Origin of the sequence: Melissococcus plutonius ATCC 35311, assembly GCF_000270185.1 — a bacterium.
In the GTDB taxonomy this organism is placed as follows: Bacteria; Bacillota; Bacilli; order Lactobacillales; family Enterococcaceae; genus Melissococcus; species Melissococcus plutonius.
On sequence record NC_015516.1, the window covers coordinates 1 to 115,343 of the forward strand.

At 29.9% G+C, this 115,343-nt stretch carries 100 protein-coding genes, 2 pseudogenes and 1 riboswitch (1 of these 103 running past the window's edge); of the genes and pseudogenes, 80 read left to right on the forward strand and 22 right to left on the reverse strand.

Translation table 11 applies throughout. The features are described 5' to 3' along the window. The first annotated feature begins 61 nt into the window (after positions 1-61). From dnaA to MPTP_RS00065, 13 genes are all read left to right on the forward strand, one after another. Complete coding sequence (gene dnaA, locus MPTP_RS00005; protein ID WP_013772938.1) at positions 62-1,405, forward strand: chromosomal replication initiator protein DnaA; 1,344 nt, start codon at positions 62-64, stop codon at positions 1,403-1,405. Between the two features lie 179 nt (positions 1,406-1,584). Beyond that, positions 1,585-2,715 (forward strand): DNA polymerase III subunit beta, encoded by a 1,131-nt coding sequence (gene dnaN, locus MPTP_RS00010; protein WP_013772939.1) that lies wholly within the window; start codon positions 1,585-1,587, stop codon positions 2,713-2,715. 354 nt (positions 2,716-3,069) lie between these two features. Beyond that, on the forward strand, positions 3,070-3,336 hold the full coding sequence (yaaA, locus tag MPTP_RS00015) for a S4 domain-containing protein YaaA (RefSeq protein ID WP_013772940.1): 267 nt from the start codon (positions 3,070-3,072) through the stop codon (positions 3,334-3,336). Further along, the gene (gene recF / locus MPTP_RS00020) at positions 3,323-4,438 is read left to right on the forward strand and encodes a DNA replication/repair protein RecF (protein WP_041363178.1); all 1,116 of its coding nucleotides are present in this window, start codon (positions 3,323-3,325) and stop codon (positions 4,436-4,438) included. The genes yaaA and recF overlap by 14 nt, the downstream gene beginning before the upstream one ends. A gap of 5 nt (positions 4,439-4,443) precedes the next feature. Next, positions 4,444-6,396 carry a DNA topoisomerase (ATP-hydrolyzing) subunit B gene (gene gyrB, locus MPTP_RS00025; protein ID WP_013772942.1) on the forward strand — a complete coding sequence of 651 codons (1,953 nt, stop codon included), beginning with the start codon at positions 4,444-4,446 and terminating at the stop codon, positions 6,394-6,396. Positions 6,397-6,414: 18 nt separating this feature from the next. After that, entirely contained in the window at positions 6,415-8,862 is a 2,448-nt protein-coding gene (gyrA, locus tag MPTP_RS00030; RefSeq protein WP_013772944.1) for a DNA gyrase subunit A, read from the forward strand. A gap of 773 nt (positions 8,863-9,635) precedes the next feature. Next, positions 9,636-9,938 (forward strand): 30S ribosomal protein S6, encoded by a 303-nt coding sequence (gene rpsF / locus MPTP_RS00035; RefSeq protein ID WP_014372804.1) that lies wholly within the window; start codon positions 9,636-9,638, stop codon positions 9,936-9,938. Between the two features lie 45 nt (positions 9,939-9,983). Further along, positions 9,984-10,532 (forward strand): single-stranded DNA-binding protein, encoded by a 549-nt coding sequence (gene ssb / locus MPTP_RS00040; RefSeq protein WP_013772946.1) that lies wholly within the window; start codon positions 9,984-9,986, stop codon positions 10,530-10,532. A gap of 25 nt (positions 10,533-10,557) precedes the next feature. Next, positions 10,558-10,797 (forward strand): 30S ribosomal protein S18, encoded by a 240-nt coding sequence (gene rpsR / locus MPTP_RS00045; protein ID WP_013772947.1) that lies wholly within the window; start codon positions 10,558-10,560, stop codon positions 10,795-10,797. Between the two features lie 266 nt (positions 10,798-11,063). Next, complete coding sequence (locus MPTP_RS00050) at positions 11,064-13,046, forward strand: DHH family phosphoesterase (RefSeq protein WP_013772948.1); 1,983 nt, start codon at positions 11,064-11,066, stop codon at positions 13,044-13,046. A gap of 18 nt (positions 13,047-13,064) precedes the next feature. Further along, positions 13,065-13,514, forward strand: a complete 450-nt coding sequence (gene rplI, locus MPTP_RS00055; protein WP_013772949.1) for a 50S ribosomal protein L9 — start codon at positions 13,065-13,067, stop codon at positions 13,512-13,514. A 648-nt stretch (positions 13,515-14,162) separates the two neighbouring features. Further along, complete coding sequence (dnaB, locus tag MPTP_RS00060; protein ID WP_013772950.1) at positions 14,163-15,530, forward strand: replicative DNA helicase; 1,368 nt, start codon at positions 14,163-14,165, stop codon at positions 15,528-15,530. Between the two features lie 444 nt (positions 15,531-15,974). Continuing rightward, entirely contained in the window at positions 15,975-17,267 is a 1,293-nt protein-coding gene (locus MPTP_RS00065; RefSeq protein WP_013772951.1) for an adenylosuccinate synthase, read from the forward strand. 145 nt (positions 17,268-17,412) lie between these two features. On the opposite strand, the gene MPTP_RS00070 is transcribed toward MPTP_RS00065, so the two are convergent. Then, positions 17,413-19,044 (reverse strand): ABC-F family ATP-binding cassette domain-containing protein, encoded by a 1,632-nt coding sequence (locus tag MPTP_RS00070; protein WP_013772952.1) that lies wholly within the window; start codon positions 19,042-19,044, stop codon positions 17,413-17,415. 666 nt (positions 19,045-19,710) lie between these two features. Here MPTP_RS00070 and MPTP_RS00080 point away from each other — a divergent pair. The 13 genes and pseudogenes from MPTP_RS00080 (at position 19,711) to MPTP_RS09785 (ending at position 33,011) form a co-directional block, all read left to right on the forward strand. Continuing rightward, positions 19,711-22,608: pseudogene (locus MPTP_RS00080) on the forward strand (sigma 54-interacting transcriptional regulator). Between the two features lie 269 nt (positions 22,609-22,877). Continuing rightward, positions 22,878-23,393, forward strand: a complete 516-nt coding sequence (locus MPTP_RS00085; RefSeq protein WP_013772955.1) for a PTS sugar transporter subunit IIB — start codon at positions 22,878-22,880, stop codon at positions 23,391-23,393. A gap of 145 nt (positions 23,394-23,538) precedes the next feature. After that, positions 23,539-24,534: a mannose/fructose/sorbose PTS transporter subunit IIA gene (locus tag MPTP_RS00090; protein ID WP_013772956.1), complete on the forward strand. Its 996-nt coding sequence runs from the start codon at positions 23,539-23,541 to the stop codon at positions 24,532-24,534. A 37-nt stretch (positions 24,535-24,571) separates the two neighbouring features. Then, entirely contained in the window at positions 24,572-25,372 is an 801-nt protein-coding gene (locus MPTP_RS00095) for a PTS mannose/fructose/sorbose transporter subunit IIC (RefSeq protein WP_013772957.1), read from the forward strand. A gap of 13 nt (positions 25,373-25,385) precedes the next feature. Continuing rightward, complete coding sequence (locus MPTP_RS00100; protein WP_013772958.1) at positions 25,386-26,300, forward strand: PTS system mannose/fructose/sorbose family transporter subunit IID; 915 nt, start codon at positions 25,386-25,388, stop codon at positions 26,298-26,300. A gap of 243 nt (positions 26,301-26,543) precedes the next feature. After that, positions 26,544-26,924: a DUF956 family protein gene (locus MPTP_RS00105; protein WP_013772959.1), complete on the forward strand. Its 381-nt coding sequence runs from the start codon at positions 26,544-26,546 to the stop codon at positions 26,922-26,924. Positions 26,925-27,166: 242 nt separating this feature from the next. Then, on the forward strand, positions 27,167-27,691 hold the full coding sequence (locus MPTP_RS00110) for an HdeD family acid-resistance protein (protein WP_013772960.1): 525 nt from the start codon (positions 27,167-27,169) through the stop codon (positions 27,689-27,691). Between the two features lie 442 nt (positions 27,692-28,133). Next, positions 28,134-28,259 (forward strand): hypothetical protein, encoded by a 126-nt coding sequence (locus MPTP_RS10145; RefSeq protein WP_013772961.1) that lies wholly within the window; start codon positions 28,134-28,136, stop codon positions 28,257-28,259. An 18-nt stretch (positions 28,260-28,277) separates the two neighbouring features. Beyond that, on the forward strand, positions 28,278-29,009 hold the full coding sequence (locus MPTP_RS09770) for a glycoside hydrolase (RefSeq protein ID WP_013772962.1): 732 nt from the start codon (positions 28,278-28,280) through the stop codon (positions 29,007-29,009). Positions 29,010-29,111: 102 nt separating this feature from the next. After that, complete coding sequence (locus MPTP_RS09775) at positions 29,112-29,609, forward strand: glycoside hydrolase (RefSeq protein ID WP_013772963.1); 498 nt, start codon at positions 29,112-29,114, stop codon at positions 29,607-29,609. A gap of 55 nt (positions 29,610-29,664) precedes the next feature. Continuing rightward, on the forward strand, positions 29,665-32,061 hold the full coding sequence (locus tag MPTP_RS00120) for a glycoside hydrolase family 2 TIM barrel-domain containing protein (RefSeq protein WP_013772964.1): 2,397 nt from the start codon (positions 29,665-29,667) through the stop codon (positions 32,059-32,061). A gap of 67 nt (positions 32,062-32,128) precedes the next feature. Then, the gene (locus MPTP_RS09780; RefSeq protein WP_013772965.1) at positions 32,129-32,581 is read left to right on the forward strand and encodes a glycoside hydrolase family protein; all 453 of its coding nucleotides are present in this window, start codon (positions 32,129-32,131) and stop codon (positions 32,579-32,581) included. Continuing rightward, complete coding sequence (locus MPTP_RS09785; RefSeq protein WP_231849640.1) at positions 32,520-33,011, forward strand: glycoside hydrolase family protein; 492 nt, start codon at positions 32,520-32,522, stop codon at positions 33,009-33,011. Before MPTP_RS09780 ends, MPTP_RS09785 begins: the two co-directional genes overlap by 62 nt. A 561-nt stretch (positions 33,012-33,572) precedes the next feature. Here MPTP_RS09785 and MPTP_RS00130 read toward each other — a convergent pair. Then, entirely contained in the window at positions 33,573-35,570 is a 1,998-nt protein-coding gene (locus MPTP_RS00130) for a beta-galactosidase (protein ID WP_013772967.1), read from the reverse strand. Between the two features lie 121 nt (positions 35,571-35,691). Between MPTP_RS00130 and MPTP_RS00135 the strand changes: the two genes are divergently transcribed. Next, on the forward strand, positions 35,692-36,384 hold the full coding sequence (locus MPTP_RS00135; RefSeq protein ID WP_013772968.1) for an AraC family ligand binding domain-containing protein: 693 nt from the start codon (positions 35,692-35,694) through the stop codon (positions 36,382-36,384). Positions 36,385-36,616: 232 nt separating this feature from the next. Here MPTP_RS00135 and MPTP_RS00140 read toward each other — a convergent pair whose 3' ends face one another. Continuing rightward, positions 36,617-39,262 carry a YfhO family protein gene (locus MPTP_RS00140; protein WP_013772969.1) on the reverse strand — a complete coding sequence of 882 codons (2,646 nt, stop codon included), beginning with the start codon at positions 39,260-39,262 and terminating at the stop codon, positions 36,617-36,619. Positions 39,263-40,303: 1,041 nt separating this feature from the next. On the opposite strand from MPTP_RS00140, the gene MPTP_RS00145 reads away from it, so the two are divergent. From MPTP_RS00145 to thiT, 15 genes are all read left to right on the forward strand, one after another. Further along, positions 40,304-40,783 carry a dCTP deaminase/dUTPase family protein gene (locus MPTP_RS00145; protein ID WP_013772970.1) on the forward strand — a complete coding sequence of 160 codons (480 nt, stop codon included), beginning with the start codon at positions 40,304-40,306 and terminating at the stop codon, positions 40,781-40,783. A 100-nt stretch (positions 40,784-40,883) separates the two neighbouring features. Then, the gene (radA, locus tag MPTP_RS00150) at positions 40,884-42,254 is read left to right on the forward strand and encodes a DNA repair protein RadA (RefSeq protein ID WP_013772971.1); all 1,371 of its coding nucleotides are present in this window, start codon (positions 40,884-40,886) and stop codon (positions 42,252-42,254) included. 300 nt (positions 42,255-42,554) lie between these two features. Continuing rightward, a complete protein-coding gene (locus MPTP_RS00155; RefSeq protein WP_013772972.1) occupies positions 42,555-43,694 on the forward strand; it encodes a PIN/TRAM domain-containing protein in 1,140 nt (379 codons plus the stop codon). 522 nt (positions 43,695-44,216) lie between these two features. Continuing rightward, positions 44,217-45,677: a glutamate--tRNA ligase gene (gene gltX, locus MPTP_RS00160; RefSeq protein ID WP_013772973.1), complete on the forward strand. Its 1,461-nt coding sequence runs from the start codon at positions 44,217-44,219 to the stop codon at positions 45,675-45,677. A 490-nt stretch (positions 45,678-46,167) separates the two neighbouring features. Then, positions 46,168-47,577 (forward strand): cysteine--tRNA ligase, encoded by a 1,410-nt coding sequence (gene cysS, locus MPTP_RS00165; RefSeq protein ID WP_013772974.1) that lies wholly within the window; start codon positions 46,168-46,170, stop codon positions 47,575-47,577. Further along, the gene (locus tag MPTP_RS00170; RefSeq protein ID WP_013772975.1) at positions 47,574-47,972 is read left to right on the forward strand and encodes a Mini-ribonuclease 3; all 399 of its coding nucleotides are present in this window, start codon (positions 47,574-47,576) and stop codon (positions 47,970-47,972) included. Before cysS ends, MPTP_RS00170 begins: the two co-directional genes overlap by 4 nt. Before the next feature lie 70 nt (positions 47,973-48,042). After that, positions 48,043-48,801: a 23S rRNA (guanosine(2251)-2'-O)-methyltransferase RlmB gene (rlmB, locus tag MPTP_RS00175; RefSeq protein ID WP_127468744.1), complete on the forward strand. Its 759-nt coding sequence runs from the start codon at positions 48,043-48,045 to the stop codon at positions 48,799-48,801. 13 nt (positions 48,802-48,814) lie between these two features. Next, on the forward strand, positions 48,815-49,345 hold the full coding sequence (locus tag MPTP_RS00180) for an NYN domain-containing protein (RefSeq protein ID WP_013772977.1): 531 nt from the start codon (positions 48,815-48,817) through the stop codon (positions 49,343-49,345). 93 nt (positions 49,346-49,438) lie between these two features. Beyond that, a complete protein-coding gene (locus MPTP_RS00185; protein WP_013772978.1) occupies positions 49,439-49,996 on the forward strand; it encodes a sigma factor in 558 nt (185 codons plus the stop codon). A 66-nt stretch (positions 49,997-50,062) separates the two neighbouring features. Next, positions 50,063-50,365: a Veg family protein gene (locus tag MPTP_RS00190; protein WP_231849641.1), complete on the forward strand. Its 303-nt coding sequence runs from the start codon at positions 50,063-50,065 to the stop codon at positions 50,363-50,365. 308 nt (positions 50,366-50,673) lie between these two features. After that, entirely contained in the window at positions 50,674-51,639 is a 966-nt protein-coding gene (locus MPTP_RS00195; RefSeq protein WP_041363445.1) for a metal ABC transporter substrate-binding protein, read from the forward strand. A 76-nt stretch (positions 51,640-51,715) separates the two neighbouring features. Next, entirely contained in the window at positions 51,716-52,396 is a 681-nt protein-coding gene (locus MPTP_RS00200) for a metal ABC transporter ATP-binding protein (RefSeq protein WP_013772981.1), read from the forward strand. Continuing rightward, complete coding sequence (locus tag MPTP_RS00205; RefSeq protein ID WP_013772982.1) at positions 52,369-53,199, forward strand: metal ABC transporter permease; 831 nt, start codon at positions 52,369-52,371, stop codon at positions 53,197-53,199. The genes MPTP_RS00200 and MPTP_RS00205 overlap by 28 nt, the downstream gene beginning before the upstream one ends. A gap of 155 nt (positions 53,200-53,354) precedes the next feature. Beyond that, on the forward strand, positions 53,355-54,176 hold the full coding sequence (gene purR, locus MPTP_RS00210) for a pur operon repressor (protein ID WP_013772983.1): 822 nt from the start codon (positions 53,355-53,357) through the stop codon (positions 54,174-54,176). Positions 54,177-54,305: 129 nt separating this feature from the next. Then, a riboswitch (TPP riboswitch) is annotated at positions 54,306-54,406 on the forward strand. Positions 54,407-54,459: 53 nt separating this feature from the next. Beyond that, the gene (gene thiT / locus MPTP_RS00215; RefSeq protein ID WP_013772984.1) at positions 54,460-55,062 is read left to right on the forward strand and encodes an energy-coupled thiamine transporter ThiT; all 603 of its coding nucleotides are present in this window, start codon (positions 54,460-54,462) and stop codon (positions 55,060-55,062) included. A gap of 302 nt (positions 55,063-55,364) precedes the next feature. Here the strand turns inward: thiT and MPTP_RS00220 are convergent, their stop codons facing one another. Further along, positions 55,365-55,730 (reverse strand): hypothetical protein, encoded by a 366-nt coding sequence (locus MPTP_RS00220; RefSeq protein WP_013772985.1) that lies wholly within the window; start codon positions 55,728-55,730, stop codon positions 55,365-55,367. Positions 55,731-56,104: 374 nt separating this feature from the next. On the opposite strand from MPTP_RS00220, the gene MPTP_RS00225 reads away from it, so the two are divergent. The 4 genes from MPTP_RS00225 to MPTP_RS00240 all read left to right on the forward strand — a co-directional run bounded on the left by MPTP_RS00225 (position 56,105) and on the right by MPTP_RS00240 (position 60,652). Then, on the forward strand, positions 56,105-56,776 hold the full coding sequence (locus MPTP_RS00225) for a C39 family peptidase (protein WP_231849642.1): 672 nt from the start codon (positions 56,105-56,107) through the stop codon (positions 56,774-56,776). Between the two features lie 260 nt (positions 56,777-57,036). Next, a complete protein-coding gene (locus MPTP_RS00230) occupies positions 57,037-59,265 on the forward strand; it encodes a glycoside hydrolase family 65 protein (protein ID WP_013772987.1) in 2,229 nt (742 codons plus the stop codon). A gap of 131 nt (positions 59,266-59,396) precedes the next feature. Next, entirely contained in the window at positions 59,397-59,960 is a 564-nt protein-coding gene (gene efp / locus MPTP_RS00235; protein ID WP_013772988.1) for an elongation factor P, read from the forward strand. 218 nt (positions 59,961-60,178) lie between these two features. Further along, positions 60,179-60,652, forward strand: coding sequence for a low molecular weight protein-tyrosine-phosphatase (locus MPTP_RS00240; protein ID WP_013772989.1), 474 nt, complete (start codon positions 60,179-60,181; stop codon positions 60,650-60,652). A 405-nt stretch (positions 60,653-61,057) separates the two neighbouring features. On the opposite strand, the gene MPTP_RS00245 is transcribed toward MPTP_RS00240, so the two are convergent. Beyond that, the gene (locus MPTP_RS00245; protein WP_375782331.1) at positions 61,058-61,792 is read right to left on the reverse strand and encodes a class A sortase; all 735 of its coding nucleotides are present in this window, start codon (positions 61,790-61,792) and stop codon (positions 61,058-61,060) included. 193 nt (positions 61,793-61,985) lie between these two features. Between MPTP_RS00245 and MPTP_RS00250 the strand changes: the two genes are divergently transcribed. The 3 genes from MPTP_RS00250 (at position 61,986) to rpsI (ending at position 63,971) form a co-directional block, all read left to right on the forward strand. Beyond that, complete coding sequence (locus MPTP_RS00250; protein ID WP_172956373.1) at positions 61,986-62,747, forward strand: hypothetical protein; 762 nt, start codon at positions 61,986-61,988, stop codon at positions 62,745-62,747. A 389-nt stretch (positions 62,748-63,136) separates the two neighbouring features. Beyond that, positions 63,137-63,565, forward strand: coding sequence for a 50S ribosomal protein L13 (gene rplM, locus MPTP_RS00255; RefSeq protein WP_260325800.1), 429 nt, complete (start codon positions 63,137-63,139; stop codon positions 63,563-63,565). Between the two features lie 13 nt (positions 63,566-63,578). Then, positions 63,579-63,971 (forward strand): 30S ribosomal protein S9, encoded by a 393-nt coding sequence (gene rpsI, locus MPTP_RS00260; protein WP_013772993.1) that lies wholly within the window; start codon positions 63,579-63,581, stop codon positions 63,969-63,971. 264 nt (positions 63,972-64,235) lie between these two features. On the opposite strand, the gene MPTP_RS10325 is transcribed toward rpsI, so the two are convergent. Then, positions 64,236-64,412, reverse strand: a complete 177-nt coding sequence (locus MPTP_RS10325; RefSeq protein WP_080580438.1) for a tyrosine-type recombinase/integrase — start codon at positions 64,410-64,412, stop codon at positions 64,236-64,238. 150 nt (positions 64,413-64,562) lie between these two features. On the opposite strand from MPTP_RS10325, the gene MPTP_RS00265 reads away from it, so the two are divergent. The 6 genes from MPTP_RS00265 to MPTP_RS00290 all read left to right on the forward strand — a co-directional run bounded on the left by MPTP_RS00265 (position 64,563) and on the right by MPTP_RS00290 (position 69,700). Further along, entirely contained in the window at positions 64,563-65,291 is a 729-nt protein-coding gene (locus MPTP_RS00265; RefSeq protein ID WP_013772994.1) for a LytR/AlgR family response regulator transcription factor, read from the forward strand. A gap of 345 nt (positions 65,292-65,636) precedes the next feature. After that, the gene (locus MPTP_RS00270; RefSeq protein WP_158309115.1) at positions 65,637-66,545 is read left to right on the forward strand and encodes a GHKL domain-containing protein; all 909 of its coding nucleotides are present in this window, start codon (positions 65,637-65,639) and stop codon (positions 66,543-66,545) included. 387 nt (positions 66,546-66,932) lie between these two features. Next, the gene (locus MPTP_RS00275) at positions 66,933-67,163 is read left to right on the forward strand and encodes a hypothetical protein (RefSeq protein WP_041363447.1); all 231 of its coding nucleotides are present in this window, start codon (positions 66,933-66,935) and stop codon (positions 67,161-67,163) included. Positions 67,164-67,216: 53 nt separating this feature from the next. Continuing rightward, on the forward strand, positions 67,217-68,089 hold the full coding sequence (locus tag MPTP_RS00280; RefSeq protein WP_013772996.1) for an ABC transporter ATP-binding protein: 873 nt from the start codon (positions 67,217-67,219) through the stop codon (positions 68,087-68,089). 4 nt (positions 68,090-68,093) lie between these two features. Continuing rightward, positions 68,094-68,846, forward strand: a complete 753-nt coding sequence (locus MPTP_RS00285; RefSeq protein ID WP_013772997.1) for an ABC transporter permease subunit — start codon at positions 68,094-68,096, stop codon at positions 68,844-68,846. Between the two features lie 317 nt (positions 68,847-69,163). Continuing rightward, a complete protein-coding gene (locus tag MPTP_RS00290) occupies positions 69,164-69,700 on the forward strand; it encodes a P-loop NTPase family protein (protein WP_013772998.1) in 537 nt (178 codons plus the stop codon). Between the two features lie 368 nt (positions 69,701-70,068). Here the strand turns inward: MPTP_RS00290 and MPTP_RS00295 are convergent, their stop codons facing one another. After that, entirely contained in the window at positions 70,069-70,416 is a 348-nt protein-coding gene (locus MPTP_RS00295) for a hypothetical protein (RefSeq protein WP_013772999.1), read from the reverse strand. 532 nt (positions 70,417-70,948) lie between these two features. Between MPTP_RS00295 and MPTP_RS00300 the strand changes: the two genes are divergently transcribed. Next, positions 70,949-71,281 (forward strand): DUF1648 domain-containing protein, encoded by a 333-nt coding sequence (locus MPTP_RS00300; RefSeq protein WP_013773000.1) that lies wholly within the window; start codon positions 70,949-70,951, stop codon positions 71,279-71,281. Between the two features lie 648 nt (positions 71,282-71,929). Here MPTP_RS00300 and MPTP_RS00305 read toward each other — a convergent pair. After that, positions 71,930-72,511, reverse strand: coding sequence for a helix-turn-helix domain-containing protein (locus tag MPTP_RS00305; RefSeq protein ID WP_013773001.1), 582 nt, complete (start codon positions 72,509-72,511; stop codon positions 71,930-71,932). 773 nt (positions 72,512-73,284) lie between these two features. Here MPTP_RS00305 and MPTP_RS00310 point away from each other — a divergent pair. The 5 genes from MPTP_RS00310 to MPTP_RS00325 all read left to right on the forward strand — a co-directional run bounded on the left by MPTP_RS00310 (position 73,285) and on the right by MPTP_RS00325 (position 78,854). After that, positions 73,285-73,944 carry a CatB-related O-acetyltransferase gene (locus tag MPTP_RS00310; RefSeq protein WP_013773002.1) on the forward strand — a complete coding sequence of 220 codons (660 nt, stop codon included), beginning with the start codon at positions 73,285-73,287 and terminating at the stop codon, positions 73,942-73,944. A 1,230-nt stretch (positions 73,945-75,174) separates the two neighbouring features. Next, positions 75,175-75,696 (forward strand): hypothetical protein, encoded by a 522-nt coding sequence (locus tag MPTP_RS00315; protein WP_145986040.1) that lies wholly within the window; start codon positions 75,175-75,177, stop codon positions 75,694-75,696. A gap of 162 nt (positions 75,697-75,858) precedes the next feature. After that, a complete protein-coding gene (locus tag MPTP_RS00320; RefSeq protein ID WP_013773004.1) occupies positions 75,859-77,334 on the forward strand; it encodes a DUF4874 domain-containing protein in 1,476 nt (491 codons plus the stop codon). Between the two features lie 10 nt (positions 77,335-77,344). Next, a complete protein-coding gene (locus MPTP_RS10150) occupies positions 77,345-77,473 on the forward strand; it encodes a hypothetical protein (protein ID WP_013773005.1) in 129 nt (42 codons plus the stop codon). Next, on the forward strand, positions 77,421-78,854 hold the full coding sequence (locus MPTP_RS00325) for a hypothetical protein (RefSeq protein ID WP_152666555.1): 1,434 nt from the start codon (positions 77,421-77,423) through the stop codon (positions 78,852-78,854). Before MPTP_RS10150 ends, MPTP_RS00325 begins: the two co-directional genes overlap by 53 nt. 446 nt (positions 78,855-79,300) lie before the next feature. Here the strand turns inward: MPTP_RS00325 and MPTP_RS00330 are convergent, their stop codons facing one another. The 4 genes from MPTP_RS00330 to MPTP_RS00345 form a co-directional block, all read right to left on the reverse strand. After that, positions 79,301-79,906: a response regulator transcription factor gene (locus MPTP_RS00330; RefSeq protein WP_013773007.1), complete on the reverse strand. Its 606-nt coding sequence runs from the start codon at positions 79,904-79,906 to the stop codon at positions 79,301-79,303. Positions 79,907-79,912: 6 nt separating this feature from the next. Next, positions 79,913-80,551 carry a sensor histidine kinase gene (locus tag MPTP_RS09790; protein WP_231849643.1) on the reverse strand — a complete coding sequence of 213 codons (639 nt, stop codon included), beginning with the start codon at positions 80,549-80,551 and terminating at the stop codon, positions 79,913-79,915. Positions 80,552-81,021: 470 nt separating this feature from the next. After that, positions 81,022-81,774: an ABC transporter permease gene (locus MPTP_RS00340; RefSeq protein WP_013773009.1), complete on the reverse strand. Its 753-nt coding sequence runs from the start codon at positions 81,772-81,774 to the stop codon at positions 81,022-81,024. Continuing rightward, on the reverse strand, positions 81,771-82,658 hold the full coding sequence (locus tag MPTP_RS00345) for an ABC transporter ATP-binding protein (protein WP_013773010.1): 888 nt from the start codon (positions 82,656-82,658) through the stop codon (positions 81,771-81,773). Before MPTP_RS00345 ends, MPTP_RS00340 begins: the two co-directional genes overlap by 4 nt. A 1,416-nt stretch (positions 82,659-84,074) precedes the next feature. On the opposite strand from MPTP_RS00345, the gene MPTP_RS00350 reads away from it, so the two are divergent. The 12 genes and pseudogenes from MPTP_RS00350 (at position 84,075) to MPTP_RS00410 (ending at position 98,303) form a co-directional block, all read left to right on the forward strand. Beyond that, on the forward strand, positions 84,075-84,305 hold the full coding sequence (locus MPTP_RS00350; RefSeq protein WP_013773011.1) for a hypothetical protein: 231 nt from the start codon (positions 84,075-84,077) through the stop codon (positions 84,303-84,305). A 174-nt stretch (positions 84,306-84,479) separates the two neighbouring features. After that, positions 84,480-85,796, forward strand: coding sequence for a mucin-binding protein (locus MPTP_RS00355; protein WP_080580418.1), 1,317 nt, complete (start codon positions 84,480-84,482; stop codon positions 85,794-85,796). Between the two features lie 498 nt (positions 85,797-86,294). After that, entirely contained in the window at positions 86,295-86,777 is a 483-nt protein-coding gene (locus tag MPTP_RS00360; protein ID WP_231849644.1) for a hypothetical protein, read from the forward strand. Between the two features lie 27 nt (positions 86,778-86,804). Continuing rightward, positions 86,805-87,635, forward strand: a complete 831-nt coding sequence (locus tag MPTP_RS00370; protein WP_231849645.1) for a DUF6681 family protein — start codon at positions 86,805-86,807, stop codon at positions 87,633-87,635. Between the two features lie 1,424 nt (positions 87,636-89,059). Then, a pseudogene (locus MPTP_RS00375) lies at positions 89,060-90,217 on the forward strand (glycerate kinase). 1,286 nt (positions 90,218-91,503) lie between these two features. Beyond that, positions 91,504-92,526, forward strand: a complete 1,023-nt coding sequence (locus MPTP_RS00380; RefSeq protein WP_013773018.1) for a DUF916 and DUF3324 domain-containing protein — start codon at positions 91,504-91,506, stop codon at positions 92,524-92,526. A 72-nt stretch (positions 92,527-92,598) separates the two neighbouring features. Beyond that, positions 92,599-92,934 (forward strand): hypothetical protein, encoded by a 336-nt coding sequence (locus MPTP_RS00385; RefSeq protein ID WP_231849646.1) that lies wholly within the window; start codon positions 92,599-92,601, stop codon positions 92,932-92,934. Beyond that, the gene (locus MPTP_RS00390) at positions 92,931-93,647 is read left to right on the forward strand and encodes a WxL domain-containing protein (RefSeq protein ID WP_013773020.1); all 717 of its coding nucleotides are present in this window, start codon (positions 92,931-92,933) and stop codon (positions 93,645-93,647) included. Before MPTP_RS00385 ends, MPTP_RS00390 begins: the two co-directional genes overlap by 4 nt. 21 nt (positions 93,648-93,668) lie before the next feature. Next, the gene (locus MPTP_RS00395; RefSeq protein ID WP_013773021.1) at positions 93,669-94,349 is read left to right on the forward strand and encodes a WxL domain-containing protein; all 681 of its coding nucleotides are present in this window, start codon (positions 93,669-93,671) and stop codon (positions 94,347-94,349) included. Positions 94,350-94,693: 344 nt separating this feature from the next. Beyond that, positions 94,694-95,239 carry a lectin-like domain-containing protein gene (locus MPTP_RS09795; RefSeq protein ID WP_013773023.1) on the forward strand — a complete coding sequence of 182 codons (546 nt, stop codon included), beginning with the start codon at positions 94,694-94,696 and terminating at the stop codon, positions 95,237-95,239. Continuing rightward, the gene (locus MPTP_RS10155; RefSeq protein WP_013773024.1) at positions 95,194-96,066 is read left to right on the forward strand and encodes a bacterial Ig-like domain-containing protein; all 873 of its coding nucleotides are present in this window, start codon (positions 95,194-95,196) and stop codon (positions 96,064-96,066) included. The genes MPTP_RS09795 and MPTP_RS10155 overlap by 46 nt, the downstream gene beginning before the upstream one ends. Positions 96,067-97,163: 1,097 nt before the next feature. Then, entirely contained in the window at positions 97,164-98,303 is a 1,140-nt protein-coding gene (locus MPTP_RS00410) for a hypothetical protein (protein ID WP_013773025.1), read from the forward strand. Between the two features lie 518 nt (positions 98,304-98,821). Here the strand turns inward: MPTP_RS00410 and MPTP_RS00415 are convergent. Genes MPTP_RS00415 through MPTP_RS09305 form a run of 5 tightly spaced genes read right to left on the reverse strand, consistent with a single transcriptional unit; the run spans position 98,822 to position 101,619 of the window. Beyond that, positions 98,822-99,013: a hypothetical protein gene (locus tag MPTP_RS00415; protein WP_041363451.1), complete on the reverse strand. Its 192-nt coding sequence runs from the start codon at positions 99,011-99,013 to the stop codon at positions 98,822-98,824. A gap of 1 nt (position 99,014) precedes the next feature. Then, entirely contained in the window at positions 99,015-99,653 is a 639-nt protein-coding gene (locus MPTP_RS00420; RefSeq protein ID WP_013773026.1) for an ATP-binding cassette domain-containing protein, read from the reverse strand. 1 nt (position 99,654) lies between these two features. Then, a complete protein-coding gene (locus MPTP_RS09300) occupies positions 99,655-100,554 on the reverse strand; it encodes a DUF1430 domain-containing protein (RefSeq protein ID WP_013773027.1) in 900 nt (299 codons plus the stop codon). Between the two features lie 22 nt (positions 100,555-100,576). Further along, entirely contained in the window at positions 100,577-100,705 is a 129-nt protein-coding gene (locus tag MPTP_RS10160) for a hypothetical protein (protein WP_013773028.1), read from the reverse strand. Continuing rightward, entirely contained in the window at positions 100,702-101,619 is a 918-nt protein-coding gene (locus MPTP_RS09305) for a hypothetical protein (RefSeq protein ID WP_013773029.1), read from the reverse strand. The genes MPTP_RS10160 and MPTP_RS09305 overlap by 4 nt, the downstream gene beginning before the upstream one ends. A gap of 1,130 nt (positions 101,620-102,749) precedes the next feature. Here MPTP_RS09305 and MPTP_RS00430 point away from each other — a divergent pair. Further along, complete coding sequence (locus tag MPTP_RS00430) at positions 102,750-103,559, forward strand: hypothetical protein (RefSeq protein ID WP_013773030.1); 810 nt, start codon at positions 102,750-102,752, stop codon at positions 103,557-103,559. A gap of 303 nt (positions 103,560-103,862) precedes the next feature. Here MPTP_RS00430 and MPTP_RS00435 read toward each other — a convergent pair whose 3' ends face one another. Both MPTP_RS00435 and MPTP_RS00440 read right to left on the reverse strand, forming a co-directional pair. Beyond that, positions 103,863-105,677 carry an FtsX-like permease family protein gene (locus MPTP_RS00435; RefSeq protein WP_013773031.1) on the reverse strand — a complete coding sequence of 605 codons (1,815 nt, stop codon included), beginning with the start codon at positions 105,675-105,677 and terminating at the stop codon, positions 103,863-103,865. Continuing rightward, positions 105,674-106,444 carry an ABC transporter ATP-binding protein gene (locus MPTP_RS00440; protein WP_013773032.1) on the reverse strand — a complete coding sequence of 257 codons (771 nt, stop codon included), beginning with the start codon at positions 106,442-106,444 and terminating at the stop codon, positions 105,674-105,676. The genes MPTP_RS00435 and MPTP_RS00440 overlap by 4 nt, the downstream gene beginning before the upstream one ends. 684 nt (positions 106,445-107,128) lie before the next feature. Between MPTP_RS00440 and adhP the strand changes: the two genes are divergently transcribed. Then, positions 107,129-108,145: an alcohol dehydrogenase AdhP gene (gene adhP, locus MPTP_RS00445; protein ID WP_013773033.1), complete on the forward strand. Its 1,017-nt coding sequence runs from the start codon at positions 107,129-107,131 to the stop codon at positions 108,143-108,145. Positions 108,146-108,767: 622 nt separating this feature from the next. On the opposite strand, the gene MPTP_RS00450 is transcribed toward adhP, so the two are convergent. Both MPTP_RS00450 and MPTP_RS09310 read right to left on the reverse strand, forming a co-directional pair. Beyond that, on the reverse strand, positions 108,768-110,126 hold the full coding sequence (locus tag MPTP_RS00450; protein WP_231849647.1) for a sensor histidine kinase: 1,359 nt from the start codon (positions 110,124-110,126) through the stop codon (positions 108,768-108,770). Next, positions 110,117-110,407: a winged helix-turn-helix domain-containing protein gene (locus MPTP_RS09310; protein WP_311736269.1), complete on the reverse strand. Its 291-nt coding sequence runs from the start codon at positions 110,405-110,407 to the stop codon at positions 110,117-110,119. The genes MPTP_RS00450 and MPTP_RS09310 overlap by 10 nt, the downstream gene beginning before the upstream one ends. 27 nt (positions 110,408-110,434) lie before the next feature. Between MPTP_RS09310 and MPTP_RS00455 the strand changes: the two genes are divergently transcribed. Continuing rightward, positions 110,435-111,289, forward strand: coding sequence for a DUF1002 domain-containing protein (locus MPTP_RS00455; protein WP_013773035.1), 855 nt, complete (start codon positions 110,435-110,437; stop codon positions 111,287-111,289). An 87-nt stretch (positions 111,290-111,376) separates the two neighbouring features. On the opposite strand, the gene MPTP_RS00460 is transcribed toward MPTP_RS00455, so the two are convergent. Beyond that, complete coding sequence (locus MPTP_RS00460; protein ID WP_013773036.1) at positions 111,377-111,622, reverse strand: hypothetical protein; 246 nt, start codon at positions 111,620-111,622, stop codon at positions 111,377-111,379. A 1,077-nt stretch (positions 111,623-112,699) separates the two neighbouring features. On the opposite strand from MPTP_RS00460, the gene MPTP_RS09805 reads away from it, so the two are divergent. The 4 genes in view from MPTP_RS09805 to MPTP_RS00480 are tightly spaced (at most 31 nt apart) and all read left to right on the forward strand, a layout consistent with a single transcriptional unit that may run on beyond the window. Continuing rightward, a complete protein-coding gene (locus MPTP_RS09805; protein ID WP_013773037.1) occupies positions 112,700-113,374 on the forward strand; it encodes an ABC transporter substrate-binding protein in 675 nt (224 codons plus the stop codon). 31 nt (positions 113,375-113,405) lie between these two features. Continuing rightward, on the forward strand, positions 113,406-113,930 hold the full coding sequence (locus MPTP_RS09810; protein WP_013773038.1) for a type 2 periplasmic-binding domain-containing protein: 525 nt from the start codon (positions 113,406-113,408) through the stop codon (positions 113,928-113,930). A 19-nt stretch (positions 113,931-113,949) separates the two neighbouring features. Continuing rightward, positions 113,950-114,828, forward strand: coding sequence for a carbohydrate ABC transporter permease (locus MPTP_RS00475; protein ID WP_013773039.1), 879 nt, complete (start codon positions 113,950-113,952; stop codon positions 114,826-114,828). A gap of 12 nt (positions 114,829-114,840) precedes the next feature. Continuing rightward, positions 114,841-115,343, forward strand: partial view of a carbohydrate ABC transporter permease gene (locus tag MPTP_RS00480; protein ID WP_013773040.1) — the 5' portion only. Its footprint extends 343 nt past the window's final position; 503 of the gene's 846 nt are visible here — the first part of the coding sequence; it begins with the start codon at positions 114,841-114,843; its stop codon lies off the right edge, out of view.

Sequence of the window (115,343 nt, forward strand, 5' to 3'; positions counted from 1 at the left end):
TTTTATGTGTTTGTCCTTTTTAGTTATCCACAATTTATCCTAATATGAAGGAGGTTCTGCTATGCCTGATGTGGAAACTTTTTGGAAAAATCTTGAAGTTGCCTATCAATCTATTCTTTCTGTTCCAAGTTTTGATGCTTGGATCAAAACAACACACCCACTAAAACTTGAAAATAATCAATTATGGTTAGAAGTTCCTTCTGCCGTTCATAAAAATTATTGGGAAAAAAACCTAGCGGCAAAAATTGTTGAAATGGGGTTTAAATTAACAGGTACAGAAGTTATTCCTTTTTTTGTAGTTGCTGGTGAAATGCAAGAAAACTTAGTAGAAGAGAAAAAAGGAAAAAAATCTTTAGAAGAACCATTTGATACTCAGACTAAAAAAGCAATGTTAAATCCAAAATACTCATTTGATACATTTGTTATTGGAAAAGGGAATCAGATGGCTCATGCAGCTGCTTTAGTTGTAGCAGAAGATCCTGGTTCTATTTATAATCCTCTGTTTTTTTATGGAGGTGTTGGTCTTGGAAAAACACATTTAATGCATGCCATTGGCCACCAAATGTGTTTAAACCAACCGGATGCAAAAGTAAAATATGTTAGTAGTGAAACATTTACAAATGAATTTATTAATTCCATTCAAACAAAAAATTCTGAGGAATTTAGAAAAGAATACCGAAATGTTGATCTTTTATTGGTAGATGATATTCAGTTTTTAGCTGAGAAAGAAGCAACGTTAGAAGAATTTTTTCATACATTTAATGATTTATATAATGATAATAAACAAATTGTTTTAACCAGTGATCGTCCACCCAATGATATACAAAAATTACCAGAACGGCTTGTTTCACGTTTTGCGTGGGGGCTCTCTGTTGATATAACGCCACCAGATTTAGAAACACGAATTGCGATTTTAAGAAAAAAAGCTGATGCAGAACGTTTAGAGATTCCCGATGACACGTTAAGTTATATTGCCGGACAGATTGATTCAAACATTCGTGAATTAGAAGGAGCTCTTGTTCGTGTGCAAGCCTATGGAACAATTAATGGCGAAGATATTACAACAAGTTTAGCTGCTGATGCACTGAAATCTTTGAAATCCGCTGGCAATAAAAAACAGTTATCTATTTTACAAATTCAAGAAGAAGTTGCTAAATACTATCATATTCCTTTAAAGGATTTAAAAGGAAAAAAACGAATAAAATCTATCGTTGTACCAAGACAAATTTCTATGTATCTCTCTCGAGAAATGACTGAAAACTCACTACCAAAGATTGGGGCGGAATTTGGTGGTAAAGATCATACAACCGTTATCCATGCTCATGAAAAAATTCAACAGCTAATGAAAAAAGATCCCGCTATTCAAAAAGAAGTCAATGAACTTAAAAACATACTTAATTCTTAGCTTGTGGAAAACAAAAGGAAAAAGAATAAAGTTATGCACAAGTTATACACAAGTAGAAAACTTTTATTTATACTGTTCTTTTAACTTTTCCACAGAATTAACATAGCCTACTACTTTTATTATTTATATATATATAATTATTATTCATTCTATTAACAATTAAAGAAAGGTGTTCCTTTATGAAACTGACGATAAAAAGAACTAGTTTGCTTCAAGAGCTACAAACCGTTCAACGTGCGATTTCTTCCAAAACAACAATTCCAATATTAACAGGAGTAAAAATAGTATTAGCAGATGAAGGTCTTTATTTAACGGGTAGCAATGCAGATATTTCCATTGAGAGCTTTTTAACCAAAGAAGATGAAAAAGCAAAAATGACTATCTTTAAAACGGGAAGTATTGTTTTACAAGCTCGCTTTTTAGGAGAAATTCTTCGAAAATTACCTGAAGATATTGTCACTATGGAAGTATTAGAAAATAATCAGATTTCTATTGTTTCAGGAAAAGCAGATTTTATTGTCAATGGTCAAGATGCAGAAAATTATCCACACTTACCTGTTATTGATACAAAAAATCAAATGGAAATACCTGTCCACTTATTAACAAAAATCATCAATGAAACAGGTTTTGCTGTTTCTATGCATGAAAGCCGACCAATTTTAACAGGTGTTCATTTTATATTATCAGAACAAAAACTTTTAGCTGTAGCGACTGATTCTCATCGTCTAAGTCAAAGAATTATTCCTATTGAGCAAATGGTAGAAAATTTTGATATTGTTATTCCTGGTAAAAGTTTACAAGAACTGTCTCGTTCTTTTGTTAATGAAGAAGAGCAGGTTGAAATTAGTATTATGGAAAATCAAGTATTGTTTAAAACTAAAAATATGTATTTTTATTCTCGATTACTAGAAGGCAATTATCCGGATACCAATCGTTTAATACCAGCCACTTTTAATACAGAAGTGGAATTTTATGGTCCTAAATTATTATCTGCTATTGAACGTGCTTCGCTATTATCACATGAAGGAAGAAATAATATTGTTCGTTTGTCCATTTCGCCTGATTCTGTTATCTTATATGGCAATTCACCAGAAATTGGTAAGGTTGAAGAAAGTCTAAATTATGAACATATTACTGGGGATACTTTAGATATTTCTTTTAACCCAGACTACATGAAAGATGCTTTAAGGGCTTTTGGTGAAATGAACATTACGATAAAATTTATCTCACCTATTCGACCATTTACTTTAGAACCTACTGAAGCAGATGTTAATTTTGTTCAACTTATTACACCTGTTCGAACCAACTAAAATTAATTATAAAGTTTACTTAATAAAGAGAGAAATGAAGTTTGAATTCTTCATTTCTCTCTTTATTGTTCTGATGAAAATTAGCTAAATTCTCATGTTAGAAATATTTTTCTACATAGTTTATTGAAAAATTAATTTCCTTAAATTAAGAAAGTACTTTAATAAATAATAGTTCGTTTCGATTCATATTATTGAACAAAAAAATAATAAATAATCTTTAAATTCATTTCTAAGCGTTTTTTTGTTCATTGAATATTTTTTATCGATTTAATAAAAAATTGCTTAAAATGAAATTTAGATGGATAAATTTGTATTTTTACCTAAAAAAGAGTATAATATAAACAAGGATGTCAAATGAAAAAAGAGGGATACAAATTGAAGAGAAACATTACTTTGAATAATGATTATATGACACTCGGACAGCTCTTAAAAGAAATCACTATTATTAATAGCGGAGGTCAAGCCAAATGGTATTTAGCTGAAAATAGCGTTTTTGTTAATGGGGAATTAGAAAATCGCCGTGGACGAAAATTATATGTTGGCACAATGATTGAGATACCTGAAGAAGGTACTTTTTTTATGGTAAAAAAAGGAACTGAGACAGCGGATGAAGCTGAATGAAATTGCTTTACATAATTACAGAAACTACAAAGAAACAACTTTGAATTTTTCCAAAAATCTAAATATTTTTTTAGGTGAAAATGCTCAAGGAAAAACAAACTTGTTAGAAAGTATTTATGTTTTAGCAATGACACGTAGTCATCGAACGAATAATGAGAAGGAACTTATTCAATGGCAGGAACTACAAGCCAAAATTAACGGTTCTATTGATAAATATTCAGGCACAATTCCATTAGAAATTCAGCTATCAAATAAGGGAAGAAAAACTAAAATCAATTATATTGAACAAAAACGATTAAGTGCTTATATAGGACAACTGAATGTGATTTTGTTTGCACCTGAAGACTTATCATTAGTCAAAGGACCACCTCAAATTCGCAGAAAATTCATTAATATGGAACTTGGGCAGGTTGATTTAGTTTATTTGCATAATTTAGTTCAATATCAGGGTGTTTTAAAACACCGTAACCAATATTTAAAACAATTGGCAGAGAAAAAGGAAAAAGATTTTCTTTATTTAGATATTTTGTCTGAACAATTGGCAGAATTTGGCAGCAAGGTACTATTGGCTCGTTTATCTCTTATTAAAAAGTTAGAATACTGGGCAAATCAATTGCATAAAAAAATTAGTCATGACAAAGAACAACTAACCATTACCTACTCTTCAAGTATTACCTTACCAACTATACTTACCCAAGAGACACTTCAGCAAGAATTTCTTAGACAATTAAAGGAAAACAGAAAACGAGAACTCTTTAAGATGACCACTTTTATTGGACCACATCGAGATGATTTAATTTTCAATATAAATGATCAAAATGTGCAGATATATGGTTCACAAGGACAACAAAGAACAACAGCATTAAGTATTAAATTAGCAGAAATCGATTGGATGCACGAAGAACTTGGTGAGTATCCTATTTTACTTTTGGATGATGTGATGAGTGAGCTGGATAATGAACGACAGCTACATTTATTAGAAACAATTGAAGGAAAAGTTCAAACTTTTTTAACCACAACTAATTTAGAACATTTAACTGATAAATTAACGGTTGAACCAGATATATTTACTGTTCATAAAGGAATAATAGAAAGGAACTAAATGACATGACAGAAGAAGAAAAAAACATGCAACAGCAACGTGCTGAAGAATATAATGCCAGTCAGATACAAGTTTTAGAGGGACTAGAAGCCGTCCGCAAACGTCCAGGTATGTATATAGGCTCAACAAGTTCAGAAGGATTACATCACTTAGTTTGGGAAATTGTAGATAATTCTATTGATGAAGCATTAGCTGGATTTGCAACAGAGATTCGTGTAACCATTGAGAAAGATAACAGTATTACAGTTGTTGACGATGGAAGAGGTATACCAGTAGATATACAAGAAAAAACAGGTAGACCAGCTGTTGAAACTGTTTTTACTATTTTACATGCCGGTGGTAAATTTGGTGGCGGTGGCTATAAAGTATCTGGTGGTCTTCATGGTGTGGGTTCATCTGTTGTTAATGCATTATCAACCAAATTAGAAGCGAGAGTATATAGAAACGGAAAAATTTATTATCAAGAATATCATAGAGGAAATGTAGTTGCTGATTTAAAGGTTATTGGTGATACAGATCGTCATGGAACAGCTATTCATTTTATTCCAGATCCAGAAATATTTAAAGAGACAATAGAATTTAATTTTGAAAAATTGGCGACTCGTGTCAGAGAATTGGCATTTTTAAATCGTGGTTTAAAAATTTCGATAGAAGATCTGAGAGGACCAGAAACAGTCTTACGTGATTATTATTACGAAGGTGGCATTAAAAGTTATGTTGGGCATTTAAATGCGAATAAAGATGTATTATTTGATGAACCTATTTATGTAGAAGGTGAACAACAAGAGATTACAGTTGAGGTGTCTATGCAGTATACAGATGGATACCATTCAAATCTATTAAGTTTTGCAAATAATATTCATACCTACGAAGGTGGAACGCATGAAGCGGGATTCAAAACAGCATTAACCCGAGTAATTAATGATTATGCAAAAAAACAAAAGTTAATGAAAGAAAATGATGAGAATTTAACAGGTGAAGATGTCCGAGAAGGATTAACATGTGTGATATCTATTAAGCATCCTGAACCACAATTTGAAGGACAAACTAAAACAAAGCTGGGAAATTCAGAAGTACGCACGGTAACTGATCGACTATTTTCTGAGCATTTTGGTAAGTTTTTAATGGAAAATCCAACTATTGGTAAAAAAATTGTTGATAAAGGTTTACTGGCTTCAAAGGCACGTTTAGCTGCTAAACGTGCACGAGAAGTAACAAGAAGAAAAGGAAATTTAGAAATCAGTAATCTTCCTGGTAAACTGGCAGATTGTTCAAGTAGAGAAGCAGAAAAATGTGAATTATTTATTGTTGAAGGGGACTCTGCGGGAGGTTCTGCTAAACAAGGTAGAGATAGAATGTTTCAAGCTATTTTGCCAATAAGAGGAAAAATTTTAAATGTAGAAAAAGCTAGTATGGATAAAATTTTAGCGAATGAAGAAATTCGTTCATTATTTACAGCTATGGGAACCGGTTTTGGAGAGGATTTTGATGTATCCAAAGCACGATATCATAAATTGATTATCATGACAGATGCCGATGTCGATGGTGCCCATATTCGCACATTACTATTAACGTTGTTTTATCGATTCATGCGCCCAATTGTTGAAGCTGGGTATGTTTATATTGCCCAACCACCATTATATGGTGTAAAACAAGGCAAAAATATTACTTATGTTCAGCCGGGGAAACAAGCTGAAGAAGAATTATCTCATTTGATGGAAACTTTGCCAAAATCACCAAAAGCATCGGTTCAACGATACAAGGGATTAGGAGAAATGGATGATCATCAATTGTGGGAGACGACCATGGATCCTGAACGTCGATTAATGTCACGTGTCAGTGTTGACGATGCTGTAGCAGCAGATCAAATTTTTGAAATGCTAATGGGTGATAAAGTTGAACCACGTCGAGCATTTATTGAAGAAAATGCTCATTATGTAAAAAATCTAGATATTTAAAATAAAAGGAGAAAATTCATGGATGAAGAAATGAGAGAAAACATTCAAGATGTTAATCTAACTGGTGAAATGAAAGAATCCTTTATTGATTATGCAATGAGCGTAATTGTTTCACGAGCTCTTCCAGATGTTCGTGATGGATTAAAACCTGTTCATCGACGTATTTTATATGGAATGAATGAATTAGGTGTAACGCCTGATAAACCACATAAAAAATCTGCTCGTATTGTTGGAGATGTTATGGGTAAATATCACCCTCATGGAGATAGTGCCATTTATGAATCTATGGTACGTATGGCTCAACCATTTAGCTATCGATATATGCTAATTGACGGTCATGGAAATTTTGGTTCTGTCGATGGTGATGGTGCTGCTGCTATGCGGTATACTGAAGCTCGCATGAGTAAGATTGCACTTGAAATGTTGCGAGATATTAATAAAGACACAGTAGATTATCATGGAAACTATGATGATACAGAACGAGAACCAGATGTTCTACCTGCGCGCTTTCCTAATCTATTGGTTAATGGAACAACAGGAATTGCTGTTGGAATGGCAACAAATATTCCGCCCCATAATCTAGCAGAAGTGGTTGAAGCGATTGATTTACTAATGGATAAGCCAGAGGTAACGACAAATGAATTGATGGAAGTACTCCCTGGACCAGATTTTCCAACAGGTGGTTTAGTCATGGGAAAATCAGGCATTCGTCGTGCCTATGAAACGGGAAAGGGTTCTATTACTGTTAGAGCAAAAGTTGAATTGACTGAGTTACCAAATGGAAAAGAGAGAATCTTGGTCACTGAACTGCCCTATATGGTGAACAAAGCAAGATTGATTGAACGTATTTCAGAATTGCATCGAGATAAACGAATTGAGGGAATTACCGATTTACGTGATGAATCTTCACGTGAAGGAATGCGAATCATTATAGATGTACGTCGAGATGTTAGTGCATCTGTTGTTTTAAATAATCTATATAAATTAACAGCTCTTCAAACCTCATTTGGCTTTAATATGTTAGCCATTGAAAAAGGTGTCCCAAAGATTCTAAGTTTAAAACAAATTCTTGAAAATTATGTTGAACATCAGAAAGTAGTCATTAAACGTCGAACTATTTTTGATAAGAAAAAAGCCCAATCACGTGCTCATATTTTAGAAGGTTTAAGAATTGCATTGGATCATATTGATGAGATAATTGCCACTATTCGACAATCTCAATCAGATGATGAAGCAAAGTCCGCTTTAATAGGACGATTTGAGCTTTCTGATAGACAAGCACAAGCAATTCTAGATATGCGTTTACGTCGTTTAACTGGATTAGAACGTGACAAAATTGAACAAGAATACCAAGAACTTTTAAAATTGATTTCTGATTTAGAAGATATCTTGGCAAGTCCTGAACGAATCGTGGAAATCATTAAAAAAGAATTAGCTGATATACGTGATCGGTTTAGTGACAAACGTCGAACAGAACTACTCATTGGCGAAGTATTAAGTCTTGAAGATGAAGATTTGATTGAAGAAGAAAAAATGGTTGTTACATTAACAAATAATGGCTATATTAAACGCATGGCAAATAGTGAATTCAGAGCCCAACGCCGAGGTGGAAGAGGTGTTCAGGGAATGGGAGTTCATGCAGATGACTTTGTTAAAAATCTCGTCTCCTGCTCAACCCATGATACCTTATTATTCTTTACAAATAATGGAAAAGTTTATCGTGCAAAAGGATATGAGGTTCCAGAATATGGAAGAACAGCAAAGGGTATTCCAATTATTAATTTATTGGGAATTGATTCAAATGAAACTGTTCAAACTATTATTTCTGTAACCGGTCAGGCTGAGGAAGGCCATTATCTATTCTTTACCACAAAAAATGGTACGGTTAAACGTACAGCTGTAACAGCTTTCTCAAATATTCGTAGCAATGGATTAATTGCAATTGGCTTAAAAGAAGATGACGAATTAGTTAATGTTATCTTGACAAGTGGTGAGCAAAATATAATTATAGGAACACATACAGGCTATTCTACGACCTTCAAAGAGACAGCTGTTCGTGATATGGGTCGTACTGCCTCTGGTGTTCGGGGAATACGTTTAAGAGAAAATGATTATGTTGTTGGTGCTTCTTTATTAGATGAAAATACAGAAGTGTTAGTTATTACAGAAAATGGTTATGGTAAACGAACTAAAGCAATAGAATATCCAGTTAAGGGTCGTGGTGGTAAAGGAATTAAAACAGCAAATATTACTGAAAAAAATGGACCATTAGCTGGTTTGGCAACTGTTCGTGGAGATGAAGATATCTTATTGATTACAAATAAGGGAATTATCATTCGATTTAATGCTGGGTCTGTCTCACAGACGGGTCGGTCAACTTTAGGTGTACGCCTAATACGTATGGAAGAAACAGCTAAAGTAGTAACCATGGCTGTTATTGATCCAGAAGAAATTATTGAAGAATAAAATGAATAGAAAGTTACATCAATTTAATTAAAAATTTCAGTAGATGCTATAAAAAGAAAGAGGGGTATAAATCTCATATCTTTTTTATAGCATCTACTAATTTTTTAAGCTAGTTTAGTTATTTAAATGAAAATAAAAATAATAGATATTAAAATAAAATAATATAAAAATTTTACGTACTTTAATATTAAGAGAAACATCAAAGTAATTTCAGCGAAAAATGAATAAAGCAGTCAATTTATAAAAATGAATAACATATTATCTGACCCTTGTTTTATTGATTAGATTAAGGGATAAAATTAATGATTGCCTGGTGGTCTGCATTTAGAATTATTAATTGTTAAATGGCTAGAAAATAAAAGTTAATTTTTCATATAACATTAAATACTATCTTGATAAAAAATTAATATGTTAACTATGTAGTAGCATTGCTCAAATCCATAGACATAGTTATTAAAGAAATTTTAATAACTAGGATAATTTCTTGATGTATGGACTTATTATAAAAAATAATGAATGTGGGTATCTAACTAATAGTTATTTTTATTATATATAATAAATATTAAACCTAATTAAAATATATTATTTAGTTTAAAAATTTTTGTTATGTTTCAGTTTGAATAAAATAATAAATTCAATTAATAATGCTTTGGAATAGACTTGATAACAATATACTTTTAATGTATAATAATAATTTGTGAGTAGTCAGTTAGACAACTCTCCTTACTCTTAAAAGATAAGAGCCTGAAGTCCATAGGGAGGTGAAAGTGTCAATGAATAAAGATACGAATTATGAAGTTATGTATATTATTCGTCCAAACATTGATGAAGAAGCAAAAGCAGCTTTAATTGAACGTTTCGATTCAATCTTAAAAGATAATGGAGCAACAATTAGTGAATCTAAAGATTGGGAAAAACGCCGCTTAGCGTATGAAATGAAAGGTTACCATGAAGGTATCTATCATATTGTTAATGTAGCTTCTCCATCATCAGCAAATGCTATCAATGAATTTGATCGTCTTGCTAAAATCAATGATGATATTATTCGTCATATGATTATTAAATTAGAAGCATAAATTGTTTCACGTGAAACAATTTATTGACGAAAGGAGATACTTGGATTGATCAATAATGTTGTATTAGTCGGTAGGTTAACAAAAGATCCTGATTTACGATATACCTCTAATGGTTCAGCAGTAGCCACATTTACTTTAGCAATCAATCGGAATTTTACAAATCAAAATGGCGATCGAGAAGCTGATTTTATTAATTGTGTTATTTGGCGTAAGCCAGCTGAAACATTAGCTAATTATGCTCGTAAGGGAACTTTGTTGGGTGTTGTAGGCAGAATTCAATCACGTTCATATGAAAATCAACAAGGACAACGTGTTTATGTAACTGAAGTTATTTGCGATAATTTTCAATTGTTAGAGTCACGTTCTGTTTCAGAACAAAGGCAACAGCAAGATAACAATGGATTTAACAATGGCAATAATCAGTCTTCATCAAACAACGGTTTTGGTAACAATCCCGGTGGTTACAATAGTAGTTTTAATCCATCTTCTCAGTCTCAAAATAACAGTATGCCTGATTTTGATAATAAAGATACCAATCCTTTTGGGAATGCTGGTTCTACTATCGACATTTCAGACGATGATTTACCATTCTAAATGAATTTAAATAGGAGGTATAAGAATGGCACAACAAAGAAGAGGCGGACGTAAACGTCGTAAAGTTGACTATATTGCAGCTAATCATATCGAATATATTGATTATAAAGATATTGAATTATTAAAAAGATTTATTTCTGAACGTGGAAAAATTTTGCCACGTCGTGTAACTGGTACAAGTGCAAAAAATCAACGTAAATTAACTATTGCTATCAAACGGGCTCGTATTATGGGGCTATTACCATTTGTTAGTGAAGAACAATAAAATATATATTAAAGGATATGATAAATTTTATTCATATCCTTTTTATTTATTGTTATTTCATTTAGTTATTCATAGATAGTTAGATTATTTATATAAGAAATAAAAAAATAGTTAATATTCGTCATTGAATAATTATTCTAATTCTCTTTGTTTCTCTAAATTGTTTCACGTGAAACAATTGCTGATTCGCAGAATTTATTTTTTTATGCTAAAATAAATTAATATCTTCATTTTTACTTCGTCAATTGAAGGAGTGCATGCATTATATGGAAAAAAATAAAATTTTTAAAATGAATCTGTTTATTCTTTTTCTTTTTTTATTAGAATTTATGCTTAATATATTGATATCCAATAAATTAATTATTTTTTTAGGATTATTAGGAATTAACTTATTTCTAGTAAGTTATTTTGTTTTACTTTTAAAAAAAAGAGAGCAAAAAAATATTGATCTAATCAAGCAAACCAATGAGATTGCTAAGCAAACAATGGAATTTGCTATAAATAAAATTCCTATAGGACTAGTCAAATTTGACCCTCTAAATAAAAGTGTGCAATGGCTAAATACCTATGCAGAATCTATTTTTGAAAAAGATAGTCAATTATCTATACAATCTAAGCAAATAATTGAATATTTGGAACTTGCTAAAAAAAATAAAAATACGATTAAAATAGATAATAATATCTATCATTTTATCATCGATCAGGCAAAACATATAATTATTTTTATTGATATTACAAGAGAGCAAAAGCTTGAAAAAGAGTTAATTGATAAGCAGTCTGCTTTAGGTATTGTTTCTGTTGATAATTATGATGAGATTACTGATAATATGGATGAAAAAGAAAGATCCTATTTGAATAGCTATATTACTATACTGATATCTGATTGGTTGGAAGAATATCAGATTTTTTATAAAAGACTTACTTCAGAACGTTATTTGTTTATGGGTCAATTTCAAGACATAAAAAAAATGATGGATAATAAATTTCAAATTTTAGATAAGGTACGAAAAGAATTAAATGAAAAAAATATATTTTTAACTTTAAGCATAGGAATAGCATATGGCGATGGTACTCTGAATCAAATTGGAGAAACTGCACAAACCAATTTAGATACAGCACTTGTAAGAGGCGGTGATCAGGTAGTTATAAAGGAAGCAAAAGATAATGATAAACCGTTATTTTTTGGTGGGAAATCAACCTCAGTAACAAAAAGAACTCGCGTTCGATCTCGAGCAATGAGTACAGCAATAAGTGGTATTTTTTCTGAGTCTACAGAAATTTATGTCATGGGTCATTATTTTCCTGATATGGATGCCATTGGGGCAGCATTTGGTGTAGCTCGTTTGGCTGAATTCAATCATAAAACAGCTTGGATTATTTTAAACAAAGCAGAAATCAATTCTGATGTTGAACGTACACTTGAAGAACTAAAAAAATATCCAGATTTAGAAAAACGACTAATTACACCTAGAGAAGCGATGAGACGCAAAACGGATAGTAGTTTATTAGTGAGTTTATTAGTGATGGTTGATTACCATAAACCATCTCTATCAATTTCTCATGAGCTTTATGAGCAATTTAATAAGGTAGTTATTATTGATCATCATCGTAGAGGTAGTGAATTTCCAGACAAACCTTTGTTAAGCTATATTGAATCATCAGCCTCGTCAGCTTCAGAACTTGTTGCAGAATTAATTGAATATCAAAGTAGTAAAGATAATATGCTGCATAAATTTGAAGCAACTCTATTATTGGCTGGTATCACAGTGGATACAAGGAACTTTAGCGCTCGAACTTCAGCACGAACATTTGATGTTGCAAGTTATCTAAAAACACGGGGTGCTGATGCTTCATTAATTCAGTATCTACTAAGCTCTGATTTGAATAGTTATTTAGAAATTAGCAACCTTATTTCTAAAAATGAATACATTACAAAGGATATTGTGCTGGCTATAGGAAATGAAGATCAACAATATGATAGCATACTAGCTGCTCAAACAGCGGATACGCTTCTTACCATGGCAGGTATTAATGCTTCTTTTGTTATTACAAAACGGACAGATAAACAAATTGGAATTAGTGCTAGAAGTAGAGGATCAATTAATGTACAATTAATAATGGAAAACTTGGGAGGTGGCGGTCATTTTACAAATGCAGCGGCACAATTCAAAAATAAGACGATTGAAGAAGTTAAGAAACAACTAATAGAAAGCATACACCAAAATATTAAAGATATCTATGATGATTAAAGAAAGAAGTGTATAAAGATGAAAGTAATTTTTCTACAAGATGTAAAAGGAAAAGGAAAAAAGGGAGATATTAAAGAAGTTCCAACGGGCTACGCACAAAACTATTTAATTAAAAATAATTTAGCTCAGGAAGCAAACAAAAAAAATATGAGTATGCTACAAGGACAAAAAAAGGCGGAAGAAAAACACAATGCTGAAATTTTAGAAGAAGCAACAAAATTACAGCAATTTTTTGAAAATGAAGACACAGTGATTGAAATAAAAGCTAAAGCTGGTGAAGATGGTCGATTATTTGGTTCTATTGCTTCCAAACAAATTGCTGATGCTTTAAATAAGCAATATAAGATAAAGCTAGACAAGCGGAAAATTGAATTAGAACATCCAATTCGTTCTCTAGGTTATACAAATGTACCAGTTAAGATTCATCCAACTATTACTTCAAAATTAAAAGTACATGTTAGTGAATAATAAATTTTTATATCGATCATTAAAATTTAGTTATAACAGCATTGATTATTTTTATACTTATTAAAAATAATCAATGCTGTTATTTTTAAAGCTTTAATTTAAAATTATTATTTTTTATTAATTATATAAAAAATATTAAATACTGCTTATTAAATAATAAATTGCTAATTTAGTTAATTATTGCTTGATGGTATAAATAAAATATTTCTTTAAAAATTATTATATCAAATTCTAATGGTGGAACGAAATATAATCAAATCAATACATAAAAAAATCTAAGAAGACAATAAATATTGATAAATCATTTATTTTTATAATCATTGTTACTTAAAACTGACAAATAAAATCTTATAAAAATAAGTTAAAAATTAATGTTCGAATTATTATTTAAATATTTATCTATTTAAAATTTTAGTCAAAAATAATATTTTTAACTTTAAATGATAGGTATGTTAGTATTTAAATATAATTACTAATTATTTATTTGATAATCATTTTGTTTATTAATTATTATTTAATAGCTTATTTCATAAAGGTTTTTCTTTAAAGAAGTAATTCTTTAGTTAAATAGATAGAAGTATACATTTTTATTTTTTCTTGTTAAAATGGAAAGACGAATAAGATTCATAGTTGTAGGAGAGAAAACAAATGAATGAATTACTGCAGGATAGAATTCCTCCTCAGAATATTGAAGCAGAACAAGCGGTTATCGGCTCTATTTTTTTAGATGCAGATGCTATTGTTGAAGCTATGGAATATGTAGATGCAAAAGATTTTTATCGTCGGAATCATCAGATTATTTTTCAAGCAATGCTGACTTTAAATAATAAAAATGAAGCTATCGATGTTGTTACAATTAAAGATTGTTTAGAAAAAGAGAATCTCTTAGAAGATTCGGGTGGACTTAGTTATTTATCAGATCTCGCTTTAGCAGTTCCAACTGCTGCGAATGTTGCTTACTATGCAAAAATTGTTGAACAAAAATCATTGTTAAGAAAATTAATTCAATCTGCTACCACAATAGTTACCAATTCTTATGATCAAAGCCAAGATGTAGAAACTATTTTAGCTGATGCTGAAAAAAATATTTTGGAAGTTTCTGAAAAACGTAATCATAGTGGTTTTTTGCCAATTTCTGACGTGTTAAATACAGCAATTGCAACTATTGATCAATTGTATCAAAATAATGAAGAAATAACTGGATTACCAACTGGATATCAGGCATTAGATAAAATGACTGCTGGATTACAACCAGAAGAGTTAATTATTTTGGCCGCTCGTCCTTCGGTTGGTAAAACAGCCTTTGCTTTGAATATTGCACAAAATGTAGGAACTAAAACGGATTGTTCGGTAGCAATATTTAGTTTGGAAATGAGTGCTGAATCATTGGTTAATCGTATGCTTTGTTCTGAAGGATCAATTGAAGCGAATCATCTACGTACAGGACAGCTTTCAGAAGAAGAATGGCAAAATTTAATTATTGCAATGGGCAGTCTCTCACGAGCAAATATTTATATTGATGATACGCCAGGAATTAAAATAACTGAAATTCGTGCAAAATGTCGTAAATTGGCACAAGAAAAAGGCAATCTTGGGCTTATTTTAATCGATTATTTACAATTAATTGAGGGAACTGGTAGGGAAAATAGGCAACAAGAAGTTTCAGAAATTTCGCGTCAATTAAAAAAATTAGCTAAAGAGCTAAAGGTGCCAGTCTTAGCTCTTTCTCAGCTCTCACGTGGCGTAGAGCAGAGACAAGATAAGCGACCAGTATTAAGTGATATTAGAGAATCAGGATCCATTGAACAAGATGCTGATATTGTAGCTTTTCTTTATCGAGAAGACTATTATGATCGAAATGACGAGGAAGAAAACGAAAATGATTCACCAAAGGCAGATAATATTGTTGAAGTAATTATTGAAAAAAACAGAAGCGGTGCTAGAGGTACAGTAGAGTTATTATTCATTAAAGAATATAATAAGTTTTCTTCTTTATCACTAAGAACGGGATTTTAATTGCCGTTTAATTATTTACTGTAAAAAAATGTATCTTTACTAGGTGCATTTTTTTTATGTCTTTATATGTCAAGATAATAGTAATTTGGTGCTAAGATTAAATTAATTCAAATTCTAATGGCATTTTTTATACATGAAAAATATCTCTAAATGATTTCATTTATAAAATTATTGAAACAAGATAACCATCTTTTTATAGTAAAATTGTTGATTAAAGAAAAAAATTAAAAATTAAGTAATTTTATTTTTAAATTTCTAATTAATTTTTGTAGTATTCTTTATTAAAATTCGTATTTATATATTTTTTTGTTTTTATTTTAAATAATCATTCGTATTTAAAGCTATTTTTATTTTTATTTTTATTTAATGTTCGAATTTTTATTGAAAATTTTTACGATTATTGTTAGAATGATTAAGAAAAATAATTTAAAATGAGGTGCTCGAATGTCATCAGTAGTCGTAGTTGGAACACAATGGGGCGACGAAGGAAAGGGAAAAATTACAGATTTCCTAAGTGAAAATGCAGAAGTTATTGCCAGATATCAAGGTGGTGATAATGCAGGACATACAATTAAATTTGATGGAACAACTTACAAATTACATTTAATTCCTTCAGGTATATTTTATAAAGATAAAACTAGTGTGATTGGTAATGGTGTTGTAATCAATCCAAAATCTTTAGTAAAAGAACTCGCTTATCTGCATGAAAATGGTGTTGCTACAGACAATTTAAAAATCTCAGATCGGGCACACGTTATTTTGCCTTACCATATTGAATTGGATCAATTACAAGAAGATATAAAAGGTGATAATAAGATTGGAACGACAATTAAAGGAATAGGACCTGCTTATATGGATAAGGCAGCTCGTATAGGAATTAGAATTGCTGATTTACTAGATAAAGAAATTTTTGAAGAACGACTAAGAATAAACTTAGAAGAAAAGAATCGTCAATTTGTTAAAATGTATGATGATACCCCAATGAACTTTGATGAAATTTTTGAAGAATATTATCAATATGGTCAACAAATAAAGCAGTATGTTACAGACACTTCGGTTATTTTAAATGATGCCTTAGATAAAAGTAAACGGGTTCTTTTTGAAGGAGCACAAGGTGTTATGCTAGATATCGATCAGGGAACCTATCCTTTTGTTACTTCTTCTAATCCAGTTGCAGGTGGCGTAACTATTGGTAGTGGTGTAGGACCCTCTAAAATTAATAAAGTTGTTGGTGTATGTAAAGCTTATACTTCACGAGTTGGTGATGGTCCCTTCCCTACTGAATTATTTGATGAAATAGGAGAAACAATTCGAACTGTCGGTAATGAGTATGGGACAACGACTGGTCGACCTAGAAGGGTTGGTTGGTTTGATACTGTGGTTATGCGTCATTCGAAACGCGTTTCTGGAATTACTAATCTTTGTTTAAATTCTATTGATGTATTAAGTGGTCTAGATACTGTAAAAATCTGTACTTCATATAAATTAGATGGAAAACATATTTATCATTATCCAGCAAGCTTAAAAGAACTTAATCGTTGTGAACCTATTTATGAAGAATTACCTGGTTGGTCTGAAGATATTACACACTGTAAAACATTAGCTGATTTACCTTATAATGCTAGAAACTATATTCATCGAATCTCCGAATTAGTAGGTGTTCGAATTTCTACTTTCTCTGTTGGACCAGATCGTAATCAAACCAATATCTTAGAAAGTATTTGGGCACAAATATAATTTAAATTATAATTACTAAACGAAAAATCAATTACTTTCTTTAATCCTTCACTAATGAATAAATAAGTATATTCTATCAATAGCTTTTTTCCTTATAAAAGAAGACCTGCATATTTATTAAATACGCAGGTCTTCTTTTATTTAATTAAATTTCGTTCTTAAACAATTGATTCATTTGTTTCAAGATATCTTCATTACCTAAAAATTCATCATAGGTCGTTTCAGCGCGATCAATTATTCCCTTGGTTGAAATAGCAATAATTCGGTTTGCTAAAGTTTGAATAAACTGATGATCATGCGAGGTAAACAAAATAGCGCTAGAAAAAGCAATCAACCCATCGTTTAAAGCTGTAATGGACTCCAAGTCTAAATGATTGGTTGGATCATCTAAAATCAACGTATTTGCCTTAGAAAGCATCATTTTAGAAAGCATCACTCTTACTTTTTCTCCACCTGATAAAACATTGACAGGTTTTAAGACTTCTTCTCCGGAAAATAGCATTCTTCCTAAAAAGCTTCTTAAGAAAGTATTATCATCTTCTTCCTTACTTGCAAATTGACGAAGCCAATCTAAAATTGTTAGGTTGGTATTAAAATCTTTTGTAGTATCTTTTGGTAGATAAGCTTGACTCGTTGTGACACCCCAACGTACAGAACCACTATCAGGCTTAATTTCTCCCATGATGACCTTTATCAGTGTCGTTGTGACAATATCGTTGTCTGAAATAAATGCAACTTTATCTTCTCTATTTAGGGTAAAGGAAAGATTATCAATTATTTTTTTCCCTTCAATTGTTACGGTGATATTATCAACTTGTAATAGGTCATTTCCAATTTCACGTTCGGGTTTAAAGCCAATAAATGGATAACGACGTGAAGAAGGTTGAATATCATCTAGAGTGATTTTCTCTAACATTTTTTTTCTAGAAGTTGCTTGTTTTGATTTTGAAGCATTTGCACTAAATCGTGCAATGAAATCTTGTAGTTCTTTGATTTGTTCTTCTTTTTTAGCATTTTGCTCTGTTTGTAATTTTGTTGCTAATTGACTAGATTCTAACCAAAAATCATAATTTCCAACATATAACTTAATTTTTCCAAAATCAAGGTCAGCCATATGGGTACAGACCTTGTTTAAAAAATGTCGGTCATGAGAAACAACAATAATTGTATTGTCAAAATTGATTAAAAATTCTTCTAACCAAGCAATAGAGCGAGTATCTAAACCGTTAGTTGGTTCATCTAAAAGTAAGACATCTGGCTTACCAAAAAGTGACTGAGCAAGCAATACTTTGACCTTTTGACCTGCTGTTAATTCACTCATTTTTTGATTATGCAAATCTTCTTGAATGTTTAATCCTTGCAACAAAACAGCAGCTTCTGGTTCAGCTTCCCAGCCATTTAATTCTGCAAATTCACCTTCTAGTTCAGCAGCTCGAATCCCATCTTGGTCAGAAAAATCAGTTTTCATATAGATAGCATCTTTTTCCTTCATTATTTCATAAAGTTGTTTATGACCCATAATGACAGTTTCCAAAACAGTATATTCTTCATAATCAAAATGATTTTGTTTTAAAGTAGCTAAACGTGCATTTGGATCAAGAGAAACAACACCAGTAGTAGGTGCAATATCACCAGATAGAATCTTTAAAAAAGTCGATTTTCCAGCACCATTTGCACCAATCAATCCATAACAATTTCCAGAAGTAAATTTGATGTTTACATCATCAAAAAGCTTTCGATCTGAAAATTGTAAACTTACATCATTTACAGTAATCAATAGTTTTCCTCACTTTTTTCTAGTTTGAAGTTCTTTGCACATTATAGCGAGTAACGAAAAACTTTTCAAGTTAGCTTGAATTCTAGCACTACCAAATTAAGTTTATTTTTAATGAATGATTTTCTTAATAGGATAATTTTTCATAATGATCAAGATGAACTAATAATAATTCCTTTCTATACTAAGAAAACTAAACCTATTTTTATAAAAAATTAAGAGAATTGTTTCACATGAAACAACATTCAAAAAAATACATCATTTTAACTACTAAAATAGATGTTTTTAATAATAGATTAACTATAATAGCATTAAGGATAAAAATTAATATACTAGATTTATAGTTAGATTAATAAAAAATGAATGATTGGTTATTTTTAAATATATAATAATAAAAAATTTATAATTAATGATGTTATTTATTATTTTTATTAAAAAAATACGATATAATGAATAAAATAATAGAGATCATTACATTTAATTTTAAATGATTTTGCTTACTAATTTTTTACAATTCTACAAAATTAGAATAAATTCACTACTTTAAAGATTGGATTAATCGATTAATACAATTAGTATATGAGAACTTTTCTAGAATCATTTTATATTTTTAAATATTTTTCAAGTAATCTTATTATAGATAGATGTATTATTAGGAGTACATAGGATATGAAAAGAATTGAACGAATTTATTATTATGTAAAAGAGAAAACTAATACTTCCTCCTCTTTTTTATTTAAAGAAATAGATGGAGTTACAACGAAAGAAATAGCGGAGGCTCTAAATATTCAGCGTACAAATGTCAGCAAGGATTTAAATCAATTGGTTAGAGAAGGCAGATTAAAGAAATATGATGGACGACCTGTACGCTATATAGAATTAAATGATACAACAAACTATCAACTAACTGAAAAAAATATACGAAAAGTTATATGGAAAATGAAATCAGTAAAGTATCGAAAAAGAAATATCCATCATTGGCAGTGGACAATTCTCATCATAAGAAATTATCAAAAAAAAATGGGCAAGATATGTTTAAAGAAATGGTTGGTGCTTCTGATAGTATGAAAACTGTTATCGAACAGGCAAAGGCCGCCATTTTATATCCACCTAAGGGATTAAATTGTTTAATCACAGGTCCTACTGGTTCTGGAAAAACTTACTTTGCTCATGCGATGTTTCAATATGCCCAATTACATCAAATTGTTTCTAAAAATAAGGAATTAATTGTATTTAACTGTGCAGATTATGCGAATAACCCTGAATTATTAATGGCTCATTTATTTGGTTATGCCCAAGGGGCGTTTACAGGAGCAACAAAAACGCATGAGGGAATTATTCATGAAGCAGATGGAGGAATTTTATTTTTAGATGAAGTGCATCGTTTACCACCAGAAGGACAAGAAATGATTTTTTATTTTATGGATCATGGAACCTATTCACGTTTAGGAGAAACAGGAAAAAATAGAAAGGCAGATGTACATATTATTTATGCTACAACCGAAAATCCTGCCTCTACTTTATTAGGTACTTTTGTTCGTCGTATTCCTATTATGATCCAGTTACCACAGTTTATTGATCGACCTGCAAAAGAAAAAATTGAGTTATTAAGGTTAATGATTGCTATGGAGGCTACTCGAATTAACCGTCGAATTTCTGTGACTAGGGAAGTCGTTGAAACGTTAATTAGTAGTGTGACCTATGGAAACATCGGTCAATTAAAGTCAAATGTACAATTTGTAACTGCTCAATGTTTTTTAAACCAAATGAACCAAGATGAGTTAGTCATAACAAAAGAGGAATTACCAGAAACAATCAAAAAAGAAATAGTTCAATTGGTAGACAATCAGAAATCTTCTGAGGAATTATCACCCTATCTAGAATCTATAATGACCATCACACCTAATGAATCTTTGGTAACCATTCGTTCTGATTCTTATGAATTACCTTATAATTTATATGAAATTATTGGTGATAAGGCAGAACTTTTAAGAGCTGAAGGAATGAGTCAAGAATATATCAACAATTTTATTACAACAGATATTAATATTCATCTAAAATCTTTTTATAAAGAGCATGATTTTACAATTGGCGCAGGAGATAAACTTTATGAGATTATTGACCCTGAAATAATTCAACTAACAAAAAAAATTTATGCATTTGCCCAAAAAAACCTAGGTTATACCTTACAATCAAATTTTATTTACGCAATGGGATTACATATTAGTTCTTTTTTCAAACGCATTCAATTAGGTGAAGAGATTAATCGGCCATTAAATAAAAACATTCATGATTTAGTATTAGATTACCCAGCAGAATTTAAAACTGCTCAAGCTATCAAAAAAATGATTGAAGAAAATTATCAACAGCAAATTATGGAAATAGAAAGCTATTACTTAGCTGTTTTACTGATTTCATTAAGAAAAAATCCCAAGGTAGGTCATATTGGAGTGGTAGTTGCTGCCCATGGCAATAGTACTGCTACTAGTATGGTACAAGTTGCTGTTCAATTATTAAATGCGACGAATTTACAAGCGATAGATATGCCGCTAGAAATTTCACCTAAAAAAATATTAATAAAAATTATTTCAGCAGTGAAAGAAGTGAATGAAGGAAGAGGAGTGATTCTTTTAGTAGATATGGGCTCTTTAGGAACATTTACGAATGAAATTATTCAACAAACAAATATTGATGTTCGGGTAGTTGACATGGTGACCACTTCACTAGTAATTGAAACAGCTAGAAAAACAGCCTTAATAGATACACAGTTAGATGAATTATATCAGTCATTGAAAAACTTTTATGGCTATGCAAATAATCAGAAAAATCATTTAAAAAAAATAACTAAAGAGAATACCTTTCCTGAAAAACAACTGGCAATCATTGCAATTTGTGCTTCTGGTGAAGGAACAGCAAAGCGAATTAAAGAGATTATTGAAACAACTATTTTAACAAAAATAGATTTTTCAATAAGAGTTTTTCCAGTATCAGTTGTAGATAGCCAACAACAAATAAAAAAATTACAAAGGGATTATCAGATTTTGGCAACAACTGGTATAGCAAGTCCGAATAGTTCTATACCTTTTATCGCTATAGAGGAATTTTTCTCAGGTAAGGCAGTTGGACGTATCATTGATTTAATCAATCAAACGACAAACAAAGTAGAAAAGCTAACATTGAATGTTGAACAGGCAAAGAAATTATGCATTCAGTATATGGATCAGAGTTATTTATTTATTAATCCAAATAAGTTGATTGAACCACTCTGGCAAACAGCAGAAACGATTCATCAAAAATTTTCACTAACCATAGATTATGCTTTTTATGTGAATTTAATTATGCATTTAGCTGGTGCCTTAGAAAGAATTCTGCAACATTCCTCATTGGCTGTAAACAATAAACAATTAATAGCACTAAACCAGGAACCTATTTACAAAGAGACCAAAAAAATAATTGAGGAATTAGAAAGAACTTTGAATGTAGAATGGACAAAAGAAGAAATTTATTATGTTGTTCAAATGATAAAGAATACACTGTGATCTAAAAGAATACACTACAAGCATTTAATTTTTCTTTGCTTGTAGTGTATTCTTTTTGCTGAATAGAGCTAACTAACAAGGAAAAAATAAATACACTAAAGTTGGCATATGAATTGCTTTAATAATCTATGTACAGAGTATTTGAATAAAGTAGAAAGAAAGATTACTGAATAAATCTCTTATTTTGGTAATAATTTAAAAAATATAGTAGTTTAATTAATATATAATAAATGAATTTCTACTGAATAATTGCTAAAAAAATTACAAAATGGATGATTTAGGAGAAAATAATAAAACATGGGAATGGATATCCGATTAGTTAGAATTGATGATCGCCTACTTCATGGTCAAGTAGCTACTGTTTGGACAAAAGCAACAAAGATAAACAGAATTTTAATTGTTAGTGATAAGGTAGCTGAAGATATACTTAGAAAAAATCTGCTTATTCAAGCAGCACCACCAGAAGTACTTGTGAATATATTGCCGATTCAAAAAATGATTGATATTTATCTAGATGAGCGATTTGATCATTTTAAAGCAATGTTATTGTTTACCAATCCAACCGACGTAGTAAGGATAATTAAAGGAGGAATAAAGATTACTGAAATTAATGTTGGTGGTATGAGTTTTCAAATTGGAAAACAAATGATTACTAATGCAATAGCTGTTGATCAAACAGATATTGCGGCATTTAACTACTTGCACAATCAGGGCATCCAATTAGAAATTCGTAAGGTGGTTACAGATAGTCGATTAGACATGATGAATCTATTAAAAAAAGAAAATTTGGTTAAAGATTTGCAAATAAATTGAGAGGATGTGATTCATGAATAATCATTGTAAGAAATAGAGGGAATATTTAAATAGATCTTGGTTAAATAATTACTGATGAATAATTTTATTCTCTATTTCTTTTGGTAAAAATAAAATTAAAACTAAATAGGAGGTATCAAAAAATATGGTGGGGATTATTCTTGCCAGTCATGGAGAGTTTGCTAAAGGCATTTTACAATCCGGTTCCATGATTTTTGGTGAACAAGAAAACGTACAAGCAGTTACCTTAATGCCTAGTGAGGAACCCGATAATTTGAAAGACAAATTGCAACAGGCAATTAGCCAACTTGAAAAAGAAACGGAAATTTTATTTTTGGTTGATCTTTGGGGCGGTACACCATTTAATCAAATGAATAATTTATACGAAGAACATAAAGACAAGTGGGCAATTGTTACCGGTTTAAATTTACCCATGTTAATTGAAGCCTACTCTTCAAGGCTATCGATGAACAGTGCACAAGAAATTGCTGCTCATCTTGTAACAGCTGCTAAGGAAGGGATCAAAATCAAACCGGAAAGCTTGGAACCAAAAGTACCACAAGCAGCGGCACCAGCAACAGATAAACAGCCAAAAGGAGCGCTTCCGAAAGGAACAGTTGTGGGAGATGGGAAAATAAAATATGTTTTAGTTCGTATCGATTCTCGTCTATTGCATGGTCAAGTTGCAACAGCTTGGACGAAGGCAACGAATCCTAATCGAATTATTGTTGTTTCTGACTCTGTAGCAAAAGATGATTTACGTAAAAAGTTGGTTGAACAAGCATCACCACCCGGTGTAAAGGCAAATGTAATTCCAATTCAAAAAATGATTGATATTGCAAAAGATCCAAGGTTTGGTAATACAAAAGCTTTATTGTTATTTGAGAATCCAGAAGATGTTTTGAAAGTCATTAATGCTGGTGTAGATATCCAAGAAGTGAATGTGGGATCTATGGCACATTCTGTTGGGAAGGTTGTAGTAAGTAAAGTATTATCCATGGGTAAAGACGACGTAGATGCTTTTGAACAGATGAAACAAAAAGGTGTAAAATTTAATGTAAAAAAAGTACCCAACGATTCTAATGGAAATATGGATGATTTAGTTCAAAAAGCAAAAACTGAATTATCACAACAGTCTTAATACAAGAAATATAAATTATTAAACTAGGAGGTTTATTATGTCTTTTCTTTCAATGATATTAGTTGTATTCATTTCTTTTTTAGCGGGAATGGAAGGGGTTTTAGATGAATTTCAATTTCACCAACCATTAATTGCCTGTACATTAATTGGTTTAGTAACAGGAAATTTACAAGCGGGGATTATTCTCGGTGGAACACTCCAAATGATTGCACTTGGTTGGGCAAATGTTGGAGCTGCAGTAGCACCGGATGCTGCTCTTGCCGCTGTTGCATCAGCAATTATTTTAGTATTAGGCGGACAGGGAGCAAAAGGTGTTCCTTCAGCTATTGCCATTGCGGTTCCTCTTGCAGTTGCTGGTTTGTTTTTAACAATGATTGTTCGAACGCTAGCTGTTCCGATTATTCATTTGATGGATGCAGCGGCTGAAAAAGCAGAAATTAGAAGAATTGAAATTTTGCATATTTTAGCCATTATTTTACAAGGACTTCGTATCGCTCTTCCAGCAGCAGCCTTGCTATTTATTCCTGCACATACCGTTCAAGCTTTTCTTGAATCAATGCCAGCCTGGTTGACGGAAGGTATGGCAATAGGTGGTGGTATGGTTGTAGCAGTTGGTTATGCTTTGGTTATTAATATGATGGCAACAAGAGAAGTTTGGCCATTTTTCATTCTTGGGTTTGTCGTAGCAGCTATTTCAGATTTGACTTTAATAGCGATTGGTGCAATAGGTATTTCATTAGCACTAATCTATCTAAGTCTTTCTAAAATGGGTGGCTCCTCATCAGCAGGTGGAGGTAATTCAGGTGATCCACTAGATGACATTTTGAACGATTATTAAGGAGGAAAAAGAAATGGCAGAAAAAAGAATTCATTTATCAAAAAAAGATCGATTAGCTGTTGCTTGGCGTTCAACATTTATTCAAGGTTCTTGGAATTATGAACGTATGCAAAATGGCGGTTGGTTATTTTCCATGATTCCGGCGATTAGAAAATTGTATAAAACGAAGGAAGATAGAGCAGCAGCATTAAAACGACATTTGGAGTTTTTTAATACACATCCCTATCTAGCTTCACCAATTTTGGGTGTTACCTTAGCTTTGGAAGAAGAACGTGCAAATGGTGCACCTGTTGATGATGTTGCTATTCAAGGTGTAAAGGTTGGTATGATGGGCCCACTTGCTGGAGTAGGCGATCCAGTCTTTTGGTTTACTATTCGTCCCATGCTAGGTGCGCTAGGTGCTTCTTTGGCTATTGGTGGCAACATTTTAGGACCACTTATTTTCTTTGTTGCATGGAATATTATTCGTTGGGCATTTTTGTGGTATACACAAGAATTTGGCTATCGTACAGGCTCAAAAATTACGGATGATGTTTCTGGTGGCTTATTACAAGATGTAACCAAGGGTGCATCCATTTTAGGAATGTTTGTTTTAGCTGCCTTGGTTGAACGTTGGGTAGTGATTAAATTCTTGCCGGTTGTTTCAAAAGTAAAACTGGATAAAGGTGCCTATGTTGATTGGCAACACTTACCTTCAGGTTGGCACGGACTTCAAAAAGCCTTCCAGGAAGTACATGCAGGCAAGGCGCTTTCCTCAACAAAGGTGACTACCTTACAAGACAATCTGGATCAATTAATTCCGGGATTGGCACCTCTTTTATTAACCTTTTTATGTATGTGGTTGTTAAGAAAAAAAGTTTCACCTATTATTATTATTCTAGGTTTGTTTGTTGTCGGTGTTCTTGGACATATAATTGGTTTATTATAAGAAACAGATAATTAAAAATAATGGGATTCATGAAAATCAATATAAGTATTTTCATGAATTTCAGTTTATTAATAGGATTTAATCCCTTGTTTAAGAATTATGAGTAAAAGCAATAAAATGTAATAAGTATAGTTAATTCAGATATCCATCCATGTTTTAGATTAATATTTTTGTAGCTAGTCAAGAGAAAATGAAAAGGTTGGATTTTTATAATTAATTTCTTACCAGAATGGAGTAGATCAAATGGTTCAATCAATAAATACGAAGGTAGATCTTGTTATTGACGCAACATCATTTACAAGTCTAACTGATTATGGAAAAATCATGATTGGTGATAAGGGATTTGAATTTTATCATGCTCGAGATGTTCAAAAATTTATTCAAATTCCTTGGGAAGAAGTTACATATATATTTGCTTCTGCTATGTTTAAGGGAAAGTGGATTCCGCGTTATACAATTCAAACTAAAACGAATGGTACGTTTACTTTTTCCTCAAAAAAGCCTAAAGTGGTTTTACGTACTATTCGGAATTATGTTGAACCTAGTCATATGGTTCAATCACTTAGTTTTTTTGATGTTATCAAACGTGCATTAAAGACAATGATAAATAGAAAAATCATTTAAATAATAGCTAATTGTATGAATAGGACCGATAATAATTTAATTAGGATATATTAATTAAATTGGCAGAAAATTTATTGTAAAATGGATTATTAAAATAAGATGTAAGGATATTTTATTTAAATCGTTTTGCTTTAAAACAATTTTACCTCTAGTAAGTTGTTTTAAAGTCATTTTTTTGTCTTTTTTTATTTTCCAGCAGTATAATCTATTAAAGCCAAAATTTGCAAAGGAAGTGAATTCATATGTATGAACAAAGAAGAGGATTCAATTGGGGGTCATTAATCTTAGGTATCTTGTTTATTGGAACCTCACTTATGGCTTTTAGTGATCCAACAGGTAATTTACTAACTATTGTATTGGTATTTGCAATATTTGCTATTTTGAAAGGCGTTATTGAGATTTTTGTTAGAAATCGTTTCAATAAATTGTCTAGTTATAGATCCTATGCACCTATTATCCGAGGTGTTATTGATATCTTTATAGGCATTTTCTTCTTATTTAATTTGGGGATTGGTGTTGCCTTATTGCCTTATGTATTTGCCATCTGGTTTTTAGTGGATTCTATTCTAGGATTATTTATGCTAGAATTTGCTAGAACGATGGGAAATGCCTTTTATTGGTTCTATTTGATTACAGACATTCTAGGTATTTTCTTAGGAATTTTATTACTATATCATCCAATTACTTCAGTCTTAACATTAAGCTTTTTAGTTGGTTTTTATTTTATGTTATTTGGGATTACAGAAATCGTTTCTGCCTTTAGATAATTATGAAATGTTTAATAGAACTAAAAACTATAAATCATGGAGTTTAGCCAATTGATTATAAAAATTTAAAATAAGGCAACTAAATTTAGTTGCCTTATTTTTGTTTATTCTTATTTAATTAGATAACATAAAACTAATAGAAGGATGCCTTTCTTTCTAATATCTAAAAAAGAGGTATAAAAATAAAAAAATAACTATATAGTGAAATGACTACTTAATTAAATAATTTAAAAGAGAAATTTGTACTTTTTAGTTAGGTTAAAAAATAAAATTTATCTACTTTATGGACAGTTAAAAACCATTTTTAGCTTTATCGAATTTTTTCTTTATTTTTTGATAAAAACGGATTTTATAGTTAATAAAACTATTTATATAAAATCATAGTTATTGGTTTGTTTTTTAGTTAAAAAGCTGAATTAAAAAGAAGGAGAGGAATTGAAAGATGAGTAAAAAAAGGCGATTTATTGCTTGGAATATTTTAGGAATTTTTGTTATTTGGTGTAGTGTATTATTAAGTATAACTACTAGTAGTTTTTATGCAGAAGAATCAAATCAAAACAAACAATAAGCAACTGTACAGTTAACGTTGAATCCTGAAAATCAATATCAAAAAATAAGTAGTTTTGGTGCAAGTGGCGCTTGGTGGGCAAAAGATGTTGGTGGTTGGATAGATCAGGAAGGAGATCAAACAAAACGAGATAAAATCGCTCAACTGTTATTTGATACAAAGGACAGAATTGGCTTTTCTTCCTATCGGTATAACTTGGGGGCAGGAAGTGCAGATACTAATAATAGTCCTAAAATAACAGATCCTTGGCGCAAGGCAGAAAATTTTGAAAAAGCACCAAAGCAGTATGATTGGACAAAAGATAAAAACGCACAATACATGTTAAACCAAGCAGTGAACTATGGAATTAAAGATATTTATTTATTTGCAAATAGCCCACTTGAACGTTTGACAAAAAATGGAATCGCTTATGGTTCAAATATTAATGGAAGTACAAGTAATTTAGCAAAAGAAAATTATCAAGAGTTTGCTGATTATTTATTAGATGTTACAGAACATTTTATTAAACAAGGAATACCGGTCACAAGTTTATCTCCAATCAATGAACCACAATGGGAATGGACAAGTGGCCAAGAAGGTTGCCATTATAATCCAAAAGAAATGGTTGATTTTGCAAAATTTATTTATAAGGAAAAAGAAAAAAGAAAAACATTACAACAACTTGAAATTTCAGTACCTGAACTTGGTGAATGGATGAATTCAAGCCAAAATTATTATCAAGCAATGGCAAGTGATACAGAATTTATGTAGGCTTATCCAACCTGGGATATTCATTCTTACTGGTCATCAAAAGAAGCAAAACAAAAATTTAACCAATGGTTAGATAATAACCATATAAATGTTGGATTAAAAATGACTGAATGGACAGAAATGGTTAATGGAAAAGATACTAGCATGAAATCTGCTTTAACCCTGGCTAATCAAATTCATGAAGATTTAACACTTTTAGATGTTACAACCTGGCAATATTGGATTGCTGTAAGTTGTTATGATTATCACGATGGATTAATTTATGTAGATTTAAACAATCACAATGTCGAACCTGCTAAAAGACTTTGGTCAATGGGTAATTTCAGTAAATTTATTCGACCAGGGGCAAAACGCTTTGAAGTAACCGTGAATGATGATCAAATAAATACAGTCGGTTTTATCGATGAAAAAACAAATCAAAAAATCATTATCTGTATTAATAATCGTTCAAAAGATAGTACGATTGAGCTACCTGAAGGGACAGTTGCTAAAAGTGCTTATGTGACATCAGAAAATTCTGATTTAAAACAAGTTTTAAATCAGGAATCTACTAAAGTAACTTTATCCGGTGCTTCTGTTACAACTCTAATTTGTAATTAATAAAAATAATTATTTTGTAGAAAATGGATTATTTAAATAAAAAGGAGTAAGACAGATGCAAACATTTATGATAAAAAATTGGAAGTTCAAATTAGAAGAGAATCAAAATGCTTGGCAAAAAGATTTTTTTGATGAAAATTGGGAAGATATTACAGTTCCGCATGATTGGAGTATCCAGCAAGAATTTAGTAAAACAAATGCTAGTGGCACAGGATACCTTGCAGGCGGTATTGCTTGGTATCGTACACATATTTTATTAGAAAAAATCGAATTGACTAAAAAAATTATTCAATTATGTTTTGAAGGCGTATATAAAAATGCAGATATTTGGGTAAATGGCTACCATCTAGGTTATCGACCATCTGGTTACAGTTCTATTTATCATGATATCACAGAAATTATTTCACTAAGACCGGATAATGATTTAGTGATTGCCGTTCGGGTTGATCATTCAGAAATCGCCGATTCACGTTGGTATAATGGTTCAGGCATTACTCGACCTGTTAAGTTGGAAGTTGTAGAAGAAGTATTTTTAGATCGCTATGCTATCACCTTTACAACAGAACAGATTATAAATAACGAAGCAAAAATTAGTTTGGAAGCATTTATAACCAATGCAAGTAATCATGAACAAAAAATAAAAATGATACCAACATTACATCATAAAAAAATGGTTGATTTTCATTTTGATGAAAAATCTCTAACTATTTCGTCAGGTGAGAAACAAAAGGTGACTTTTCAAGGTACAATCAAGAATCCTCGACTTTGGTGTCCAGATTCACCGAACCTGTATCAATTAAATGTACAGTTAGAAATGATGGGAAATACAATTGTGTATTCTAAAAATGTTGGTATTCGGACCTGTTTGTTTGATGCAAATCAGGGATTTTCAATAAATGGACAATCGCTTAAGTTAAAAGGGGTTTGCTTACATGAAGATGCTGGTTGTTTTGGTACAGCAGTACCTACTGTTGTCTGGTTACGTCGATTATTAAAACTGAAGAAAATGGGATGCAATGCTATTCGAATGGCACATAATCCACATGCACAGAATCTCTATGATCTATGTGATAGTTTGGGTTTTTTAGTCATTGATGAAGCTTTTGATGAATGGGAAAATCCAAAAAACAAATGGTGGCAAGGACACAATGTTTATCCGCCTAAATTTGAAGGCTATGCAAAAGATTTTTCTGTTTGGTATAAAAAAGATTTAGCAGATATGATTGAACGCAATAAAAATCATCCGTCAATCATTGCTTGGAGTATTGGAAATGAATTGGATTATCCGAATGATCCATATGCCAATACACTGGTTAAACAAATGATTGGAAATAATGACGAAAATAAACCAGAAAAGGAACAAGGCTTTAATCCTAATCGTCCAGATACACGTTATCTAACCTCAATTGCAAAAAAACTGAGTGATCTATGCCATCAATTAGACAAAACAAGACCAGTTACTTTAGCGATTGCTTTTCCTGAACTGTCTACACAAACAGGACTTCTTGATCCTTTAGACCTAATTGGCTATAACTACAAAGAAGAATATTATGCAAAAGACCATAAGCGATTTCCAGGTAAACCTTTTATTGGTAGTGAGAATAGTCATAAATATTCTAATTGGTTAGCTGTGCTAGAAAATGAATATATTTCTGGACAATTTCTCTGGACAGGTATTGATTATTTAGGAGAGGCAAAAGGTTGGCCACTTCATGGCTCAGATGCAGGGTTATTAACATTAGCGGGCTTTGAAAAAAATAATTATTATTTAAGACAGAGCTGGTGGTCACAAGCACTAATGGTCAAATTATTTACCCGATTAGGTTCTTCTGAAATGACTGATTCTTCTGAAAGAGTACCCGTTTATCGAAAGTGGAATTACGAAATGGGCGATGAGGTAGAAGTAAGATGCTATACAAATGGTGATACCGTCCAATTAATGAATGATGGACAGGAAGTTCCTTTAACTTTTAAAAAAGAGAAGGGCTATTATCAAGCAAAAACCATATTTGAAGGGGAGGATTTAATTGTCACTGCTAAAAGCAAAGATCAAACGGAAACTGACAGATTAAGTGCACAGGGTGAAGCACAGAGATTAATGGCAACCAATTGGCAAAATGAAGGTGCTATTAACTGCTTAAAACAACAAGGGATTGAGCTTGAAGAGGAGATTTATCAAATAGAACTTGAATGGGTCGATAGTAGTAATGAGCGAACAATGGATGAGAAAATTATTTTATTCAAGGGAGAAGGCTGTCAATTGCTAGGGTTTGAAAATGGTGATTTATCAGATAATACAGCCTATACAGAAAATTGGCGTCGTAGTTATGATGGTCAACTCATTTGTTATCTAAAAATTATCGATTCATATGCGAAAGCAACATTCACAGCAAAAAGTTTTAAACCATTAGAGTTAGAATTTAAAGAGAAACAACTTTTAACAAAATTATAAAAAAATAAATAAGCTTTCTCTGTTTTTATTTAACAGAGAAAGCATTTAATAAAAGGAGAAAGAAGATATGTCAAATTTTTTATTTGTATACTTTACTGGAGAACATGAAATGGGCGAACAGGTTTATTTTAGTATTAGCAAGGATGGTAAAAATTTCAAAGATTTAAATAAAGGACAACCAGTATTAATCAGTAATATCAACAAAAAAGGCGTACGTGATCCATTTATCTTGAAACATCCAAAAAAGAATCATTTTTACCTGATTGCTACTGATTTAAAAATTGGGTCTGAAGGTGACTGGCATACTGCACAGAATGCTGGAAGTAAAGATATTATTATTTGGGAAACAGATGATTTAATAAATTGGAGTAATCCTCGGGCGGTAACAGTAGGATTGCCAGAGGCAGGAAATGTTTGGGCACCAGAAGCTATTTATGATACGGATAAGGAGGCATTCTTTGTCTTTTGGGCATCTAAGATCAATGGAAAACATAGAATTTATGGTAGTCATACCGTTTGATTTTATAAATTTTGATTCTCCCTTTCTTTTTGCTGAAAAGGAGTATGACATTATTGATAGTACAATTATTCACGAAGATGGGTACTTCTATCGATTTACTAAAAATGAAAAGAATAAGCGAATCATTTTAGAAAAAGCGCCACAGCTATTTGGAAATTATGAGGAGATTTATTCACCTGTATTAAATCAATTAGCAGGAGTGGAAGGACCAGAAGTATATCAAGTTGAAGAACATTTATGGTATTTAATTTTAGATCGATTTATGGAAGGAAAAGGATACAACCTTTTAAGTACGAAAAATTTATCAAGCGGTGAATTTACCATTTTCCCAGAAGGATCTTACGATTTTGGCAAAAATAAAAAACGTCATGGTGGCGTTATGGCAATTACTACTGAAGAATACCAACGACTACAATCTCATTACAATTAAGCTATTTTTAATTTTTAATAGAAGATAGAAAAAATATTGATATCTTAAAAATAAAAATATTATCTAAAAATTGTTATTTACAAATAATTGTAATTGTTTAATGAATAATAAATTGCTTATTATCAAGACTATAAAAAAAGAAAGTCGATTTAATTACATAGAAAACATTAAAATCATTCTGGTTTTCAATCTTTAAAACGAAGAAGTTAAAAGACAAGAACCCTATTGAAATATTGTTACTATGTTCAAAGATAAGAGGATTATTCAGAAAATACAAAAACAATTAATTATTTAAAAAATAAGCAAGCTAAAAAAAATTCTCTCGTCCGCTTGCTTATTTAGATATAACAATAAATTAATTTAATAAGTAATGAAAACCACAACTGGAAATATAAACACACTGAAAAGATAAGTATAAATGTTTTTTAGGCATTTTACTTATCTTTTCATTTTAATATGTTTAATTGGTATTATAGATGATTAAATCACTTGATAATTTATGATGATTTTCTCAAATAAATAGTTGAAAAATTTTCTAGTTTCAATTTAATAATTGTTATTTTATTCTTTTATCAGATAGGTTGTATAAGCGGCCATCTTTTCATCATTTTCTAGTAATTTTCCAGTCAGTAAGTCTTTTTTACCAATAAACCGTTGTGGTAATGATAATAATTGGTTTTTAAAATTGATGATGAAATAATAGGCGTGATTTCCTTTATAACGGCAAGTGATCTCTAAATCAGTTGGTTCATTTATGACGGATTGAATTTGCTTCTCTGTTGTTACCATTTCTAATACTTTATTTAAGGCATGATTTTCTAATTGGGTACCAACGTAATAAACAGTTCCCTGACCAAAATTATTTTTCGTTACAACAGGTGTTTCTGCGTAGAAATTACTTGTATAATTAGCAAGTGAGCTGGCTGTTTCTAAATGAATGATATCACATATCAAACTACACTTACTTTCTGTATGATCATTGAATTGCAGAGTGTTTGTTTGTTCAGGTGCTAAAGCATCTGTCTCCTCTACCCAAATCCCCGCTAGTTTTCTTAGTGGACCAGGATAACCACCCAAGTAGGCATTATCTGATTGGTCAACGATTCCACTCATGAAAGTCGTTAATAATGTCCCACCATTTTGTACAAAATTTTCTAATGCTTTTTGCATTCCTGCTTTTATCATATATAGTACAGGAGCAATGACCACTTTATATTTTGTAAAGTCTGCATCAACAGGAATCATATCAACAGAAATGTTTTGTTCATAAAAGTAACGATAATATTGATGAATTTGTTCTACATAGGTTAAATCAACATTAGGACCACTGGTATATTCTAAGGCCCAGTAGTTATCCCAATCAAAGACAATACCTACTTCTGAGCTATTTTGACTATTAATAACCTCTGATAGCTGACTTAATTCAGCTCCCAATTGTTCACATTCTTTAAATACACGTGTCTCTTCATGTCCACAATGTTCAATGACTGCCCAATGGAATTTTTCACAGGCACCAACAGAACGTCGTAATTGGAAAAATTGTATTGTATCCGCACCGTGAGCAATTGTTTGATAGCTTTGTGCGCGCATTTGTCCTGGTTTTTTTAGTGAATTATAGGCCTGCCAATTTTGTTGTGAAGGTGTTTGCTCCATTAGCATGAATGGTTGGTTTTTTAAGCCACGCATTAAAACATGCGTCATAGCTACCATGCTCCAAGGAGTATTGTAAGCAGGATAATTATCCCAGGAGACAATATCTAATTCTTTGGCCCATTTAAAATAATCCAATCCTTTATAAGTACCCATTAAATTAGTTGTAATCGGTGTTTTAGTGTCAAATTTATGGATGGCTGTTTTTTCCATTTTAAAATTGTTAAGCAAGCTATCTGAAATAAAACGTTTGTAATCAATAGAGATACCAGCAAAAGCTGTTTTATCAGTACCAATACCTTCTGATAAACGATTTGGAGCAACAATTTCATCGAAGTCATATAGGGTATGCCCCAAAAATTCCATATTCCAAGCCTGATTTACCGAATCAATAGTTTTATACTTATCTTTCACCCATACCTGAAAAGCTCTTTCACATTTTTCACAATAACACTCACCACCATATTCATTGTTAACATGCCAACAACTTATATTTGGATGATTTCCATAGCGTTCGGCTAGTTTTTTTACCAATCTTTTTGCAAATTTTTGATAGACTAAACTGTTTGGACAAGCGTTGTGCCGTTGCCCAAATTTATGCGAACGACCTTCATAGTCTACACGTGCTACTTCTGGATATCTTTTGTACATCCAAGCAGGCAAAGCACCAGTTGAAGTGGCTAAAATAATAAAATAATTTTCATCACTGAGAAGTTGGATGATTTCATCTAGTTCTTTAAAATCATAACTATTTTCTGAAGGTTGTATTTTTGACCAAGAAAAAACATTAATGGTGGCACTATTAATATGTGCTTTTTTGAATAATTGCATATCTTCTTGCCAAATATCTTTTGACCATTGATTTGGATTATAATCCCCACCGTAAATAAATTGATTAAAATCTGTCATAGCGTAATTTATCCCTCCAATGTCTATTTTAAATTAATTGTAATCGTTTTAATTAATTGGTAGTATAGAAATAGTAAACAAAAATTATCAATAATCGAAACAAAAAGGAACGATAAGACTGATGCCTATTTATTTTCAACCAATTTCAGCAACTTTACCACTTTCGTTAGAAAGCATGGGGAATAATTGGAATCAACTTTCGATTCAAAGAATTCAAGGTTATCCTTACTATCATTGGTTACAAACACAATCTGGGTGTGGAGAAGTATGGATAGAAAATCGAAAAATTATGCTTACCAAGAATCAAGGAATTTTAATGCCTCCTTTTATTCCACATGCCTATTATCCGAAAGATAATTGGAAGACAAGATTCTTTACAATTAATGGTACATTACAAGAAAGCATTATAGAGATTTTAGGTACAAAACATTTCTTATTAAGCAAAGATACTATTGAGTTTTCTTTTTCTGGTTGGCTTGATGAAGTGATTGCTGTTTACGAAAGGCAAGGGATTCAACCGTTAGAAATTTCTCAAGGTATATACCCATTTTTATTATATTTGTCATCAATTGATGAAAGACAATATAAATTTACACATCCTTTGTTTCAACAATATGTTCATCCAGTTATTACAAAAATTGAAACAAATTATATGGATGAGTTAAAAGTTGAAGAATTAGCAAAACAACTATATATTAGTCCTCAATACTTAACCAGATTATTTAAGCGATTTACTGAAGCTTTCCATCAAAAAAATCAATTGACTCCAATGGAATTTCGAAAATTGCATCTTTCAATAAATAACAATCTATAATATTAATAACCATCTTTTTTTCAGTTATTTAAAATAGAAATTGTTATTAATCATCTATTAAAAATGCCAATTCCTAGTAAGGTGGGTGACTAAAGCAATGTTCTGACATTCAATTAAACCTCTTTATCTTATTTATTGATCAGAAAATAAGATAGAAATAAAAAAATAAACAATCTTGCTAAAAATCATAAGATTGATTTTCAACAAGGTTGTTTATTTTAAATACAATTTTTTATTTGATTCTTGTCTTTTTAAAGTTTTTTAGCATGATTGATTGGTATTTACTGCTATAAATAAACCAAGTATAAATGGCAAAAATACCTACACAAACAATACTTAAAATAACACCTGGTAAAAATCCTTCTGGTAAATAAACAAGTTTAATGGAATGTTTTCCTTTTGTAATAGGTAGACTAATGAAAGCTTTTTGAAATGGCTTAATAGTTATCTGTTTGTTATCAATATAGGCTTTCCAACCCTTATCATAAGGAATTGTTGTTAGTAAAACTTTGTTTTTATCTACATCAACCTCTCCTTCTGCCGATCTTTTTCCTGTTTTAAATGCAATACCATTTTTTTGAATGGCTTTAACAGACTGCTCGAATGCTTGTGTATCTAATCCTAATACCTTTGGTTCCATAAAGCTGACTGATTTTGAACCATAGAAACTAGCAGTAAAAGAAATCGTTGTATCTTTATCATAATATCCTAAATTATAGTATTGTCCTGTAACATCAATTTGTGATTTCATGTTTGAACCATTTGCATAAACAGTTACTGACGAGCTATCTAATTGAGCGAAATCCGTTGGAAATAGACTAAGATAGGCCTGTGTATTTCCTGGTACAGTGATTGTCCAAGTAATCTCTTTTGCTACGTTTCCTTGAGTTTCTTCATAGGTAACCTGTCCAAGACTTCGTATAGTTTTTACATTTTTTGCTGAAGTTACCGATGGTTCATAAAAATGAAAGTACTGCTGATTTTGTTTAGATAAAGCGTTAAATAAAAGCGTTTGGCTCATTAGATTATTATTTTCTGGTTGTTTGATTTGATAGATTGAATGATCTGTGATCATTCCTAAAGGTAAAGCATAATTATTTTCATACAAAGAATACTTGCCTTGTCTATTACTATATTCATAACCATATTTCATTGGATCCTGGTCGGATAGATTATACTTCATTCCCATAAATGCATCCATTAATAGTGTATTATTGGGATAACGGATATTTAAATTGGTTCCTCTTGAACGAAACCCTAATCGATTTAAATAGGCAGAAGAATGACGATTACGAATAGATGAAAAAAGACTAATACCACTATAACCATAATTAATACTGTCATTTGAAGAGACGGGACTCAAATTTTCTAAACGATAAAAATTAGTATTGTCTTTCCTTGTCTGCTCAACCAATTTATTGATAGATGGATAAGGATCTGTATAAGCATTTTTTGCTGCATAATTCCAGTCATCTAAAATGCCTAAAATCATTTCTCTTGAATTGATCAATGCTTCGCCAGAGGTTAAAATCAAAAGAAAAATAACAAGATGGCGTATCGATATTTTTTTCAATTGATAAAAAGTAAGAACAAAGAAATAAAGAAACAAAAAAGTAATTGTAATAACAAAAGTTGTTAATGAAATGTATCGATAACTACCATGATTTTTAGTTCCTTCAGCAATGACAAAAAGAGCAATCAAAAGAAGTATCATGCCACCAAATAAGCTTACTTCCTCTTGTTTGAATTTTTCCCATCCATATCCTGCCAACAAAACAATTAAAAAGGAATATAAAAAACTATAACGGAATAAAAACATATTTGGTGCATGCAAGCCATGCCAAAATAAATTAAGAGGTGTTAGATAAAAACTAGCAATTAATAATATAAATAAACTACCAAATAATAGTTTGTTTTTTAAAGGAACTCTTTTTGTAACAAAATAAAAAAGACAAAAGATTAAGGGTAATAAACCAACATAAATAAAAGGGATAGAACCATATTTTGTTGTATCGTAAACTCCAATCATATTTTTCATCACAATATCCCAAAAGGAAGTAGCTTCTGTTTTCCATCCAATGATTTTTGTCAATGTTTCACCATTTGTTTTTAAATCTAGAAATGTTGGTAAAATGATAATCATAGAAGCGCCAGTAGCCAAGATTGAGGTAATAAAATATGGAATAATTTGATGTTTATAACGTTTAATATTGGTTCCAGTTCGTATAAAGAAATATAAAAAAGAAAAAATACCAACAATAAAAGCCATATAAAAATTTGTAATAAATAATAATAGGTAACTAACAAAAAGTAAAACAGGCTTTCGCTCATCCATCAAGCGATGAATTCCCCATATGATAAGCGGTAAATAAATAAATGTATCTAACCACATAATTAGTTCCGAATGAGCAGTAATGAAGGACATCAAGGCATAAGACACGCTTAATATAATGTGTACTATTTTTGGAATATTGAATGTATGTTTAGCAAGAAACCAAAAAGACAAACCAGCGGAACCAATTTTTAGAAGTGTTAGAAAATAAATTGCTTCTGGCATTTGTTGATTAGGAAAAAAGAAAACAAGTGGGGTAAAAAGTCCACCTAGATAATAAGAAACTAATGAGAGATAATTCAATCCAATAGAAGCATTCCAAGTGTAAAAAATACTTTGTTTCCCATGTAAAACATTGTTAAAACTTGAATAAAAATTTGATGTTTGGGAAAACGCATCACTTGCTAAAACACTTCTTGCACTGCCTAGATAGATGCCAATGCTTAGATAAATGATAACCATGATAAAAAATGGAATAAAAAAACTGGCCATCATATAATAACGATTTTCTTTTATAAATTTTGTATAAAATTGCAATTTTTTCATAAATTAAACCTCACAACAAGATAGATTAAATAATAAGTCTAACATAAAATTAGAAAATATTTATTGATTTCTTTTCTATTTTAACGAAAATATAGGAAAGAAACTAGATTTTTATTAATAAATAAGATGAATTATTTTGTTCAACTGTTTAGGAAAGATTGAGTGGAAGTAAATGAACAGTTAAAAGCCGTCTATAAAAGATTTTTATTAGTAAAGATAATTAATAGAAATTTTTATTTATAATAATAAAAATAGCAGTTTAGCGAATTTATTTTCAGTCTAATTTTTCATTAATGAATAAACCAGCTATTGAATGAATTGAAAGGTAGGTCTATAACTGAATAGAATTGTTTGAAGGAGTAATTACTTTTTAACTGAGGCAGTTTAAGTAATTATTTTTTATTCAATGAAAAATTGAATAGGCAAATTTTATTGAACAAAATCATTCTTTTTAATTTCCTATACACAAACATATGTTCTTATGCTATACTAGGCATAATAGCTTATTTTGAATATTTATATTTAGTTTGCTTATTACAATTTTATAATAAAATTTGTTGATTTTATCTAGATGAATTAAAGTGAAGCCTTATTAAAGAATTAAAAAGAAAAATTACTAATTGGTCATATAGATTTTGAATGTGGATAACATGTTTAAAAGTCAGATTAGCTTGTGGATATTTTGTGAATAAGTTAATTTTATTAAAAATAAATAGTATAATTACCTTAAATGAATTTACCTATTTTTGTTCATAAATATTGATTAATCAATATTTATCAATCTGAAAAATAAGGAATTAATAAAATTTATTTATAAAATTGAAAAAATTATTATTATTTATCTATTCATTTTAAAATTATAAAAATTGTGGATAAAAATTTTGATTATCTAATTTTTAATACAGTATCCACAAAATTATACAATGACCTATTTTTGGTATTTGTTTAATGAAAAAATCATCCTTTTAGTAGAAGTCATTTTTTTTAAAAGAGATATGGTAAAATGAGCGTAGCTTTTATAAGAAAGGAAGAATTTATTTAATGAAAATTCGAGGATTTGAAATTATTTCTGATTATCAGACACAAGGTATAAATTTACCACGACGTGCCACAGCAGAGGCAGCTGGATATGATTTTGAATCTGCTGAGGATAGCACTGTTCCAAGTATTTGGACCTTACATAAAAAGGGAATAGCACCAAAACCCGTATTGGTTAAAACTGGTATTAAGGCTTATATACCAAAAAATGAATATTTAGAATTGAATAATCGTTCATCCAATCCATTAAAACATTTTTTATTATTGGCGAATGGTGTTGGAGTAATTGATAGTGATTATTATAATAACGAAGCAAATGAAGGTCATATTATGTTTCAATTTTTAAATTTTGGCTATGAAGATGTTATGATTAAAAAAGGTGACCGTATTGGACAAGGGATTTTTAAGTCTTTTTTATTAACAGATGATGATCAGATAGGTAAAAAACGTTCTGGTGGTTTTGGTTCATCCGGAAAAAATTAAAATTAATGATTAATATTTAGTGATCATTTTATACTAGCTTAGCTATAAGCTAAATTTATGAAATCTAAATTTTTCGAACAAGGAATAAAGGAGAGTACAAATGGCGAAAAAGACGAAAAGTCAATTCGAATGTCAAAGTTGTGGCTATGTATCTCCGAAGTACTTGGGACGTTGTCCTAATTGTGGTAAATGGAATTCAATGACCGAAGAAATCATACAAGATACAACTGATCGACGTACACGAATTAGTTTAACAGGAAAAAAAGTGCAACCTCAACGATTAACAGAGGTTATTCCTAAAAAAGAGCCAAGAATAAAAACGCAATTAGCAGAATTAAATCGTGTTCTAGGTGGAGGAGTTGTGCCTGGATCTCTCCTTTTAATTGGCGGTGATCCTGGAATTGGAAAATCAACCTTGCTTTTACAAGTCTCCCAACAATTGGCAATGATTGGTGGCAAGGTCCTCTATGTTTCTGGTGAAGAGAGCGCAGAACAAATTAAAATGCGTGCTGAACGATTGGGAACAATCAATACAGAATTCTATCTATACGCAGAAACTGATATGTCAAGCATTGCTAAATCCATTGAAGAATTGATGCCTGATTATGTCATCATTGATTCTATTCAAACGATGACGCAACCTGATATAACCAGTGTTGCTGGCAGTGTTAGCCAAGTTCGAGAAACGACAGCTGAATTGTTGAAACTAGCTAAAACCAATAATATTGCTATTTTTATTGTTGGACATGTCACAAAGGAAGGATCAATTGCCGGTCCAAGAATGCTAGAACATATGGTTGATACGGTTTTATATTTTGAAGGAGACAAGCACCATACCTTTCGGATTTTACGTACTGTCAAAAATCGGTTTGGTTCAACCAATGAAATTGGTATCTTTGAAATGCATGATTATGGCTTAACTGAGGTTACTAACCCTTCACAAACGTTTTTGGAGGAACGTTTGGCAGATGATGCAGGCTCTGCCATTGTTGCTGCCTTGGAAGGTACTCGACCTATTTTGGTAGAAATTCAAGCTTTAATAACACCAACGGTTTTTGGAACTGCTAAGCGAACGACTACTGGATTAGATTTTAATCGGGTTTCATTAATCATGGCTGTTTTGGAAAAAAGAGCCGGATTACTTTTACAAAATCAAGATGCCTATCTAAAGGCAGCTGGTGGGGTAAAAATTAATGAACCAGCAATTGATCTGGCGATAGCTGTAAGCATTGCTTCTAGTTACAAAGAAAAAGGAACAAAAGCTTCAGAATGTTTTATTGGTGAAATTGGCTTGACCGGAGAAATTAGACGTGTGGCAAACGTGGAACAACGTGTCCGAGAAGCTCAAAAGCTAGGTTTTACTAAAATTTATTTACCGAAAAATAATTTGGGCGGTTGGACGCCACCTAAAGGGATTGAAGTAGTTGGTGTTATGACGATCTCTGAAACCATTAAAAAAATCTTTCAATGAGACAAAGAAAAATAATTAGAAATAAAACTAGTCAATGATAGAGAATGCTTCTTTTATCATTGACTAATTTTTTATATTTAATAATTTTAAAACAGATTATGAATGACTTTTTCTTACTCTTATTTCTTATAAAGATGCTATGAAAAAATAAAATAGTCGAAAAGTTGGCAGTTTTTTATCAGGACGTATAATATAAGTTTATAGTTTAAATTATTATATAGCTAAATTTCTTTTAATAAAAGCATAATAATTTTTTACTAAAAATAACTATAAAAATAAAAGGGAACAGGAGACAAATGTATGAAGAAACGTATCATTACGTTGCTAATGATCCTGATTGGGATTAGTTTGGGAATTGCCTTTTTACCACCTATTTGGCAAGCAGTAAATTTAGGGAATAATCATTGGTTGAACACTTTTACCAATGGGTTATTTGGTGCATTTATTTTTTTTATTTTATCTTTATTAGTAGAAAAATATATTATCATGTGCATTAAAAAATTAGAAGCTTATTTAAACAAAATTAGTTTGACTTATTTATTATTTGGTAGTCTTGGTGCAATTATTGGATTAACATTTGGTTTAATTATTTCAATCCCACTATATAATTTAAATATTATGATTTTAGATAGTTTAGTTCCAATTTTATTGATGATTCTACTTGGCTATTTAGGATTCCACGTAGGTGCCGAAAGACATGAAGATTGGCGAAAAATTTTTGTATCTAAACAAAAAAGAAATACAAATGAAATGGAAAAATCACAGAACAATACAACTACTAATCTTTTTCATAAATATAAGATTTTAGATACAAGTGTTATTATTGATGGTCGAATTTATGATATTGCTAGAACTGGTTTTTTAGAAGGTATTTTACTTATTCCTAATTTTGTTCTATATGAACTTCAATATATTGCTGATTCAGGAGATAACTTAAAACGTGTACGTGGTCGCCGTGGATTAGATATTTTGAATGCACTGCAAAAGGAATCAGATATCTCGGTAGAAATGTATGATGGTGATTTTGAAGAAATAACAGAAGTAGATAGTAAATTAATAAAATTAGCAAAATTACTAGATGGTATTGTTGTTACAAATGATTATAATTTAAATAAGGTTTCAGAGTTTCAAAACATTCCCGTTTTAAATATCAATGCTTTAGCAAATGCAGTGAAACCAGTGGTTATTCCCGGTGAGACTATGGAAGTAATGGTGGTAAAAGCTGGAACAGAGAGGCAGCAAGGCGTAGCTTATCTGGATGATGGCACAATGATAGTAGTTGAAGAGGGACAAAATCATATGAATGAACATCTTCAAGTGACAGTGACAAGTGCCTTACAAACGGCAGCTGGGCGAATGATTTTTGCTAGACCGACAAATTCTAACCAAGATACACATTCGGAATTAAAAGAAAATGATCAAAATAGTGAAGAAAGTTAATTAAAAAATATAACTATAGATTTATTTAAAAATCATTAGGAGAATGAAGAAGAATGACTAAAAATTCTTCTTTCTCTTCTTGTACTTTGTTAAATTTAACAAGGTAATATGAAGAGAATACTCACTAGTAAATAATAATAAGTAAAACTACTTTCTTTTATGAAGATTAGGAAAATAACTATTTACTAACAAAGAAAAAGTTTTTTAGTTAGTTGAATGTCGTTCCCATTTCTTAACAATCCAACTAAATGGATTTAAACAACGAAAAATTGTGAACAATGGCTTTACTATTGGCTTTATTGATTGTACAATCATAGCTGAATGGTTAAAATAGGTACATTTAAAGTAAAATTGAAGAATTTATCTAAATAAAAAATAATAAGTAATAAAAGAATGAATCATTCATATTGAAATAAGTAGTCAAGTATACTTTTTAATTAGTTATTTGAATCAAATTATTAAATATAATGTCTATTTCATTAACTTGAGGTAAATTTAAAGGAAGAAAAGGAGATACAAATTATGACTAAGGTTCGCGTACGCTATGCACCAAGTCCAACTGGGCATTTACATATTGGTAATGCAAGAACAGCACTATTTAACTATCTATTTGCTCGCCACAATGATGGAGATTTTATTATTCGAATTGAGGATACCGACCAAAAAAGAAATATTGAAGGCGGTGAAAAAAGTCAGCTTGAAAACTTAAAATGGCTAGGTGTTGATTGGGACGAATCACCTGACAATCCAGGAGCCTACGGCCCTTATCGTCAATCTGAGCGAAAAGATATCTACCAACCTTTAATTGATCAACTTTTGAGCAGTAATCGTGCTTATAAATGTTATTGTACGCCTGAAGAATTAAAAGAAGAAAGAGAAGGTCAAAAAGCACTTGGTGAAATGCCGCATTATGCTGGTAAATGTGCGAATTTAACACCAAGTGAGCAAGCAGAAAATGAAGCTAAGGGATTAATTCCAGTTATTCGTTTTCGTGTCCCTAGAAATACTTCTTATACGTTTAATGATATGGTTAAGGGAGAGATTGTTTTTGAGTCTGACAATATCGGTGGAGATTTTGTCATTCAAAAGCAAGATGGTATGCCAACTTATAATTTTGCGGTTGCTGTTGATGATCATCTTATGAAAATTACCCATGTTCTACGTGGAGACGATCATATTGCTAATACACCAAAACAATTAATGATCTATGAAGCTTTTGGTTGGACACCGCCTATTTTTGGCCATATGACATTAATCATTAATGCCGCAACTGGTAAAAAATTAAGTAAACGTGATGAAACAATTTTACAATTTATTGAACAATATCGTGAACTAGGTTACCTACCAGAAGCAATGTTAAACTTTACGACATTGTTAGGTTGGTCTCCAGTAGGCGAAGAAGAAATCTTTTCACAAAGAGAATTAATTGATATGTTTGATCCAAAACGTTTAAGTAAATCACCTGCTGCTTTTGATGCAAAAAAATTAGCTTGGGTAAACAATCAATATGTGAAAAAAATGGATTTACATGAATTAACAGAGATGTGTATACCATACTTAATCGCTGATGGACGGGTAGAAAAAGAGCCATCATCAGAGAAGATCCAATGGCTGGAAAATATGGTTCATCTATATCAACCTCAAATGAGTTATGCTGCAGAAATGGTTGATTTATCTGCATTATTTTTCAATGAACATCCCGTTCTTGATGATGCAGCAAAAGAAGCGTTAAGTGGAGAAACCACACCAATCGTCCTATCGAACTTTAAAGACCAATTAGAAAAATTAGTAATTTTTGATGCTCCTAGTATAAAAGCAGCAATTAAGACAGTTCAAAAAGAAACAGGAATTAAGGGTAAACCACTTTTCATGCCTATCCGGGTTGCTGTATCAGGACAAACACATGGACCAGAACTAGCTGAAACGATTGAATTGTTAGGAAAAGAAAAGGTTCTAAATCATTTAAATAATGTGCTTAGCTAAAACGGTTTTTAAATAAAAATGGAAAAATTTCCGATGAATAACTGAATCAATTTGTTAATTCATGAATAACTAAAAAAAATTTCCCATTAATGAACCGTTCATTGCATTTTAATGCATTAATGTATCAGGTTAGAAATGCTTTTCTCTATTAAAGTGTACTAAGGATATAAAAAGATTTTATAGTAAATAAGATCTAAGAACGTCTTTTAAATGCTGATATTTAAAAGACGTTCTTCTTTATACTATATGAATTCTCATTTTCCTTACTATTCATTGATGCTTTAAAAAGAATGAACACCATTTTTTTCAATTTTTCTGATAAAATAAGGATGAATCAATCGTTTAATTTTAACAACAAATTAAATTTAGATAATAATTATTGGTAGCTAGGTAGGTTCACGAATTTAGCTGATACTAATTACAAGATAATAAAAAATGAATTTAAAATATTTTATTATACCTTTCTAATAAAATAAGAAGGAGAAATTCAATGATTACAATTTATAATACATTGACACGTAAAAAAGAACCTTTTATTCCTATTGAAGAGAATAAAGTCCGTATGTATGTTTGTGGACCAACTGTTTATAATTACATTCATATTGGCAATGCTCGTAGCGCAATTGCATTTGATACGATTCGTCGCTATCTTGAGTATCGAGGATATACAGTAAATTATGTTTCTAATTTTACCGATATTGATGATAAAATTATTCGCGCAGCCAAGGAAATGAAGATAACTGCAGAGGCTGTATCCAGTCGGTTCATTCATGCTTTCGAAGAAGATAGCAATGCTTTAAATATTCAACCAGCAACTTGTCACCCACGTGTTATGACCCATATCCCAGATATTTTGGCTTTTATTCAACAGTTGATTGAAAAAGGTTATGCTTATGAAGCACAGGGAGATGTTTATTATCGAACCTATAAGTTCAAACAATATGGTGAATTAAGTCACCAATCTATAGATGATCTTGAGATTGGAGCTAGCCAACGAACTGGGGAAGAAAGAAGTTTGAAAGAGGATCCATTAGACTTTGCTTTATGGAAAAAAGCTAAACCAGGTGAAATTTCTTGGGATTCACCTTGGGGAGCAGGACGTCCTGGTTGGCATATCGAATGTTCAGTAATGGCGATGAAACATCTAGGTGAAACAATTGATATTCATGGTGGAGGGCAAGATTTGGAATTTCCTCATCATGAAAATGAAATTGCTCAAAGTGAAGCACAATCTGGAAAAACCTTTGTCAATTATTGGATGCATAATGGCTATGTGACTGTTGGTGAGAACGATGAAAAAATGAGTAAGTCACTTGGAAACTTTGTGACTGTACATGAACTTATTCAAACCATTGATCCACAGGTGTTACGTTTTTTCATGTCAACGACACAATATCGTCATCCCATTCATTATAGTCAAACAACCATCAAAGAAGCAGCTAGTAATCTTAAAAGATTACAAAATGCTTTTAATAACTTAACATTTAGAAAAAATGATACTTTAGAACAGTTGACAGAAGATGAAAATGACTTAGAAACATTAAATTTGTTTAAAGGGCAATTTATTCAAGCAATGGATGATGATTTTAATACAGCAAATGGGATTACAATTGTTTACGAACTGGCAAAATGGATGAACCTATATAGTGAAAGAAAGGCCGTTTCCAAAAAGGTTATTGAAAAAACATTAACTTATTTTACACAATGGTTGGCTATTTTTGGTATCTTCTTTTCTTCAGAAGTATTGATCGATCAAGATATTGATCAGTTAATTAATGAAAGAGAACAAGCCAGAAAAGAAGGAAATTTTGGTCGTAGTGATGAGATTCGTGATTTATTAAATCAACAAGGTATCGTGCTAGAAGATACAAAACAGGGGACAAGATGGAGAAGAATATGAAAGACTATACACAATTAGGTGGTCTAACTTTAGCATATATTGGGGATGCAATTTATGAAGTCTATATTCGTGATTACCTTATTAAAGAGGGAAAAACAAAGCCAAATACCTTACATCGCCTAGCGACCCATTATGTATCTGCTAAGGCTCAAGCTTTTTTAATTCTGGAAATGTTAGATGCCAAATTATTAACAGAAGAAGAAATTCAATTTTATAAACGAGGACGCAATGCAAAAAGTCATACGTTTGCCAAAAATGCAGATGTAACAACTTATCGCATAGCGACTGGATTTGAAGCTTTGATGGGTTATTTGCATTTAACGAATCAAACAGAACGTATGGCTGAACTGATTAATTGGTGTATCGATAAGGTGGGCAATAGAAATGAAAAATAAACAATCAAAAATTTCGCAAAACAAACATAGATATAAAGAAAAAAATACAGCAAAAAATGAACAAAAAAAGATGAAAAAGACAGGAATTACTACTGAAGAAGACAATTTTGTCTTTGGTTATCATGCAGTTGTTGAAGCTATTCAACAAGGACGTGGGAATAAGCTATTTTTACAAGAAGATAGTAAGGGAGAAAAGATAGATAAACTAAAACAGTTAGCACAAGAAAGATCATTGCCAGTAAAATGGGTGCCTAAAACCAAACTTGAAATGTGGAGTAACCAAGGGGTACATCAGGGAATGGTATTAGCTATAACAGCCTATGAATATCTTTCATTAAATGAATTATTAGAACAGGTAAAAGTCAAAACAAAGACGCCTTTTTTTCTGATTCTAGATGGGTTAGAAGATCCTCATAATTTTGGTTCTATTTTTCGGACGGCAGATGCAACAGGTGTTGATGGCATCATTATTCCCAAACATCGTTCCGTTGGTATTACGCCAGTAGTTACAAAAACATCTACTGGTGCAGTAGAATATATACCGGTAGCACGTGTTACCAATTTATCTCAAATTATTGCAAAATTGAAAGAACAGCAGTTTTGGATATTTGGAACGGATATGACTGGAATAGATTATAGAAACTGGGATGCAACAGGTGCCCTTGCCTTAATTATTGGTAATGAAGGCAAGGGAATAAGTGCAGGTTTGAAAAAAGAAGCAGACGAATTAATTACTATTCCTATGTCTGGTCACGTTCAAAGTTTGAATGCCGGTGTAGCTGCTGGGTTATTGATGTATGAAGCTTACCGCAAACGTTATCCATTATAAGGTAGGTGAAAACATGAAAGAACATCTATTAATTGTTGATGGGTATAATATGATTGGTGCCTGGCCAGAGCTTGTAAAGTTAAAAAAACAAGACAAACTAGAAGATGCTAGAGATGATTTATTAAATCGTTTATCAAATTATGCTAAATATGAGGGAATTGAGGTTATTATTGTTTTTGATGCACAACTTGTTCCTGGGATCCAACAAACTTATAAAAAATCTCGTTTAACCGTTATTTTTACAAAAGAAGACGAAACAGCAGATAGTTATATAGAACGTATCGCTGGTGAAAAAAATAATCATTTAACACAAGTAACCGTTGCTACAAGTGATTTAGCAGAACAATGGATGGTCTTTTCAAAAGGTGCTTTAAGAATTTCTGCTAGAGAGCTTTATCAGTTAATAAAAAAATCAGAAAAAACGATTGCATTACACTCAAGGGATATTCATTTTCAACAATTTCAGCGAAACTCACCTTGGAATTTAGAACAAATGGAAAAATTAACTAAAAAATTGGAAGAATTATCTAAAAAAAACAATTAACTTTTCATTCACTTTAGTCCCATAAATATCCCATGCTATGCTCACTATAATCATGAATTCAAAATATTTCGTTGATTGGAGGGCAGAGAAAGTATGGAAAATATTAAGGCGGCTATTGAGGGAAATGAGGAAGTATTTAATCATTTATATCGCCAATATCATCCAATTGTTTATAAATTATCTAAAAAATATTACTTAAAAGGTTATGATAATGAAGACTGGTTACAAGAGGGACGTATTAGTTTTTATCATTCATTAAAAAATTATCAGCCTGATCGAAAGGTAACAATTGGAAAATTTTTCAAATTGAATTTTGAAAATCATATTCGTAGTTTGGTTCGAAAACAATGTGCCTACAAACGAACGGCAGATACAATGGCCGTTTCTCTAGAACAAAAACTTGAGAATCAAGAAGGTGAATGGGCAAGTTATTTAGGTGTTGAAAATTTAAACTCTCTAGATTATATGATTATGCGTGAGAAACTAGAAGCATTTCCAATGACACTATCTTCCTTTGAATGTACGATCTTCTCAGAATACATGAATGGTAAGGAACTATCAACTATTGCAGAAGATCAACCAGAAATGCTGAATACCCGTAGTGCTTATGACCGAGCAAAACGTAAGTTAAAAGACATATTGGTTGAGTAATGTTGAAAGTTTGCATGAAATTATTAAAAAATAACAAGTTATTTGTATTGCAATTCAACTAACTTTATGGTAAACTTGATTTATTTTACAATGTGTGATAAAATAATGGCTGAGGTGAATGGGATGCCAATAACTTTAGCTTCAATCAAAAAAAATCTAGAAAACCGTATAGGTAGTGAGATTATGCTTATTGCGCAAATCGGTAGGAAACGCCAAACTGAACGCAAGGGTATTTTAACAGAAACCTATCCATCTGTTTTTGTTGTGGATCTAGATCCCAATGAAAATTCTTTTGAACGCGTTTCTTATAGCTATTCGGACGTACTAACACATACAGTTGAAATTGAATTTCTTAGTGAAGCTGTATAATTACAATTTAATCATTAATTAAGAGAACTAAATGAGTAGAAATTTATAATTCTACTCATTTTTTGTTTCTCTTTTTTAAATAGCTGATAACATTTTTATATCAATTTATTTAATTGAATAAATAATAGATGGCGATAGTTGTTTATTATTCTATAGGCCCCAACTTCTATTCTTAGGTTTATTTAAATCAAAATAGCAATTTTTTATCGATTTTTAGCTTGACAACTAGTCAGGTATCTGTTAATCTTTTTTTAAATCGTAATAATTACATTTTGAAAATAAATTGAAAAGAGGAAAGCTAATTGAACATGAAGAAACGTCATTATGCATTAAGTTTACTTTTGTTGTGTGGTATAACCTTGCTATTTACCGGTTGTGGTTCGAAAAAGAGTGAAAACAATGAAGCACATGAAAAAATAAAAGTTGTTACAACATTTTATCCAATGTATGATTTTACAAAAAATATTACTGGAAATGAAGCAGATGTTACATTGTTAACGCCAGCAGGGACTGAACCTCATGACTATGAACCAAGTGTAAAAGACCTGACAAAAGTTTATGATGCAGATGTCTTTGTTTATAATAATCATGAAATGGAAACCTGGGTTGATAAAGCTTTAGAAAGTGTAGATGACCAAAAAACAGAAGTCGTTGAAGCAAGTAAGTCGATTTCCTTAATGAAAGGACACAAGCATGATCATGATTCTGAAGATCATCATAATCATCAACATGAACATGATTCAAAAGAAAGTGAGATAGATCCCCATGTTTGGTTAGATCCTGTTTTAGCCCAGAAAGAAGTTATAGCTATTCGTGATGCATTGATAAAGAAATTTCCAAAGAAAAAAGCGATATTTACAAAAAATGCCTCCAATTATCTTAAAAAATTAAAAGAATTAGATAAAGAATATAAAACAGCTTTCTCACAAGCAAAAAACAAAACATTTGTTACTCAGCATGCTGCGTTTGGTTATTTAGCAAAACAATATGGCTTAACACAAGAATCGATTGCTGGAATTTCTCCAGATCAGGAACCATCTTCTAATCGGTTGGCAGAGTTAAAACATTATATTAATGAGAAACATATTTCTGTCATCTATTTTGAAACATCAGCTTCTTCCAAGGTAACCAAAGCTTTGGCCAATGAAACACATGTTTCTACTGCTGTTTTGAATCCGATAGAAAGCTTAACAACAAAAGAGCAAAAAACAGGAAAAAATTATATTACTATCATGCAAGATAATTTAAACGCATTGCAAAAAAGTATTAAATAACAGAGTAAATAAATTATTTGAAAATAGATAACTATAATTTATATTGCTTTTTTTATTTATAAAAAGGAAGAATGTCATGCATTATATAGAAGTTAAAGATCTATCATTTTGTTATGAAGATGAGCCAATCCTAACCGATGTTTCATATTCTGTTGATCCGGGCGAGTTTGTTATTTTAACTGGTGAAAATGGAGCGGCCAAATCTACTTTAATAAAAAATACACTAGGTCTTCTTAAACCAACAAGTGGTATTATTAAACTAGCTAAAAAGAATAATAAGAATCAGAAATTGACAATTGGGTATATTCCTCAACAGATTGCTTCATTTAATGCTGGATTTCCAAGTACAGTACTTGAACTTGTACAATCAGGCAGATATCCACGTCATAGATGGTTTAAACCACTTACGTCAAAAGATCATCAGCATGTTGAAAAAGCACTGAAATCAGTTGATATGTGGGAAATGCGAAACAAGCGAGTAGGAGAGCTATCCGGCGGACAAAAGCAACGCATTAGTTTGGCAAGAGTATTTGCTACAGATCCTGATCTTTTCATTTTGGATGAGCCTACGACAGGTATGGACGAAGCATCCAGAATTAAATTTTATCGTCTATTACAACATAATGCTCATAATCACAATAAAGGGATTTTAATGATCACGCATGATCATGAAGATATCCAGCAATATGTTGATCGACAAATTCATTTAGTCAGAAAGGAAGGGGTCCAATGGCGCTGCTTTCATACGAATTCATGAGAAAAGCTTTTTTAGCTGCTCTGTTTATTTCAGTTATTGCACCTATGCTAGGTGTGTTTTTGGTCATCCGTCGACAATCATTGATTGCTGATACTTTATCACATGTTTCTCTAGCAGGTGTGGCACTGGGCTTTTTTCTTAATGTTAACCCAAGTATCACAACCTTGATTGTGGTAGTTATTGCCGCTGTTTTTTTAGAATATTTGCGTACAATTTATAGTACTTATTCTGAAATTTCTATTGCAATTTTAATGGCATGTGGACTAGCTTTAGCGTTAGTGCTAACGAATCTTAAAGGCGGCAATTCTGCTGTCAACATTCAATCTTATTTGTTTGGTTCAATTGTTACTATTAGCTGGCAACAGGTCATCATTTTAGCTATCTTATTTATCCTATTAACGGTTTTATTTGTTCTTTTTAAACGACCTATGTATGTTTTAACATTTGATGAAAACATTGCACATGCAGATGGATTACCTATTTACTGGATGTCTATGATGTTTAATATTATTACAGGTGTTTCCATTGCAGTAATGATTCCTATTGCAGGTGCCTTGTTAATTTCAGCAATTATGGTTTTACCAGCTGCTATTGGCATGAGGATTGGTAAAGGATTCAATATTGTCATCTTTATTAGTGTGATTGTAGGTATGGTTGGTATGTTGACTGGCTTGACTTCTTCTTATTATTTAGAAGCACCACCAAGTGCCAGTATTACTTTAGTTTTTATTCTTTTATTTTTATTAGTAAATGGATTACGTAAGTTATTTTTAATCAGACGAAGAAAAAGTAAAAATAATTAATGATAAGGAATTAGAAGAAAAATCGAAAGTTTTTCTTTCTAATTCTTCTTTTTTTATATAAACAGCGAACAATTTTTTTCAAAATAGAAAAAATACTCGAATTTTAAGAAAAAAAACTTTATAATAAAGAGCAATAGAAAAAAGGAGTGATAGATTTGAAAATTCGCAGAAGTGAACGACTGATAGATATGACGCAATATCTATTGAATCACCCTAATACACTCATTTCATTAACTTATTTCGCTGAACGCTATTATTCTGCTAAATCATCAATTAGCGAAGATTTAGCAATTATTAAAAAAACGTTTAATGAACGTGATATAGGGATGTTAGAAACAATTTCCGGGGCAGCAGGCGGTGTTCAATTTATTCCCAAGATTTCTTATGAAGATGCTAAAGAAATCATTTTAGAATTATGTAACAGGTTATCAGAACAAAATCGTCTATTACCTGGTGGTTATGTTTATTTATCTGATTTACTAGGTGAATCAGAATTATTACGTCAAGTAGGTCGCATTATTTCATCAAAATACTTAGGAAAATCTATTGATGCGGTCATGACTGTTGCAACAAAGGGAGTACCGATTGCCCAGGCAGTATCCTATTATTTAAATGTACCATTTGTTATCGTACGCAGGGATTCCAAGATAACAGAGGGATCTACTGTTAGTGTAAATTATGTTTCTGGTTCATCCGAGCGGATTGAAAAAATGGAATTATCAAAACGTAGCTTGAAACGTGGATCAAGAGTGTTAGTTGTAGATGATTTCATGAAAGGAGGCGGAACTGTGAATGGAATGAAGAGCATGATTGAAGAATTTGAAGCTGAACTTGTTGGAATCACCGTATTTGCTGAATCTAAATTTAATGGTCAACGTGCCATTAACAATGAATATACGTCGCTTTTATACGTGAAAGATGTAGATACCCATACAAAAACAATTAATGTGGTTCCTGGCAATTATTTTTCTGAATAATTTTATTTATAGATAAATTCTTTCAAAAAATTAACGAAAAGATTATTCATTTTGTTAATTTTATTTCAATATGTATTTGACAATTGCAAATAGGAATGAGAAAATATAAAAGTAAAAATTAAATAGAATACCGTCACAAGGGGGAGCCTGATGAGGCTGAGAATGAGAAGACTCTAAACCCTAGAACCTGTTACGTTAGTACGTGCGTAGGAATTGTGATGGAGTAGATAATATTGCTCCTCCTTTGATGAATGGTTTATTCTATACATAGGAGGAGTTTTTTTTGACAAGGAAATTAGATTTAGGTGTTTGGATAGAAGGCACGATTATTGCTGCTATGGCAATGGCTTTGTCATTTATTCCCATTCAAACAGCAAATGCATCATTTGACCTATCTTTAGGATTGGTGCCTTTAGCGCTATATTCCTATCGACGTGGCGTACTGCCAGGAATGACTGCTGGATTTATTTGGGGTTTATTAAATATTGTTTTAGGTAATGCAATGAAAAATTTTATTTCTGTCCCACAGATTATTTTTGAATATCCCTTTGCTTTTGCTTTTGGTGGAATGGGTGGTATTTTTTCTAGACAAATAAAAAATACTATTGAATTGAAGCAGATGACAAAAGCCAGCTGTTTTGTTATTCTTGGTGGTATAACTGCTGCATTTTCTAGATGGTTTTGGCATTTTTTGGCAGGCGTATTTGTTTGGGGAATGTACGCACCGAAAGGCATGAGTCCTTATTGGTATTCATTTATCATTAATGGAACTAGTGGAGTAGCAAATGCTATTTATATCTGTATTGTTTTAGTTATCCTAGTAAGAGTAGCGCCACAATTGTTCTTACCTAAAAAAACACATTCAATGATAGAAAACTATAAATGATTTTTAAATATTAGCTATTCTTCCCTTTAATATAGTAGATAATAAAACATCGAATGAAATATTTCATTCGATGTTTTATTATTTTATATCTAGTGGATAGGAAGAAAAGAAAAATATTTGGATAAACAAAAATAATCCATTATAAAAAATACACAATTTCTTAAAAGTTAATTATCCTAATAGAATTTGCTGTATAGGTTATCTAGTACAAAAAAGAAGCACAAGTAATTGAATGAATAAGAAAATTAATATATAAATAATTTGTTTAACATTTTATTTTAAGATGATTCATTTTTTGAAAATTAGTTAATCTGATAAGCTGAATCTTTTGCTAATGTGCTCACTTTCATGATGTGATCAACAAGAATCATACAAATCTGTTGAGGATTATTCTGTAATTTAAGCATAATGGAATTAGTAATATTTTTTGAAACAATCCAACCAGAAACAGTTTCAAATTCCTGATCAAGAGGTGATTCTTTTAATTGAAGGACAACTAAAGACTTTTGAATACAGGCTAATTGTAATTTTTGTAAAATAGCTTCTCTTTCTTGTTCTTCTTGTATTTTCTCTTTTGAATCCTCTAGAAATGTTGAAAAGAAATTTTGTGAAGATTGGAAAATTAATTTTTTGATATTTTGAATTTTTGTTTTATAATTATTCTCCAATATTCTTCACCCTCCTTTATAGGTATACTGTAATCTGATTTCAGCTAATAATCAAGTTGTTTCTATTCTAACGAATATTAAAAAATAATTCAAGAAATCTCAACTTTAATTTACAATAAGGTATAAATTACTATTTTTTTATAAAAAATAGTAATAGTTTTATTGATTGATTAAAATTTAATAAAAGTTAAAAAACTTATGTAAATTTTTTGTTATTCATGGTTTAATAGAAATAGGATATCCATATAAAATATTAATTTTCTCAATGAATGAAAAGGATTGATAGGAGATTTATGAATAAGAAGAAAAAATTTTTTTCTAAATGTCTTACACTTTTACTTTTAATTTTTCTTCTATTTTTTGGTATTAGGTTTTTGATAAAATCAGGATTAAAAGAAGACACAGCTAAAAATATAGCAACAAAAGATAAGATAACAATAAAGAAAAAATATTCGAATAAAGTAGAAAAACCAAAAAAATTGATCTATTCAGAAATAGTAAATCAGGAAATTCAGCAAAATAAATTACAAGGACACTTGGAAATTCCATTATACCTACAAACAGATAAGAAGTGGAAACAGCTGAGCTATGGTACTAATAACGGACAAAAAGATAATACAATAGAATTTAACGGGTGTGCATTGACTTCACTAGCTATGATTACTTCATTTTTAGACAAAAAATTAGTGACACCGGCAGATATTCTTCAATGGGCTGGCAATAACTATTTTGTTGATGGACAAGGTACTTCTTGGAATATCTTCTCAGATTATGCTCAATTCAAAGGATATACTTTTGAAAATTTAGGTGTGAATATAGCAGCAGTTAAAGAGCATTTAAATGTAAAACATCCAATAATTGTTTCAGTTAAACCGGGTACCTTTACAAGAACAGGTCATATTATGGTTATAAGTGGGACATCAGAAGATCAATTTTGGATCAATGATCCAAATGATTCAGAGCAAAAAAGGCATTCAATTCGAAAATATACGTCGGAAGAATTGCTTGAAAATGCTGTGAATTTCTGGGCAATTTATACATCATAAAAAACAATAATTCTTAATTGGTCTTATATTAATAGTCTTTAGTTATCCAATAAAAAATCGGATAGTTAAAGATCTTTTTTCTTTTTTAAATCAAGTTTTATTTTTTTTGACTTCTTTTATATAGTTATTTCAGAACTCAAGCTTTTTTCGTTAGATAAATTAGTTAAAGCATGAGAAAATAAAAATAAGTAGTTTTGGCTTATTTTTGAAAAAAAACTATTTTTGGTCACTCAGTTGTAAGGTAGTTAGGAGGTTAAAATGTGCAACCATTTCTATTAGAATTAACAGATATTGGCAATAAAGCACCAGAATATATTGAAACAATCTTTACATTGAGCAATGGGCATATTGGCGTACGAGCTTCCATGCCAATAAAACAAAAGAATAACAATGGCAATCCAGGAACCTTTGTCAACGGCTTCTATGATATTCAACCGATCATCTATGGTGAATGGGTTTATGGCTCTGCTAAAAGTCATCAAACCATCGTAAAATTACCATCATTACGAGAGATTGTCTTGATAATAGATGGCAAACGTTCTGATGAAGAAAATTGGTTGATTGAAAGAGAAACATTTGAGTTAAATCTCTTGACCGGTAGTTTAAATGAAAGCTATAAAATTGAGATAACGAATGATCGAATATTTCACTTAATGATTGAGTCATTTGTTTCACTTGAACAACAAGAAATTTTTGTTAGTCAGTATAGTGTGAAGGCAGCTAATTTTATCGGTAAGTTGACAATTGAACGTAATTTACATGTTAAAAAATTATCAGAAATGAATGTTAAGACAAGCGAAACGCCAGACCCACGTGTAGCAAAATCAATTAGTCAACTTAGTACAAGTCATCTATCAAAGCATGTTGCAAAAATAACAACACAATTTAGTAATCAATCACTTCTATTATTTCAAGGAGAACAAACAGTAACAGATAAATATTTAAAAGATCCACTGCTTTCTACAACAAATCTAGAGATACAACCTGAAAAAATAACAACCACTATCAGCTATGTTGGTGTTTCATCTTTTTTTAATCAGGTAGAAGTTACAGATGAAGAAGTTAAAAAATTTGAAAATTTATTTGACAAAATCGATTATCATCAATTAATGAAAAGACAAAAAGAACAGTTAACAGATTTTTGGGAAACAAGTGATATTCAGATAACTGGGAATGAAAACTTGCAAAAAGGATTGCGTTTTAATTTATTTCAATTATTTCAAAATGCTGGCAGAGACGGAAAAACAAGTTTACCTGCAAAAGGATTAACGGGTGAAGGATATGAAGGTCATTACTTTTGGGATACAGAAGTTTATATGCTGCCATTCTTTATTTATACCCAGCCTGATGTTGCTCGTCAGTTGTTACGTTATCGTTGTCATATTCTTCCAAATGCGCAACAACGAGCAAGGGTAATGAATCAAAAGTCAGGTGCCTTATTTGCTTGGCGAACAATCAATGGAGATGAAGTAAGTGCCTATTTTCCTGCAGGAACTGCACAGGTTCATATTAATGCAGATATTAGTTATGCTTTTCAATTGTATGAAATTGTTACTGGTGATTATGAATTTATTAAAGATGAAGGCGCTGAAGTTATTTTTGAAACAGCACGCTTTTGGCTATCCTACGGTGAGTGGATTTTAAAAGATGGAAAAGAATATTTTTATATTAATGAAGTCACTGGACCTGACGAATATACTGCATTGGTCAATAATAATTATTATACAAATAAAATGGCACAAAATAATTTAAATTATGGAATCAAATTAGCTAAAAGGTACGCTGGACGAATTGATGAAAGTGAACAAGTACTTTGGGAAAAAGCTGCAAAAAAGATGTATTTTCCTTATGATGAAGACAAACAATTGATTCGTCAAGATGATTCATTTTTTGATAAGGCAATCTGGCCATTTGATGGAACTCCCAAAGAAAATTATCCATTATTAATACATTATCATCCAATGATTCTATATAAATATCAAGTATGTAAACAACCTGATTCTTTAATGGCAGAGTTACTCTTTCCTCAAGATTATGACTTGGAACAGATAAAAAGAGATTATGATTATTATGAAAAAATTACTACGCATGACTCTTCTTTATCTTATGCTATATTTAGTATTCTAGCCAGTAGGATTAAGCAATCTGAAAAGGCATATCAATATTTTATGGATACAGCATTATTAGATTTAACTGATATCCATGGAAATGTAAAAGATGGTCTACATGCTGCAAATCTTGGAGGAAGCTGGTTGAGTATGATTGTGGGATTTGCTGGTTTAGCTTTTATGCAAGATCGTTTATTATTAGAAAATAATTTGCCAGTTGAATTGACTGAGATGCGTTTTAAACTAAATGTAAGAGAGAATATTATTGAATTTCATTTGATAGAGAATAAAATACATGCCAATGTAAAGAAAAAAGGACAAGCATTAACAATTGAAGAACAAGAAAATAAGATTATTATCTGGTTTGCGGAAAAAGAATAACTATGTTGCTTTAAAGAATCAAGTGAGCGATTTTATTTATTAGTTATTTAAAAACAACAGCTAGTATAACTAGATTGAATTTGCTACAATGGGAAAGAATGAAAATTATTTGATAAAGGAGAGAATAAAGAATGATTGCAGCAAGTGATTTAAGAGCAGGAATGACCTTTGAACAAGATGGCAAGTTAATTAAGGTATTAGAATCAAGCCATCATAAACCCGGCAAGGGAAATACTGTTATGCGGATGAAGTTAAGAGACGTACGTTCAGGTGCAACCTATGATACTACAATGAGACCGGATGAAAAGGTCCAAAAGGCACACATTGACACAAAACCTGTTCAATTTATATATATACAAGACAATGTAGCGAATTTTATGGATCTTGAAACATATGAACAATACGAAGTACCTACTGATTTAATCGAAAATGAACTAAAATATATGCTTGAGAATATGGAAGTAAAAATTCAATTTTATGGTACTGAAGTTATTGGCTTAACTTTACCAACAACTGTAACTTTACGAGTAGTTGATACACAACCTTCAATTAAAGGAGCAACTGTGACTGGTTCAGGCAAACCAGCTACCATGGAAACAGGGTTAGTCGTTAACGTACCAGATTTTATTGAGAATGATGAATTATTAGAAATTAATACACAAGAAGGTACTTATTTAAAACGTGCCAATAAATAAAACAAAACAAATGGCATGAGAGTTTTCTCATGCCTAATTTTTATATTTATAGTTAAAGGTCTTTTCAATTATATAGATTTTAATAAAAATCTATATTTTATATATTGAATAAACTTTGATAATATCTTGAAAATTATTGACTATTTTTATCTTTTCATTCAGAGCCCTTTTTACTCAAATGATTTATCAAATAATGCTAAAGAAGGAGTTGAGACATTTTGAAGCATCTTTTATTTGTTTGTCTAGGAAATATTTGTCGTTCACCTATGGCTGAAGCGGTATTGAGGGAAAAAATTAAGCAAAAAGGTCTGTCCAATAAATTAAGTGTTTCCTCTGCCGCTACGAGTAGTTGGGAAGTAGGAAATATTCCACATCGAGGAACACGTAATATTTTGGATAAACAACATATTTCTTATGAAAAAATGCGTGCAAGACAAATTACAAAAAATGATTTTGATTATTATGATTGGATTATTGGTATGGATAATTCAAATATAGAAGACTTAACACAATTAGCATCAGCCGACCAACGTAAGAAGGTTCACTTATTTATGGAACCTATTGAGGGCGAAGAAAGTTTAGAAGTTCCTGATCCATATTATACAGGAAATTTTAATCAGACGTTTCAAATGGTTGATAAGGGAACAGATGCCTGGCTTAATAAAATAAAACCACAACTTGAAGATGAATGAGAAAAGAAAAAGGGTTATTTTAATAAATAAATGTATAAAATTAATTGAGCAGAATATGAAGAAATCAAAATGAAAATATCCTTATCTTTTGTTGCTCTTTACTTTTAATCATTGTTCAACCTACATTTTTATAAACAATGCTAGAATATCAGAAAGTTTGCTTGATAAATAGATATAAGTATATCTGTTTACTTGTATGTAGAACCTAGCTTATCTTTTAGAATCTGTCTATTTTTGCTAAGCTTTTCATTTATTAGTGAACAATGATAGATAAAAAGCTCTTTCAAGGTCAATTGAAAGAGCTTAAACGATCAAAAGGAATTAAGGTATATTAATTCTTTGAAAAATACAATTTTATATAAAAGTATCTACAAAGGTTAACCTATTTATTTGGCTTGTAAAAAATTATTCTACCCAACTTTTTAGTGTTCTTTGTTCTAATTGGAAAGCATCTAATATATCTTTTGAAGCTTGTTTTATAGGTGTAACAGCACTTAGTTTTCCTTGAACAGCAATTCGACTTGCTGCGTTTATATCACCACAAGTGATTAATGTAATTAATTTTTGATTGGGAACATCATCAATTAATTCTACTTGGGTAGGAGAAACTTTTTTTATAAAGTCTATTTTATATGTATAAACTTTTTCTAGATCTGTAATATAGATGTTATCACCAATGGATGTTCGTTCAATTGGTGTAAATAGTACCCGTTCATCTTGTGTTCGGTGGCTGGCTAAAGAATAATTTCCTTCTCCCATTTTTTCATCTGCTTTCATGGTTCCTGCACCCTTTAACAAAGCAGCATTAGATAATCCCTTAAAAATAGGAAGGTTAACTTCAACACTTGGAATGGCAATTGATCCAATCATTGGTAATTTTTTATTTTCAAATTGAGCTTTTAAAACAGACTGATTACTTAAAGACTCAACTGATTTGAAATTAAATGGTTCCTTTTTTTGATTGTTCTTTTTAGCTTCTCGAGGAGTGATATGATTAATTGTATAAGCTTGGCTGTTTTTTCTAATTACCCAACCACGAATCTGATTATTGAAAACTAAAATTAAGCCAATAGACAATAAAAAGAATAATAATATATTAGTTATCCAATTTTTCAATTTTCTTTTTTTGTTTTTAGTCATCATAAACTTCTCCTTTTTCTTCAGTTTAGCATAATTTAATAATATTGCCTATATAGGAAAAGAATTTAATAATTAAACAATTAATTTTATTACTTTTGTAATAAAATTTTAAATGAAAAGAAACGAGCATTTATTGGAAAATTATTGTAAAATGATAAATAGATGATGTTTATTTTTGTTAGGTGGTGGGAGAATGACAGAGTTAATTTATGTACATGTTGATATAACAAGTAATGCAGTTTTGTCGAAGGGAATTACACGTTTGGATTTTGCCCGCTCTATCGTCCATCATCCACAGAATATTCTATTATTAAACCCAGCTGCTGAAGAAGGCGAGTATGACATTTATACTGGCTTAAAAATGATTCGCGGAGAGGAAAAAGTAAATCAATATCTTTCAAAAGCAAATAACCAAAAAATGAAAGAAGAAATTAAATGGATTGATTTCTCAGATATTACAATGTTAAAAGAATTAACTCCTCTTGAAATTTCTGAATTATTATATTTTGGTCATGTTAAAACAAGTTTGCATTCACCTTTCTTTTATAAACTACAAAATAACTTTGTGTTTTTTGAATTTGTGGATACTATGACTCGAATTTATTACCGATATATTGATGAATTCTTTAGAATTTTAGCAGATAAAATTACTCATGCTACTTTGAAAAGAGTAAATGATCGAAAAACCTTTTTTAGACGAAATACAACTATTAAAAAATTAAACTTTGATCTATTGAAAGATATGAAAATTGTTTTACAAGAAGGAATTATATTCTGCTTTAGCTCAATGAAGATTAGTAATGATGAATATCGTATTCCCATTTATTTGGTGGAAGATGCTATCTGGAAAACAAAGAATATTAGGTATCAGAATGATGCGATTATTGCTACACTTGTTTACGATATTTCTAAAAAAGATTGGCATATTGAACAAGACGTTAATTTTGAATCTTAAAATTAATCATTAAAAAAGAAATTATGAGGTTGGCTATTGGCTATTTTAATAAGCAAATGGTCAATTTTTTTATAGAAATGAAAATAATAAAATAGAAAAAATCCAATTGTTAAACTATTATTTATAATTAAATAGCAGTAATTATTATTTTGATTTAAATCTAATGAGATAAATAAAGTGTCATTACTTTTAACAATTTTTTGTTTACAGTTAGACAACTGAACTCTTTTATAATTAATTCTTCTGAAATATAAAGAATATCATTGACTTTGGCTATTATTCAAGGTATTATGATAAATGGTATTGTTTGCCCCAAGAGAGCCCCGGAAACTCAAGTGTATGTCAAACATCGAAAAGAAATTGGAGGAAAAAACGTGCGTACAACATATATGGCTCAGGCCGGTAAAGTAGAACGTAAATGGTATGTAGTTGATGCAACTGATATTTCTTTAGGTCGTCTTTCAACAGTCGTTGCATCTATTTTGCGTGGAAAAAATAAACCAACATTCACACCACATGTGGATACAGGTGATTTTGTAATTATAATTAACGCAGATAAAGTGAAATTAACTGGTAAAAAAGCAACAGATAAGATTTATTATCGTCATAGCCAATATCCTGGTGGATTGAAGTCTGTTACTGCTGGTGAATTACGCGCTAAAAATTCTCGCCGCTTAATTGAAACTTCAGTAAAAGGAATGCTTCCTAAAAATACTTTAGGACGTCAACAATTTAAGAAACTAAATGTATACGGTGGCGCAGAGCATCCGCACGCTGCTCAAAAGCCAGAAGTATTAGATATTACAAACTTAATTTAAGGAGGGAATTTCATTGGCACAAATCCAATATTTGGGCACAGGCCGTCGTAAAAAATCTGTTGCACGTGTACGTTTAGTACCTGGAACTGGTAAAATTACTGTAAATAAAAAAGATCTTGCAGACTATATTCCACATGCTGAATTGCATGAAGTGATCAATCAACCATTTGATGTCACCGAAACAAAAGGCGCATATGACGTTATGGTAAACGTAAAAGGTGGAGGCTATTCTGGTCAATCAGGTGCTATCCGTCATGGTATTGCACGTGCATTACTAGAAGTAGACCCTGACTTTCGTTCTGCATTAAAACGTGCTGGCTTACTAACACGTGACGCACGTATGGTTGAACGTAAAAAACCAGGTCTTAAAAAAGCTCGTAAAGCTTCACAATTCTCAAAACGTTAATTGCTGGAGTCGTTACGAATTTATTCGCTTACGAATACAGGATGGGACGGAGATTTTTAAGGAAATCGAGTACCATTCCATTGAAATGTTCAAGACACTTTCCAATTTTTGGATGGTGTCTTTTTTTGTTTGGTAACGAATTTGGTAATGACTTTTTTCGTATCTCGTAACTAGCTATCCATTTTGATGGGCATTTCTGTATTTCTCTAAAAGTTTAGATGTGTCTATTTTTGTCTGGTCATTAGTAGTGTATCCATAAATGTCTTAAATCATGTTAGAAATTTCTGCATGATCGACAAGAGATTTAATTATTAAGCCATTTATTCCTTGATTGAGTAAATCTGAAACAAAGGTATGTCTTAAATCATGAGAGATGATATGAGAAAATCCATATTTTTTCTCTTGAAAATATGTAATTTCAGTCTTTAATAATTGATGAATGGTTTAAAAAATAAGATAGAGATAATTAAACAAGAGAGGAAATCTGATTTTTAGATTTCCTCTCTAAGCTGTATTTACTACCAAAAAATATAATTAATTTCTATCTTTTTGGAAAAACTGGTGTTAATATGAAACATGGGAGATGATGAAATGTATAAAATTGCTATATGTGATGATGATGTATTTCAAAATACCTATCTAGAACAGTTAATTGAGAATTTTTTCATCAATAGAGGTATCAAATTTGAGTTGGATATCTATCAAAATGGCTATTCATTGATAGATGCTATTACAAAGCAAAAGCTTATTTATCAAATTTTATTTTTAGATATAGAAATGGCTGAATTAAATGGCATTGATACAGCAAGGAAAATAAGAAAATATGATAAAAAAATGTTGCTTTCATACATAACTAGTTATGATAAATATACAATAGAGAGTTTTGAAGTATTTCCCTTTAGATATTTGTTGAAGCCAGTGAATGAAGAAAAAATAGATAAACTGTTAGATTTAGCGATTGAAGAAATCAACATTAACAATAATTATTTATTTTTTAAATCGGGTAGCGAAGAACACCAGATGATCTATGATAAAATTATAACTATTTCTTCAGAAAGAGGAAGGCAAATAAGAGTTGAAAACACAATGGGTAAAGATATCTTATTTTATGGAAAAATAAAAGAATTAGAATTAAAGTTAGATTTATTGCGTTTTGTGAAAGTAAATTCTGGGACAATTGTAAATATGAACTATATTGATTATATAGCAGATAAAGTGATATATTTAACTAATGGCAATAGGATTATTTTGAGTCGTGGACAAAGTAAGATGTTTAAAGAGTGTTACAATCGCTTTATTGAAAGGGCGATTGGTATATGAAGATAGTTGGGATATTGTTGGTAGCTATTTTTTTAATTTTTTTACAAAGTTTCTCTATCTCAATTTATTTAATCGGTTTTTTAGAATTAAAGATAAAGCGAAGACAATTTTTTATTATCTGTTTTATTTTAGTATTGTTAACCAAGATATCCATTACAAATGGTGATATTTTTCCTAATATAGATTTAAGATATATTATATTCATTGTGATTGGCTCGCTAATCTATTTTTGTTTTTATGGTAGTATTCAAAAAAAAAATTTTCCATTATTTATTTATTGTCTTTCTACTTTTGTTCCAAAACAATTTATTATTTATATTTCCTAACTATAAAAATGCCAACCTAATGAAATTAACTTTTATTCTTTTATTCACATTGGTTTCAATTCTTGCGATTATTCTAGTTCGATTTTTATACTATTTCAGAGCAAGTAATGATATTGGACTAGAGGAAAAAGAGTATTACATTCTTTCTGTTACACCTTTTCTGTCTATCCTCCTGTTTTTCTATTTTTACCATTTTGACCCTATTGTATTTTTAATTGTGAATGTATGCATGATGATTATTAACATATCTGTTGTTGCTTTATCTAATCATTTAGCAGAAAAAAACTATGTACTACAACAACAAATTTTAACGGGTGTTCAAAACCAGTATTATAAAGAGTCTCTGAAAAGTCAGAAGGAAGTTAGGATTATGAGACATGATTTGAAAAATTTATTACTTAGTCTAAATTATCACATCGAAAATAGAGATTTTAATCAGGCAAAGTCTTTATTACTAGAGATTACCCAGGGTTCAGATTATCTTTATAAAAAGTATACTGAATGTTGGCCGATTGATGTAGTTTTGAGTAATAAAGTAAATCAAATGGAAAAGGAAAATATTTTGTATTGTTTAGATTTAAAAATACCTAAGGATATCTTATTGGAAGAGAAAGTTGTTGATATATGTGCAATATTGGGAAATATATTAGACAATGCAATTGAGGAGTATATCAGAATTAAAAGCAGTGGAATTATCAAGATTTGTATTCATTACCATCAAAATAAATTAGTATTTAAGATTACTAATCCTGCTCAAAAAAAGGATTTAGATTTTACTAAGAAAATAATTAAGTCTGAGAAAAAATATAGTAGATATGGTTTAGGTATAAATAGTGTTATAGAGAGGGTGAACAAATTAAATGGGTATTCAGACTTTTCATGGAGTAATGATTATTTTAAAGTACTGATCATAATTTCTATAGTATAAATAGTTTAACGAGGTAGCTCATTTTGAGAAACCTCCTTTTTTTATTGCAATATACTACTAAAAATATGCAAGTTACAACATAGGACATTAAAAGTTGTTTTTTATAGTATATTATGATGGTATCAATTGGTTATCTATTTTCAAATACAAAGTATATATCATACTTATTTGGAAAATTGATAAATTAAATTTATGTATTTGATGTGGATTTATATGCTATTGTTTTCTTCTAAAAAAGTTAATAAAGTAGGTTGTGTATCGGTAGGACATTGCATCAAAGAAATTAAAAGTACTGTATAAGATATTCACAGAAATATTTTTTAATTGGTAGCAGGAAAGTAACTTATTTTAATTTTCTACTACTATTTTGATTGAGGATGAAAAATTATGAACCATGTAAAAAAGAAGACATTTAATAAAAAATATAAAACATTACTTATTGCCTGTGGAATATCTGTATTATCTGGAGTGTGTCTTTTAACAACTATTTTGATAATGACTGTAATCCCAATGACTGAAGGAATTTTTTTTAGAATGACTATACCAACTCTTTTTTCTCTAGTCGTTCTTCCAATTTTTTTGGCTAAGTTATTTCGCTTTGATAGTAAATATATATGAAATGGAAGCAAAAGGAAGTACTTTGAGTAAATCTGTATAGTTAGGAGAGAGTAATGGAAAAACTATTAGAAATAAAAAATTTAAAAAAGACATATGATCATAAAGAAGTTTTAAAAGATATTTCAATTGTCTTGAATCAAGGTGAAATTATTGGGTTAATTGGGAAAAATGGTGCTGGTAAAACAACGCTTATGAAAATTTTATTGGGATTGACCTCATTTGACTATGGCAGTATTGAATATAAAGGTGATCGTTCGTATTTACAAAAGTATGAAGTTATGAGTCAGTTTGGTTATTTATTAGAGTGTAAACTTTTTGAGTATCTAAATGGGTTCGATAATTTGTATGTTAGTGAAAAATATGCTAATTCCCCAAAAAATAAAAATGAATTAAAAGGAAAAATTCTTGAGTTACTAAATTTTGTAGATTTACCAAATAATCACAAAATGGTAAAGGGCTATTCGTTTGGTATGAAACAGAGACTAGGATTAGTATTAGCGCTAATGGGGAATCCCAAAGTTCTTATTTTGGATGAGCCATTTGTAGGACTAGATTCAATGGGAGTAGAACATTTTAAAAGATATATATTTGAAATGAAAGAAAAAAGAGGCATCACGATTCTGATTTCATCACATCAATTATCTGAAATTGAACAGATATGTGATCGTTATCTGTTTATCAGAGATAAAAAAGTAAAAGAAATAGTAAAAATAAATAATGAAAAAATAAAAATTATATTACATAATCCAACGTCTAAATTAATAAAAAAATTAAAATCGATCGTTTATGTAAATCAAAATGAAATTTCATTTTCTAAAAATATGCAGTTATTGGATACAGTTTTAAAACTTATTTATTTAGAAAAAGGAAAGATACAAGACATTGATATTGAAAACACAGGCTTAGAAAATCTTTTTAAGGAGTGAAGCTATGAAAAATCTTATTGAGGTAGAACTATTTAAATTTTATAAACGAAAGATATTTATAAGTATTACGCTTCTTAGTAGTTTTTCTCTTATATATGCACTAGGGATCTATTTTAAATGGTCGTTTATACTGATTTCAGGTAAGCTCGATTTGATTGCATTTGCAACTACGATGTGGGCATTAATTATGATGCTAGGAATTCCATTGGTTCTCTTTTCCTTTCTTGGTGCAACAATTTTAGGGGGAGAGATTACGGATGGACAAATTCTTTTAGAAATTACAAGAGTTTATTCACGAAAGAAATTAATCATAGGAAAATTTCTTTCTGTATCACTGGTAGTGTTGCTATGTTATTTGCTTAATATTCTTTTATCAAGTTTATTCTATATGTTATTTGTTGCAAATTCTAGTCATGGTACTGGTGTGAAATTGCATTTTATGGATTACAGTATTCATTTGATGCTTGAAAGTATCACAGGTGTCTTTTTTTTAATATTGATGGTTTCTTTGTCCATGTTTTTTTCAGCAAGTTGGGGAAGCTTTCGAGCAGTATTGTTTACAATCATCGTTTTTGTGATTTTAAAATTTGTTTCAAACATTCAAGTGATTAGTATATGGTTACCTGGTTACTATACATTGGTAGATAATGCGAACTACTCTCATCTAACTATTCTTTATCAAATTATATTGATGTGTGGTCTATCTGTATTGGTACTTTATGTCCTGAATAAACAGATGGTCAATAAAAACTTCTAGTCTACCCGATTAACTAAATTGTAAAAGGCAATCAATAATAGTTATTTAAATTAGAAAAACTTATATTACCATGCTAAATGCTAACATGGTTAAACGCTAAAAAGAGGTTTAATAGTTATACTCAAGAAGATATTAAGTGATATCTTAATTTAATAACTATCATTTTAAAGAAGATTTTTTAACAAATGCTTATAAAAAATAGAGAATAAAGCATCAATTGAGATATTTCAATCAATGGTACTAGCTTTAATTGAATAAAATTATATGCAAAAGATAATGACATGATGCATAATTGGCAGAAAAATAAGGTGATAATTATGATAAATGATGAGTTGAAGGGTATTTTGCAAGATAAAAAGAAAATATTAATAATAGGTCCAAATGGTGCTGGTAAGTCAACGGTAGCTGCAAAATTAGGTGAACAATTCAAAATGAAAGTATATCACCTTGATAAAATCTATTGGAAAGAGAATTGGAAATCCATTGATGAGCAAGAATTTAATAGGAAGGTTGATGATATTATGCTTTCTGATATTGCTTGTATTATTGATGGTGATTATTGTTCTAATTTAGAGAGAAGACTGAAATATGCTGATTTGATTATTTGGCTTCAAGTCCCTTTATTTATCTGTATCTTTAATATAATCAAGCGTAGATTTAAAAATATTAATAGTGTACGCCCTGATATGGCAGATGGCTGTAAAGAAAAATTAAGTTTCTCTTTTTTTATCTATGCTTTGAAGTACAATCAACGTTCCGGGAGAAAAACAAGACGATTAATCGATAACGCTTATCATAAAGAGGTACTCATCATTAATAAATATAGGATGTTGAGAAAATTGTTAAAATCATAATTCTGTTAAAACGAAAATCAAGTAGAAATACAGTAACCTATACTAATGTAATAACTTCTAATAGAAAATTAGATGAGTTTTTTAATAGGTACAAAGTAAGCTTATAATTTGTTCTTCATCTAATTGCTGTACGACTACTAGGATTAAATAACTATACATATATAGTTTAGGATACATTAAAATGAAAGTAATTTATGACCTACAAGTATTTTTATTGACTATATTTTTAGTATTAAACATTTAAAACATTTTTTAATTTAATGAAATATAATTTTTGGAATCTGCGTATAAAGATTTGTTATTTAGGTGTATTGAAAATCATTCTAAGACACATTTTTAATATCAACTAACCTTCATCATAACTTTCTCTACTGTACAATTGAATAAATGGCCATTCCAGCAATAAAAAGAATGAGTAGTATCCAAATAATTTTGCCTAGTGGATGGTTAGGATTGATAGTGATTCCTATCCCATACATTTTAGGAATAAAGAATGCTGTAGAGTACGCTGTTTTTTCATTATTGTAAAAATAATTTCTATAGGCAATATAACTAACAATTAATAAAGGAACTAACAAAAATAATAAGATAGTTGGTAACCAACGATTAAAAAAAGATGATCGATTGAAACTAGCAAATACACAAAGAGCAACAAGACAAATTAACAATATTACTATGATAGCACTTATAATAGAATTTTTATTTTCTTTTTTCATGATATTCATTCCTCCTTTTTAATATTTTATCACTGTTTTATACACAAAATAAAAAGCATTCTTTAAAAAACTTGATAATTTTAGTACAATACTTATATACTGTTAGGTAAATTCAATTGAAAAATTAGCATAGTAACCAATAATGAAATTTATCGATATATGTTTGATAGGAATATACCTAATATTCATTGAAAGAAGGAGTTTGTATAAAATTTGGAAATATTTAAAAGCTCATCAGCAAATTATGAAATCGGTATCAAAATTTAATTTGCTATTGTTATAAATGTTAAATAAAATAGTGATGACGGTGGATTATTTAATAAAAATCAACATATTAAAATAGGATCCCAGACTAGGATAGAAGATATCCAATGAAAAAGTAGAAAAATAGGCATGTAGTAACCTTATTTATTTCCATAAAGTAGATTTCTTGTTTTATTTTTATCTAGTTATTCTTATCAAAAAATTATTAGTTAATAAGCTAAATTTTTTATAAAATTTGTCTTTTTAAACGATACTAGGAGTAGTTTGAATGAAAAAATACCAGCGAATGATTCGATTTAGTTATATTCTAGAATTTATATTTAGTATTTGGTTATATATCAAAGCACCAGCAACCATTGCTGTTCATTTTTCCGGGTCAGGCAAACCGGATGCCTTTGATTCTAAATATTGGCTTTTTTTACTACCCGTTTTATTAATTCTTGCAGGTGAAATACTCATCTTTATTGCGAAAAAGAAACGGAAAAAAATCGGATTAGAACAGATACCTACATTTTTGCCGAATGAATGGACCTATATAACGGTTATGTTTATTTTCTTTATTATTTTTTCATATTTTATTCAACAAGAAATCTTATATTAAATTAAAAAGTAGGATTACTTTAAAAATAAAATAGCTGCATTCACCTTAGAAATAATTGAGAATAAATTCTCTTGTCTGATTTTTTCCCAATAAACCTTAAGTAATCGAAATATTTTTTATAAAAGCGAAGCTATGTTTATAACAAATTCATTTTTCTGATTAGCTTCTATTAAGATATAGAACTAAAAACATTACAACATGAGTTCATAAAAAGATGAAAAATGGCGAAGTCATAGTAGCTATTCTTTGTCTTTTTTAGCTATAGTTGATTTTCAGGCAACGCGATAAGTTTCTTGCCAAAATATATAATATAAATGTTCTACTATAATCATGATTACAAATAGACAATCAAGTAAATATCACTATAAGATATTAGGAATAAAATTTATGTTTCTTTAAATGATCCTAGCAAATAAAAACAATTCAAAAATTCACAAAAATAAAATTTTTTGAACAACCATCAGGCTTTTTTATTAAAATTAATAAAGGTAACTTAGAATAAAGAGGAATATTTGTAGCTTGTAATCAGCAAAATGATTATAAACATTGAGCTAACTATCATTAAATAGTTTGATAGGTTTATAGTGGCATCTGTTAAAAAATTGAAAAAATAATTTCAGTCCGTTTAAATTTAATATTGCTTTTAATTTAAATAGGGGTCAAAATCATTTTTATCACTAGTACAACTAAAAAAGCAATTAAAGAAAGCCAAATAACTTTTCCCCAAAAATTAAAAGGATTGATGGTGATCCAAATTCCGAATGCTTTGGGAATAAACAGAGGACCATTTTTGTCAGCTACATCTTTATAGTATGTTTGTACCAGTTTTAAACTGAAATAGAGTAAACAAATAGACATCAGCACAACGAAAATGCCAATATATTTTACAACCATAACGTGTTTACCAAATAATGGAATAAATAAAATAGGAATGAACATGAGTAGTAAAATAACCATTAAATACAATTGATATTTTTTATTCTCTTTTTCTTTATGGATAAATTCATAATCTTTCTTTATTTTTTTCATAAGATCGTCATCTCCTTTTAAGACGTCCAATGAAAAATCAAAATATTGGCTTAACTCTATCAAGGTTGGAACATCTGGATAACTTTTATTGTTTTCCCAGTTGGAAATACTTTGTCTAGAAATATGAAGCATATCTGCCACTTGTTGTTGTGTCTCTCCCCTTTCCTGCCTTTTTTTCTTTAATACCTTAGATAACAACATAACCTTTACTCCTTTCATTCATTTTAGCTACTAATAAAATTATACAAATAAAATTTAATTTTAATAGCAAATTATGAAGACATTACTAAATTTACGATGCAAATATAATTTGCATTGCTGTAAAATCAGTGTTTGTAATTTCTTATCTTTTCTATGATATGAATGGTTAATTAGGAGATTATGTCTTATATTGTTCAATATATAGTAATAATTAACAAATAGAGAACACATTATTCATGCTTTCTAAGGAGAGACAATATTTTTTGCAAGTTAGCATGCTCTTATCATCAATTTTTTAATTTTACTATTTATATAATGAATGTTTTTTGCCTTTTTTCAAAGTTAGGTTGAAAATTTTATCTGTTCAATTTAATTAATTTTTTAAATGAAAAGGATTTATCTAGAATAGATGGAAAGAAAGACAGGGAATTTAGAAGTTGATATAATGAGTAATTGAAAATTTTAAAATTGATTCAAAAATAGAATTATTTATTTGTACTTAAAATATAGTTTATATAGGGATCAATAATGACAAATTAGAAAATAGAAAACTATTTTTAGCATAAATTTGAACTGTAGAAATAGTTATTAGATAGAAAGGTCTTTATTTCTATACCTTGACTTTAAAAAGATAAATTTGTATAATCAGGCATATTCCGTTTTATTACTGGAGTGAATAAAATGAATCGTCGTTTAAGACTATTAAAAAATGTTATAGTGGCAACAAGCTTCTAAGTCAAACAAGCATTAAACTTAGAAGCGAGGAAGAAAGAATGAATAATAAACAAAATTTTGAAAAATGGTCAGATATTCTATATTTAAAGGATTTGGTGACAAATCCATTGATAGAAGTAGGAGATTTTTCTTATTACTCTGGCTATTATAGTGATCAACCTTTTGAAAATGGTTGTGTACGTTATTTATGGGGAGACCCATTGACAAAGGCTGCCTTTAATCCAACAGTAGAGTTTGGCTGGCAGTTAGATAAATTAATCATTGGTAATTATGTTTGTATTGCCAGTGGCGTTACTATTTTAATGGGAGGTAATCATAATCATCATCCAGACTGGATTACTGTTTATCCTTTCACAAGTCATATAAAAAATTCTTATGAACCTAAAGGAAATACTGTGATAAAAAGTGACGCTTGGATTGGGATGAATGCAATGATCATGCCAGGTGTGACCATTGGAGAAGGTGCAATTGTTGCAGCAGGTTCAATGGTCGTCAAAGATGTAGCACCCTATACAATTGTTGGTGGGAATCCAGCTAAAGTAATCAAACAACGCTTCACTGATGATGAAATTCATATGCTTTTGGAGTTAAGGTGGTTTGACTGGACTGAAGCTCAAATTGATGCGGCTAAAGACATCTTGATGGGTGGCACTATTGATGATTTGTATCATTACTATAAAAGAAATATCTTAAATTAAATAAAAAAGCATCTCTGGTTGAATTCAAGAAGAATGAATTCAACTGGAGATGTTTTTTTATTTTTTTATCATTACTATTTCGAATACATTCTAATGATAAAAATATTTATTTTATTATCATTTCATTTTACGATTCTATTCTCTGAATTTCCTTAGTTGTTTAAACAATATTGTTTTCAAACTTCTTAGTAATTTCTTATAGCTTCATTTATATATTGTTATTTCAATATCTATGAAATTTATAGTGAGTGATCATCAATGTAGAAATTTCTTATTTGTTCATTCAATCCTTGCTACATGAATGATCAAATTTCTTTTTTGTAGCTTTATAAAATCCAAGTATTGTTTCCTGTTATCCTTGCTAGTAAACTGTCCATTTTCTTCTTAAAAGACAGTATATTGATTAATCATTAGTTTATAAAAAATAATGTGACTGAAAAGAGATATAAAAAATAGATTTTAGAAAAAAATGAGAATATAAGACGTATCTATTAATGAACCGACTATTGACTATGTTTTGTAAGTCTAAAAATAAAAGCTGATTTGTTAAATGAATGGTATCAGAATTAGAAAAAAGCAAATAACTTTGAGAATTGAAATCAAGTATTGAATAAATTAACATTTGAATAAAAATATAGTAAAATAATAAATATATAATACGATTAAATAATAATTATTAACTTTAAAATATATTTTTTGTCATATAAGCATAAAATGAAACGCATTAGAGTGAAACCTATGAAAGGGAATCATAATCGTTCAGAGAACTGACAATTGGCTAAAAATTTAAGAATATCTGCTATTTAGTTCTATTGAATAAGAAATACATATTGCAGTATTAACAGTAATAAAAAATAAAAAATGCTAGAAAATCATAAAACTCGTGGATTAGCTTATTCTAAGTTAGCGTCGTATTATTCTTGTTTTATAGGTGATAGAAATAAATATTTAGATCCAATTAATCTTACCTACATAGAAACGTTAATAGAAGAACTAAATACAAAGAAAATCATATTTCGATAGGTAGTATTTGTTTCAGCTATCATCTATTCAAATATAAAAACGAAAACTAAAAAGTGATTTATAAATTGAATTATTAAATTTAAAAATTTTTTAATAGATAAATTATCGAGGTGACTTACAATAAAAAAAACTGAACCCTTAGCTAAAAGATGTGTTTTGAACAGGCTATTTTCAATTCAATTCATTGACAAAGAAATAATTGAATGGGTGAATAGAATTGCTCTAAAACAAAATAATATTGGACAAATAATAATTTGTAAGCGGTTGTTTAAAGAGGATGTTATTTCATTAAGTTTATCAAGTTTCTATAAAAGATTAAAAAAACAAGATTTTTTAAAGAAAATTTGGATGAATGGGTTGATACCTAGCAATTTATCTAAAGATAAGATAAAAAAAATAACTAAAGATAAATACAGATGGACTTTATCATTAGAAAATTGGCAAAAAGAAAAAATCTCTTCAAAAAATTTAATGAATAATAGATCGTTCATTCAATCTACCTGTCCGAATATAGACGAAATATTTTCTTATGATGAATTTACTAATAATCATTCAAAAAATGATTGGAATTATAAGTTTAAAACAGTTATTAAAGAAATTGAACAGATAAGGGTCTGTCTCGTTTTAAAAAACTATGATTCTAATTTTACTATACGATTAAGTATTATTTATCTTCACATAATTCGTAAAAATGGGAAAAAGATAGAGGATGTATTTTTATTGTTTTGATGAGCTATAAATGAAACATCTGTTCAAAATTTGTAATTTTACAAAGTTATATTTAATCCTGAATTTTAGTGAAACTAAAGAAAAATTCTTATAGTTGTTTCATTAATGATGGGAATAGAAGAAATTATTTTACTATTTTATAAAATTTTTGGAGGGAAATAGATGAAGAAGTTATATAAAATTGGTCTCTTTTTTTCAATTCTTTTCTTTTGTTTGTTAGGAATAGCTGTCAGAGGTGAAGGAACATCAAAACAAATTATTAATGTACCTCAATTATCTGGCGATTATGATACTTTATTGGCAGATAATTCTGATCGTGGCTTAAGATTGGAATTAAATATGGATGTTCGCACAGGAAAAAGCTTATGGGGAGATTCAAACATTACGGCTGCACAACAATTAGAAAATGCAATGAAAAAATACAACACAGATAAACCACAGTTAGCTCAAGTATATCTTTATTTAACCGGTTATAAAGATAAACCTCTAGATGATGCAGCAATTGAAAATATGAATAAGTATTTTGATCTTTTAGCGAAAAAAGGTATAAAAGCAGTTTTACGATTTGCCTATATTTGGGATGATAGCAATGTTTTAGCACAAGAACCAAAAACAAACCAGGTTGTCAGTCATATTGATCAATTGGCACCTTGGATTAGTAAACATCGGAATCAGATTACAGTACTACAAGCAGGATTTATTGGTACTTGGGGAGAATGGGATTCAGGTGCCAGAAGTCGTATGAATGAAAAGCAAATACTAACTACCTTATTAGATAAAACACCAAAAGATCTACAAATTCAAGTCAGATATTTGAATATTAAAAATAATAATATTGAAAAAAATAGTGAGAATTGGAATCGTGCCGGGTACCATGATGATTTCTTGATTGGTGTTCCCCATGGTTGGAATACAGCTGGTTCAAATCCTAATAGTGCGGATTGGAAGCAAATGACAGAAGAGTCAAAAAATCTTCTCATCGATGGTGAAATGATTTGGGGATCGGCCAATGCAACCTATGTTTCAGGAGATGGCATTAATGGATTGTTGATGGCTAAAAGATTGGCAGAACAACATTTTACTTCATTAAGCATTACACATAATTATACAGAAGGTGGCAAGGATAAACCTTATTCAATGGTTAATTGGCAATCTGAGTTTGTAAATCAACGAGTATTAGAAAAAAACGGACTACCTTACCAGCCAGAATGGTTTATCGATCAAAATGGAAATAATATTCCTAGGTCTCTTTTTGAATATATCAAACAATATTTAGGCTATAGAATAGCAGTTGAATCAGGTTCCTATAATATTAAAAATAATCAATTAAATGTTTCTCTAAAAATGAAGAATTATGGCTTTGCAGCCCCACTCGCTTTAGATGGTGTCTATGTCGTATTGCTGGATGAAAACAATCATCAAACTGCTCAGAAAGAATTCGTAAGTAAAGACAAGCTCCAATCGATGCAAGATGTGGAACAAACTATAAGTTTTTCTTCAAGTGAATTGAAGAAAGCGAGTAAAATAGCTGTACATTTGAAGAATAGGCAGAAAGATAAATTGGGAAATCGTTTAAGTAATGATATAACATTTGAAAATGGTTTTAACATATTGGTAAATAATATTAAAGGTTTATAGGAGGAAAACGATGAAAAAACTAAGAATACTATTATTTGCGAGTTTAATGACTTGTTTGTTTTTTATAGGCGAGCAGGTTTTTGCAGATGAATTGCAACCTTCAATTACTTACCATAATATCCGCTTATTTTCAATTTGATTATGCTAGGTCAGTAGATATGGTAGGTGTGAAGCTAACAGGTTGGTGGCCGAACCAACAAGGAATTTTTGAGTATAAGATTCAATATCTAGCAGGTGAAGAATGGAAAGATGCAGAGCATTCCTATCAGGTAGATTGGTTAGAACAACACAAAGGGCCTGAAACTTTAAATTTGGGTATTTCTGAACCTATACAGGCAAAGAGTTTTAGACTTGTTATAGTAAAAGCTAATCATGCTTGGAGTGATAAGATCTGTATGCATGAATTTTCACCAACCATTTTGCAAAAGAATAATGATCCAATCCCAAGTTCAATAGATCTGACCAATTTGAATTTAATGAATGGAAAACTCAATTATTTAGTAGAGAATCCTAATTCAGCAGATATAGATTTTATGCCAAAAAAGAATTATGATGAAGCTGATACCTTTATTCAATATAATTATGATGGTCTTGTTTATTTAAATAAAATTCGGTTGATTGGCTGGTTTCCTAAAAATCAAGCCATCAAAAATTTATCGGTAGAATACTATGAAAATGGAAAATGGAAATCCGCCTTACCAGCAACAGAATTACCATGGAAAACGCAATCTGGCTTGCAAAAAGAAGAAGAACTATTTGTTCAATTAAAACAGGTAGTAATTACTAAAAAATTCCGTATTAAAATCAATAGTGCCTATAAAACTTGGAGTAATAAATTAAATATGCGATTGGTATGCCCCATGGGAAAAGTGATTAATTCCCAAGCTGAACTATTAAAACGAGTTAAAAATATCGAAACAATTAAAAATTATGGTTTGATTGGAAATAACTATGGTGAATTTCAGCAGGCAGACGTTGATCAACTAGCAGCATTAGGAGAAAAATTAAAAGGAAAGTTAGATGAAAACCTAACAGCAAACGAATTAGATGTGCTAGTGAAATCAACAGATGAACAATTGCTTGCGTTTTATCAGAAAAGAAATCCATTAAATCCAGAAACAACACCACAAGTTTCATTGCAAAATTTATCTACTACATTTGGACAAAAAGAAAATTTAATTGATCATCAGTTAGCAACAACAAGTGAATTTACTAAAGTTAATGATAACTCAAATGGGATGATTGAGTTTGATTTCAAAAATAAGCAAATTGATTTACAAGGTATCTTATTAAATTGTGATGCTAATTATCAACCGATGAAAGAAATTGAATTTCAGGCTTATCAAAATGGACAATGGCAAACCATTTATCAAGGAAAAGGTACTTGGAGAGACACAGAAGATGTATTTGCTGGAATGAATTTACCAATAGATAAAATTGAAACATCAAAAATTCGCATGATTGTTAAACAAAAATCTGTTGCAATCAATGAAGTTAGCTTTATTGGAAAAATAAAATAATTTATTAATTAAACAATAACTATTAATTTCAATTAAAGACAGAAATTTATTCATGGAGAACTAGAAAAATAGACGATCTGTTTGAATACTATTCAGTCTAATTTTCTTTATACTTGCTTTTTGGAAAATTCTAAGTAAGAATCCCGCAAATTTTAATGAACAATTATCTATTAAATACCTGAAACTATAGTTTAGATTAAACGTGGCATTAAAAAAGACCTATCTTGTAAAAATTATTTTATACTTGTTATTTGGATTTGCTTGATTGGTGAAGTAAGATCGAATTAAGTAAAAGTTTTGCTGATGCAAGATATATCAATCGTTGAAGTAATGTAAAAAGCATTTTCCAATTTTTTGGAGAATGTTTTTTTGAATTTATTTATGAATAGAATATGAATAATCAAAATTAGATAATTTAAGAAAATAACAGTATTCAACTGGCTTATTTAAATCCAACCTTGTTCATTTGCTAGATTGATTGCTTCAATACGTGATTTTGTACCTGTTTTGTTTAAAATAGCAGAAATATAATTACGTACAGTACCATTACTTAAGAATAAATTTTCAGCTATTTGCTTTGTATTCGCCCCTTTTTTTAATAGATTTAAAATTTCAATTTCCCTATCAGTTAGTGGATTTTTACAAGTGACAAAAGATTGTGATACCAATTCATGAGAAAAAATCGTATCTCCAGCCAGAATAGAGTAAAGAGAACGGATCAATTCATCGCTTGGACTATCTTTTAACATATAGCCGTTGACCTGACTTTGAATAGCTTGCTTAAAATAACTTTCTTGTGCAAAAGTTGTCAAAATAACAATCTTAATATCTAAATTCATAAGCTGAATTTGACGAGCAATTTCCAAACCAGTCATCTCAGGCGTCTCAATATCAAGTAAAACGATATCGGGTTTTAATCGAATAATATCGACAAAAGCTGTCTTTCCATCCGTTGCTGAGCCAATAACTTCAAAATCTTCTTCTAAATTTAAAATCATTTTTAACGCTGTATTTAATAATTCTTGATCTTCTGCTAAATATATTCGAACCATTTCATCTTACTCCTTAGAAAAAGTTATTGTAATCATTGTCCCTTGTCTAGAATTGATTTGGATTGTTCCTTTTTTAGCTGTTACCCTTGTTCTCATTCCAGAAAGACCATAGGTACCTTCCTTAATTACATGAAATCCCTTACCATTATCTTTAATCATTGTTAGGTAATTAATGTGACTCTCCGAAAAATGAATCTCAGTTAACGTTGCCTGACTATGACGAATGATATTTGTTACTGCTTCTTTGATTACAGCTGATAATGTGTTTTGAATGTCGATTGGCCAAATTTCTGTTTCCAACTCACCTGATGATAGTAACAAAATATTAGCAATTTGAAGATTCTTTTCTTCTTCTAGCATTGTTTCAGCAAGTGTTCTTTCTTGTAAATTTGCAACAATACTACGAACAAGTGTCAAATTTTTTCTAGAAGTATCGGCAATATCTTTTAACTCATTTTTAGTCTGTTTTAAGTCATGATCTAATAACTTTTCAGCTAATTCTGATTTTAAAGTAATGATTGAGAAAGCCTGCCCTAGGGTTATCATGTAAATCTCGAGCAATTCGTTCTCTTTCATTTTGCCGTATAATCGTTTCCAATCGCCTGTTTTGTTTATCCAAACGATATATTTTTCGATTGGATTCACTGAGTGCTTTTGCTGCTAGTGGGGTTGAAAGAGCCATAATGAAAGCGATAGAAATCCCTACAAAAAAGGCTCCATCTCTTATTCTTGTTGTTAAAAGAACACTAGCTAAACTAACCGCACTACATAAATAATAGATTGTTAGGTATTTGTAGAATATTCTTTTTGTAATTGGTAAAAAACCGATTTCCCATGCTGTAAAAATAAATAGGTAACTATTATATTGAAAAATACCGAAAAGACAAGCAACGATTGATTGAATTACTATATCAACGGATAAATATTTTTGTACTTCATATCCATCTCGATAAGCCTTTAGAAAAATAACTAGGAGTATGAAGAAAAGCCACTTAATTGATGTATCAAGTGAGAAAAGTTGAATGACGACTGGGAAAAGAAATACTAACCAAAAATAGGGAATAAAACCAAATCTTGCTGGAAATAAAATATGTTATTTCAGGAAATTCATCAAATTAAGCCTCACTTTTTTCTCGATAAATGGTTAAGATTTTGAGACTGCCAAGCAAAATAATCAACCAAAGTAATAGTATGCCTAAATTTAGTCCATTGAAATTTTGCTTATGAATGAAAATTTTTAAGCATTCGGCGATATGATAGGTTGGTAAAATCTTACCAATTTTTTGCATCCAGGTAGGCATCATAGTTAACGGCCACCATAAACCACTTAAAATAGCCATTGGAAAAACAATTAAATTACTGATTAGATTAATAACATTACCTGATCCAATTAATGATAGCATAATTCCAATCAAAAATAATGGCAACGATAAAATTGGAATGAAGATCAAAAGAAAAATCAAAGTAGAAAAATCAATCGCTACGTGATTTCCAAAATTAGCAATGATTTCTAGAACCAATGTTGAAACCATAGTTAGAGAGAGGAAAACAACGATCATTGATGAATAATATTGCAATTTAGAAATTGGACTTAAAGCAACAAATAAGTCGAAATGATGCTCATGATCATCCAATAAAGTATTCGATACAGTAAAAATTGAACTAATCAACGTACTATAAACAACCATGCTGATGAGGTAGTCTGTATTCCAAGTTGTTAAGATAGCAGAAGACATTCCCTTGGTCATTACCTGAGTAAATAATAAATAAAAACCACTAGGCATTGCAATACTAAACAGCAAAAATCGGATATTTCGGAAGATGATTCTAGTATAGTTAATTTTTATTTGAAATAGAAAATTTCTCATTTGTTAGTCTCCTTGTTGATTTCATAAATGAACGATTCTAATGAACTTAGTTCAACGGTCAGCTCGTTTAAACTTTTGACATAGGGATTTAAGTCTGCAAACAAAATATTTGGTTCCTCTGTTATCAGTTGATAGTGATCTTGATTTAACCAAATTTTTTTCACAGCAGAAAAATCTTCAAAAATTGCTCTTGGTAATTTTGTAGTAAATTTAATTATAAAATTACCCTTTTGTTGTCTTAATTCTTGTAAACTACCATCGTAGACTAATTTAGTGTTTTTTAAGATCAGAACATGATCAGAAATACTATCTAATTCTTCTAAATAATGACTGGTAACAAAAAAAGTTTTACCGGCTTGTTTGAATTCCTCGATGGTTTGCCAGAACAATTTCCTACTATAACTGTCCATCCCAGCAGTTGGTTCATCTAAAAATATCAACTGTGGATCTCCTGCCATAGCTATAGCAAAATTTAATCGTCTTCTCTGGCCACCTGATAAGTGAGTCATATAGCTATTCTCTTCTTCTTGTAAATTTGCTAATTGTAATAATGTTTGATAAGCAAGTGGTGTTTTATAATAACTTCTAACTAGTCTCAATAATTCGTTAACTTTGATTTTATTTAAGGAAAAATCATGTTGAAGCATCACACCAATTTTTTCACGACTTTCTTTAATGATACGTTTACCAAAAAGCGAGATGGTTCCTTCATTTTTAACTATCAATTGATTTAGAATATTAATTAGTGTGGATTTTCCAGATCCATTTACTCCCAATAAGGCAATAATTTCTCCCTTTTTTATTTTAAAAGAGATATGATCTAAAATTTTTTTATCTTTATAGCTTTTAGAAAGATTTTCTACTTCTAAGATGACTTGATTCATTTTTCTTCCCTCCTATTTAACCAATCATAGTATAAATAATAAAGGTGAAACAGTCACAATTGTCATTATCTTGATATGACAATTATCACTTATTTTTATATTGATAATCATTATAATTATTAGAATCTTTCATAAACTCTCATCTAAAAATTAAGGTATTGATATTTTATTAATAATTATTAATAGTAAAAAATTATCTAAACATAAAGGATTCATTGCTCTAGAAAAATCATATGAAAATTTTCATTAATTATACATTACTATATATATTATATAGATTTTTAATATATAAAATTTTTACTAGAGAATATTAACAAAATCTTGATAAATAATAATAATCCTATGTTGATTTCTATATTACATTTACAATATGACGTAATAACATTAAAAAATAAGTAAAATAAGTAAAATAAATATATTAGATAAAAATAGTTAGAAGTTTTGAATTTGAACAAAACAATATTATTCCTTATGATAAATTTTGGTTATTTTGCTACTGCAATTACCCCTAGAATCTTTTTTATTAATATAAATATAGCTTGTTTATATTCACTAAACTAGGCAAAAATATTAAATTTAAAATAAACAGAATTTATATAAATCTTTTCTAAATAAGGATTTTTTATAACAATTTTTATCTAATTTTACTAAAAGTATAGGTTTTAAAATAATAGATATATTTAAAAAGTATTGCTAACAAATTATAAATATAATTTGTTTTTTTATGTTGCAAGTGTATATTAACTGATATATACTATTTATAGAAATTAATAATATTATTTAAATTAGATAATAATAACAAATTAAAAATTACTTATTTGATTTTTGATTAATTGATTCGTTCACTTAACTTAAAACAAAAATAATTAATTATTATATATAATTTATTTTTTAATTAATCAAAAAAGATAGGGTTTACATTGTGAATAATCAAAAGATAACTAATCAATATACCTGAAGATTGAATTTTGATTTTAAAAAATTTTAAAGACATATTACATTTTATTTAAAATTGTTTGGCAATAATTTCAATAGGTGAAATAACATAGAGATTAAAAAAACTAACATTAAATAATAATTTATGTTTATTGAAGAATCAATTAAAGATAGAATGAATTTTATTTTTGTTGAATAAATATTTTTACTACTTAGTTAAATAAATAAAATAACTAACTCTGATGGTGACTAATTTATTAATTTTAACGAATTGGTTTTTATTTTTAATTACTATAAATTTGTTGAATGAATGGAACAAAATTTTAATCAGAAAGGTATTATTTATGCAAGATAGACGCGATAGTTATCTTTTTGGGACGGATATAAGTCCACTTTTGATTGTGATGTATTACACATATCTACTAGATAATCTAAAAATAAATCGTTATAAATTATGCTCAAAAAGAAAGGAAAATTAAGATGTTAGATAAAAAGAGAGAACAAGGTAGAAAAATAATTACAAATGCAACAAAAAATGTTAAAAGATCAACACACGTATTAATGTGTGGACTTGTTTTAGCAGGAGTTGCCGGACCAGCAATTACGGCATTTGCGGTAAGCAATGGTACAGATATAAAGACTTCAGAAGCAACTCAAAATAGTACTACAACAACTTCTGCTGCTTCAAGTAGTAATACTCCAGCTACCTAAGTTGCTCAAAACGATAATGCTAAAGCTACTCAAGGTAGCACTGCAGCTACTCGAGCTGATTCAGCTGCTTCGACTAAACAAAATAGCACTATAGCTTCTTCACCAGTACCAAGTAAACAATCTGAAGCACAACAAGCAACAACTGATGTTCAAACATAAACTAGTACAGTTACCATTCAATATGTAGATACAACGACTGGACAAGTGTTTGCAAGTAAACCAATTGAAGGTAAAGTTGGAGAAGCTGTGACTTACAGTATTCCTCAAGAAAGTAAAAAATTAACCCTAGATGCAAAACGCTTACCAAAAGGAACAGAACAAAATGGGGATAACTTTGTTTGGAATGGTGTATGTACAGCAGAAAAACAAACGATTACTTTTTATTATGGTGAGGTAAAAGAAGGAACGATTACTTTTAATTTAGTAGATAATGCTACAGGAAAAATTATTCGTACAACAGAAAAAACGCCTAAAATTGGTGAAGATGTTTCTTATGCAGCACCAGACTCATTCAAACATTTTAAAATAAATGCAAAACGTTTACCAATAGGTGCTGCACAAGAAGGTGAAAATTTCATCTGGAGAGGTGTCGGTAAATTAGATGATCAAACTGTAAACTTCTATTATGATGAAGCTGAACAAGGAACAATTACTTTTAACTTAGTGGATAATATTACAGGAAAAATTATTCGTTCAATTGAAAAGACACCAAAAATTGGTGAAGATATTTCCTATACTATTCCTGAAGCATTCAAGAATTTCAAATTGAATACAAGACGTTTACAAGAAGGAACTACCCAGGAAGGTAACAAATATGTTTGGACAGGTATTGGTAAATTAGATGACCAAATTGTAAACTTTTATTATGATGAAACAATACCAGGCGTAACAAACACTGAAACTAAGGATATTACTCGTACAATTGATTTAGTCAAAGATGGTAAGGTATTTAAGGAAGAAATCCAAACAGTTCACTTTACCCGAACTGCTACCACTGATCAAATGACTGGAAAAACAACCTATACAGATTGGGAAACTACACATGCTAAATTTGATGATTTTAAATTATCTGATATAGAAGGTTATACTCATAAAAATAAAATGATCAAGGCAATGCCTGTTAAGGTAACCGATAAAGATGTAGTAGTAACAGAACTATATACAAAAGTAACTGATGGAAAAGAAAATAATGGTAACAATAACCAAGGAACAACCAATAACGGTGGCAACAACCAAGGAACAACCAACGGTGGAAAGAGCAACAAAGGAATAAATACCAATAAAAATAATAATCAAAAACATGCCAATCTAGGATATCATAAAGCAGGTGATCCTAAGAAAAATCATTTTGCTAACAAAGGAAATACTGCTACTAAAAAATTACCTATGACTGGTGAAAAAATTTCTAAAATTGTTGCTTCAAGTGGTTTTGGTGTATTAATGCTTACAGCAGCTGCATGGGTTATTTCAAAAAGAAAAAGGACTAATTAAAAGTCATCATTTTTTCTTCGATTTAAAAGAAGTTAAAAACAAGATATCTTAATACAAATTTTTGATAAAAATTAATCCTTGTTCTTGTTTCCTTACCGAGTACTATTTTCCATAGTTAAATTAAAAATGATTTAGTTATCCATAATCTTTTCACTCCCTCATCAACTAGGTTGTTGATTCTTTTTAATTCTACCTGAATAGTTTTAACAGTAGCACCCATCTTCTTCAATATTTTTCTAATATTCATTCAGAATATTTTTATAAATAGGTTAATTATTGAACTTTTTTTATGTTGAATATAATCACTTGAGAAAGACATTAAACGATATAAGGAAGATTAAAATTTTAATAAGATCCTTCCTGCCCCTCTGTTTTATTCATAAATAATGATTAAAATAAAAGTTAAAAAGCTAGGATGATTTATTTGAATTAACTTTTTGACATTCTTAGTAAATAAATCAAATCTATTATAATAGGCGATGAAAGAAGGTTAGTATGATGAAAAAAATACCTCCTATTATTACACCGGTGGCTATTGTTTCTATAGGATTAGTGCTAGGTACTACGACGACAATTGTAAATAGCAGTCCTACCTATGGATTGAAAAAAGAAAATATATCAACACCGTCAACTTCATCTGTAATAAATAGTAAAGATGAGGAAAAAGGCAAAGATCAAACAGAAACAACAGAATCTATCAACAATTCTGCTACCTCAACTACTTCATCCATAGATGAAACAATGGATGAAAATACAAGTAATACGTCAAATCTAGAATCAAAAGATCAAACAGAATCAACGTCCAGTACAGATAACAGAAACAGGGAAGAACAAAGCGCAGAAAATAAGGGCAATGATGAACCAAGTGTAAATGATAGAAATCAGGAAGAACCAACAACAGCACCTTATCCAGCTGCTGATAATACGGATAAACAACCTACTCAAAGGGCAAACACTACTATTCAAAGTGGACAAAATTAGCATAAAAGGCAGGTGAATATTAGTCAGATGTTTACATTATTAGATGGACTAAATCATTTTTTAAGTTATTTTAACTTAAAAATAAAAGTAAAAAGTCGACTACATATCATTTTAGGTATTTTTACGACCGGTTATATTGGGTATTTAACACTTAAATTTTTCCGATACCATGCTCTAGGGAGAGGTATTATATATTTATTGATTTTTTTAATTTTACTTTACTTTTTAATTTTAAATATCTTTTATTATTTCTTTGATAAAAATGTTAAATGGGATATCACGCCATTTTTTGAAAAATTTGCACAGGTAGAAAATCCAGATGAACAGAACAAAAAGGCAATAAAAAATAAAAATGGCGTGTATGCAGATCGAATGGTTATTTATGATGAGACCAAGCAGAATTTAGATGATTATCAAGCATTTGATACAACTTTGGATTATTTAGTAAATAGTCAGGAAGATCTAGGACAATTAGTGGAATTTATGCTAGATAACCATTTGGCAGAAAAAAATACAAAGGCAGTAAAAAAACAAATTGGCCAAAGGCGAACAGCGGAAAAAATAGCTTATGAGATTGGTTCTGGTATTGAGATTCCTTCATTTACCATTAGAGCTGATCGACATGATTTAATTTTATCCATTGGGTTAAATGCAACCGAGCGAGTAGAGATTGCCCGATTGAAAGAAATTGGTAATGTTCCGGCTGATAAAATGGGAGAAACCTATGATATTGTTGCAAAATCGGCAACTATTGTAGGAGGAAAATACAAGAAATATAAAAATGATGGTATTGAATCAGGCGAAGAACCCTATACAGTTCAATTACAAGTCGCTTATTTTGCCAAATTACCTGTATAATTGAGAGAACAATCAAATAATTGAAAAACTGATTCTTCATTTTAATGGAGGATCGGTTTTAATTTTACAAGGCAGATCAGATTAAAAATAATTGCAGTAACTATAACTTTTTAATTTTTTTAATAATAAATAAAATTATTATAACTGATAAGTTATATCGTCAACAAAATTTTTGGTTTTTTCTGATATAAATTTTGAATTCTAGCTATCAGTAATTTTCTAATAAATTATTCGAGTTTTTTTATTTATGAATAAATCTTTATTTTTAATTATTTATAACGACTTTTTATAAAAAGATTTAATTTATATAACTATATTTAATTTATTTTTTAAATCTTTGATTATCTTTGAATCCTCTTAAGCATTCTTTTAATAAATTGATTAAAAAATATAATTCTTTATTTTTAAATTTTTGAAAAATGATTCATTGTATTAATTCTTATATTTAATGACAAAATTGATTGTATAGATTTTTTATTCATTTTTGCTTTAGGGTATAGTTTTTTGATAATATAAATCCCTAGGTGACTGAATAGAAGAAAAAGGATCAAAAACAGAATTGGTTACAAACGGCCTATATGATTCGTATAATTGATTTATTATTGGATTTAGATATTAATATTTTTATTTCTATTAAAAAGTACAATACACTCAGTTCTGCTAAAAGAAAAATTATCACAAATGTAGTTAATAAAACTAAATTTAATAGGTCACTATTTATTTTGAGATTGGCACCTTTTGAATAAAAAACCAATTGATTTAGCAATAAGTATAATTTATTTTATTGTTAATAGTATTTCTGTTTTGAAATTCATATTCAATAAATTGTAGAAGTGAGATTAGAAACCTCTTTAGGTTAATTCTAGAAACCATTTCTAATAGGATGTTAATTTTTTGTAACAATCATGGTAGAGCAATATGCTAGGATGCTCATTCTAAATGACAATGATTAAATGCTAGACGCATAAAGTAGAAAATATGGTTGGTATTAACAATCTAGGTGGTGATTAAGATCTTTATTGGTAAATTAATTTATGAAATTTAAACGATTGATTTCAACGTATTAGCTGATAGTAGTATACAATTAATCTACTTTATTCCACGTACAATAAAGGAGCATTTGTTCAACTGCTAATCCTGTTTACTGAAATTGTATCTAGTATCCTGAATAATGAATATATAGATGCTTTGAAAGATCAATTTGTACTAAATTCAATTCGACCATTTTAAATTTACGAATTACCAATTAGTAATAAAAATATGAAAAACTTAATGAAAAAAGATATAGTTCTCAATTGATTAACAAAATGACAAATAAAACAAATTTTAGATGTTATGAAAAAATCAATAGTTATAGAAAGATTCTTGAAAATTTCATTTTGATGCAAATTCAAAATTTTTAAGGAGGAACAAATAATATGAAAATGAATAAGATACTCATTGCCATGGACTCTTTCAAAGGCAGTGCAACTAGTAAGGAAGTAGGAGAATGGGTAAAAACTGGTATGATGAATGTCACACAAAACTTAGATATCTCTGTGCTTTCAGTTGCAGATGGCGGTGAAGGAACGCTTGATTCATTAATTAAGGGAAATAAAGGTAACATATATAGGCAAATTGTTCAGGACCCACTTGGCCGAAAGATCTCTGCAAGGTTTGGTATGTTAGATAAATCTACAGCTGTAATTGAAATGGCTGAAGCTAGTGGAATTACCTTAATAGAGCAGAACGAATCAAATGCATTACGTGCTTCAACATTTGGTGTAGGTGAATTGCTTTTAGCGGCTATAGAAAAGGGAGCTGAAGTAGTCTATATTGGTATTGGAGGCAGTGCAACCACAGATGGTGGAGCTGGAATGGCGCAAGCTTTAGGAGTTAAAATGTTAGACGCAACAGGAAATTCAATCAAACCCGGCGTACAGGGATTAGAAACACTAGCACATATTTCTCTAAACGAGATGGATAAAAGAATACCGACAATTAAAATAAAAATCTTGTCAGATGTCACAAATCCCTTAACAGGAAATACTGGTGCTGCAGCAGTTTACGGGCTACAAAAAGGCATACCAGAAAATATGATTGCTGAAGTTGATAAATGGTTAGAAAATTATAGTACTATTTTGAAAAAAGATTTAGGTATAGATATTGAACAAACTTCCGGTTCAGGAGCAGATGGTGGATTAGGTGCAGGGCTATTAGCATTTACAAATGCAACCATGACACATGGAATAGATGAAATATTATGTCTGCTTAATTTTGAAAAAAGAATTTTAGACGTAGATTAGATTATCACAGGTGAAGGAAAAATGGATAATCAATCTGTACATGGCAAAGCACCCATTGGAATTGCCAAGATAGCAAAAGCTAAGAATATTCCTGTTATTGCAATTGTAGCTAACAGAGATTCAGATTTAACAATGGTCTACCAAGCAGGAATTGATCTGGTTTTATCAATTATCGATTCTCCAATGACACTAGATAACGCGATTGAAAATGTTAAACAACATACAATAACAACGGGCGAAACAGCAATACGAGCTTTTTTATTGGGTGGAAAAAGAAATAAAGTGGAAAAAGAATGAATGTAGAATTGGTTAAATGAGGTATCAAAAAAGACAATGGCAAAAATTTATTAGAGATCCAGTTTAAAATAATTTGTTAGATTTTTAATAATTAATATATGAAAAAACTTAATTAATGATATATAAGAATCTTATGAGCATGACATAATTGAAAAAAAAGAATTTATTATTACTATATTGCTAAATTTATCCTTTATTTAATTTATCTCAATTGATGAAATAATCGTAAGTTTACTAGTTAAAAAATAATTATCGATATAAATTTGATCTTATTGAAGATTTACCCAATTGAATAAGAGTGATTGTTAATATTTAGGTAACTTCAGAAGTGAGTTGTTTAAAAAAGAATAAGAATTTCATCAAAATTGAACAAGAGGTAATTTTCATAGAATAGTAAGACATACAGGTATAGATCAAAGTTAGGTAAAATTCTTATAAATAACTGGAATCTGGATTTCGGAATCGAATTAAATATTAAGAAATTATGAAATATAGTGAGTTATTTACATAAATTAAATAGTGCATCATTTCCGGAAATTGGTAGGAAATGGTGCACTATTTAAAATTAAATGATCTTGAAAAATAGGATGAGAAGATAATTAATTGCGTGTTTTTATGAAAAATTCAGTACTCTACTACGACGAGAAAACTAATCTTACTACCTAGCATGAAAAGCATTAGAATAATTAATTCAAATTAATTTTGATGTAAATCTATTTTTTGAAAAATTCTATTTTATAAATGAGATGTCAATATATACCTATAATAGTTATTAACAAATCTAGTATGAGCAGATTATAATTGGTGATTAATCAATTTATATAAATCAAAACAACAAAGAAAACGATCTCTAGGTAAAAATCATAGTAAAAAATTTAATATAAATAAAATTATATATTTTGCATGTAATAAATAATTTATACAAATTACATATAAAACAATAAAATTTATTTTTTAGTTAGATAATCCCTTAAATAGCCTTAATATTGAAATCGAATACACAAAAATTAGACAAAAAATTAATTTTATCTACTGAAATAATTTAAAAAAAATATTATTTTAAGGAAATAAATAAAAATAAAATACCCTTAGTTATATTATTTATCTTTTATAATTATGGAAAATTCATGCTAAATAAAAATACATATTGACAATATGTTTATTATTTCATAATATTTAATTGTATAGTAAAAAAAATGAAAATATTTTGGTAAAAATAATTCAACAAGAATTCTTTTGAACAATATTTTTAATAATCGATAAGGAGCGTTTAAGAAAAGAATAAAATGAAAAAATTAAAAATAATGATGACTGGTTTATTCATTAGTATGTTCTTTATTGGATTTAATCCAAGAATAAGCCAAGCAGCAGATATGAATTTTTCAGTTCATGCCAATCTACCAGAAAACCAACAAGATAAGCAGGTAACCTATTTTGATTTATTAATGAAACCAGAGCAAAAACAGACAATTACAATAACTGTTAAGAACTCAGCAAACAAAGAAGAAACCTTACTTGCAACAGTTAATAATGCTCAAACCAATCAAAATGGCGTAATTGATTATACACAACATGCGAAAAAGAAAGATCCCAGTTTAAAAATTGGCATCGAAGATATTGTAAAGAACAATAAACAAGAGATCCATCTTGCACCAAATGAACAAAAAGAAGTGGCCTTTCAACTTGATATGCCGGTGAAACCAATTAAGGGAACAATACTAGGTGGGATTCATTTAGCAAAAAAAGAGCAAAAACAAGAACAAAAAAATAACAATGTGATGATTAAAAATCAATATTCCTATGTTATCGGATTGATGGTAAGAGAAAAAACGACTAACGTAGCTCCGCGTCTTCAATTACGTTCGGTACAACCAGAATTAATGAATTATAGGCAAGTTGTAACTGCTCATTTACAAAACGATCAACCAACCATTTTACGTAATCTAAAGGTGAAAGCAACCATCACTAAAGCAGGCGAGAAAAAGTCCTATAAAACTGCAGAACGTTCAGAAATGAATATGGCACCAAACTCTTCCTTTCGATTTCCAATTCCTTTGGAGGAAACGATCAAACCAGGAAAATACACGTTACATTTAAAAGCAGAAGCGGAACAAGGAAAATATACCTGGACATTTTCCAAAAAATTTACCATAAAAGATAAAAAGGTCAATCAATTAAATAAAGAAGCCATTCATGAGGAAAAAGAATCGTTTCCTGTATGGGGCTATCTATTAATTGGATTCAGTTTATTCTTATTAATTGTCATTATTTATCTAGTTTACCGATTAAAGAAAAAACAACACTCTTAATTAATATAGGTAAGCAACAAGTATTGACCGATAGAGCTGGCAATAACATTGAAAGGGGGTGAAAAAGGTAAGATGAAAAGATTTGCTCGACATTTTTTATGGCTAATACTTCTTCTTGGAATAATGAGTATGATGAGAGGAGAAAATGTACGAGCCGAAGACAATTATACTAGCCATGTAGGAATCATATTTAAAGAATCACAAGATAAACCAGATAAAGATACACAAAAGAAAGAAATAAAAAAAGAAAATGCAGAGAAAAAAGATAGTGAAAAAATGAGGCAAGGAAGATTGCCAAAAACAAATGAACAGTTAAGTAAAGGAAATTTATCATTTGTTTTAAGTCTCATTGTCATTTCTATGCTACTGTTATTCTTAAAAAAGAAAGGAAATAATCGTCTATTATGAATAAAAAAATCTCTTTATTGATCGTTGGAATTATCTTGCTAAATATAAATTTAGCAATTAGTAAACAGGTCTTTGCGGATGACACTCATCCATTGAGCAAAACAGATACTAATGCACATGTTCAATTTATTCCTAGAAATGGTCCAACTAAGCCGGTTGATCCAGAAGATCCCTCTAAGCCAGTGGATCCGGCTAATCCAACGGATCCAGCAGATCCAGATAATCCTGGAACAGGAAACAATGGTCCCTTGTCGTTAGACTTTATTTCAAATATTCATTTTGGTGAACAAGCTATTTCAGGCAAGGAACAAACCTATAATGCAATCAATAAAAACCCTTATATTCAGGTAACTGATAATCGTGGTACAGGAGCTGGATGGGCCCTAACTGCTCAAATCAGTGAATTTACAGGTAAAAACGCTAAAACAAATCAAACAGAAATATTAAAAGGTACTGTCCTTTCTATTAAAAATGCTGTTCTACGAACAGAATCAACGAATACTTCAAAGGAACCAACAAGTAAAAATATTGTATTCAATAATAACGATGCACAATTGGTCATTAATGCAGCAGAGAATACCGGACAAGGAACGTGGATAAATGTCTATGAAAAACCAGAAGACATTACTTTAACCGTACCTGGTAGTGTCGCTAAATCAAATGTAGCGTATAAGGCAAAAGTGAATTGGGTACTATCTGATACACCAAAATAAAACATGGGAAGAGATGAAAAAATGAAAAAACAATTTGCAGTTAGTATGGTAGGATTAACCCTTTTGGGAATGAGTATAGGTACGAAAAATGTTCAAGCAGAAAACACGACGGCAACTGTTGCGAATAGTAAATCAACCGTTACTTTGAAAGCACCAACTGAACCAAGTGGTCCTAATCCCCCTATTGTTGATCCGACTGATCCAACAGATCCAACTGGTCAAAAAGGCATATTAACCTTGGATGCTGTTTCAAGCTTTGACTTTGGAACGATTGCACTAGATGGAAAAGCCGTTCCTACTTCTTCTATTGTTAAGAAAAATGACAAAGATGTTCCTTATAAACAAGGACTTCAGGTAACAGATAAACGTGGTACTGGCGCAGGGTGGAAAGTTACTGTCGGCTTGTCTGACTTTAAGGGAGAAAATAACCATTTATTAAAAGGTGCAACTGTTGAATTCCCTGTAGGAAAGTTACATACAAATAATGGAAATGATGACCATTCACCTACCTCATCAGCGATTACTTTGCAGGTTAATGGTGGCGCTCAAACTATTTTAACGGCAAACAAAGATACTGGAATGGGCAGTTGGTACGATGAATTTGAAGACCCTACAACAGTAAAATTAAATGTACCAGGTGGGCAATATGCCGACAACTATACGGCTAATTTAAATTGGACGCTTACAGATACGCCTGCTTAATAATTAAATAAGAAAATATATGTCTTTTCTCATTTAGAAAATGACCTCTTTATCAAATACAGTTAGTGAGGAAAAATAAGAAATTTTAATTTTGATTCAGAGAGGACTTCTCTGAATTTTTTATTTGGTTGATAGAATTTTCTTCTAATTTTATAGAATTAAGAATGTTTAATTCAAGCTTATATAAATTCCTAAAGAAAAGTAGCTATTATTGATAAAAATATAAAAAATAAATGGAGTAAATTTTATGAACAATAATTTAAGAAAAGGAATATGGAGTTTAGGATTAGGGATACTGCTTCTATTCTTATTGCCCGCTTCTGTAGAAGCAGAAAAATTATTTGATGTACCTGACCCACCCACCTGAGCAGGGGTTGAATTTAGAAGATATATTTGGCAATCCAATTACTGGTAATAATGTAGGTATTAAATATAATGATGAAAAGAACGTTTTACAAATGAGTAATGCGAAAACTCAATATGGTGCCATTTGGGGGAAAAATCAGATAGATTTAAATTATCCATTTAGGACTAGTTTCTGGGTATATTTAGGTAATCAGCAAGGTGTAGCTGCAGATGGAATGACATTTATGATGCAAACTATTGGAAGCAATCATTTAGGATTTAATGGAGGAGATTTAGGTGCCTTAAAACCTGATATAACTAGTCCAAGTAATGGTTCAGGTTATCTCATCTTGGAATTTGATACTTATTACAATGGTAATGGACGTGATTCTAAAAATCCAGATCAAAAAATCATATTGCCTTCATGGGACCTGGAGATGATACTCACTTTAATTATAAATCATTTTATGAAAACCTATCAAATGGGAAATGGCGAAAAATGGCACTTGATTATGTACCTAATGGTGGATCTAAAGGAACACTAAGCTATAAATTATTTGATGAATCACTCAATTTAGTTAATTCTGAAAGTATTATTTTTAGATATGATAATGTAAAAAAAGGGGGTCCAAATGAAGATCATAGTTTTTTCCCGACAAATAAGGTCTATTGGGGATTTACGGCATCAACGGGAGCACAATATGAAGTGAATGCATTATCTTTTAATGAAATACCACAAAAAGCAGCCATTAAAACAAAGGATACTACTATTTATAGAGTACACAACTGGGATCCAAAAGAAAATTTTGTGTCAGCCACTGATGAAGAAAAAAACCCTGTTTCATTTGATGATCCACGTATATCATATGAACATAACATCGATACAAATAAGCCGGGAGTATATAAAGTCACTTATACCTACAAAGGAAAAACTGACAAGGTCGATAAAGATGCTACAGTTACAGTAGTAGATGATTTAAGTTTTAAATATGTTCCTCCTACAATCGACTTTAATGACACAGATATTCATTCTGGCATTCAGTTAATCAATAGAAAAGATAAAGACTGGGAGATTACCATCAATAATACGGTTAAGAAAAAGTGGAAACTATTGGCACAAGCATCCTCTACAAAAGATAACCAACAAACAGAATATCCAAATGCTTTAACGTTTAAGCAAAATGAAAATGATTCAACTGGAATAAGTTTAGCAGCTCAACAACAAATTGCTTCAGGCGATGGAAATGAAACACAACCAACAATATCGTGGACAGAAAACAAGGGAGTATTATTTTGCTTTGATCCAGGATTAATGAAAGCAAATACGTATACTTCAACGATTACATGGACATTGGAAGAAGTGCCAGGTTAACTTTATTGGTATTATTTCATATCTAAATAGTCTATTATCTGTTGATTAACAGATAATAGACTATTTATTTTTTGATTTTATTTATCAATTAAAATGGCATAGATTTTTTAATCGATATTTTCAAAATCTACTAGCATGATATAAATTGTTGAATATATTTCTAGTATTTTTATAAATTTATTAATATATTTTTTTGAAATAAAAGACTTTCCAAAATACATGAGCGCAATTTTTTGATAATTCTAGAATTAATTATTTGTGGTATAGCTTTAACGGCTTAGTAATACATGATATTAACTATGAAATAAAATGTTATTGTATAGTTTGTTTAATAATGATACCTCAATAAATCTATTTTAAATAAAACATTTATAGTTATAAATATAAATAAATCCATTTGTTTAAAATAATTAAAAAATATAAAAATAATATAGACTATTATGAACAAAAAGCAGTAAAATGGGTTCATAAATGTAATGAATAAAAAGAGTAAATTATTGATAAAATAGTAAAATAAATGATCTAAAACTGGAACTAAGAAATTAATAGCAGAAAACTTGTATAATTAAATCTAATTGACAACTTGATTTAATGGAACTACCTTATTTTTGGTCTGCAAAGACTACTTTGTTTTTTAATTTTCCTTATTAGTAGGAAAAACTAATATTTTTATCCCTATAATTAGTATGGATGTTCTGGATATTAACCAAATAAGAAAAAGATGAACCAAAAATGGCATCTAGATATAAGTTTTTTAAATGGTCAATAAATTGCTTATTTTATTTTTATGCATTTATGTTGTATAATAATCAATAGTCAACTCATTTTTTATACCAATAGAAAGAGCTACTTTGATTATGTTTACAAACTCTTATCATGAATCAATCATTTAAAAAGCAAGCAGATAGAAGTATACAATACATTAATGATCTCAAATAACTCATTTATTTTCTTGTTCTATTGAATGATTATCATAATGAATGACATTTAAAATATATGACTGTTTCTTTTTATCTTAAATCAGTATGTATTTGTAGAATAGGAAGATAAAGATATAGAACAATCTTAAATATATAATAAAAGAGAGGAAATTTTTTATGAAAAATAAAGGAATAGCATTATTTACTGTGTTGTTATTATTCTTCATGCAGGTTACATCAGTAAGTGCAGCAGGATCCCATACTTCGGTGGGTTCATCGTCGTTTTTTGGTAAAAGCGTTGCTCGGATAGGAGGTAGTCGTGGAGGAGGTTATCATGGTGGCTTTCATGGTGGTGGTAGTACAGGCGGTTTTCATCGAAGTCCTTCTACAACAAGAGTGACACCAAATCGGAGTGGCTATCATGGCAGCTTTCATGGTAATGGAGGAAGTCGTAAGAGCCCTTCAACTACAAATAATAATGGCTACAAAGGAAACAGACGTACATATAATCCTCATGCAAGTGATCGAATCAAAAATAAAACCAAACAAAAACATGAACAGGAAAACCGTACTGTCAGAAGAAATAAAGGTTCACATAGCCAACGTAACCGTTCTTACCGCAGAAATTCTAGGAATTATTATCCAAGAAATTCATTTTTCTATCGCCATCCCTTTGTTTCTAGTATGATTGCTGGAGGTATTGGAAGTTGGATTGGTGGTCACCTCTTTGGATATGGCGGTGGCTATGGTTATGGAGATTACGGTGATGGTGGTTATGGTAGTGGATTCACACAAGCACCTTTCACTTTCATTTTTGCTTCTATTGTTCAAATTGGATTTCTTTTGCTTATCTTATATGGTATTTACCGTCTAATTCGTTTCTTATCAAAACATAGACAGTATAGAACCTACCCAGGAGAAATGCCTTTTGATCCATATGAAGATTATGATGAAGATGTTTTTGATGATCCTTTTGTAACAATGGAATATGACGAGGATGACAGTGAGGAACCTATTGTGACAACTCAAAAAGAAACATTAACGGAAGAAGAATTATCAAATGCTGCCCTTTACTATGGCATTAATGCTCTTCATCTCTCTCAAGATGAATGTGGTGGCGAGGTAACATTTACCGATGATGGAATAGCCGGATTTGATCTTTATAAGGGAGATAGTTTCTTCCGTTCGCTTGATCAAACCACCCTGAATGAAGCGATTAGAATGTGGCTCAAAGAAGAAGCCGAGGCAATACTTGTTGGAACACCGGTTTATAGATTAGATGAAACAGGTCTGGTTGCTGAAATTAATATTCAATAGTAGTCTATCTAGTAGATTGTATGATGATGAACATATTCAATCGATGTGATAGAGATGAATCGCACTATAAAAAATGACTTTTTTCTTCCAATCGATCTGATAGCTGTCTTTAATAACATACAGTTTAAAAAATAATAAAAATAAATAACCAATTAATTCTAGTGGGTTAGTTGGTTATTTTTTAATGCTCTTTTATAGCTATCTGCTTGAATCGCTTTGTATTGAAAGGTATCTCCATTTTTGCTTTTTTAGATGATTACTAGTATATAACATTTTGTAAATACGTTTACAGTTATCCTGAATATTGTACTATTTTTGTTAATTACTTCAGTTTTGATTAATGATAGCTAGATAAGTAGTTATCTGGTTCACGGATTATCGTCTTAATGAAGAAGACGAACCATTTTATAAGTAATTATTTTTATTCATTTAAAAGTAAAAAATTTTTATTTTTCAAACGACTAACCTTTTTGCTTCTATTAAGCTTCTTTCAGCGCTAATGTCCTTCTCAACGATGCTTAGTCTTTCTCTTCTCTAATATAATTAGATATACTGATGATTAAGGAAAACACACAAAGCACAAAAATAAACTGTACAAACAATTTAACAGGTTGTCGCATAGACCCAAATTGAGTCATAATAATAAATCCGGATAGGATAAAAATCATTACTTGAAAAAAAATATTGGTTAAGGTAAATTTTGGTTTCATTTTACTCTCCTTTGTATTCTTCTACATTGATAATTTCGTCTAACATTTGATAAACATTTGGATTATGCGTAGAGATAATAATGATTTTTTCTTTAGTTTGAAGTTTTAGAATTAATTCCATGATTTCCTGACTGTTCGTTTCATCTAAAGAGGCAGTGGGCTCATCCGCTAAAATAATGGGTGAATCTTTTAAGATAATCTTAGCAATAGCAACTCGCTGAGATTCTCCACCAGATAAGGTGAAAATTTTTCTACTCAAATCTAAAGTTAGATTTACTTGTCGCAGCGCTTCTTTCATTTTTTCTATTTTACTGGTTTTGATTAATTTTTGACCAATAAATGCTAAATCTAAGTTTTCTTTTATCGATTTATTTTCAATCAAGCCATAATTTTGAAACAAATAACCAATATAATTTTTAAAATAATCTTTTTCTTTTATTTTTTTTAATGGAGTTCCTTCAACAATGACTTCTCCTTTGGTTGCTGTTTCTAGTTTGCCGATTATATTTAGTAAAGTCGTTTTTCCAGAACCAGAAGCACCGATCAGAGCATAGGTTTTTCCATTTAAAAATTGATAACTAAGCTGATTAAAAATGACATTATCATCGAAACATTTATTTACATTTTTTAGTTCAATCATATCATTCACCCTTTAGATATAAAATATTTAGTTGCTTTTCTCTTTTTAATTGAATTGAGAATATACTTAAAATCAATAATAGGTAGATTATTGGTGTGAGTGTTACTAAAAGATAGGCACGTAAAAATAGACAAATTAGGGTAATAAAGACATTAATAGCAACCACTACGATTAAATAATTTTTATGTATAGCAAGCATTGATTTTCCTGCTAACCTTTCAATAAAAAATTTTTTTCTCCCTTGATAAAAATAAATTGTATTGATTAACATCAATAATAAAATGGAACTGACAATACTAATAATCGTTGAAATAAGCAATATTTCTTTTTTATTTTTAACTGAATTAAATTTTTCATTGATCGAGAATAAACCATTTGTTAATGATCCCATATACGAAGTTAAATTATTTTTTTTAATAAATTCGGTGACTTTTGTCGGCTGTGTGATTCGAACATTCCAACCATCTGGATACATGGCTAGGTTAGAATAGGGCGTTCCTACAACAATAATTGGATGATGCACAAAACATTCATTAGATGTCAATTGTCCACCATTGCTAAATACAGGATAAACAAAGACATTAGCGCTATTCTCATACAATCCAGCTGTTGTTTTTATGTTTGCATTGACAACTTTATTATCTTTAGCAGATGATTTTGCTTCGTTTTCTATATTGTTTATCCATTTTTTCTTTAAAAAAGAGTAATTATTCTTCTGAGTTTCTGGTATTAATATGAAGTTTTCAAAAGGGGAAAGATTATTAATCTTGTTTCTTAATTGTTTAGATAGTTTAATAGGACTATATTTGATAAACGTATTGCTAACATATAAAACATTTGAAGTCTGATCTGGATTAGTTGATGATGTAATACTATCTAAATTGTTCTGTATGATCATCATATCTATAGAATGATATAATTGTTTATAGGCTTCTCTTTTTTTTCTCTTTTGTAACGGATTCACCATCTTCAAGTTGGGTTATTTGAAATAATTGAGGATACTTTTCCCAAGCATGTTTACCTGCTTGTAGGAGAGACAGCTCATTATTCATTTCATGGCCCCATAAACACAATACATGAGTGAAGCTAACGTAAAGATTTGCATGACAAAAACCATTAAATAAATCAACTTCATAGGTGCTTTTCCTTTAATCGATAGATTAATCGGTTGATTTTGAAGAATATAATAGAATAAATTAGAAAGAAAAAAATTTATTATAAGGAGTAAGAAAAGCCAACACAGAATTGGAAAAGTAATGACTAGAAAGCATTCAATAGATAAAAAATTAAAAATTTTCAAGACAATAATTATGCTAAAGAGTATGACAAGAGTATATACGATGAGGAATAAACTATCTTTATATGTACTTTGAAGTGCAATTGTGTGTTTGCCCTCACCTGACAATCGTCGAATCCCTATTGATCTAATATTCGAAATATACTCTGCTAGTATTAAAGAAGAAAAAGCAATGAGTAAGACTAGGATGATCATTAAAACTTGGGGAATAGAACTGAGCAACTTTAATAGGATAAGTCGATAATTCGTTGGAAAAACTATTGCTTGATTGTTTAGGGCATTTAATTTTTTGGCAAGTTCTTTAACTGTTAATCTACCTTTAACAATAATATATAGCGTATTAACTGGACTATTCTTGATCAGCTTTTTATTTTTTTGCAAGGGTAAATTAGAAGGTAGTTCTCCTTTACCAATTGGAACATAGGTATTTTCTACTTCTCCACTAAAATTATTCTTTGCCTCTACAATTCTTTGAGCGATAAGGTTATCATTATCTTCTGCTATTTTTTTAATGTCTTTCTTAAAGTTAACAGTAGACTTCTCAACAGATACGACTTCTTTTTGACCACCAAACAATTGATTTTGATAATTTTTTAGAAAAAGTAATCCTAATAAAGCTATAAATAAAATAGTAATCATAGCTAGTAATTTTTTTAGTTTATTATACATACTGATAATTACCTCCTAAAAAAGAAGAGAGCATTTCTGCTCCTTCTTTTTCATGGTTAAAAATACAATTTAATAAAAGCTTGTTGGATTGTAATAAAGTGAAGCCAGATCTCAGATATTACACCTATAGTAGCTTAGCCATTAATTTCATTAATATAAAAGCGGGTACATTTACCTGATTTACAATTTTTGAACTCTGGTTAATATGAATAGAATAATAATTGGTATACACAATTATTAGATACAGTATGTTTATAACACTATATCCAGCTATTCGCATTAAAATTTGTTGTATAGATTGTAATTTCATCAATAGAATCGTGACAGTTATAATAGTTTCGAAAAAATTATGAAAGAGTTTTTTATAATAAAATAATAGATAATTTAATAATCACATATCATATATAATAGACTTTTTATTAATTAAAATCAACCATAGATTATATATATATTTAAAATTAATAGTTATATATTTATTATTTTTAACAATCAAGCCTAGGAGATTAAATAGGATTAATTTTATAATTTCTATATGGCTAGTTACTATTACCAACTATCTTTATAGGTAGATATAATTGAAATAATCTATTAAGTCTAGAATTATACTTATTTGAAACAACCATAAAAGTAAAAAATATAGAAAGTCAGGCATTCATAAAAAAATTATATAAGAAAAAATCATTGGTAGAGATCTAATTAGAAATAATCTAATCAGATCTATGAATAATTTGGTTATATGTAAAATCAATCAAAACTTAGAGTAGTTTAGAATATAAAGGTTTAAAGTCGAATTGGTAGTATAAATTAATAGTGTTAGCTTATTTTATTATTGTCAAAATTGTAAAAAATTTTTTCCATTTTTCTTTTAGGATTATTTAAATTATTGTATTATATTTATTATAAATTAAAATATATAATTATCTCATTTCAATAATCTAAAATATATCCATATGTATTATTATCAAAAATAATGATTACTCAGAATTTTCATAATCGGAAAATACTCTGATCGATTTTTCAGTCTAGAATACTATTTGTTATAAAATTTATTAGAAATAGAATTGACACTGTTTATTTTTAAATAAAATTTTTAAAATTAAGTGAGATAGAACAAGAAAGATGGTGATTTTATGAAAAAAATTTTTGTATTGGTCTCATTGGGCTGGCTAACCATTTCTCTAACTGCTTGTGAAGAAGCTGAAGGGAATCATGCAGTTTCAGAAAATAAAAATAACATTATGATTCAGCAAAATAAAGATGAAAAAAGTAATAAGAAGCTCGAAAATAAAAACAAGCAAGACACCAAGAATAAATTGACAAAAAATGATAATCAGAATTTTGATTCTAATACCAAAAATGAAGTGGTAAAAAACAACAATCAAAATGCTAACTCTAATGTTGACACAAAAAATGAACACGCTTCAATTATAAAAAATTCAAATACTTCAATAAAATATCCACAATTTTCAAGCTATGATAATAATCAAGTGATCAATTCAAGTATTCAAGCTTATATACAAGAATTGAAAGATATTTATGGAGAAGATTTGATAGCAGATTATCAAATAACACTGCAAAATAGTAATTATGTTTCACTTGTTTATTCTGGTAACATTGAGAAAGCCGCCTATCCACGTCAATTTAAGTCAGGAATAACTATTGATTTAAAGAATGGAAATAGAGTGCCATTGAATGCTATTTTGAATTTAAATGATACAGTTAAACATACTATTGAAGATAAATTAATGAATACTTTTAAGGCAAAAGACATTGATTTTAAAGCAATATTTCCAAATGGAATAGATAACTTGCTATCAAATAAAGAGATGACTCCTGCTACTTCTGATTTACAATACTATCTAACAAATAATGAAGTTGTCTTAATTTTTTCCGTTCCACATGCTATTGGTGATTATGTCGAATGTACATTACCTTATTAATTACGTTACTTGTTAAAATATAAGGAATCATTATTGGTAATAATAATGATTCCTTATATTTATATGTCTATAAAAGATAGAGCAAATGATTCAGTTTGCAGGCAATTTATAATATTATCTATAAACGTACATGATATTGATAAATAGTTGGGTAGTTATTGGTTTGTATAAATAACTATAGAAGTCTCACTAAAAATTGCAAACAGATGCGAATTTCTAAAAAAATTTTGTTCATCACATTTCAATCGTAACTAATCTTAAAATCATGTAGACAGCTTTTTCATCAGTATACAAATGAATAGGTCAATATTTAAAATGACTAAACAATGATTTTATATACATTGTATAAGTAATTAAAAAATAAAAAATATAGACCATTAAAAATATTAAAATTGGAAAAATAATCGTTTGATAGGGATTAAGGAGCAAAGATCTAAATAGTTGCAATCCAAATAAAACATCAATAACGCCAAGAATAGCTGGTAGTAAAAAGGTAGCTAGTAGTTCTTTGAAAACAACATGTTTAATTTCCTTTTTCGATGCACCTAATTTACTTAAAATGAGGTACCTGCTTTTATCAACTGTGACACCAGATAAAACTTTGAATAATAGGCAGCTAATAAGCATAACCAAAAAAGAAAAACTAAGGAAAAAGCCCATATATTCAAAGCCAACCATTATAGCTCGAATTTCTTGATACTTTGAATACTTTTGATTGGTTTCAGCAGATAAATTATCTTTGGAGCTATTTGATTTTTTTGGCTGCATATATTGAATAAGTTGTTTAATTTTTGGTAGGTTCTTTTTAAGGTTCGTTGTTTTAATCAAAGTAACTGTTTTGGAAGGTGCTTTGATTTTATTAAGGGATTGTCTAGGTAAAAAGAGAATTTCCTTTGCTTGTTGTTTATTTGTAAGTAAACTTCGTAAAGACATCATGGCATAGGGATTTTTTTCCAGAGTAGTTGCTGAAAATTTTTGTTGGTTTATTTTTCCATCAAAAGCTACCTGATTTACAATGAATGGGTGGCTCTTAAAATCCTCTTTAAGAAAGTAAATGCTTTTTGCGTCTTCTTTTATTGAATAATTCGTTTGATTTTGAATTGAAAGTATCGATAATTTTTCAGAAGACAATGATTTTGCATTGTTGATGACCATATCATAATAATAGGTTCCATCTGCTATTTCGTAAGCTTCATTTTTAAAACCAACACCAACTGTTAATGCTCCAAGTGCTAAGGCAAAAAGTAAGGAAACAATCGATAAAACTTGAGTGTAGTTACTGATTCGGTAGGTTAATTGTGCAATAAAAACAGAATTCAATCGATTAAAATAAAAATAATTATTTTTTTGTAAAATTCCTAGTAACAAAATGGTCAGTGAATGAATCGTAAAATAGGTTCCCAGTAGAATGATTATTAATATACCAATGAGAGCCATAAATTTAAATTGCATAAAGTGTATCATAAGATAATAAGCGATACTTAGAAAGAATAATCCAGCAATAGATTGAGTTAGGATAAGCCAGTAATTAAATGGTTTATATTCAGGCTTTTCTTGTTTTTTAAGTAAGGAAATCAAGCTATTTTTTGATAAGGCGATCACATTCATGATAGCCATAAATAAAAAACACAAACTAAAAAATAAACAAGTTGAAAGAACAGAAGAAAAATCAGCATATAAGATAAAGCTTTTGTGGATAGCTAATGTTTTAATGAGTAATTGATTGACAAGAACAGTTAGACCCATACCTATTAAAAGTCCAACTGGGATGGTAAGGATACCAATGCTTATTGTTTCGGTAAAAATGAGCAAACTTATCTTGCTTTTATTTGCACCCAACATCATATATACGGCATATAATTTACGTTTCAAGTTTAATAAAAATGTATTGGCATAAATAAAATAAACAAGCGTAATAATGATCAATAGAATTGTTCCTAGGTGAAAAATTAAGGTAAAAACAGAACCGAGTTGTGTACTTTTATTTAAAGATGCATTATGGGCTAAAGATTGGAACATATAAAAGACACCTATTGAAATAATTAAACCAGAAAAAAGAATAAGATAATCTTTCAATTTACCTTTTAAGCCTAAAAAAGCTAGTTTTAAAGATATCAATTTTTTTCATCCTCCAATTTACCAAGTTGATTCAATAATTCTTCATAAAATTTTTGTCTATTTGTTTTCTTATTGATTTCTTTATATAATTTGCCATCTTTGATAAATAAAATTCGTGTACAAAAACTAGCTGAAAATGGATCATGTGTCACCATGAGAATAGACACACCGAACTCTTGATTGATTGTTTTCATTCTATTTAATAAATCATACGCACTTTTTGAATCTAGGGATCCAGTTGGTTCATCTCCTAATAGAATACTAGGTTTTGTTACCAAGGCTCTTGCAGAAGCTACTCGTTGTTTTTGTCCACCGGACAATTGAGATGGGAATTTTTTTAGAATGTCCTGGATATTAAGTATTTTTGCTACTTTTTCAATCGCTTCAGTTATGTATCGATGGTGCTTTCTTTGTAGAGAAAGGGGAATTGCGATATTTTCAAAAGCGGTTAAATTTTCTAGTAAATTAAAGTCTTGAAAAATAAAACCGATTTGTTTACTACGAAAATTAGCTAATTTATTGCCGTGCAATTGAGTTAGATCTTCACCATTAATTTGAACAGTTCCTGAAGTTGGAGAATCCAATGTGGATAAAAGATTTAGTAAGGTTGTTTTGCCTGAACCTGAAGCTCCCATAATACCTACAAATTCACCTTCATATATATCAAAAGACAGATGATTAAGTGCTTTTGTTTCTTCTTGTTTTGTTCTTCCATAGATTTTTGTCACATTTTCTACCTGTACTATTTTTTTTACTGATCCTTTCATTACATTCACTCCTTTATTTTGTTTAAAATAGAATTTTAATATCTTTTGTTTGGTTTTTTTCTCTTATTTGATGGGTTAGTTCCTCAAACTTAATTTTTGAGGAATATATGGCTTTTTAATTTTTCTCTAAGAAGCTTTAAATAATTGGTTTATTTCTTGTTTTTCCTAGAGAAATTATTAACAAGAGAAGCAAAAACTAGCGTAATTGTCTTATTCTACTGATAGTATTCTTTTAGTATTTATTTGTTTTTCAAAGTGAGCCACATACCTTTTCGGTTTAGATAAAAGAGAGGTAGAAATGAAAATAATTTCATTCGTATTATTCGAAAAAGAAAAAGTAATTTGAGAATATTTATAGACTTTATAGTTTTCTATCATAAATACATCTCTCACTATTAATTTAACTACCAATTTTGAAGAAATTATAAAGATAAAAATTTAATTTTTTTGAACAAATGTAACTATAATCTTAAAGAATTAACCAATAAAAGGTATTCATTGATCAAAGAATTAAACTGGCAAACCAAAGGTAAATTGCAATGGATCCAACTTAATATAGATGAAAATAAAAAAAATTTTAAATTTGTAAACAATTATACAAATTGACCTAGAAAAGTTTTACAAAAGTGATATATTAATAGGGTGAGGTATTCACATTGACAATATAAATAGGGAGGTTTATTTATGAAAGCAGCAGTAGTACGTCAAAATCCAGATGGATATGCAGATTTAGTTGAAAAAGAACTTCGTCCGATTAAAGAAAATGAAGCACTTCTTGATATGGAGTATTGTGGTGTTTGTCATACGGATTTACACGTAGCAGCCGGTGATTATGGAAATCAGGCAGGAACAGTTTTAGGACATGAAGGAATTGGTATTGTTAGAGAAATTGGTAGCGATGTAACATCTCTGAAGGTAGGGGACCGGGTATCAGTTGCATGGTTCTTTGAAGGATGCGGACATTGTGAATATTGTGTAAGTGGTAATGAAACATTTTGTCATGAAGCAAAAAATGCTGGTTATAGTGTTGATGGTGGTATGGCGGAACAAGCCATTGTTACAGCGGATTATGCAGTCAAAGTACCAGATGAATTAGATCCTGTCCAAGCAAGTTCACTGACTTGTGCAGGTGTAACTACCTACAAGGCAATCAAAATTAGTGGCATTAAACCAGGGCAATGGATTACCATTTATGGAGCTGGGGGACTTGGAAATCTAGCCATTCAATTTGCAAAAAATGTTTTTAATGCAAATGTTATTGTTATTGATATCAATGATGACAAATTAAATTTAGCAAAAAAAATTGGTGCAGATATGATCATTAATTCACTTAATGAAAATGCTCCAGCAATCATTCAAGAAAAAGTAGGTGGAGCTTCGGCAGCTATTGTTTGTGCTGTGGCTCGTTCGGCGTTTGAAGCTGCAATGAACAGTTTGAAACCAATGGGTAAAATGGTCGCTGTTGCTTTACCAAATGATAAAATGGAAATCTCAATTCCTCAGACAGTATTTTATGGAATCAAGGTGAGTGGATCACTTGTAGGTACACGACAAGATTTAGCAGAAGCATTCCAATTTGGTGCAGCAGGGAAGGTCAAACCAATTGTAACAACTCGCAGACTTGAAGAGATCAATGATATTATTGATGAAATGAAAGCAGGTAATATTGAAGGTCGTATGGTTATTGATTTTACAAAATAAGAACAAAAATAAAAGTTATTAGAGATTTATTAGAAAATAGACCAAGTACATATTGAGTACTTGGTCTATTTTTCAATTCAAATAAAAAGGAAAAGTGTAGATCAATAAAAGCTAGCTAGAAAAGCTTAATTTTTTTATTGTATAAAGGAATTCGTCAACTGATTCTTAATGTACTATAAATCAATAATTTGATTTATAGATGAAGTAAAGATGAATTCAAAACAATATAATAGCAATCAGATTACCATTTACCATTATATTGTTTTGAATTCATTTCACCATTTATTCAGTTTCAATAGAATAAATGTATTTGAATAATTAATCAACGATATTCAAGTCACCTATCTTTGTTAAAGATCACTTTATAGTATTGGTAGTATATATAACCATTATTATTTTTTAGTTCATTTCATCTATTGTTTTGTTCTGTTGCTCTTCTTGCTCATTGTTCAATAATCTTTATTTAAGTATTCTAATCATTTTCAATGAGCTATCCTAGAAAAGTATTTTTTAAATAGGCATTCGATTGGGTAGGAAAAATGATTAAAATTAGAGAAATAGTTAAAACAAAAGAAGTAAATACAAGTTCGGAAAGTATTAAATCAATCTAAAAAAACAAAATTTATAAAGAGGTAGGAATAGTAATCTTTACTGAAGCACCATTCAAAATTTTTGAACGACCAAGTACTAAGTGACCATTTAGATGTTTACTATTATTTTTAGCAGTAGCTAATCCCATACCAAAATGATTGATTCCTGAGCGACTAGAATCTCCCATATATAATTCATCCGTTGCATGTACAAGAACTTCAGGAGTAAATCCCACGCCACTGTCTTCAATTTGAATAGAAAAGTTAGTATGATTACTAGTAATCGTTAACCAGATGTTTCCATTTATTGGTGTAAAGTCAACTGCATTAGAAAGAATATTAAACACAGCTTGGTGTAGGAGTTGATAATCAAAGTTTACTATAGGATTGTCAATCTTCTCAATCGACTGAATAGAAATACTTTTTACCATTGCTAGATCGGTTATCTCTGTTTTCAACGCATAAGCAAAATTTTTTAAGTGATAAGATTGAATACTTTGTTCCATTTTTTTACTATCAAGCGTTAGTTCCATTAATGAGTTGACTAACTGCTCAATGGAAGCTTGATTGTTCTGTAATTTTTGGATGTATGCTGCTTGTTCCGTTGTAAGCACTGTTTCATTCAAAAGTTCTGACCAACCTATTGCACCAGTTAAAGGTGTCTTGATATCATGAATAAGTGCTGTAAGTTGTTGACGTTGTTTTTGTTCACTTTGCCATTTCTTTTCTAAAGCTTGCTGCAAAGAATTTTTCATTTCTTCAAAGCTTTCTAAAATTTGATTTAATTCTTTAATGTTTGAATGGCCAACTTGAAAATCTAAATCGTTATTTTCGATTTTTTTAACAGCAAGACCAATGGGCAAAAGTTCTTCCTTTATTTTTTTGGAAAGACTTCTAACCAATATAGTTACAATGAGAATAGCGTTGATGATACTTAATATTAGAATAAATTCTGGTGAAATAAAATACTTGTTTAAAAAAGAATTTGTATACATCGCTTTAATTTTAAACGATAAAACGATTGTCTGGTTACCCATAGTTATACATGTAAAATGGGTATTTTTTTGTTTATTTGATTTCGCAAACTGGATGGCTTTTGTTTGTAAATTTTTTGGCATGTTGGTATCTTTTATTGTAAAGTTTTTTGATACTATAAGATACCTATTTAAAGATGAAACATCTTTTTTATTAAATGTTTGTTCACTTGCTATTTTATTTATTAATGTTTGTGCGTCTTTTTCTCCCTGGTTTGCTGGAGTAATATAACCAAGATTTAAGGAAATAAGAAATAGAGCAATAGGAATCAGTATTCCCATGGTTAGAAAAATACTTAATGAGAAAAGAAAGTTTATGAATAAGCGATTTAGTGAATAATTGCTTTTTATTTCCATAGGTAACCAATACCCCAATGTGTGTCTAAAGGAATCTTCTCTGAATGATTAAATTTACTTCTAATATTTTTAACATGAGTTGAAATCGATTGACTATCTCCTTTTGCATCATAACCAAAAATAGCTTCATAAATTTGATCTTTTGTAAATACCTGTCCATGATTTCGTGCTAAAAATTCACAAATTTCATACTCACTTTTTGTTAAATCTATGGGGAATTCTCGATAATATAAGATTTTTTGTGAAAGATTAAATCGTCTGATTCTAAAATATCCATTGATAGTTCAAAATTATTTCAAACACCTACATTGGCATTTGGTGGTGGCTTAAATGAAACTCAGGAAAAAGCCGTTGGAGATGTTTTAAAAATCAAAGAACAAAATTATAAAACTTTAAAAGTGGAAGGCAGCGACGTAGATCATTACTTACATATCATTGGAGCAAAGACATCTGGACTATTTTCTTCTGTTTACATAACACGTACAGTTAGAGAGGGACAAAATGTTGTCAAGGTGTTAACACCTAAGAATATTGTTTTAGTTACAGAAGCAGGATATACAACACCTCTAACTACTGCTGGTGTCTCGAATTTAGAAATTCGGGTGGCTTCATTGGATTCTGTGGGTCCAGTATCAGGAGAATCTGCATTGGCTGGCCTTTATAAAGCACTGGAAGACCAGGGAGTGACCTTAAACCCGGATAAAGTTTATACAGCACAAGAAGAGCTGCAAACAACAGCATCCATTATAGATAATACAGGAATGAAAGATAAATCTTATGAAGATAAAGCCAAAATGGATACTCAATTATCTGCTATCTTAACTGAAATTAAGACCCAATTAGCAGAAATTAAGGATAAACAAGTCACTGATCAACAGATTGAGGAAATTGTAAATCATGCAATAAAAAATGCAAGATTGGAAGATAAATTGAATAAGGAAGATATTCAAAGATTGGTCTCTCTGTCCAAGGTATATATTCAAAATAAAAATTCAATTTTAGATAAGGAAAGTATTTCTCGTTATAAAAAATTAGCACATAATATCACAAAAGACCTACAAGATAAATACGGTGTACAGATGGAACAAGCAAAAGGTTTTCTTGCAACAGCTTTTGAAAGTATAAAAGCCTTTTTCGGTGGCTTGTTTGGTAACCATTTATAATACAATTTATTTTTGCTTAAATTTCTTTATCGTTTATATTTGTAAATAAATCCCTAATAGGTCATCAATGATAAATGGATAGTTTGTTTAACCTATTTTTTGTTCAAAGATGACTTTTTTGAGTATTGGATATTTTCTTAACGAACAAATTAAATAAACTAAATTAGAAATAGAATAAATTGCCCAAGTATACCATGTATTATTGGCTCTAAAGATATGATAAGGCTCTAAGATATCGCTGAGAATTTCTTTCGTGATCTCCTCAAATGTACCATGGAAAGAAATGGGAACAGCATCGATTAAAACACCAATGATAATCTGAAAGATAAACAATAATAACCATCCAACTAGATAGCTTGTGCCACCCTTAGAAAAAATAATCTTTTCATAAATTTGTTTCTCCTCACCTACATCATTTGTATAAAAATATTTTTGAATATTTTTTTCATAGACCTAAGTGTTCAGTGTCTGAAAAATCCCAATTCCAGTGGCAACTATGAAAATAGTCAATAAAATAAAAAAATTACGATTTGAAAAATAAAACGAACGATAAAAAAGAACAAATGTAATGATTGGTAATGTCAAAAGACTAAATCTTGAAACCTTTGAAAATTCAAATTGTTCATAAATAAAATATAAAATGGCTCCTATGATTAAAATAAACTGCATTTTTCCTCCGATAAATAGATTTAAAAATAAAAATATCAAATTAAAATTTATTTATTTTTCAAGAGTATTATACAAAATAAATAAAACTATTTGATATTTATTTGGTTGTTGTATTTTTTAGTTAGCCATATCAAGCTGAGATTTAATTTTTATATGGCTGTTATTTTACACTTCATTTGTAGATTAAGCAATATTACTATTAATGATAATTATTGATTTTTATTCATCTTATTCTGAGTAGTGAATAAAGTTTAATATTTTTCAATTTTATGAAAAGTTTAAAATTATTTTTAGAATGGAAAATAGGATCTGAAATTCTTCAACTCATTATTAAAATAACTATTAGCTAAAAAAGAGAAGTTTGTTAGTAGAATGCTGAAACGATTCATAAATTTATATTATAAATAATGATAATAATATATATAAATAGGTATTAGGTGAAAACAATTAATAATTATATTAATTTTTAATCGTTTTTTTATTTAACAAAATATAATTTATATCTTATTGACAACGCTTACTACAAAAATATATAATGAGGATATATTAATGTTTATATTTATAAAAAAGAGCATATATATATTGAAATTTAGTAGTTTCTTTTTTATTTTGATATTGCTAGAAAATTTTTATCTTTACTTAATAGATATGTTAAAAATATGAGATTACTTCAAAGTTTGCTTCTAGAATTTACTTCTATTGAATAGATAGAAAGATTAAATGATAAAGGAGAGGAAGAGAATGAAGAAAAAAGTGGTTTACAGTATTATGATAGTTGGTTTTTTCTTATTATTAACTGCCTGTAGTCAGCAAAAAGAATCTAAAACGATTACATTTTGGAATCCTCTTGTAGGAGACGACGGTACATATATGAATAGTATGGTAAAAGCATACAATAAAACAAAGCCAGAATATCCAATTTATGCAGTTGTAAGTTCAGATATGTATACTAAAATTTATTCTGTTATGGCGTCTAAAAAAGATATTCCTGATCTAGCTATTATTCATGCAGATCGAGTACCCGGATTTGCTAAAGCAAATATGTTAGATAATATGGACAATGTTATGAAATGGCAGCCGAATATTAAAAAATCAAATTATATTCCGCAGGCATGGAAAGCGGGAACCTATAAAAATGTCCAGTATACAGTTCCTTTAGATATCCATTCTAGTGCAATGTATTATAACAAGGATTTATTAAAAAAGTATGGCATTACACACTTTTTAGATGACGGGGTAGTGACATTTGATGAAATGCTTTCTTTACAAGGAAAAATGAAACCTGGAGATTTTGTTGTAAATAACGCTTTGCTTTCTTGGGTAATTCTATCCAATCTAGTCAATTATGGAGGAGATATCAAAGATTCAAAAGGAAACCCAACATTAGATACGCCAGGGATGAAAAAAAACGCTTGAATCAATTAAGCAGTTAGCAGATGAAAAGTTAATGACACCAAATGGAGAAGATGGTTATCTTATGTTTCAGTCTGGACATGTTTTGTTTTCTAAAGATGGCATATGGACATCTACCGCTCATGATAAGGTCAAAGGGTTAAATTATGGTGTAACTAATGTTTATTCGCCAAGTCCTAATAAGATAAACAATCGAGGCTCTTCACATATGTTTGCATTATTAAAAAATAAAGCGAGAACAAAAGAAAAAGAAAAAGGAATTGCAAAATTTTTAGAATATATACGAAATAATTCAATGGAATGGGCAAAAGCTGGGCAAGTTGTTGCAAGTAAAAAGGTTTATGAAGCACCAGAATTTAAAAAATACCCACAATCTTTTTTCACTTCCAGTAAAAAAGAACTTGATTCTTTACATGTCTTTACGTATGTCTATTATCCATATGTTCAAAAAGCGATTGATACATATTGTTTTGATATTGTGTACAACAATATTAGTATCGATGAAGGAATGAAAAAAATGCAACAATTTGTAACAGACCAGGTGAATGCAATTAAGTAAAAGAAAGGAGTAGATAAAAATGAAAGATCATAAGACAACAGTCAAATTCTGGACTTTTATTGGGCCTCATTTGTTATTATTTATTACGTTTATTCTTATTACTACCATTTATGGTATCTTTGCTTCGTTTACCCAGTGGAATTTGATGTCTAGTCCAAAATGGATTGATTTAGATAATTATAAAGCTATTTTTAATCATGATTCAATTTTTAATGCACAATTTACTATTGGAATGAAAAATACATTGTTATTTGTATTGTTTATGGTACCTTTATTAATTCTTATTCCCTTACTTTGTGCAGCTGCTTTAGAAAACAAAAAAATAAAACTTAAAGGTATTTTTCAAGGTATTCTTTATTTACCAGGCTTGATTTCTATTTCTGCAGCAGCGTTGATTTGGTCGTTGATTTTTAATTCACAATTAGGGATGTTAAGCAATTTATTTGGCATTAATATTACATGGGCAGCAGAGCAACCTTATGCTTGGATTTTAATTATTATTGTAAGTTTATGGGGTGGTATTGGCGGAAATATGATTATTTATCGAGCAGCCATTGCAGGGATCAGTGAAGACTTGTATGAATCTGCAAACATTGATGGTGCTAGTTCCTTTCAAAAATTAATTCATATTACATTACCCGGCATCCGCTTTCCATTAATTTATACAGTCGTAATGACAACTGCTGGTTGTTTTAATGTTTTTGCACAACCTTTGATGTTAACAAAAGGTGGACCAAATCAGACGACTAGTGTGTTAATGATGTATATCCGTAGCTTGGCGTTCGGAGATGGGGAACCGATTGCAGGGATCGCTTCTGCCATGGCTGTTTTATTAGGATTGGTTATTTTAGTTGTTTCAGCAATTCAATATTATATTATGAATAGAAATGCGGATTAGGAGGAAAAACCCATGGAAAAACATTTTTCAATTTCTAAATGGATCGCCTATCTTTTTTTAACCGTTTTATCCATTATATGGGTAGTTCCAATTATATTTGGTTTGACAACGTCTTTTCGCTCACAAACAGAAGTCGTATCAGATGGCTTTCGATTATTACCTGTACATTGGGTAATTGAAAACTATATTGAAATTTTAAACAACACTTCAACTGCTCCTATTGTTAGATGGTTAGGTAATTCTTTATTTATTGCCACCACACATACTATTTTAGTTGTTTTTGTTATTTCTTTCACTGCTTATGGCTACACAAGAATTTCTTATAAATATAAAGACCAAATTTTCTTTTTATTGTTAGGTATTTCAATGTTTCCAGGAATTGTAAATATTATCCCATCTTATAAAATTGTACAAATGTTTGGTTGGGTAAATACACCAGCTGCAATGATTATTCCTGGATTAGCCGGAATGGGAAATATTTTTTTGGTTCGTCAATTTATGCGTGGTATTCCAAA

Bases quoted from the DNA above. Each gene is read 5' to 3' on its own strand.
- MPTP_RS09795 (WP_013773023.1), top strand. From the start codon at position 94,694: ATGTACCTGACCCACCCACCTGAGCAGGGGTTGAATTTAGAAGATATA.
- MPTP_RS00390 (WP_013773020.1), top strand. From the start codon at position 92,931: ATGAATAAAAAAATCTCTTTATTGATCGTTGGAATTATCTTGCTAAAT.
- MPTP_RS00325 (WP_152666555.1), top strand. From the start codon at position 77,421: ATGAATTGCAACCTTCAATTACTTACCATAATATCCGCTTATTTTCAA.
- MPTP_RS00265 (WP_013772994.1), top strand. From the start codon at position 64,563: ATGTATAAAATTGCTATATGTGATGATGATGTATTTCAAAATACCTAT.
- MPTP_RS00195 (WP_041363445.1), top strand. From the start codon at position 50,674: ATGAAGAAACGTCATTATGCATTAAGTTTACTTTTGTTGTGTGGTATA.
- MPTP_RS00090 (WP_013772956.1), top strand. From the start codon at position 23,539: ATGGTGGGGATTATTCTTGCCAGTCATGGAGAGTTTGCTAAAGGCATT.
- rpsR (WP_013772947.1), top strand. From the start codon at position 10,558: ATGGCACAACAAAGAAGAGGCGGACGTAAACGTCGTAAAGTTGACTAT.
- MPTP_RS09300 (WP_013773027.1), bottom strand. From the start codon at position 100,554: ATGATGATCATACAGAACAATTTAGATAGTATTACATCATCAACTAAT.
- MPTP_RS00110 (WP_013772960.1), top strand. From the start codon at position 27,167: ATGTATGAACAAAGAAGAGGATTCAATTGGGGGTCATTAATCTTAGGT.
- MPTP_RS00385 (WP_231849646.1), top strand. From the start codon at position 92,599: ATGAAAAGATTTGCTCGACATTTTTTATGGCTAATACTTCTTCTTGGA.
- MPTP_RS00120 (WP_013772964.1), top strand. From the start codon at position 29,665: ATGCAAACATTTATGATAAAAAATTGGAAGTTCAAATTAGAAGAGAAT.
- efp (WP_013772988.1), top strand. From the start codon at position 59,397: ATGATTGCAGCAAGTGATTTAAGAGCAGGAATGACCTTTGAACAAGAT.
- MPTP_RS00415 (WP_041363451.1), bottom strand. From the start codon at position 99,013: ATGAAACCAAAATTTACCTTAACCAATATTTTTTTTCAAGTAATGATT.
- MPTP_RS00440 (WP_013773032.1), bottom strand. From the start codon at position 106,444: ATGAAAGGATCAGTAAAAAAAATAGTACAGGTAGAAAATGTGACAAAA.
- MPTP_RS00140 (WP_013772969.1), bottom strand. From the start codon at position 39,262: ATGAAAAAATTGCAATTTTATACAAAATTTATAAAAGAAAATCGTTAT.
- MPTP_RS00420 (WP_013773026.1), bottom strand. From the start codon at position 99,653: ATGATTGAACTAAAAAATGTAAATAAATGTTTCGATGATAATGTCATT.
- MPTP_RS00205 (WP_013772982.1), top strand. From the start codon at position 52,369: ATGGCGCTGCTTTCATACGAATTCATGAGAAAAGCTTTTTTAGCTGCT.
- MPTP_RS00475 (WP_013773039.1), top strand. From the start codon at position 113,950: ATGAAAGATCATAAGACAACAGTCAAATTCTGGACTTTTATTGGGCCT.
- MPTP_RS00320 (WP_013773004.1), top strand. From the start codon at position 75,859: ATGAAGAAGTTATATAAAATTGGTCTCTTTTTTTCAATTCTTTTCTTT.
- MPTP_RS00145 (WP_013772970.1), top strand. From the start codon at position 40,304: ATGAAAATTCGAGGATTTGAAATTATTTCTGATTATCAGACACAAGGT.
- MPTP_RS00065 (WP_013772951.1), top strand. From the start codon at position 15,975: ATGTCATCAGTAGTCGTAGTTGGAACACAATGGGGCGACGAAGGAAAG.
- MPTP_RS00330 (WP_013773007.1), bottom strand. From the start codon at position 79,906: ATGGTTCGAATATATTTAGCAGAAGATCAAGAATTATTAAATACAGCG.
- rlmB (WP_127468744.1), top strand. From the start codon at position 48,043: ATGAAAAAGACAGGAATTACTACTGAAGAAGACAATTTTGTCTTTGGT.
- MPTP_RS00100 (WP_013772958.1), top strand. From the start codon at position 25,386: ATGGCAGAAAAAAGAATTCATTTATCAAAAAAAGATCGATTAGCTGTT.
- MPTP_RS09775 (WP_013772963.1), top strand. From the start codon at position 29,112: ATGACTGAATGGACAGAAATGGTTAATGGAAAAGATACTAGCATGAAA.
- MPTP_RS10160 (WP_013773028.1), bottom strand. From the start codon at position 100,705: ATGAATAATGAGCTGTCTCTCCTACAAGCAGGTAAACATGCTTGGGAA.
- MPTP_RS09805 (WP_013773037.1), top strand. From the start codon at position 112,700: ATGAAGAAAAAAGTGGTTTACAGTATTATGATAGTTGGTTTTTTCTTA.
- MPTP_RS00135 (WP_013772968.1), top strand. From the start codon at position 35,692: ATGCCTATTTATTTTCAACCAATTTCAGCAACTTTACCACTTTCGTTA.
- MPTP_RS00370 (WP_231849645.1), top strand. From the start codon at position 86,805: ATGTTTACATTATTAGATGGACTAAATCATTTTTTAAGTTATTTTAAC.
- MPTP_RS00395 (WP_013773021.1), top strand. From the start codon at position 93,669: ATGAAAAAACAATTTGCAGTTAGTATGGTAGGATTAACCCTTTTGGGA.
- MPTP_RS00190 (WP_231849641.1), top strand. From the start codon at position 50,063: ATGGTAAACTTGATTTATTTTACAATGTGTGATAAAATAATGGCTGAG.
- MPTP_RS00410 (WP_013773025.1), top strand. From the start codon at position 97,164: ATGAAAAATAAAGGAATAGCATTATTTACTGTGTTGTTATTATTCTTC.
- MPTP_RS09810 (WP_013773038.1), top strand. From the start codon at position 113,406: ATGACACCAAATGGAGAAGATGGTTATCTTATGTTTCAGTCTGGACAT.
- MPTP_RS00360 (WP_231849644.1), top strand. From the start codon at position 86,295: ATGAAAAAAATACCTCCTATTATTACACCGGTGGCTATTGTTTCTATA.
- MPTP_RS00295 (WP_013772999.1), bottom strand. From the start codon at position 70,416: ATGAAAAAAGAAAATAAAAATTCTATTATAAGTGCTATCATAGTAATA.
- MPTP_RS00450 (WP_231849647.1), bottom strand. From the start codon at position 110,126: ATGGAAATAAAAAGCAATTATTCACTAAATCGCTTATTCATAAACTTT.
- rplM (WP_260325800.1), top strand. From the start codon at position 63,137: ATGGCTCAGGCCGGTAAAGTAGAACGTAAATGGTATGTAGTTGATGCA.
- MPTP_RS09780 (WP_013772965.1), top strand. From the start codon at position 32,129: ATGTCAAATTTTTTATTTGTATACTTTACTGGAGAACATGAAATGGGC.
- gyrA (WP_013772944.1), top strand. From the start codon at position 6,415: ATGGATGAAGAAATGAGAGAAAACATTCAAGATGTTAATCTAACTGGT.
- MPTP_RS00200 (WP_013772981.1), top strand. From the start codon at position 51,716: ATGCATTATATAGAAGTTAAAGATCTATCATTTTGTTATGAAGATGAG.
- MPTP_RS10150 (WP_013773005.1), top strand. From the start codon at position 77,345: ATGAAAAAACTAAGAATACTATTATTTGCGAGTTTAATGACTTGTTTG.
- MPTP_RS00180 (WP_013772977.1), top strand. From the start codon at position 48,815: ATGAAAGAACATCTATTAATTGTTGATGGGTATAATATGATTGGTGCC.
- MPTP_RS00345 (WP_013773010.1), bottom strand. From the start codon at position 82,658: ATGAATCAAGTCATCTTAGAAGTAGAAAATCTTTCTAAAAGCTATAAA.
- rpsF (WP_014372804.1), top strand. From the start codon at position 9,636: ATGAATAAAGATACGAATTATGAAGTTATGTATATTATTCGTCCAAAC.
- MPTP_RS00380 (WP_013773018.1), top strand. From the start codon at position 91,504: ATGAAAAAATTAAAAATAATGATGACTGGTTTATTCATTAGTATGTTC.
- cysS (WP_013772974.1), top strand. From the start codon at position 46,168: ATGATTACAATTTATAATACATTGACACGTAAAAAAGAACCTTTTATT.
- MPTP_RS00155 (WP_013772972.1), top strand. From the start codon at position 42,555: ATGAAGAAACGTATCATTACGTTGCTAATGATCCTGATTGGGATTAGT.
- MPTP_RS10155 (WP_013773024.1), top strand. From the start codon at position 95,194: ATGGCACTTGATTATGTACCTAATGGTGGATCTAAAGGAACACTAAGC.
- MPTP_RS10145 (WP_013772961.1), top strand. From the start codon at position 28,134: ATGAGTAAAAAAAGGCGATTTATTGCTTGGAATATTTTAGGAATTTTT.
- MPTP_RS00310 (WP_013773002.1), top strand. From the start codon at position 73,285: ATGAATAATAAACAAAATTTTGAAAAATGGTCAGATATTCTATATTTA.
- MPTP_RS00085 (WP_013772955.1), top strand. From the start codon at position 22,878: ATGGGAATGGATATCCGATTAGTTAGAATTGATGATCGCCTACTTCAT.
- MPTP_RS00245 (WP_375782331.1), bottom strand. From the start codon at position 61,792: ATGACTAAAAACAAAAAAAGAAAATTGAAAAATTGGATAACTAATATA.
- MPTP_RS00130 (WP_013772967.1), bottom strand. From the start codon at position 35,570: ATGACAGATTTTAATCAATTTATTTACGGTGGGGATTATAATCCAAAT.
- MPTP_RS00170 (WP_013772975.1), top strand. From the start codon at position 47,574: ATGAAAGACTATACACAATTAGGTGGTCTAACTTTAGCATATATTGGG.
- gltX (WP_013772973.1), top strand. From the start codon at position 44,217: ATGACTAAGGTTCGCGTACGCTATGCACCAAGTCCAACTGGGCATTTA.
- MPTP_RS00280 (WP_013772996.1), top strand. From the start codon at position 67,217: ATGGAAAAACTATTAGAAATAAAAAATTTAAAAAAGACATATGATCAT.
- MPTP_RS00285 (WP_013772997.1), top strand. From the start codon at position 68,094: ATGAAAAATCTTATTGAGGTAGAACTATTTAAATTTTATAAACGAAAG.
- MPTP_RS00105 (WP_013772959.1), top strand. From the start codon at position 26,544: ATGGTTCAATCAATAAATACGAAGGTAGATCTTGTTATTGACGCAACA.
- dnaB (WP_013772950.1), top strand. From the start codon at position 14,163: ATGAATGAATTACTGCAGGATAGAATTCCTCCTCAGAATATTGAAGCA.
- MPTP_RS00290 (WP_013772998.1), top strand. From the start codon at position 69,164: ATGATAAATGATGAGTTGAAGGGTATTTTGCAAGATAAAAAGAAAATA.
- MPTP_RS00270 (WP_158309115.1), top strand. From the start codon at position 65,637: ATGAAATTAACTTTTATTCTTTTATTCACATTGGTTTCAATTCTTGCG.
- MPTP_RS00250 (WP_172956373.1), top strand. From the start codon at position 61,986: ATGACAGAGTTAATTTATGTACATGTTGATATAACAAGTAATGCAGTT.
- MPTP_RS00300 (WP_013773000.1), top strand. From the start codon at position 70,949: ATGAAAAAATACCAGCGAATGATTCGATTTAGTTATATTCTAGAATTT.
- MPTP_RS00340 (WP_013773009.1), bottom strand. From the start codon at position 81,774: ATGAGAAATTTTCTATTTCAAATAAAAATTAACTATACTAGAATCATC.
- MPTP_RS00185 (WP_013772978.1), top strand. From the start codon at position 49,439: ATGGAAAATATTAAGGCGGCTATTGAGGGAAATGAGGAAGTATTTAAT.
- MPTP_RS00350 (WP_013773011.1), top strand. From the start codon at position 84,075: ATGTTAGATAAAAAGAGAGAACAAGGTAGAAAAATAATTACAAATGCA.
- dnaA (WP_013772938.1), top strand. From the start codon at position 62: ATGCCTGATGTGGAAACTTTTTGGAAAAATCTTGAAGTTGCCTATCAA.
- recF (WP_041363178.1), top strand. From the start codon at position 3,323: ATGAAGCTGAATGAAATTGCTTTACATAATTACAGAAACTACAAAGAA.
- dnaN (WP_013772939.1), top strand. From the start codon at position 1,585: ATGAAACTGACGATAAAAAGAACTAGTTTGCTTCAAGAGCTACAAACC.
- gyrB (WP_013772942.1), top strand. From the start codon at position 4,444: ATGACAGAAGAAGAAAAAAACATGCAACAGCAACGTGCTGAAGAATAT.
- MPTP_RS09305 (WP_013773029.1), bottom strand. From the start codon at position 101,619: ATGTATAATAAACTAAAAAAATTACTAGCTATGATTACTATTTTATTT.
- yaaA (WP_013772940.1), top strand. From the start codon at position 3,070: ATGAAAAAAGAGGGATACAAATTGAAGAGAAACATTACTTTGAATAAT.
- MPTP_RS00305 (WP_013773001.1), bottom strand. From the start codon at position 72,511: ATGTTGTTATCTAAGGTATTAAAGAAAAAAAGGCAGGAAAGGGGAGAG.
- radA (WP_013772971.1), top strand. From the start codon at position 40,884: ATGGCGAAAAAGACGAAAAGTCAATTCGAATGTCAAAGTTGTGGCTAT.
- rplI (WP_013772949.1), top strand. From the start codon at position 13,065: ATGAAAGTAATTTTTCTACAAGATGTAAAAGGAAAAGGAAAAAAGGGA.
- MPTP_RS00430 (WP_013773030.1), top strand. From the start codon at position 102,750: ATGAAAAAAATTTTTGTATTGGTCTCATTGGGCTGGCTAACCATTTCT.
- adhP (WP_013773033.1), top strand. From the start codon at position 107,129: ATGAAAGCAGCAGTAGTACGTCAAAATCCAGATGGATATGCAGATTTA.
- MPTP_RS00275 (WP_041363447.1), top strand. From the start codon at position 66,933: ATGAACCATGTAAAAAAGAAGACATTTAATAAAAAATATAAAACATTA.
- MPTP_RS00050 (WP_013772948.1), top strand. From the start codon at position 11,064: ATGGAAAAAAATAAAATTTTTAAAATGAATCTGTTTATTCTTTTTCTT.
- MPTP_RS00095 (WP_013772957.1), top strand. From the start codon at position 24,572: ATGTCTTTTCTTTCAATGATATTAGTTGTATTCATTTCTTTTTTAGCG.